Origin of the sequence: Paenibacillus sp. SAFN-117 (genome assembly GCF_051966115.1) — a bacterium.
GTDB lineage: Bacteria > Bacillota > Bacilli > Paenibacillales > NBRC-103111 > Paenibacillus_L > Paenibacillus_L residui.
Genome location: NZ_JBQCLK010000003.1, coordinates 56,719 through 172,061, shown reverse-complemented (window position 1 = coordinate 172,061; position 115,343 = coordinate 56,719). Strand labels below are relative to the sequence as shown.

Below are 115,343 nucleotides of genomic sequence, written 5' to 3'. Positions count from 1 at the left end.
GAGCAGCAGTATGACGGCGCCGAAAGAGTACGGGATATCTGTATGCTTATCGAATAATATCCCGGCCAGAGACGGGCCGATAATATTGCCAAGACTCATATAAGCATTGTTCATCCCGGCAACGAAGCCCTGCTCATTGCCGGCCATCTTCGACAGCAGCGTATTGATGGCGGGTCTAAGAATCGACGTAAACGTGAAGAACAGAATCGTAATGAGCAGAACGTACCAGAAGTTGCCTGATAACAGCATAAGCAGCAGGGCGACCGCCGAAATCAGGAAGCTCATATTGATCAGCTTTCTTTCCCCATAACGGGTAATCAGCCGGTCGATGAAAATCGCCTGGATAATGACCCCGACCAAAGCTCCGATCGTAATGAGGATGGAAATGTCTTTGGGAGTAAACCCGTACTTGATATCAACATATAGCCCGAAGATCGCCTCAAAGTTGGCCAAGCCGAAGGTCAGGGCGAAGACCAGGATCAGAAGCACCAGGTAGGGCGCTTTAAAAGACATGGCGAATTGCTTGAGGATGTTCTCTCTCTTGGTCTTGGTGCTGCGGGCTTCGAGCTGCTTATCGCGGGATAGCGTTTCGGGAAGCACTATGATGGAAATCAGCATCGCCACTCCGGCAACGGCCGCCGAGACGTAGAACGGTACCCGGACTCCATATTCGGCCAGGAATCCTCCGATGCCGGGACCGATGACAAAGCCGAGAGACATCGCGGCACCCAGCATGCCCAGTCCCTTGCCCCTCTTCTCCTCCGTTGTAATATCCGCTACATAAGCCATCATCGGAGGGATCATGGCAGCGGCGCTCAAGCCGCCCAGCAACCTCGACACGTAAAGCATCCACATCTCCGTGCCCATGGCAAAAATAAGCTGGGACAGGGTAAAGGCGGTCAGCCCGCCGACTATCATTATCTTACGGCCGTATTTATCGGACCATTCTCCGGCTATGGGAGAGAACAGAAATTGCGTCAATCCGAAGGCTGCGACCAGGAAGCCCAGCGCTTTACCGCTGGCGCCGAATTCAAGCATGAATTTCGGCAATATAGGAATAACAAGCCCGATCCCAAGCATGGCAATGAACATGTTGATCATCAGAATAATTAATGCGGTTGTATTCTTTTTTGAAGAACTCACGTAAGGTCTCTCCTCTATAATTATCTATCCGTATATTATCTTTCTGTGTATCTTCTATCTTCTATAAATTTAACTTTCAGCAACTTGGGCTCGACGTTCGGATGGCGAAGAACCTGTCTGGCATGGAAAAGGGCGACCCTGGACCAATGAATTGCGGCTAGGCTCTCCGGTTCATAGGAAGAAATTCGACGGGAATAAGGTTCCTGGATGAATTCTCCGTAATCCGATGGGAGGATGATCGGGTGACGATGGTTTCCACAGCTTTCGTTATTGGACATCGATGGACAATAATTCATTATACCAGCATACAGGCCCCCTTTCGATGGAAAAAATCATTATAAATAGATTTAACCAATGCTGATCTTGTCATGATCAGAGCTATATTATAATGGATAGGCGTGCCTTAAAACAACCGAAAAAATGAGGCGGAGCGGGCCGCCTCTTGTCTATCGCTTATACGGGGGTGTCTTTACGTTAGGTTGCTTTGGGGAATGCTTTCCAGTCATCATTCAATCCGAGTCCGCGCAAATCGGCAATCGTTCCGTTCTGCTCGGCTTCGTATAAGCGCCAGATTACGCGCAATCCCTGAAGACTGGAGGGGCCGTCGGTAAGGGGCTGACGGCTGTTACGGATACAGTCCAGAAAATGAATCATTTCGTACTGGGTCAATTTCCCCGTATCTTTCTGCTCGTATAATACTTGGGAGTGTGAGGAGGTATCCAGATTCGCCTTTTCCGGATGGATTTGTGAGTGCAGAATCAGCTTTCTTGTCGCCGAATCGTATTCGAGCATTCCTTCGGTGCAATGGATGTGAATGCTATAGCCAAGCCTGGTGCCTCGTGCCCCCCAGGTGCCAAAGTGATAGCCCAGTGTGCCGCTTTCAAATTCCAGGACGACATTGCTCGTCCCTTCTCCTTCGAGCCAGGGGGTGCCTTTGCGAGTTCCGATATGCGCCCCTCTGATCGGCTGGCCGAGAAACCACAGCAGAAGGTCGATGTAGTGGCACCCGTGGCTGAAAAATTGCCCGCCGCCCAGCCTGACTTTGGAGTGAGCCCAGTGTCCGGGGGAATATCGGGTATACTGTTCTGTCCATATGGACATTTGGAATACATCGCCGTAGGTTTTATTATCGACGTACTGCTTCATTAGGCCGATCACCGGCCAGAACCGGACCGGATAAGCCGTCATCAGCGTAAGCTTATTTCGCTCGGCGGTCTCGATCAGCGTCAGACATTCCCGCTCGGTATTGCACATTGGTTTCTCCATAAGCACATGCTTGCCCGCCTCCAGACAGGCCATTCCTACCTCATAATGCAGGTCGTGAGGCAGTGCAATCAATACTGCATCTACGAAGGGCAGTATTTCCCGATAATCGGTGACGGCCACCCCGGCTCCGGTAAGGTCTGCTGCGAGACGGACTTTCTCCGGATCGATATCGCAAACCGAGGTGATCGTCATCCGATCGCCGATCATAGCTAGTCCCTGTAAGTGGGAGCCTGTCATTCCCCCGCATCCGATGATGCCCATACGGATATGGCTCATTTTTTTACCTCCATGAGATCCTATTTTTTTCTCTTGCGTTCATTCATATAATAGGCTTAAGTAAGAGGGTTTGGCTTTAGCGGCAAGGACGACTATTTTATCATTTTGTACGGAGGGGCAGGGGAAATGGGATACCCGAAATATGATTTAAGAGAGGAACTGACCGTTCGTCAGCTAGTGACCTTTGTCTACAAGGAATTTCCCGTCCATTTCAGATCGCGTGGGGAGAGTCACGACTTCTGGGAGTTTGTCTATGTGGATAAAGGGAAGGTGGAGATCGAAGTCGGGACCGGCCGGGAAATTTTGCAGCAAGGGGATATGATTTTTTATACCCCCAATGAGTTCCATGTGGGTCATGCCCTTGACGGTACGGCTCCCAATTTGCTTATAGTGTCCTTTGTATGCGATTCCCCGGCCATGCGTTTTTTTGAAGGAAAGACATTCCGGTTGAAGGAAGGGGAGAGACGGCTGTTATCCTGTTTGCTGCAAGAAGGAAGGGAGGCGTTCGATCCTCCGGTCGATTCTCCGCTGATGTCGCTGCCTCGGAGGAACAGGTTCGCTTCTTTTGGCAGCGAGCAGGTTATCCGCAATTATCTGGAGATTTTGCTCATTCAATTGATTCGCACAGGGGAGAGAGGCGGATCAGATCGTAAACCTTTCAAGACTGTGTTATCGAACGAAAACAAGGCTTTGGCGGAGCAAATCATCGCCTACATGAGGGAACATCTCTCTGAGGAGCTGTCCATTGATAAGCTATGCAGCCAGTTCCAAATCGGCAGAACCCGCTTAATTACGTTATTCAAGGAAGAGACTGGGGGTGGGGCTATGGCTTGTTTCGGCAAGCAGAAGATCGAGCAAGCCAAGAGCTGGATTCGCGAGGAAAAGCTGAATATGACGGAGATCGGCGAACGGCTCGGTTATAGCAGCATACACTCCTTTTCCCGATCATTCAAACAGGCCGTAGGTATGACTCCGACGGAATATGCCCGTTCCGTCCATGCCCGTTCGGTCCGAGGAACGAAGACGGCCAGGCCGGCCGATCAAGCTGCCGTGGAGGAATAGCCTGGCTGCAGCATATAACACGGTTGCCTATTCAGACGGATCGGGAAGCCTCTTGTTGGGGGGAGCATGGCGAATAAGCAGGTGCTGCAGGAAGGATTGATAAATAGGTGGATGCTCCTTAAGGAATTGAACCAGACTGGCGATACGGCAGGAGGTCTGCTGGCCGATATAATGCTCAATCTGTTCGATTTCTAGGCAGGCAACCTCATCGTCTACGCGAAGGATGCGGAAAAACTCTTCCAGGATTTCGTGTTTCCTGACAGTGGACTGACCAATCTTTTTCCCTTTGGCCGTTAAAATAACGTCGCGGTATTTCTCGTAACGGACGAATCCGGATTCGTGAAGGCGCTGAATCATCTTGGTGACCGTAGGCGAAGTGACTTTAAGGCGCGCCGCAATATCGACCGGCCGGGCGTATCCTTTGGTTTCGATCAGCCGATAAATCTGTTCCAAATAATCTTCCATTGCGGGAGTGGGCAAGGATGGTTCACCTCCTTGGACATCATCAACCTATTTGGTAAGAAAAGGGAGCGGCCGCAAAGGCCGACTCCCTATGAATTGCTTATCGTCCAACGGTGACCAAGGATAGCCGCGGCTGATTTATACTGCGGGACTGCTCGCCGCATGGTCGCGGGTCATCCGTCTCTGCTTAAGCTTGCGGAACACTACGCCGTGGGTCGGAGAGAAGAGCAGTGCGATGACGAACAAAACTCCCGCGACGCTGATCATGCATCCGGCAATCGAGGCATCCAGCAGATGTGCGGTGTAATAGCCGGCAATGGAACAGAAGCAGCCGATCAACAGGCTGTATGTGATCATCCGGCCCAGTTTATCCGTCAGCAGATAAGCGGTAGCCGGCGGCACCACCAGCATACCTACGACAAGAATCGCGCCGACGCTTTCGAACGAGGCGACCGTCGTCACGGATACGAGTCCCATGAGTAAATAGTGAAAGAAGGCGACGGGGATACCGACAGCGGCGGCCATGGCCGGATCGAAGGAGCAGAGCTTGAACTGCTTGTAAAAAGCGGTAATCAATATGGCGCTGAGCAGAAGGGCGAGTCCCACACCCCAGACGGCCTTCGGCCCGATGTCGATTCCGGCAATCTCAATGGTATTCCAAGGAACGTAGGCAATTTCCCCATAAAGCACACAATCCAAATCCAAATCAATATTTCTTGTATATAGGCTGACCAGAACGATGCCCACTGCGAAGAGGGCCGTAAACACCACTCCTATGGATGCGTCTGATTGAACGCCGCTCTGATGAAACATTTGTATGAGAAACACGGTAACCAGCCCGAGTACCGCGGCTCCAAGCAGCATGGCCAGTGAGTCTCTGGTGCCGCTAATGAGGAAGGCGATCACGATGCCTGGAAGCACCGAATGACTGATCGCGTCTCCGATCATGGCCATCTTCCTCAGAACGAGGAAGCACCCGACGAGGCTGCAGGCCCCGGCGACCAGCGCACCGGTGAAAATGATCCAGAATGTACTCATACGGCTCTCTCCTTTCGCTCCAGCTTGAGGGAGGCTTCCTCCCGTCTAACCTTGCTGCGGACCGAATGGCGCAGCAGCCACTTGGAAAGGATGCCCCGGCGGGGGGCAAAGATGACCGAGATGACAAAGAGCAGAGTCGCGGACAGCACGCTGAGCGGGCCGGTCGGCAGGTTATTGCCGCTGGCGCTGATGAATGTGCCCACCAGACCGCTCAAGGCTCCGAACAATCCGGACAGCGTCACCATTACGCCAAGCTTCTCGGTCCAGTACCGGGCGGAAACCGCCGGAGTAATCAAGAGCGCAGCCATAAGTACGACTCCAACGGCCTGAATGCCGACGACAACGGCCACCACGATAAGGAACATGATGAGCTGCTCCAGGAAAGTAACGGGGTATCCCATCCCCCGCGCAAAACCGGGATCAAAGCTCAGCAGCTTGAATTCCTTAAACAGCAGGGCGCAGGCACCGACAAGCAGGACGGAAATGATGGCCATAATGACAACATCCGTATGAATCATCGAAGCGGCTTGCCCGAATAGAAATTTATCCAGACCGCTTTGATTGCCGTTGCCGCTATGCTGTATTTGCGTCAGCAGGACGATGCCGAAGCCGAAGAAGACGGTCAGTGTAATCGCCAAAGCCGAATCCTGCTTAATTCTTGTGTTGCGGGTGATATATCCAATGCCGAAGGTAGCAATGATCCCGGCAATTGCAGCTCCCAGAAGGAAGAGCAGGATCGATTTCGAGCCCGTCAGCATAAAGGCAATGCATACCCCGGGAAGTGCGGCGTGGGATAAGGCATCGCCCATCAGCGACTGTTTGCGCAAGTAAGCGAAGCTGCCGATGACTCCGCTGCTTAATCCAAGCAGCATGCAGCCGAATAAAATCCATTGTGTATTAGGATCGAGGAAAATTTCCAGCCATCCGAACATCCTTCATCACCTCGCGTTCAAGATCCATGCCGAGCGGTTTTCCTGATCGAGCATGGTCAGTCTGCCTCCGTACGTCTGCTGTAATTTATCGGCTGTAAATACTTGGTCCGCGGGGCCGAAGTCGATTAAATTGACGTTTAAAAGCAGAACCCAATCGAAATATTCCTGGACCGTGGCCAGATCGTGATGGACGACCAGGACGGTCTTGCCCTGCATCTTCAACTCGTTCAGCAGAGTAATAATCGCTTTCTCCGTAGCGGCGTCTACGCCGACAAAAGGCTCATCCATAAAGTACAGCTTGGCATCCTGGGCGAGGGCCCGCGCAAGAAAGATACGCTGCTGCTGTCCGCCGGAAAGCTGGCTGATCTGCCGGTCGGAATAATCCGTCATTCCGACCTTGGCCAGACAATCCATCGCTATTTTCTTCTCTGTCGAGCCGGGACGTTTAAACCAACCCAAATGCCCATACCGTCCCATCATGACGACATCGAGGGCGTTCGTCGGAAAATCCCAGTCGACCGATTCCCGCTGAGGAACATATCCGATCATGCTCCGCTGTTCGGCATAGGGGCGGCCGTAGATGGACACTTCGCCGGATAGGCGGGGTATAAGTCCAAGGGCCGCTTTAATCAGCGTCGATTTTCCGGCACCGTTCGGACCGATAATTCCGATCAGCTTGCCTTCCGGCACTTCGAAAGAGACGTTCCGGAGCACCGGCTTCTTCTGATAGGCGACTGATAAATTGTCTATTTTCAATGGCACCTTATTCATATGTTTTTCATCCCCTTAGATTATTGATAGCTTGCAAGCAGGGCGAATGCAGCCGGATGGCGGAAGCCGCATCCCGGGCATTCCCGCCGTTTGCGGAATCTGCCGCTATTTCAAAGCATTAACGATGGTATCCACGTTATGGCGCACCATTCCGATATAAGTTCCTTCCGGTGTTCCGTCTTTGCCCATCGCGTCGGAGAACAGCTCGCCGCCGATTTTTAGTTCGTGACCTTTTTCCTTGGCGCCTTGAATGACCGCTTTAATTGCTTTATCGGGGACACTGGTTTCGATAAAAACGGCTTTGATTTTATTCTCAATCAAATAATCACGCAGATCGGTCACGTCTTTCGTCCCGGCCTCCGATGCGGTGCTGAGCCCCTGCAGTCCCATCACTTTAATTCCGTAGGCGTCGCCGAAATAGCCGAAGGCGTCATGGGCGGTAACGAGAACCCTGCTGGATTCCGGGATCGTGTTGATTTTGTCGGTGACTTCCTTGTGCAGCTGTTCCAACTGCTTCAAATAGGCGTCTGCATTCTTCTGATAATCGGCCGCATGAGCGGAATCGAACTCAATTAGAGCGTCCCGGATCGTTTCGGTCGCTGTCATCCACAGCCTCACATCGAACCAAATATGCGGATCGAATTCTCCCATCTCTTCGTCTCCTGCACGCAGTTGAGAGGTATCGATCTTGCTCGCGACGGCGACGGTCGGCTTCTTCTTCTCCATCCGTTCGAAAATTTCGACCATCTTGCCTTCCAGATGCAAGCCGTTGTAGAACACGATATCCGCCTGATCCAGCTTGGCGATGTCACCCTGGGACGCTTTATACAGGTGAGGGTCGACCCCCGATCCCATCAGGCCTATAACCTCTACATGCTCGCCGCCGATTTCCTTGACCACATCGGTTATCATTCCGATTGTCGCCGTTATCTTAATTTTCCCTTCGCTGCCGCTGAAGGCGTCCTTCGTTCCGCAAGCCGTCAGCATAACGGCCAGAGTCAAGCAGGCCAAGACCGCCATCAGCTTTTTCAGCGAGCCTCTTTTTGTGACTTGCAAGTTTGCTTCTTTGGTTTTCCATCCACTCATGTTCATTCATTCCTCCGAAAAATAGTATTTTTAATAAAAAAGCGACCCTCTTTCCTTAAGCGAAAATAGTTAGTAAGGTAAAATAAAGTTGAACAAGGTAAACTTTTCTTCAATTCTATTCCAGTTAAATTTGTTTTGTCAATCCTTTTTTTGCTTAAGTTCAATTAAATTTATATTAATTAAAAGTGTTGTGCAGAGACAAGATGTTCTGCTGCATGGAACAAAGGAGCCCGGGGGATTTTTAGTCCATTATGTTATTGGCATAAAAAGCGACCTCTAAAACCGGGTTATTCATCTTCGAGCGGGCTCCGTTTAGAAGCTTTTTTTACCACATAAGAATCAACTTTACGGAAGTTGAAGCGGTGTAAATCCAGATTCTTATTGGCATAAAAAGCAACCTTTAAAACCGGGTTATTCATCTTCGAGCCGGCTCCGTTTAGAAGCTTTTTTTACCACATAAGAATCAACTTTACGGAAGTTGAAGCGGCGTAAATCCAGATTCTTATTGGCATAAAAAGCAACCTCTAAAACCGGGTTATTCATCTTCGAGCCGGCTCCGTATAAAAGCTTTTTTTACCAAATCATTACATGGTTTTAACAGCGCGTTGAAGATTGCCCGTTACAATGGATGAGACAACTCATTATAAGGCGAAGGAAGTGCTCTAGGATGTCTCAAAGAAATTGGTTGGCCGTTCTCGTGTTCATGCTAATGTCTGTCGTATCGATTCCGGCGTACGCCGAACAAAATCCGGTATTTTCAGACATTGAACACTCCCCCTTTAAGGAAGCGATTCTGGATTTGCACCGGGACGGTATCATAAACGGCTTCGAAAATCATTTTTACTATCCCAAGCAGCCTCTGACAAGGGCACAAGCGGCGTCGCTATTGGTCCGAGGCTTTCATCTGACGCCGATCGAACCGATCATTCCAAGCGATCCGACGATGAACAAATCGTTCCGATACTCCGATCCTCTCGGGGTCATCGATGAATCATTCTCGATTCCGTCTGCTTCGGATATCGTAAATCATTGGGGCTTGCAGGATATCGAGGGCTTGATCAAGGTTCGGGCCGCGGAAGTGGAGGGGGGAATTTTCTCACCGGAGCGGTTCGTCACCAAGAAGGAATGGCGGGAGATGCTGGCCAAGATCGTTTTAGGCGTGGATTCCGATGCTAACGGTCCGGAAGAGCTGGTCAAGCTTGGTCTTCTGAGGGAGGAAATCGACCTAGAAGAGCCGATTACACGAGAGGAAGCCGCCGGAAGTTTGCACCATATTTTGCGGCATCCCGATTTCAAGATCATTACCGTCTTTGCCACATCGGACATTCATTCCCATCTGGAGCCGTACAGGCCGGCAGGAGAGGAATATGTGATTGGCGGTCTCGCCAAAATGAGCCGGATCGTTAAGGATACCCGCAAGCGGCAGCCCAATACTTTGCTGGTGGATGCCGGAGACGCTCCGTATAACACCAATATCGGAAATCTGTTCGAGGGAGCTTCGACGATCGAGGTTATGAACGAGATGAAATACGATGCCATGGTGCTCGGAAATCATGATTTCGATTTTCCGATCCAGGTGATGCAGCGCAATGCGGAAAGCGCACAGTTTCCGTTTCTGTCGGCCAACACCTTCTATCGTGAAGCAAAGCCTTCCTTCCTGCATTCTTCTATTATTAAGGAAATAGACGGAGTGAAGATCGGTATTGTCGGTGTCACCGATGACGAGAGCCATTATTACACACATCCTCAAAATGTCGAAGGAATCAGCTTCACCGATCATTTCGAGGCGGCTCAGAAAGAGGTCGACGAATTACGTGGCCAAACCGACATTATTATTGCCTTGGCCCATCTGCATGGAGACAATCCGCTGCTTCCGGCTCGGGTAAGCGGCATTGACGTGGAAATCGGAGGCGGCCAGGATGTGGTGGACTTCCCCAAGCAAATTGAGGGAACCTGGCTCATCTCTCCGGGAAAGCACGCAGAAGTTCTTAATCAGATCAACATTCAGACGATGGGCGGAAAGATGATCGGTCTGAACTTCGCTCACCTGTTCATGACGGACAATCTTCCGTCAGATCCGAAAGTGAACGAAATCATCGATCGCTACAGCAGCCAATTGGATCAGAAGATGAAGCAGGTCATCGGCACGGCGGAAGTTCCATTGGACGGCGAGAGACAGACAGTAAGACTGAAGGAATCCAATTTCGGGAACGCATTGGCTGACAGTCTGAGAGACTTGACCGGAGCGGATATTGCTCTGCAAAATGGGGGCGGCATCCGGGCAAGCATTCCCGCCGGGGACATCACGCTGGAGCAAATTTACGCCGCGCTTCCTTTCGACAATACGGTTGTCATGGTAGAGGCAAGCGGGCAGACGGTTTGGGATGCGCTCGAGCACAGCCTGGCAAGCTATCCGGCCGCTGCCGGAGGCTTCCTGCAGGTATCCGGGATTCAGTACACGTTCGACGCCTCGAAGGAGCCTGGCGCAAGACTGGTGGAAGTGACGATGGACGGTCAACCATTGGACAAAAACAAAACCTACAAGGTGGTTGCCAATGACTTCCTGACGGGCGGCGGGGACAAATTTACGATGCTGAAGGAAAACACGGTCTTAAAGCAGAAGACCAAGCATTACTTAAGAGATGCATTTACCGAATACGTGCGGAAGAATGGGACGATCTCCCCTCAGTTGGAGGGTTGAATCCGCATTCTGAATTCAGGTGAATAGAGCGGAAAGGAAGGACTGTCCCTCCAAAGGGGAAATGAAGAAGAGGCCATTGACCTCGCTCCGCAAAAAAATGCAGCCGACCCTGTCCAAGGGCGGCTGCATTTTATTATTTCGAATATCTGACTGTCCACAGAAAGTTACAGGCGTACTTCCGTTTGAGTTTCGGCCGATTCGTAGATTGCGGATAAAATCTCAATCATGTCAACGCCGTACTCGGGAGTGATGATCGGCTCGGTTCGTCCGAATACGCAGTCAATGAAATGGCGAATGTTGAGATGATGCGCCTGATCACCGGTCTTGGGAAACCGGGGAGTGATGTCGCACAGCACCTGCTCGATCTCGGTAAACAGCTTCAAATCGTCATTCTGCATGCTGCAGCCGGCGAGCGTTCCTCGAAGCTCGAGAAATTTCGATTCGTGCTCAATGTTGGAGGCCCAGCTAAACTCGATTTGCAGCGTAGCCCCGTTCTGGAACCGGATGAACCCGGAGGCCAAATCCTCGACATCGAAAGTCCCTCCGACCGGCTGGCCGGTTACTTGCTTGAGATTCGGGTCCGATATCGTTGTGCCTGCGAATTTCGTATAGGTAGAGGCGGATACGGACATCGGCTTCGGATTCCCCATTAACCAAATGGCGAGATCGATCATATGAACCCCGAGATCAATTAGAGGGCCTCCGCCGGACAGAGCTTTTGTCGTAAACCAGCCTCCCCGACCGGGGATGCCGCGGCGGCGGATCCAACCTGTCCGTCCGGTATAGATATCACCCATCGCTCCGGAGTCGATATATCTTTTCAGAAATTGCGACGCCTGGGTAAACCGGTTGTTCCGCATCACCATCAGCACTTTGCCGGATTGCCGGGCCGCTTCGGCCATCTTGCGCGCTTCGGCGGGATTGATGGCGTCCGGTTTTTCGCAAAATACATGGATTCCCCGGTTCAATGCGAAGATCGATATTTCCGAATGGAACAGGTTAGGGGTGCTGATTCCAACCGCGTCCAGCTCCTCGTGCTCCAGCATCTCCCGATAATCGGTATAGATGCGCGGAATTCCGAAATCCTTGGCCGCAGCCTCCGCCAGCTCCCGATTCGAATCACACGCGGCTACAAGCTCCACCTCCGGAAGAGACAGCCAACCGGGAGCATGGATATGGCGGAAAATATTGCCGGTTCCGATAACACCAATCTTAAGCCTGCTCATTCGTTAAACGCTCCCCTTATCTTTAATCGGCTCCAGGGATGGAATGTAACGCCCGTACTTCGGCTTGCTGTCGCCCGTCGGTGCGGCCCAGCGTACGCTGTTGGCGATGATGCGGCGCACTCCTTCATTATAGTAGGTCGGATGCGTCTCATGACCCGGACGGAAATAGAAGATGCGTCCCAGCCCTCTCTTGAAGCAGCAGCCGCTGCGGAAGACTTCCCCGCCTTCGAACCAGCTTACCAGGACGAGCTCGTCCGGTTCCGGAATATCGAAATGCTCTCCATACATTTCTTCCTGCTCCAGCTCGATGTATTCGCCGATTCCCTGCACGATAGGGTGTCCGGGAGAGACGACCCAGAGCCGCTCCTTATCCCCGGCTTCGCGCCATTTGAGATCGCAGGAGGTACCCATTAATTTCTTGAATATTTTGGAGAAATGTCCCGAGTGGAGAACGATCAGTCCCATTCCGGCAAGCACCCGCTGATAGACCCGCTCGACGATCTCATCCTGAACTTCCTTATGGGCCATATGCCCCCACCAGACAAGGACGTCGGTCTCGTTCAGCACTTCTTCCGTCAATCCGTGCTCAGGCTCATCCAACGTTGCGGTGCGGACTGCAAATTCCGTGCCCAAGGCTTCCGCCAGGACGGCATGTATTCCTTGCGGATAAATGTTCCGGACCGCCTCATCTTTTAGTTCATGGCGGTATTCATTCCATATGGTGACTCTCACATTGCCGCTCATTTCATTGCCTCCTTATTTATGCATTGCACTAATGGTTTGTTCTTGTCCCCTCTATCATAAGTAAACAGAACGGCCGAGAAAAGGAGCGATCCTGACCATTTTGTATCCAATTGTGCTCACAAGCGATCAAGCATGGTATAATTAATCGATGGAATAGCGATTCTTAAGTTTATCAGCCGTTCGGCTGTTTGACAATGTGGGACAAGCAAACGATTAAACCGACCCGGCGGGGGGAAAACAATGAAGATCAGCCATGAGGAAGTCCATTATCAGAATCCTTTTTTGTGTCTCAAAATTTGGGAAATCGTTCACGACAGCGGCGGAGAAATGATGCCTCAACCGGCCGATACTCCGCCGGATCGCTGGCATTATCATAGAGAAGCGGAATTCCTGCTCATTCTGCAGGGAGAGATGGAGGTGGGGGTTCCCGAAGAGAAATGGACGATTGGAAGCGGGGATGTGCTGCTGATCGGCTCCTCTCAGCCGCATTGGACGCGTCCGCTCGGCAAGCCGCTGAAGTACATTGTGTTCCAGCTTGATCTTGCATCCCATTTTGATCAATCCGTAGTGGTTCACCTGAAATATTTTCAAGAGCAGATCCGGCCGTTAAGCGCGTTAAACTATATCTTTAAAGAAAATCCGGAGGCAAAGAAGAAGGTGGCCGAGGCCATTCTGGGCATTTACGAGGAAATCGGGGGCCAGGCCAAGGGCTATGAAATTGCGATTTCGATGCTGGTCAAGCAGATTATTCTGGTGCTTGTCCGGAGTGACCGCAGCGACAGACTGCAGTACGATCGCGGAGAGCAGCTGCAAATGCTGGCGCCTGTTCTACTTTATATCGATAAGAACCTGAAGGAGAAAGTGACGGTTGCAGAGGCAAGCCGGCGGATGAATTTAAGCTATCATCATTTCTTGCGGACGTTCAAACGGGCAATCGGCATGTCTTTCACAGAGTACGTTAATTTTAAACGGATCCGGAAGGCGGAGCAGCTGTTATTGACCGAGGACCTGACCGTCGAGCAGATTGCGAACGAAGTGGGGATACCGAACCGGGCGCATTTTCATGAGCTGTTCAAACGGCAGCACGGCTGTTCTCCGGCACAGTTCAAGAGAAGAATGCATAAGCAGTTTCCGACCGGCGAGTCCCGGAAGATCTCGGGGCCGGAAGAAGCTGCAGCGGGCACAGATGGCTAAAACCTGTGCACACGGCCTGGCATTACAATACGTATTTTTATATACTAAAATTGATTTATTTTGTAAATTTCTATATATCAGTTGCATGGTTTCAATACTAGTCTTATACTCGTGTTTAAGAGGAACTCTGTCTTGAATTTTCTAAGCGGGATGCGGCCATATAACGATGATTGGGCCTGTCGTCCTTGTATGCCAAGACGACATATTAACGGGATAGGGAGGTTGCCTGTGCTGCGAAAGAGGAAGACCGCCATGAGAAATAAAATTGGCTCTTTATTAATCCTTATAGGTGTCATTTTCATATTCGTTAGTGTATATCAGTATTTCAGCCATAAGATAGGAATGCAAAGAGCGTTGGAGGAGGCGGAAAGCAAGATTTCCTTGGAACAGGAATTCAAGCCCAAGCCGATAGTTCAGCCGGAGGTGGATTCTAAGGAAGCTCTGCAGGCTGCCCAGTTAGCAGCAAGACAGCAATTTGATCCCCAGGATAACGATGTCATCGGTGTTCTGAAGATTCCGAAGATTGAAGCCAAGCTGCCGATTATCGAAGGAACGGATGAGGAAATGCTCGCCAAAGGAGTAGGACACTACCGCACAACGGCATTTCCTATGGATAATGAACAAATCCTGCTGTCGGGACACCGTGATACCGTCTTCCGAAATTTCGGCGAATTGGAGATTGGAGACCGTCTGATCGTTGAAATGCCTTACGGAACATTCGAGTACAGCATTGAGGAAACCGAAATTGTCTCCAGCGATAATACAACGGTTATAGGCCCCAAGGGAGAGGAAGTCTTAACCTTGTCGACCTGTTACCCGTTCAGATATGTTGGGGATGCCCCCGACCGGTTTATAGTTTACGCTTATCCGGTAGAGGATGAATAGAAACCATGTTGTATCAGCAAGGAGTCAGATGGCTTGAGCCTTAATCATGAGGTTTGGGCCATTTTCTTTTATCACCTTCGTTTCTACTTCCAGATCGCGAATTCAACAAAAAATGGTCAGAAATTGTATAGGAGCCTGTGAGATTATAAATATAATATCGTCCAAGCTCGAGGTGGTCTCTTTGCATCACATACATGGCACTTATAACATTCCGCTTGTCATTCTTTCCGTCTTCATTTCCATTTTTGCATCTTATGCTTCATTAAATATTATAGACAGGGTAGTTTTGAAGCAAGGAAGATCCCGGTTCCTTTGGATTTTATTCGGGTCCTGTGTAGAGGGGTTGGGCATTTGGTCGATGCATTTTGTCGGGATGCTGGCGTTTCATCTGACTTTCGAAGTAACCTATGATCCTTGGCTGCTGGTGCTTTCGATGATCCTTCCCGTCTGTGCGGCTTTTATCGCCATGCAGTTTGTCAGCAGAGAGAATGTCACCCATTTCCAAACGGTATTGGGCGGCTTGTTCATGGGACTGGCTATTACTACGATGCATTATACCGGGATGTTCGCAATGATCGTTCCTGCGGAAATTCACTACGATCCCTACTTGGTTACCCTGTCTCTGCTCATTGCGGTTACGGTTTCCATAGCGGCGCTCTATTTGATGTATCAATATAAAAAGGGCTCGCGGAAATCACCATATCTCTTAAGAATTGCCGGAAGCTGCATGATTGGCGGCGCCATTACCAGCATGCATTACACGGGGATGGCTGCGGCCAGCTTTACCGTATCTGAAGAGATGCTGCAGCGCTCTATGGAGTATCCGGTTGTAAACAATATTGACCTTGCCGCTTGGATCGGTTTGACCGCGGTATTCATCCTGCTCCTGATCATCTCTCTGCAGTCGATCGAACACAAGATAGAAATGCGATTGGCTACATTGAATGAACGAAGATATCATTACATGTTTGAGCACAATCCGGATATCGTGTGCCTCTTTGATGTGCACGGAAAATTGCTGCAGGCCAACTCCTCAATGGAGAAGCTTACAGGCTACACTGTGGAAGAGGTAAGAGAGAGGACGATTCCCGGCATGCTGGATCTCCGGAATCGTTATAAAGTGATTTCCAAATTCAAGAAAGTATCGGAAGGACGTTCCCAATCGGTCGAAATTACCTTATGGCATAAGAACGGCTCGCTTCTTCATCTGAATACTACGATCGTTCCCATCTTTATGCACGGAGAAATAGTTAACATTTACGCGATTTCCAAGGATGTAACAGCCCATAGAAGAGCTGAGGCTGGATTAAGAAGGGAGAAGGATACCGCCCAGAAATATTTGGATGTCGTTGGCGTTATGCTGTTAGTTCTGCAGGCGGACGGGACGGTTTCCTTGATCAATAGAACGGGGTGCCAAATTCTCGGCTATCCGGCTGAACAAATCATCGGTGTCCATTGGTTTGAGCATTTCGCAGCGGATCCTTCCCGAGATCAATTCAGGCTGTTGCTCCAGAGGCTTATAGATGGAGCCCAAGAGATGGAAGAAAGCTTCGAAAGCACGATCAGGACCAGAACAGGAGAAAGAACGATCCTATGGCATCATACGATTCTTCTGGATGACGATGAGAACAAGCGAATCCTTGTTTCCGGAGCGGATATTACGGAACGTAAGCAAGCCGAGATCGCGCTGCAGAAGAGCGAAGCCAGTTTATCGGAATCCCAACAAATTGCCAAGCTGGGAAGCTGGGAGTGGGATTTGAAGAGAAATGAATGGAACTGGTCCATCGGCATGTACAAGATTATCGGATTGGACAAGGACAAGCTAACGTTGGCCCATATTGTTTCCCTGGTCCATCCGGAAGACCGCTTGCAATTCCAGCAGAAAGTGGAAGAAGCGTTAAAAAATAAAAGCGAATGTACTCTGGAATATAAAATGCTGATGCCGGATCAGACGATTCGCTATCACTACGGGGAAATCCACATGGAGGTGGATGATCGGGGGACTCCCGCCAGAATGTACGGCTTTGTTCAGGATATTACGGAGCGCAAACAGCTGGAAATGAAGCTGCGGGAAGTCACGCAGGCCAAGAGCAGCTTCCTCGCCAGCATGAGTCATGAAATACGGACGCCGCTGAATGCTATTCTGGGGCTGGGCCATCTCATTCAGATGACCGATTTGTCCGACAAGCAGAAGGACTATATTCATAAGATTCAATCGGCCTCGCAATCTCTTCTGGGCATTATTAATAACATTCTGGATTTCTCCAAAATCGAGGCGGGGAAAATAGAACTCGAGTCCATTCCTTTTCAGCTAAGCCGGGTGCTGAAGGAGGTGACCGATGTTATTTCCGTCAGTGCCGCTGAGAAAGGGCTGCATATTTTCTTTAGTTCAGAATGGGATGTACCCGATGAGCTGATCGGCGATCCTTTGCGGCTTGGACAAGTCATCATCAATCTGGCCAATAACGCCATTAAGTTTACGGATAGCGGAGAAATTGTAATTCGAACGAAATTAGTCTCACTAAAGCATGATAGTGTAAAGCTGCAGATTTCTGTCAAGGATACGGGAATCGGTCTCACACCCGAACAAAAATTGGTCATTTTTCAGTCGTTCGCTCAAGCGAATGAAGCGACAACGCGCAAATATGGAGGAACCGGCCTGGGTCTGTCGATTAGCCAACAATTGGTTGAGATGATGAACGGGAGCATCCATGTGGAGAGTCGCATCGGGAAGGGGAGTACGTTCTCATTCACGGCGGAATTCGGGCTTCAGGAACAGCGGGAAAGAGTATTAATTCCCGACAAGCCGTATAAATTATTAGTTATCGATCAAAGCAAAACCTCCCAGGATTGTATTAGGGAATCGCTATGCCCTTATACTTTTGAAGTGACCTGCTTGGATGACGCTTCTTCGTTGGATACGGGGCGGATCCCTTTACGGCAGGACGTGAGAACCGGATATGATCTAGTCTTGTTGGACTGGAATACAGACAAAAGTAATTGTTTCGCGGCAGCGAAAGTCCTAGGGAATAGTTCTGAAGTAAGTGGTATCCCTTCCATTACCATGGTAAACTGGTTTCAACGGACTGATATGGGTGGAAATAGCAATTTGCCCCGTCCGGATTATATTTTGGAAAAGCCCTTTAACAGGGAGGAATTACTTGCTGCCGTCTGGAAAGCCATAGTGCCAGCTAAACGGGGTGATGCCGGCGAAGTCCAAGCACTTTCTCTTACCGGACCTATGGAAGAAGGGCCTAATCAGACAAGGATTTTGATCGCGGAGGATAATCAAATCAATCGTTTGGTTTACCAGGAGATTTTAGCTCCGTATTTTAATAATGTAGTTTTAGTCGGCAGCGGGAAAGAAGCGGCGGATTTATTTACTCGTTCACCCCGCCTACAATTTGATATCATACTGATGGATCTGCAAATGCCGGAAATGGACGGCTTCGAAGCGGTCCGGCTTATTCGCAGTCAGGATGCGGAAGTTCCGATTATTGCCATCACGGCTCATGCTCTGTTATCGGTTAAGCAGCAATGTTTAGAACAAGGAATGAATGATTTTATTTCCAAGCCGATCGTTCCGTCGCAGCTTATTTCTACCATTATTAAATGGACTAACGGCAGATTGGAAGAAGGTTATATTAAATATGGAGAAACGGCTGTAAGCAGGTATAGTCCTCCGAATATTCCATCCTTGGATTCAGACCTGCTCGATTTGGGCACGCTATCAGGCCGTCTAAACGGGAATCAGGCTAAACTATATGATCTATTGATGACGTTCCTTAAAGAGCATTCCGAATTTATTCCGCAAATCCGTCGATATTTAGCCGAGGAGGACTATGTATCCGCAGGCCGCCTTGCTCATAATTTGAAAGGAGTGGCCGGCAATCTGTCCATGGATTCCCTGGCGCACTCCGTTCATCAGTTGGAGAAAGCTCTTAATCGGCGGGAAGGAAGTAAGATCAGGGTTCAGATAGAAGAGTTGAGACTTCTTATAGATGCGTTAACCAAGAAAATTGAAGCCTGGCTCCAGCAAGTCGATGATGCCATGGAGATGGAGCCCCTGGTCCAGAAACCGGGCAAAGTATATATAACTTCATTATTTAGAGAGCTTGATCTTCTGTTAAGCAAGAACAGCATGGCGGCGTTCGAAGTTTCGGAACGTATATATAAGGTTCTGCGCGGAGATCCCGGGATCGGGAAAGAGGCAAGAAGCCTTGTGCATTCAATAAAACAGTTGGATTATAGCCGGGCAAGACAAATATTGCTGGAAATCGAAGCCGGTTTGCTTTATCAAATACCCGAAGACAGGGTGGGATTTGAAATTGAACGATAAACATACGATACTAATTGTCGATGACTCACCTTCCAATATTTTGCTGCTGCAAGCGATTCTGGGAGAGGAATATGAAGTCTTGTATTCAACAAGAGGGGAAAAAGGATTGGAAATGGCGCAGGAGCTACAACCCGATTTGATCCTTCTGGATGTTATGATGCCGGATATGGATGGGTATGCCGTGTGCAAGCAATTAAAAGAGAACCCTCTGACCGTTGCCATTCCTGTTATTTTCATTACCGTACTGGATCATGAGGAAGATGAAGGAAACGGGCTTCAGGCAGGGGCCATTGATTACATAACCAAGCCATTCAATACGACAAACATCATGATGAAGATTAGGAATCATTTGACGTTTAAGGACTTGATTCGCCACAGAAGGATCAACTGATTGATGCCTACAGAACCAAACCATTCAACGGACGGCAGGTCTTCGAAGTACAGACATATGCCTTAGTTGAACAGAGGGTTAGTACATAAGTTTAAAGCGAAAAAGCCGCACATACAAAATTAATTGAAAGACTGCAGTTATTGCTTGAATTTCAACCCGGCTAATATAAAATCGGCCGTATGACGGATCTCAAGGCTCGAATCCTTCTCCAAAGCCTGGCTGGACTCGATAAGGAAGGAGTCATATGCCGGATATACCAGTATGGAAGCAATGAACATCAGGACCAAATCCAACGATTCATAATGAAACACACCATTTTCTCTACCATTAATAAGTATCTTCTTGAGATAAGAGAAATAGGGTGAGATGATTCTGCTAATCACTTGCTTCCGGGGACTATCGGTTGATAGTTCGTGTCTTAAAATCATGTTAAACTGCTTGTCCTGCTTCCGCAAGTTTATAAAAATGTCAACAAAGGAGCGCAGGGCCTCTTCAGGGTCCGCGATATCCTCATGCTTATCAAGTTTGTGTCCGTTATTCAGATATAAGGATTCAATGACCGTGTAATAGAGATTTTCTTTGGAGCCGAAATAATAGGAAACAAGAGCCAGATTGGCATCAGCCGCCTCACAGATTTGCCGGACGGAAGTCCCGTCGTAGCCATTGTTGGCAAAACAGACTTTGGCTGCTTCCAGAATTCTTTTTTTCGATTCGTCCTGTTTATGATTCATTCCTATCCTCCGCGAAAATTCATTTATCACGATTATAGTAAATTTAGACTAAAACTACAAACCGTAAGGATTAAGGATGTGCCAAAAGGTTTCTCGTTTTCGCATCCGACCCGATTACCGGACCGGCAAAAACGGGCCGACACCTTTCCGTTAAGGAAGGTGTCAGCCCGTTTTTCAGTGTACGGCAGGGGGTGAATTAATATCTGCCTATTCCTTTTGACTTGGAAGGATAGTTAGCGGCGCCGGCGACCTCGTCTCTTTCGGAATAAGTGTAATAATGGCAAGGTACGGGGACACAATGATGGCGGTTAACTACTTCTATCGGATGAATGACCGGGACAACCTGCGGATGATAATAGTCTCTTACTACCCGAGAGGTCGGAGCAATCACCGGTTTTGCTGGAGGACATGGATTATGATGACAATGCATTCTGATCAACTCCTTCTTGACCAAGTATACTAACACTATACGCCGGCAAGGCGAATGGAGACTGTTCATTAGTCTAGATAACTGCTCTTTTTAGGCAAAATGGGGGATAGCCTATAGCTCTTTGGGCCCTTGCGGACATTGGGATGCTGGGAGCCATATGACTGACTGATGCTAATTCCATGGAGCCTTACGGCGAACCATAATAGAGAACCTGAACGAATATGGTAAACTAAATGAAGAAGGCTTGGTTTGCTAATTCACTCCATGATACGGACGCGAAAGTGGCCGAGCTCCATTGGATGACAAGAGGAGGAAGTTCTTATGAAGCCTAAAGTGTTCATAACCAAACCGATACCGAAGGATGTGCTGGATTATATTTCCCGTCATGCCTCTGTCGATGTATGGGAGTCGGAAGGTCCCGTTCCGGAGCAGGTATTACGGGGAAAACTGTCTGAGGCGGAGGGGCTTCTAACCTCCGGATTGCGGGTCGACGGCCGACTGCTGGATCTGGCTCCCCGGTTAAGGGTGGTGAGCAGCATTTCGGTCGGGTACAATCATCTGGACGTAGCGGAGCTGGCCCGGCGGAGGATCATGGCCACGCATACTCCGGGTGTGCTGGATGAAACGGTGGCTGATCTGATCTTTGGGCTTATTCTGGCCGCGGCCCGCCGTATACCGGAATTGGACCATTACGTCCGTGCGGGACGGTGGAAGGCGGGAAGCCAGGAGCATCTGTTCGGAATAGACGTACACCATGCGGTGCTGGGCATCGTTGGAATGGGACGGATTGGCGAGGCTGTAGCAAGAAGGGCCAAATTCGGCTTCGGAATGGAGATTTTGTATGCGAACCGGACCAGGAAGCCGGAGGCCGAAGCGGAGCTGGGGGCACGGCATTGCGATTTGAACGAACTGTTGGAGCAGGCCGATTATGTGGTGCTGATGGTTCCGCTAACCGAACAGACCAGGCAAATGATCGGGGCCGAGCAGTTTGCGCGGATGAAGCCGACAGCCGTCTTCGTGAACGCTTCCCGCGGGCAAACGGTGGATGAACAGGCGCTGGTGGAAGCGCTGCGGAACGGCACGATTCGCTCGGCCGGATTGGATGTCTTCGCGGAGGAGCCGATTAGCGGCGACCATCCGCTCGTCTCTCTGCCGAATACGGTGCTGGTTCCCCATATCGGCTCGGCAACCGCGAAGACACGGTATGATATGGCCAAGCTTGCTGCCCAAGACTTGGTGGCCGCTCTGCAGGGCAGACGCCCCGCTCATCCGCTTCCCGAGCTTCGCTCCTTGCTGGAGGATAACTTGCCGGGGTGATTGCCGTAATCACCGACGATGTCAATGGATTGCCGCTCAGTCTGTCGGATGGTCAAAATTGATTCTCTTGCGATATGGCTCTTAATAAGTTTTATTATTTGTCAAATTTGCCTGGACGGGTGTCATTGACACCCCCATCTTCTTATACTACTATTTGTAGTGTGATGTACAGCCGTTGGCCTGCGGCTATATACAGATAAGAAGGTGATTGTGCTGAATGCTGCCGATTTAAGCCTCTGGATCGTTTTCGGAGCAGGCATCCTTTCGTTCGTCTCGCCCTGCTGTCTTCCTTTGTACCCGTCCTATCTGTCTTATATTACGGGAGTGTCGGTTAAAGATCTTCAGGAAGGCAAAGGATTATTGGAGAGACGGGCGATGCTCCACACCGTTTTCTTCATACTGGGATTTTCCATTATTTTCGTTGCCCTTGGATTCTCTTTAAGCTTTATCGGGTCCTTCTTCGCGGAATATCAAAACCTGATCCGCAAGCTGGGCGGTATCTTCATTGCCGTCATGGGGCTGATTATGTTGGGGATATTTACGCCCAAAGCATTGATGAAGGACCGCCGGTTTACTTTCCGGAGCAAGCCACTCGGGTACTTCGGGTCTGTCCTCGTAGGTGTGACCTATGCAGCCGGCTGGACACCCTGTGTCGGCCCTATCTTGGCCGCTGTTATCACTCTTGGAGTAAGCAATCCGGATCAGGCCTTCTTCTATACGCTAGCCTATACGATCGGATTTGCCATTCCATTCTTCATCATGGCTTTCTTCATTGGCAAGATGAAATGGATGATGCGGCGTTCCGGGTTGATTATGAAAATAGGCGGGGGCCTGATGGTCCTTACAGGGATTTTGCTATACACCGACCAAATGACGAAAATCACCATTTATTTTATCGAACTATATGGGGGCTTTACCGGATTCTAGTCTCGCTATAACTCTTCTCTATAATTACATTAATAGGAAAATGAAAGATGAATTGACAATGTCTTCCTTCTGTAGTATAGTTATGCTTATATAAGGCATTTCGCTCGTTGGAGCGGGATGCCTTCGTTTCTCTATAGGAATGTGGCAACTTGCCGGTTTAAAGGGTGGTGATGACGCCATGCATGTTCTTGTTCTTGGAACATAACACCTATCAGCCGTTCGCAGCTTGGATTTGAGGCTGCAGGAGCAAGTCCAACAGGATTATAATAGAACAGGTGAAGGATGGATATGAAAAATTTTCCTAACAAAAGCAAATCGGAGAAGGAACCTCCTGTCATTGAGGCGAAAGTATGGATATGTACGGGAGATCAGTGTCCGGGCTGGATGCGGGCGGAGTTTACTTTCGCGGAACAGCCGGAATGCCCGCTGTGTCACTCGGAGATGAGCCTTGGGGTTAAAGTGGTGCCTAAAATATCGTAAACAATATCTCCACGAAAGGGGAACTTCTATGATTCAAGTGAAGGAATTTTTAGATACTCATAATTCATCCGCCGAGAAGAAAACGAACGATTTTCTAGCGACTCTACGTGACGATCAACTGATTGATATTAAATATTCTACCGGGATGAAAACATTCGGCACGACAACGGAGCAAAGAAGCTATATTCTAGTTATTTATAAAGCCGACCCACCTTCCAAATAGTAGAACCGGATCTGTGGCAGGCTTTCCGGGGAACTCTGTCTATCCTGAGTGAAGTCCGAATAGTGGATCAGACAGTCCCTCGCTCGTTTCAGCGCGCCTGAACCGTCATTGACGGCAGGGCGCTGTTTAATTTTATGCAAAGTAAATTGCTGAATAAAGCAGATTTCATTATGCTTGTAGTATTAGATGCGGGAAATTAGGAGAGCTTGCCATGAAAAGACAGATCAGGAGCTTATTTTCGGGTAAAAATATGCTGATATATTTTTTTGTCGTGATTATACCTGTGCTCGCGTCTAGTTATCAATACTATAGCGTAATAACCGGCAAGATAGAGGGCAGGCTGTCCGATAAGGTCATGAAAGAAGCGGTTCAGAACAGTCTGTATATAGAAAATTTTATGGTAGAGACCGTGGGCAGGATCGAAACGCTGGCTCTGACCATATCGGCCAAGGATAATCCGGCATGGATTCAAGAGATGCTGTCCAAGATGCATCAACTGGATCCCCGTTTCTCAGGTTTTATCTGGGCATCTGACACCGGTCAGATTCGGCTCAGCTCCATTCCATTCGACGGAAAGCTAAATTTGAGCGACCGCTCTTATTTTACCGAAGCCATCCGTACCGGCCGTTCTCAAATATCGGAAGCTTATTTCGGACGAATAAACGGAAATTACATTGTATCGGTGGCTACGCCTGTTATCGATTCCGAGGAACAAATTATCGGGGTATTGATCGGAAGCGTCAATCTTCAGGTCATGAGCGAGTATGTTAATCAACTGTCCAACTCGGAAGTCCGGCTTTATGATCATTATGGGAATTTACTGTTTCTGTCCAACTCTTCCGGCAAAATTCGTCATCCGGTTTCTGCGCAATACGAACTGAATAATGTTCCCTGGAAGCTGGAGGTCGTCATTGACCGCTTTCATCCGGATTTCTCCGGCAGGCTTCTTCTGTTTGTCGTCTTTGCGTTTATTCTGGCGAATGGTTGCTTTATGATATTCCAGCTGTGGAGGATGAGGAGAAACCTGCAGAAGGAAAGGGAGCAGAATGAGGCGCAGAAGCTGAAATTGATCGGTACGATTGCAGCCAGTACGGCCCATGAAATTCGTAATCCTTTGACAGGAATTAAAGGCTTCATCAGTCTGCTCAGCGAGAAATACACGGATGAGAAGGATCAATACTTCTTCAGCCTCATTAAAAAGGAAATTGACCGGATCAATTCCATCGTCAGTGAATTGCTGATCATCGGCAAGCCCGCGGAGACGGAGGCGACCCAGGAAGTGAGTCCGCTTGAAGAGATCTTGACGGATATCCTGCCTCTGATAGAATCGGAAGCCCATCTGTATAATGTGAGCCTGCATGTTGATATTCCTGACAGACCTCTGCCCGTCCGCTGCTCCAAGGTCCATATCAAGCAGGTTCTTCTGAACCTCGTCAAGAATGCATTGGAGGCGATGGTTTCCGGAGGAGAGCTGACGATTAGAATACTGGCGGAGAAGCAGCAGCTGACGATTATCGTATCCGATACCGGAATCGGGATGTCCAGGCAGGTCGTTAAGGAAATCTTTACTCCTTTCTTTACATTAAAACCGAATGGCACCGGATTAGGGTTAGTCGTCTGCCAGAATATTATTGAAAGCTGCGGTGGGGTTATCCACATCGAAAGCGAGCCCGGCAAAGGAACGGATGTGTTCATCCGTCTGCCTTTGGTTCAGACGTAGGAATCTGTCCGGCGAAGCATAACAAGTTCCCAATTCCAATTCAAGCCATACTTTGCGTTCGAGCATCCCTACTTCATTATAGGGGGATGCTTTTTATTATTGGACTGCTTTCGTAAATTAGGATAAGAAATTGGGCTTTGCTTGCATTTTTTGCTAAAATAATAACCAGAGTTCTCGAAGTCGGGTGAAAACATGGAACTAAGCAGAAAATAATCCATAAATCACTTTACTTCCTGGCAAACGGAATTGGGAATCAAACCATCGAGTTCAAGATGCATAAGTTGAAGGAGTTTACGATTATGATCCAAAATGAGCGGAGCGATGAATCGATCCAGGTGGTTAAGGTGCTGGCCGTTCATCGGCACAAAATTGTGATCGTCAGACAATTCAGACGGTCTATGAACGAATATACGTATGAGCTTCCCGGAGGACGGCTGGAGAACGGGGAGCACCCCAAAGCGGCTGCGCTTAGAGAAATGCAGGAAGAAACCGGATTGAAATGCAATCGTCTGACCGAATTGGGGACTTTCATCGATTCGGAGCGAAGAGTGGCCGCCGGTTTATATTTCACTAATGACATCATAGCGGAAGGACCCCAGAATCTCGAGCCGGACGAACGAATTGAGGTTCGTCTGGTTGGAATTGAAGAGGCGCTCTCCAATGTCCTTCATCGCAGATGGAGAGACCCGAGACTCGGGGTCGCCCTTATTCTTGCCCGATCCAAAGGATATTTGGACAAGAGAGGATAAGTCTGCCTTCGGTAATAACGGGGCAATCGGATTCATTTCGTACCGGCACCGGCATATCCCCCTCCCTCTGCCGCAGAAACGGTTACAGTCCAAGTTTCCGATTCGGCTATGACCGTTTCCTTATCGTCAAGAATTTTGACCTGCAGTTCCCATTGGCCTGGCTTATAAATATCAGATTGCGGGTGAACAACGATCTGCTGCTCGCTAATCCATTCGGTCGGCTGAGGCTTCCCGTTTATATAAACAACGCTAAGCGGGGCGAAGGCCCGGCCCTTAATCGGGACAGATGCCTCCTTAGCTGTCAGGGGCAGACTCTGGCCGATCACCAGCGGTTCGGTGGGGAAGGGTCCCAGTATCATTGGATCATATCCTAATGTGAAGCCGGGCTGCACAATGCTGTCCTTCCATCCGGAGTAGCCATGCTGCTCCCCGAAGAGAATATCATATTGCAGCGCTTCATATTCCTTAAGATCTTCGTCGCGTACTCCCATTCTTACATAGTAATCTTTGGGCGGAATGACCGGGATACGGCGGCCCAAGTCAAGCAGGTAATCGGTATAATAGCTTCCTCCGACCTTAGCCAGTTCCAGAATATAGGGGCCCAGGAAAGAAGGGCTGAGGTTAATGGCCTCTTGCTTGTTCGGCAAATAGTTGTTCCATACGATAACGGGTACACGGTACATTTTGTCAAGAAAGTCGGGGTCATTCTCCTGCAAATACCCTACATCTTTGTAAACCTTGTAGTCATCCCCGAGGAAAGGGAGATGATCACCGAAGAAAGCGAGTATAGTCGGTTCCTCCGAGGCGCTGAAATATTCCACCAGCTGCCTCAGCATATCATCCGCCCCTTTGGTCCCTTGAGCATAAGTCTCCAGCATCCCTCTGGATTCCTCGGACATTCTGCCCTCCACCCGAATCGTATTTTGCTTGAATTTCCCCGGATAATAATGAAAGTGGTTTTGCATCGTATTGGCGAAAATAAATGCCGGGCCCTCCGTTCTTTCGGTTTCGGAAATAATGACGTTGGCGACCTCTTTGTCCGCGATATAAGGGCCTTCATATACCGGCTTGAGAAATTCCATACTAATATATTGGGAGAAGCCGAAGTATTCATAAACCTTATCGCTGTTGAAATACCAATGGTGGAAAGGACTGATGGCTTTCGCCGTGTAGCCCTGTCTGGTTAGTATGCTTGCGAGGGAATCGACCGGACGGTTGATATATTGATTATAGGCGATGGAGCCTTGCGGCAGGAAACGCATGGAAAGGCCCGTCAGCACTTCAAATTCGACATTGGCCGTACCCCCTCCGAATTGGGGGGATAACAGCGTGCCGCTCGGATAGTCGTTCTGCAGAGAGTGATAGAACTCCAGAGGGTCCCGGCTGAATTTAACGTCTTTAAGAACAGTCGGATCCCATAGAGATTCGCTCAGGACTACAATGACGTTCGGTGGCCGGGACTCTCCGGCCGGGGTCGGCGGCTGATACTGACCAACGATGGCTTCTACCGTATCCGTATCCATCCTGTCTTGGGAGTTTTGGAACAGAAGCTTCACATTCATCAGCGATGCGAGGGCGAATCCGTTCTCCTTGACATTGTCCGCCTGGTTATAATCAATCGTTTCGAAGCCTAACATCTTCTGCAGGGGAGGGAAATCCGTATATAGAAAGGTCAGAAGCAATAAGGAAGAAGAGGCGAGAACCCATCTTTCCTTGCCGTATATGCGGACGTGAGAATGGGGAAGTCTGTATTGTAACCCGTAGCTTCCCGCCAGGAAAACAATAAGCGCGGCCAGAATGGGAAAGGTAAATAAATTTGTGATATACGGTATCATATCCCTGGTTTCGCCGGCAAGCAGGAAATCCCAGGGAAGCAGCGGGACATGGAGGATCTTCAGCTTGATCCCGCTAACCCATGAGAAAATAAGAATAACGGACCCAATGCTCCAATAGGCGGCCCGGGGTCTTCCCGTAAGGGCGGAAATAAGCAGCAGGAAGCCAAGAACGGTCAGCACATTGAAGCCAAAGTGGGCGAAGCTCCGCCATGTCCACTCCAATGTCTGGAGTGCATTTCCACGGCTAAGCACCTCAGAAATCCATACTATCCAAACGGAAGACAGAATAATTACATATCTGGATTTCGCATATCCGGCCACTGGTTTTACCCATCGGTCCATGCCATCGCTCTCCCGGAACAGTTAAGATTTTGTAAATATATGATTACGCTTACACATTATATCAGGGAATTTCTTGTTGTTAAAGAAGGAATTTTATTACATAAATGATGAAAAATATTCGGTAGTATAGCGGTTCACTAAAAATTGGGACTGATTTTTGTTTTCGTATTAGGTCATTTTATTTTGAAAACTACAAAAATTATTTGTATTTTCTGTTGATTTTGTGGAAAATATTGAGCATTATTATTATGATAACGTTATCATCGAAAATAAGGAGGAGAATCATGAAGTTTCGAGTCATTATTTTTTTGTTGATTTTTTGCTTGGCGGTAGGGATAGGTGGGCAGGTTGGTTATTCTTCACCATCGGATATTCAAGAGTCAACTCAGGACAGAATTACCCAGGAGGAAATAGGCCCGGTACATCGGGTTCAATCTCCCAATTACCGGGATCTGGATTCGGTAAGCGAACAGGGGCCGGTCATTCCCGGCTTGATGCAGGGCCTGATCCCCCAAGGAATTGCTTATTACGAAGCGATGGATTGGCTGCTTGTGTCTTATTATCGGGATAATGGTCAACCGAGTGTGGTAAGTGTTATCGATGGAGCAACCGGACAGTTCGTCAAGGCACTGGACCTGTACAAAGACGAATCCACGCCGTATACGGGTCATGCAGGCGGGTTGACGGTAAGCGAGAAGCATATGTGGGTAACCTCGGAGAAGAGCGCCTACGCGGTTAAGCTGGAAGATCTGATTCAATCCGCAGACGGGGGGCGGCTTGTTTTCTCGAGTATTACCCGCACGGAGACGAATGCTTCTTTCGTCACTTATGATTCCGGTATTTTGTGGGTGGGCGAGTTTGCCAGATTTAATTTTAATACAGAGCCGTCGCATCATATGAGAAACCGGGAAAACATCGAGCATTCTGCCTGGGTTGCCGGATACCGGCTTACAGACGAGGATTTGATCGATACTTCTCGGACGGTTGAGAAGACCAATGCGGCCATTCCGGATCTTCTTCTTTCCATTACAGACGAAATTCAAGGGATGGCGTTCGTGGACGGGCATATCCAGCTCAGCCAGTCTTACGGCCGGACGGTAGAGAGCTCGCTGCTGACTTACCGGCTTTCCCTGGATGAATCACCGCATGCCTATACCGACCGTTTTGGCAATGATCCGGTTCCTATCTGGTTTTTGGACGGATTGAATAAGGTTCATACTGTTGTTATGCCCCCGATGTCGGAAGGGATTGTCGAGCATAACGGCCGTTTGTATATTTTGTTTGAATCCGGGGCGGAAACTTATCGGGACAGCTTCTATCCCGTTGACCGCGTTTACGTTGCCGATTCCGGCCGACTGCTAGCGATGACCCCTACGGTTCCCGGAGCATCGGGAGAAGCTTCGCTCTTGATCACCGAAATGGTTGTGGCTTCACCGGGTGAGGGAGAGCCGTACGAATATATAGAGCTCTATAATAACAGTAATCGGGCAATTGATCTGGCAGGTTACAAAATGTATTACTATTACGACCCGGCTCATCCGGAGCTCTGGAATACGAAAGTGACCAAATGGCTGATAATGACGGCGAAAGATGTGGATCCCGGCGTGAAAGAGGAGACGAATACGGTGATTAGACCGCATCAAACCAAGATTGTTCGGCTCAAGAAGCCCGGTCATTACGACAAGACCGTCGCGGATTTCAATGCCGCTTACGGGACGAAGCTGAAAGCTGGCGATTTCGTATATATCAAGCTTGCGCAAGGTCAAGGGCTCTCCAATACGACCCAGAGATTTCTGGCTGTGGTGGCGCCTAGAGGGAATCAAGTTTTTGATCGGATCAGTCATGTAACTTATAATGGCAGCTCGGAGAATCCTTCTTCGGAAAGCTGTGGAAGCGCCGATCGCCCCTGCGATTTTGCCGTCGGCGAAAGCATTATTTATTATTATCCGGAGGAGAGTCCGGCAGGAGTGTTGGGAATGGTGAGGAAGGTTCCGCAATCTCTTCATCAGACCCCGACTCCGGGCAAGCTTCTGCCCGAGCAGATCCGGTCTATCGCCAAGGGAAGATAAATTCAATAAGGTTGCTCCTATTCTTCATAGCTCCACAATGGTTAAGCTCCTCAAGTGCAAGTGAGAGTTAATCCGGACGGCTATTCTTCGAAAGATGTAAGTCCGAGAAAAAAACAAAAAAGAGCGGGCGTTGGAGGGAACTTGCCCCCGGCCTCGCTCTTTTTGTCTTAATTTTAAATTCGGATCCGGATAAACTTGATTGCGGCTGGGATCACTAAGAGAAGAAGATCGTGCGAATGTTGTTAACAGCCAATACTATCAAGACCAGAATCCCAAGAATGGCCACGATATTTTTGAACCATGTATTCTTCAGGTCGCCCATAACTTTCGAATCGTTGGCAACCCTGTACATGGCAACACCGATAATAGGCACGATAATGACGGTGATGGCTTGGGCGAAGATGATCATATTCAGAGGCACCGCCCCAAACAGCAGGGCTACGATTCCTCCTACGGCCATTACGGCAAGAATGCAGATTCTCACGCCGCGTTCGCTTAACTTGCTTCCAAGTCCGAGAGATTCGGCCAGCATAACCCCTCCGATGGTAGCGTTCCCGGTAAGAGAAGAGAAGGAAGCACCGAACAAGCCGATTATAAACACGACGTTCGCCCAACTGCCGAAGACAGGCTCCAGAGCTTTGCCGATATCGCCGGCGGTATTGACTTGAATGCCCTGGGGCAGAAGAATGGCGGCTGAGCTTATCATAATCATGGAGGAAATCAGTCCAAGAATGATGATCCCCGTAAAGCTCTCTTTCACGCCGTCTCTAAGCCGGTCCTTAGTCAGTCCCTTCTCCTGCACCAAGTAGGATTGGTAGAAGGCACCGACGATACTGAAGGTAGTGGCTACCAGCCCGATGATAAGCAGCAGGGAGCCTTCGGGCACCCTCGGGACTAATCCGCTCAAGATGCCGCCGATACTGGGCTTGACCATGATTAGGGTCAACAGGAAAGAAATAATCATTAGAGCGACCATAACCAGCATCATTTTTTCCAACACTTTGTAGAAATTTTTGGTAAAGAGCAGAGACATGCCAAGCAAAGTCGTAATGATCACCCATACCGGCGTTGAAGTCTGGGTCAGATCGGCAATGGCCAGCCCCGAACCGATGGAATTTCCCGCCTGAAAGGAAGAGGTGACCAGGCAAGCACCGATCCCGATGACGACTGTAACGGCTTTACCCCATTTCTCACGAATAACCGACAATAGGGAACGGTTCGCAGCCATCCCGATTCTGGCGCTCATTTCGGTAAAGGCTAACATAAAACAAACCGATATTACCATGACCCACAGCAGATCGTAGCCATAAATGCTGCCCAGCTTGGAGGTAAGCGTGATGCTCCCAGGCCCGAGGACCAGTGCCGCTGTAATCAGGGAAGGGCCTAATGTGCCCAGCCACCGGGCTAAGGACGAGGAAGATGTTCTGCGATCTGGCAGTTGAGACGGGTTGCTCATTCAGAATACCCCCTTGACTTAATGATGAAGCGCTTACGTAATTGTATTTTAGTGAGCGTATGTTTAAATGACAAGTCTTTAATTTGTCTTTAAATTGAGAGAGGAGGTAAGCTCCTTAAGAATTCGATTTGTGATTTTATCCGAAGCGCCGCCGTGGCCCGCAAATCGGTCATAGGTGAAATTTATGCGGTCCGAATCGGAAGCATTCCACAACGCTTCCATATGTTCGTTTATGCTTTCTCCGGTTAACATTTTCATCTTGGCTTCCATTCTTTCCCGTTCAGATCGGTCTAAGGAAGTCATCATTCCGATCTGCTTGACTAACTCGCGGGGACAGCGGGCAATCGCTGCTACGCCTTGACTCTGGAGGTACAGGGCGTTATCCGCTTCCTGCCCCGGCAGGGGGCGATAAACAATAATGGGAAGGCGGGAGGCGAGAGCTTCCGTTAATGTGATTCCTCCGGCTTTGGTCACTATGCATGCGGAAGAGGCCATCAATTCCGCCATTTGTTCAACGAAGCCGTAAATCTCCACATTCGGGTCATTCCCGAAATTTTTTGCGATGGAGTTAAACAGGGCCCGGTTTCTTCCGCATACGACAGCTATACGGGCATCCTTCAGTTCTCTGCGAATGAGGGAAATCACCTCGGATAAATTGCGAAGAATACCGTTGGCGCCGGCCATTACCAGGACCCGGAGGAAAGTGCGGGCAGCTGCCGGATCCCGGTCGGACATGGTTTGTTCCCTGAGATGTACGGATGGAAAGGAGGAACGGATCGGTATGCCGCTTACGGCAACGCGTCCGGGATCGATTCCCTGCTCGAGAATGGATTTCTTCAAGTCGGGGGTGGCTACGAACAACAGGTCATATTCCGAGTATATCCAACGGTTGTGCAGAGCGAAGTCCGTCAAGATCGTAAACGTAGGAATGTTAGCTCCGCTTCTTCCGCGAATGGCAGGCATCGGAAAAGTACAGATGAGAACATCCGGCTTCTCCCGGGAGATCAGCTGCATCAGCTTCTTGGCCCCCCATGCTTTCAACCCTTTGTTCAGCATCCGCTGAGGCTTCATACTTTGGGTACTTCTATATATCCAGCCATAGATGTACGGGAAATATTGGGAAGACATCTTGTAGAACTGTTGAACAGCCCGGTCCAAAAATGGATACGACTCCCCATATAAGTCCACGAGCTTCACTGCCTTGAACCCCCGCAGGGATAAAGTCTCCTGAAGAGCCCGTGCCGCCTGGAGATGGCCGTCCCCGTAGCTTGCATACAGAATAAGTGCTTTTAATCCATACATATAAGCATCCGTCCTGCCCTTGAAATGGAAGAGAAGTATTATTGCCGGTTCGCCACATAAGATGATCTTTTACGATTGAGGTATATGTATTTAATGTGTTCTCATATGCGGAAAATCATGTACCGTATCAGGGCAATTGGATGAATTACCAAACATTGTAGAATGAAAGGGCTAATCTAGCATGTTACAATCTAGTAGAAATTCGGCCGAAGCACAATCTAGTGCGCGGGGGAACCAATAGTGGGGGTGAAGCGGCTTTGCAAGCCGTAGGGCGATTACTCTTTGACCCGAACCCGTCAGCTAACTTCGCAGGCCAAACAAAGAGGAGGAAACTGAACACCATGAAGAAACACATTAAGAAAGTTGCTCTTTCCGGAGTTTTGCTCGTGGGGACTATGTTGTCTGCCAATGCAGCATTCGCTGCTCCGCAAACATTTCATTCTGGTGATGCAGTAAACCATATCACCAAGAAGTACGGGATTGACCTTGAATCCTTGTTCAAGAATCATCCCAAGTTCAGCAAATTTATCATTATAGGACAAGACGGATTTAAGTTTGATTTCTCTTGCAATCCTATACCTGACAAAGGAAACGGAAGCAAGCCTGCACCATCCAAGCCGGATAAAGGCGATCAGGGAAGCAAGCCTGCACCATCCAAGCCGGATAAAGGCGATCAGGGAAGCAAGCCCGCGCCATCCAAGCCGGATAAAGGCGATCAGGGAAGCAAGCCCGCGCCATCCAAGCCGGATCAAGGCAATCAAGGAAGCAAGCCTGCACCGACCCAGCCAAACCAAGGCGATCAGGGCAACAAACCTGCCCCGACTCAACCTGACCAAGGTCAATCCGATATTTCTCAATATGCTAAAGAAGTAGCAGAATTGGTGAATCAGGAACGGGCGAAGGCCGGACTGAAGCCTCTGCAGCTGGATTCCGCACTTTCCGCTATGGCGTTGGATAAAGCCAAAGATATGTATCATAACAATTACTTTGACCATAATTCGCCAACCTACGGCTCTCCGTTCGATATGATGGACACTTACGGCATCAAATATTCATATGCCGGAGAGAACATTGCCAAAGGCCAACGCACACCCGAGGAAGTTATGAATGCATGGATGAACAGCCCGGGCCATAAAAAGAACATCATGAGTCCTAATTTCACCAAAATAGGCGTAGCTTATTACCAAGGGGAATGGGTACAAGAATTTATCGGTTAATAAATATAACCAAAACGAAAGAGACCGACACTTATGCGTCCGGTCTCTTTTTTTTCATCATGAGTCCAGGTCTTTCCAGCCTCCATAAGAGAAGAAGCTGATTCCGGCAGCCCCCGCTTCTTGAGCGGCAAGCTTATATTTTTCCCAAAGAGGTTGATCGATCGGGAATTCGTCTGACCGCAGCAGCCCTGCATATAGAGGCACTTTATTTTCGGAACGGGCTACTTGCTCCCGGATGATCTGTCCGAAGCTTTCGGGGGTGAGCCAATAGTTCATGGGGCAAACAAAATCCATCAGCCCTTCCTTGATCCACTCCCACCATTTCTGGCCGAACTGCTCATATTCACTGCCGGGATGGAAAGGCTCATTTCTCAGTTCGTTGCCGTAAGGCGAATTGTACCAGATTGCCGCAGACAGCTGCGCTTCCTTGCGTTGAGCCGTGATCTCCCGCCGGATATTTCGAACAACTCCGGTAATCAATGAGGATCGGAACGCGTACCAATCCTCCGCATGATGCTTCAGAATCCAATCCGCCCGCTGCCGGGTCTCTTCCAGCTCGTCAGGGATCGAGAGATTAAACTCCCGGGCAAACCTTTCCAGGCAGCGCTTGCAGAAGCAATAATGGTAAGAACGTCTGAGATGCAAATGACGGCCAATTGGAGGATCATTATAATGATTGAGGGCTTGTTCCACAAAGAAGGTCGTTGTCGTCCCGTTCGCCGTCGTCAGCTTCAGAGGCTCCCCGGCACGGGGAATAACCGTCCAATGCCCCGCCTGATTCGTATCGATAGACAAGCGGCTCTCATAATGATAGAAACGGATGAAATCCAGATGAATCCCTGCCAATCCGGGATGCTTGACCAGCATATCTTTGCAGCGGCCGGCAATGAACGAGACAACATCCGGATTCGAGGGATCCAGAACATAGCGGCGGCCTGCCAAAGGCTCGTCCCAATTGGAAATTCCTTCATAATCGACGCAGTACGCCTCCCTGGATTGGAAAGGAAGACTTGCTCTATCTTCAGCCCGAAGCTGGAGGGTACCGATCATCCCGTGTATTTCAATGCCTGCCTTTGAGCACGCCTCCACGACCGAATCCATCTGTTCAGCGAATTCCGCCGCCGGATTCGTCCAATCGTGCAGATGAAGCAGAAGCTTGCCCACCCTATGCCGTGCGCACCACTCCACTAACTTCTCTGTATCCTCTAACGTCCAATTCTTATTTCCGATATACAGCCATGCCGTGTTTTGCCTAACTGTTGTCATTAAACTAACACCTCTCCGTTCTTTTTCCGGCCTCTCAACCTAATTTGAAGGCCGCCTTGCCTTGCAGGTAAGTCCATTATAGCCCATCCTTCGTCGAGCTCAAGACGGAAAGGGACAAGCTTGGGCAAATAGTAATGAAAGTACTAAAAAAAGTAATCACTGTCCGCTATTCATCGGCCCCCATTACGGGTAAACTTGGAAGCATAGAAAAAAGCATTCCTTTTTTAGGTTTTATGTAGGAGATTTTCTCCAATAGCTACACACTCAGAAAGAAATTTACGGATTTAGGGGGAATTCAATGAAACCGACAACAAGAACGCCGCCAGTCATTCCAGCCTCCCGCAGAGGATATTGGGGTCAATTAGGGGCAGATATCAGGAAGGATTGGGATTTATATGTCGCTTTGATCCCGGGAATTCTGTTTTTGCTTCTGTTTAAGTATACACCCATGTATGGAATCATTATTGCTTTTAAAGATTTTAATATTTTCACAGGATTTGCGGACAGCCCCTGGGTGGGGATGGACAATTTTAAAAGGCTGTTTACCTCGCCTGATTTCGTCAACGTATTCAAAAACACGCTGATAATCTCCTTATATAAAATTGTATTTCTGTTTCCTCTTCCGATCATCGTTGCCATATTAATGAACGAATTAAAGAACATGATCTTTAAGAGGACAATTCAGACTATTGTCTATTTGCCGCATTTTTTATCCTGGGTTATTGTAAGCGGTTTATTTATCGACCTTCTTTCCACCAACGGCGGCTTAATCAACCGGATGATTGTAGCGCTGGGCGGAGAACCGATAGCATTCTTCCTGGACCACACGATATTTCGCTCCGTGCTGATCACCTCAGCCGGATGGAAGGAACTTGGCTGGAGCACTATTGTTTACTTGGCGGCCTTGAGCGGAATTGACCCGCAATTATATGAAGCGGCCAGAATTGACGGGGCCAACAAGTTTAAGCAAATTTTATATATTACTTTGCCGGGTCTGACGCCGATTATTCTGCTGATGTTTATCCTCCGCCTGGGTAGTATTCTTGAAGCGGGGACTGAGCAAATTCTCGTTATGTACAATCCGAACGTTTACAATGTCGCTGATGTTATAGGTACCTATGTCTACCGGGTGGGGCTGGGTGAGCAAGACTACAGCTTCTCGACGGCCGTTGGCTTGTTCGATTCGGTTATCGGCTTCATTCTGATCATTACAGGCAACTACTTATCCCGTAAATATTTGCAGAGAGGCATATGGTAAGCGATTTTGCGTAACGAGAGGGGAGATCATGACATGGATATGCCAGAAACAGCTTCTGTAAAGAAGAAAAATAGAAACGCCATTAAAGAATCGATAGGAGAAAAAATATTTTATTTCTTCAATTACATTTTTTTCATCCTATTTGGAGTTGTTACTCTGTTTCCGTTCCTGAATCTCATAGCCAAATCATTAAGCAGTGAGGCGGCGGTTATTTCCGGAATGGTCACAATATTCCCGGTGGATCTTCAATTCGGAACCTACAAATATGTACTTCAGGATTCCATGTTTCTTAATTCCTTTAAAGTTTCGGTATTTATTACGGTCGTAGGTACGGCGCTAAGTCTGTTCATGACTGCATTGGCCGCATACCCGCTATCCAAGCCGAGACTCCGTGGACGGAAATATTTCATTCTGATGTACGTGTTTACGATGCTGTTCAGCGGCGGATTGATTCCGACCTACCTGCTGATGCATAATCTGGGGCTGATCAATCAGCTTCCGGTACTGTTCCTGCCCTCGATGATCAGTGTTTTCAACATGCTGATTATCAAGAACTATTTTGAAAGCCTGCCGGAAAGTTTGGAGGAATCGGCCAAGATTGATGGGGCCAGCAATCTGAAGATTTTATATAAAATCACATTGCCCTTATCCATGCCGGTTTTTGCCACAATCGCCTTGTTCTATGCCGTAAGCTTCTGGAATGATTTCTTTGCTTCCATGATTTATATCAACAGCCCGGAGAAAAAGCCGATGCAGCTTTATTTGAAAGAACTGCTCGTATCCGCTAGCGATGCTTTTATATCCGGAGGAAATGTCGTCAATATCGATGCGGCCATGAACATTACTCCACAAGCGATCCAGGCGGCATCCATACTGTTGGCCACGATCCCCATCTTGCTTGTGTACCCGTTCTTGCAGAAATATTTTGTGAAAGGCGTACTGATCGGTTCGGTCAAAGGATGATGGGATTCATTGTTTACCGTGCCAAGAAGAAAGCATGGAAAGGCGGTGATCATTTCTCCTAATCGGATAAGAACTGAAGGAATTTCATAATGAAATCTTTGAAAAGAGGAAAGGGAGGTTCATCCATGCAATTTCAATCCAACGTAACTAAAAAGATGCTGTCTTCCGTTTCCATCGCCGCATTAGCCGTGACAGTGGCGGCTTGTGGAGGAGGCGGGAACGATAATAAAGGAGCTGCCCCGACCAATTCTCCGGCCGCTTCCGAAGCCCCGAAGAATGAAGGGGGCGACAAGGCGGAGAAGCCTCAACTGCGCCAATTGCTGCCTTTCGAACGCTTCGATCCGAATAAGGATCCCGTGGCCGCCTACTTGAAGGAGAAGACGGGATATGATGTCAAATACGATCAGCTTCCCGCCGAGAATGCCGATGAGAAGCTGAACCTGCTGATGGCTAACCAAGAGGCGTACGACTTCATGAAGCTCGGTAAGTCCCAATTCGCCAGGCTGGCGGCTTCCGGCGCGCTTGAGCCGCTGGACGACCTGATTGATAAATATGGTACAAATATGAAACAAGTGATTCATGAAGAGACCTGGAACAGCGTCATTGTTGACGGCAAAAAGTACGGAATCCCGGAAGGAACGGCCGGAACACAGGTAGGTACCGAGCTGGTTGTCCGCCAGGACTGGCTGGATGAGCTCGGACTGGAAATTCCGACGACCACCGATGAATTGTACAATGTGTTGAAGACGATTAAAGAAAAGAAGAACGTCATTCCTTTAACCGGAGGCAAGGATCCGATGGTTGGAGATATCGCCTCGACCTTCGGAATAACGACGGATTGGGTGGAGCGTGACGGCAAGCTGGTGCATGCCGTAGAGCTTCCAGAGATGAAGGAGTATTTGGCCTTCATGAACAAGCTGTATGAGGAAGGCTTGATGGATCCGGAATGGGGAATTAATACTTCGGCTAAGGCCATCGAGAAATTCTCCAGCGGCAAAGCGGCCATGTACCGGTTAGCTTGGTGGGATGCGGGGAATATCAATAATGCCCTGGCCAAGAACTTCCCGGATGCCAAAATCTCCATCATACCTTTCCTTAAGGATAAAGACGGCAAAACACAGGTTGTCGGTTCGGCCGGAGTTACCTACGTCGTTGCCATCCCTAAATGGGCCAAGAACAAAGAAGATGCGATGAAGCTAATCGATATGAAGCTGGAGAAAGATATTCACAAAGGGCTGGCGATCGGTGAAGAGGGAGTTCACCACGAAGTGAAGGACGGCAAATATTACCCGATTCATCCCAAGTTCGCGGATGAGTGGAACAACGCAAGTTACTTCCTGACGGGAACGGATCAGGACAATTATCCGATCTACTGGCAGGCACGTGTGCGTAAGGATGAAAATGTGCAGAAGTATTTCGAAACCTATCAGGCGAACGCTAAAGAACATATGGTGATTGATCCGTTAACCTACGCTCCTCCGATTGACGCCATCTCCAAAAACACCCAAAAGCTTGCCAAGCTTAGAGAAGACAGCTTCATCAAATTTATTGGCGGAGTAGAGCCTGTCGACAATTACGATAAATTCCTGGCGCAATGGAAATCCCAAGGCGGAGAGGAAATGATTAAAGCCGCCAACGAGTGGTATCAGTCCAATAAATAAAGCAGGGAGCGAAAGAGGCGGTTTCTAAAGCAGTTTACAAACGACTGCGAAATGGCCTAGACCGAGAAAACAGTAAAATTATCAGAGAAGAGAGCGGGGCAAGTGGTCAATTTTTTCCACATACACTCGCTCTTTCTCTTGCATCGTTGACCAGGGAATCGTGCGCCTGCTCCACCTGCCTGTTGAGCCGAATGGGGCTGAAAATCGTAAACCGGCTGTCGGGACAGCTCTATTTTCCGGCTAAATTCGGCTGTTCAACGGCGAGAAAGCCGCCGAAAGAACCGGAAATCGCTGTTTAAGAGCATGGACCGGATTTCCTGTTTATGGTACTATCATGTTGAGAATTTAATAATACATGCCGCCGCGCATGGTATGGAAAAGAGGATGAAGGATGAAATATTCTGTATTCACGGTCATGCTCCCCGAGCTATCGCCCCAGGAAGCAATACGCGAGCTTAAGAAGGCAGGCTATGACGGAGTAGAATGGAGAGTAACGGCAATCGACCCGGCCAAGCAGGAGGAGCCGCCGTCTTTCTGGGGAAACAATCGGTGTACCGTCGATATTCAATCGTCCGAAGAAGATATTCTGGGCTTGAAGGCGGAGACAGAGCTTGCAGGCTTGGAAATTCCCGCTCTAGCATGCTATTTGCAATGCGGCGATGTGGAAGGAACGGCACGGGGGATGCAAATAGCTCAATGGTTTGGGGCCTCTGCAATTCGGGTTGGTGTGCCGATGTACAATCGAAGTAAGCGCTATCAGGAGTTGTTGGAGGAAGGCCGTTCTTATCTGGAGGAAGTACAGAAACTGAGCCGCCAATATGGCGTCCAGGGATGGATCGAGATCCATATGAACAATATTGCCTCCAGCGCCAGTCTGGCACACAGGCTGGTTGAAGGCTTCGATCCGGAACATATCGGGGTCATTTATGATCCCGGCAACATGGTCTATGAAGGGTACGAGCAGTACCGTATGGGCTTGGAGCTGCTGGGGCCTTATCTGGCTCATGTTCACGTGAAGAATGCTCATTGGGTGCGGACTAACGACCCGAACCGTCATATCTGGCAGGCGGATTCCTGTCCGGTCAGTGAAGGAGTGGCGAATTGGAAACAAATCGTGGACGACTTGAAGACGGTCGGGTACGATCGCTGGCTCAGCTTCGAAGATTTCAGCCGCTCAGGAACAGGTGAAGAGCTGCTGGCTCGTAACCTGCAGTATATGAAATCCTTGGTTTAGAGCCGGGCCAGGGGAAGGTCGTTCAAGGCTTGTCTTGACTTTCAAATGACCATCCGCTCGTATGGGGAATTAAGGATAGAATGGATATAATTAAAATTTCCCGGCACCATGCCGTGATAACCATGCTAGAATGAAGGTTGGCTTACTTGCTGTCAATGACTGCTCATGAACAACAGCTGCAAGGAACCCGTATTCGTAAGGGGGTTGAAGAAATGAGCGTTCTTGAGAAGGAAAAGATTAATGTAAGCGGAAACAGTCAGCCGACCGACGAATTGGTTTGGGAAGTCGAAGCGAATGTAGACGAGAACGGTACACCGGGGAGAAGCCGGCTTCTGATCACCAGGAGCCGGCTTGAGGTCGTTTCCGAAGAGGGGGAGCTTGTCAGGGAATATCCCTTGTCGTCTGTTAAAGAAGCCCGGATGCTGTCGGCGGTCGGGGGCGGAACGCTTGTTATAGACACAGAGGAGGGGGCTGTTGTTCTTGCCCGTTTTACAGCGGAACTGAACAGACAGATGAGCTTCGCAACGAAAACGATCCAAGCACTCATCCAAGGAGAGGAGCTCCCGGTTCTCACCTCCAAAGACATGCCCAGACTATGTCCTACCTGTCAGGAACGGCTGCCGGAAGGAAGCAATCTATGCCCGACCTGCTCGGATAAGGGGAAGGTTATTTCAAGGCTGCTCAGTTATGCCAAGCCGTATAAGATGCGGATGATAACAGCGGCGTTAATGATGATGGCCGCTACGCTGATGGAACTGATCCCTCCTTATTTGACGAAAGTCATTGTCGACGATGTTCTCCAGCCGAAGCATATCGGCCACGCTTTGCTGTGGCTGGTTATCGCTCTGGCCGCCACCCGGGTTGTTCTTTCGCTGATGCAGACATTGAGGGGGTATATAGGCGTATGGATCGGCGGCAAGCTGATGGGGGATATCCGCAAGGATACATACCAAGCGTTAATGAGGTTGTCGCTCAGCTTCTTTGATCGCAGACAGACATCGCAATTTATAGGCAGGGTGAACAGCGATTCGGAAGCGATGAGGCAGTTTCTGACCGACGGAATCATTTGGATAGCCGGACAATTGCTGATGCTTATCGCCATTATCGGCATGATGCTTAACCTCAATTGGAAGCTGGCTTTGCTTGCCTTGCTGCCCACGCCTCTGATTGTCATTACTTCGCTCTCCATTTGGCCCCGGATTCGGCATCTCTGGTATCTTCAATGGCGTTCGGTCAACAAAATCAATATGCTCGTAGGCGATGCACTGCAGGGAATCCGCGTCGTCAAAGCGTTCGGCCAGGAGACGACCGAGAGGGAGAGATACGGGAGCGCTAACGAGGAGCTGGTGCATCAGACTATCCGTTCGGAAGGCATTTGGTCCGGTGTGTTCCCGTTATTTTCCTTGATTACGACTTCCGGGGCGCTGCTTGTCTGGTACTTCGGCGGCTGGCAGGTCATCCGGGACGAGCTGACATTGGGTACTTTGATGGCTTTTACCGCTTACTTGACCATGTTCTTCGGCCCTCTCCAATGGTTCAGCCAATCGATAAGCTGGACCAGCCGTGCGTTAACCGCAGCGGACCGCGTCTTCGAAATTATGGATACGCCGACGGATGTTCCTACCGCCCGCAATGCGGTATCTATCCCCAGGGTAGAGGGCAGGGTCGAGCTGGAGAATGTTTCCTACGGATACGAGAAGCATCATCCCGTTCTCAAAGACATCAGATTGCAAATCGCTCCGGGAGAGATGATCGGCTTGGTCGGCCATTCCGGAGCGGGCAAATCGACCTTGATCAACTTGATTTGCCGATTTTACGATCCCGATTCAGGGATTATCAGGATTGACGGTATCGATTTGAAACAAATCGACCAGGAAGCCTTGCGCAAGCAGATCGGTGTCGTGCTTCAGGAAACTTTTCTGTTCGACGGCACGATTGCCGAGAATATTGCCTATGCGAATCCAGAGGTAAGCCCTCTGGAGATTATGCGGGCGGCTAAAATTGCGAATGCCCACGATTTTATCGTCCGCATGCCGGATGGGTACGACACCCGGGTGGGAGAGCGGGGCCACCGTCTATCCGGCGGGGAGAAACAGCGTATTGCCATCGCCCGTGCCATCATTCACGATCCTCGCATTCTTATCCTTGACGAAGCTACCGCTTCGGTCGATACAGAGACCGAGCGCCAGATCCAGGAGGCGATCGCCCGGCTGGTCAAGGGAAGAACGACCTTCGCTATCGCCCATCGCCTGTCGACTTTAAGGAACGCCGACCGGCTCATCGTTCTGGATAAGGGGAAGGTGGCGGAAATCGGAACGCATGAGGAGCTGTTGGCTCTTCGGGGAGTGTATTACAAGCTGGTGGAGGCACAGAAGGAAATGTCCAAGATCAGAGGGGTGGAAGGATGAGTAACGGATCGTATGAAATCGTGGTGCTCGACTCCGGATCGGTCTCATTCAGACGAACCGAAGGCGGAATGCTGTCGATGGAAAGCGGAGGTACTCTTTATCCGGAGGTTCTACTGTACAGGGCTTTCCCGCTGTCACGGCAAGACGAATATATTTCCGTGCGCGACAGGGAGGGCCTGGAAATCGGAATCCTTGCCGGATTGTCGGAGATGGATGACATGTCCCGGGCGGAAGTGGAGAAGGAGCTTAAGCTGAGGTATTTGCTCCCGCGGGTTCAGCAGATCGTGAGCATCAAGCAGCATTCCGGGATGTGGGTATGGCATCTGCAAACGTCGCTCGGTCCGATCAAGCTGACGATGCGCAATCTTCACGAGCATGTGCAGCCGATTGCCCGTAAGCGCCTGCTACTGTCCGATATGGACGGCAACCGGTGCGAGATTCACGATTATACCGCGTTGGATCCTCAGAGCCGCAAGCAGCTTATGCGGGTTTTATAGGTTTGTGGCATTTTTTATCAAAAATGGACCGGGATACGCCGGAAGGCGATCATCCTGGTCCATTATTTGTGTCGCAAATGCGGTGGCGGCAATCGGCCTTCCCACTCGGCACTCCCATTCACCGGGCGGCCAGCTTTACTTTACGGTAAACGGCAGCGAATTCGTTTCAACAATGGCGATGGATTGGGAATCGGTCAGCTTTATCCTGATGTCGAGACGGCCGGATTTGCCCAGCATATTGGCCGGTACGACGGCTGTCATCGTTTGACGGTCCACGTACTTCGTTTCAAGCGCACCGCCATTTGCATATACCAGCGCCCCGGGGACGAAATTCTTCCCTTTAAGCTCGATCGTTACCGACGCATCCTTGCTTGTATCGGCAGAGGTTTCCGCAGGAAGCACCTGTTCCAGCTCCATCGGCCCGCGCCCAAGGATAAAGTTCGGATCGACGATCTGGTCTTCGAAATCTTTATAGCCGTATCTGGCTCCGAACATAATGTCATACTGCAAATATTCGTAGATGCGCATTTCTTCCGCCCACTGTTCATCCCCCGCCTCGGGAAGCAGCGGTGTTTTTTCATATAGAGAGTACAGGAAGTCGGTATAATAGCTGCCTTCTTTCCCGGCTTTGTTCAGCACATAGGGACCGAGGAAGGACGAGCTGATATACAGATCCTCCTTCTCATCAGACAGATAGTTGTCCCAGATCACGAAGGGAACGCTGTAGATTTTCTTGAAAAAGTCTGGATCGTTATCCTGCAAATAATTGCTTTCCCTATAGACTTTATAATCGTCGCCGAGCACAGGCAGATGGTCTCCGTAGAAGACGATGATCGTAGGCTCCCCGGAAGCCTCGAAATGCTCAACGAGCATCTTCAGCATGGCATCCGCTCCCGTTAATCCTTGAGCGTATGTTTCAAGCTTTCCTATGGAATCCTCCGAAAGATTGGCTCCCTTCACCTTAATCGTGTTGCCGCCGAATTTCCATGGTTCGTACGGATAATGATTCTCCATCGTATTGGCAAAAACGAAGGCCGGGCCCGGACTGGATTCAATTTGCTCTATAACATTTTTGGCCACCTCGGTGTCGGCCAGGAACGGACCCTTGTATACCGGGTCAAAAAACTCGCTGCTGATATACTTCGAAAATCCGAAATTGCGGTACACCGTTTTGCTGTTGAAAAACCAATTGTGGAACGGATTGACCGAGGCGGTCGTATAGCCTTGTCTCTTAAGAATACTGGCCAGCGAGTCCACCGGATGATTAACATACTGAATGTAAGGAAGAGATCCTTGCTGCAGGAAACGCATAGTATTGCCCGTCAGCACCTCGAATTCCACATTGGCCGTTCCTCCGCCAAATTGCGGGGATCTCATCCAGCCCCCGGTATACTTCTCTTGGATAGAATGGAAGAAAGGAAGCGGATCTTCACTGAACTCTACATCCTTCATGACCGTCGGATCCCAGAACGATTCGCTCAGCACGACGATAATATTGGGATCGACATCGCTTTGATCGGGTTTCCGGGGAATTTCCGCCACCAGAGATTCGATCTTTTCCTTATTATATCCTTCGGGTTCTTCAATCAAGATGAGATCGACATTTAATACGGTTGTCAGTAAAAGTCCGTTGGTCATATAATTGGAAGTCTGATCCCAAGGGATGGTTGAAATGTTAAACGCCTGCTTGACCGGGATCGGCTTGTCCGAATAAACGGAAGTAAAAAATAAAACCGAAAGCACGGCGAGAACGATTTGGGTTTTCCATCGGAATCTCCCTTTAAAGTGCGGGATATGGTAGAGCATCGCATAGCTGCCTGCCAGGAAAATGACAATTCCCGAGATCATGCTGACACTAAAGAGGCTGTTGACATATTGGAGTACATCCTTCGTCTCGCTGCCGAGAAACACGTCCCATGGCAGGAGGGGGACACCCATAATCTTCAGTTTGATTCCGCTTACGATGGCAATGATGATAAATAAGACGGAGGCCAGCCAATAGGCCCATCTGGTTCTTCCCGTCAATGCTGCCAGGATCAGAAGGGAGAAGAAGACGAAGAGATAATTCAAGACAAGCTCCATAGGATTGGTCGTGAGCCAGGACCAAACCGCTTCGATGCTTCCGCGGCTGAAAAACTCGACGAACGCCAGAAGCCATAACGAGAGAATAACTATTGGATATAACGATTTTAACTGCTTGCCCATTCCTATCGATCTCCCAATCTATTTGTTTAGATAAAAAAATGTAAAGATTTTGTAAGCATACAAGTCATTATAACATGAGGTATGTATACCATTTCAATTCACTTATAAAGGAAAGTGTAAAAACAGGATAAAAGAGAGCGAGTAGAATTCTTCCAGTTAATTCTCGTAGGTTTTATGCTAAAATAGAATGGATTTTTGATATAAATCATAACGTATGCAGGAGAATGGCGATTTGTGTCGAATACAGTGTATTTGGTCCTATATAAACACATAGAAAAATTGGAGGAAAAGTCAGAATGAAAAAAGGGACAATTGTATTTATGCTGGTGGCTCTCGTATTAACCGTCGTTCTTGCGGGCTGCGGAAAGAAAGAGGAAGTTCAGCCGACGCCGTCCCCTGGCGGGCAGGAGAAGGAAGCGGCTCCGGTATCGGTTAGTATCGGATTATTGAAGCTGACCAGTTCCGCACCTTTATTTATTGCAGTGGAGAAGGGGTTCTTCAAAGAGGAAAATATCGATGCCTCGTTAAAATGGTTTGATGCGGCACAGCCGATCGCGGTCGCTACGGCTTCCGGAAGCGTAGACATCGGTGCAACGGGAATTACCGCAAGTTTGTATAATATGATTGCGGGCGGTCAGAAGCTGACGATCGTAGCCGATAAAGGTAGAGAAGAGAAAGGCTATTCTTCCTCCGCTCTGTTGGTATCCAGCGATTCTCCTATTGCCGGCATCGCTGATTTGAAAGGCAAGAAAGTAGGTATTACCCAAACCGGTTCTACTTATCATTATATGATCGGCAGAATGCTGGAAAATCATGGCCTTACACTTGAAGACATTGAACTGACTCCGCTTAACAGCATTAAAGGATTAATGGACAGCTTGAAGAGCAAGCAGGTAGATGCCGTGCTGCTGAATGAGCCGAATATTTCCGCCGTACTTAAAGACGGTTATGGGAAAGTAGTTGCCCAGGTCGGAGACGAGATTCCTTACCAAACCTCCGGAATCTTCTACTCTCCGAAGTTTGCCGAGGATAAAGATGCTGCTGTACGTTTTCTGAAGGCTTATGCCAAGGCTACCCGCTACTATTACGATGCGGTATTGGTGCAGCAGGATGGCAAAATCGTGCCGGGCGAAAATTATGATGAAGTAGTCAGCATTATTGCGAAGTATACGGACCAGCCGGAAGAGAACATTAAAGCAGGACTTCCGTATATGGATCCGGACGGCAGACTGCTTGCCGAAGATATTCAGACGCAAATCGATTGGTATGCCAAGGAAAAGCTGATCGAAAAGAAGGTAGATTCCAGTACGATCGTTAATACGGAGATGCTGGAGCAAGCGTTAAAAGAATTAGGGAAGTGACCGCAATGAGAGTCGTGATCGAGAATGTGGAGAAGAAATTTATAGACTCCAAGAAGAAAGAAGTAACCGCACTGCAAAATATTAATTTTGCGATCGAAAAGCAGGAATTTGTTGTCCTCGTCGGCCCCAGCGGCTGCGGGAAATCAACGCTCCTGAACATTGTCGGGGGTCTGCTGTCTCCAAGCTCGGGTTCCGTCTATTTCGAAGGGATAGAGAACAATAAAGAGCCGAGCCTTGGCATAGTATTTCAGGAAATAGCCCTTCTGCCTTGGCGGACGGTGTATGAGAATGTTATATACGGCCTTGAGGAGAGAGGGGTCAGCAAGAAGGAGCAGCAGGAGAAGGGCCGGCATTACATCGATATGGTCGGTTTGACCGGATTCGAGTCCGCCTATCCGAAGCAGCTCTCGGGAGGAATGAAGCAGCGGGCAGGAATCGCCCGGGCGCTTGCCATCGAGCCCGATCTGCTGCTGATGGACGAGCCCTTCTCCGCACTGGATGCCCAGACCCGTACGCTCATGCAGGAGGAGCTGCTGACGATCTGGAACCGGACGAAGCTAAGCACACTGTATGTCACGCATAACATTCAGGAAGCGGTCTATCTTGCAGATCGTGTTGTCGTTCTCTCGAGGCATCCGGGCAGAATTAAAGAAATCATTCATATTGACTTGCCGAAAATGGGCAGGGATCAGGAGCAACACCGGAACCGGTTCGAGCATTATGCCGATCAGATCTGGCAATTGATCCGCCATGATGCCCAGGAAGCGTTGAAGGAGGGGTAGGGAGCGATGAAGCAGGAATCCAGACAATATATTAAAAACCGTGTAGCCTTCCTCGATCAGAAAATCCCTGCATACGCTTCTGCAATCGGTGTAGTAGGCTTGCTTGTTCTGTGGGAGATCATCTGCCAGCTTGGGCTCGTCTCGCCGGTAGCTCTTCCGGCTCCGTCCGCCATCGTCATGGCAGGCTGGGAGCTGTTGACGAGCGGTGATCTTCACAAGAATCTGCTGGCCAGCATGTTTCGAATCGGGACCGGGTATGCGATCGGCTCGATTATCGGAATTACGGTCGGGCTGCTGCTCGGCTTCTCCAAATGGGCGGACGCCATTATTTCGCCGGTCGTTTACTCGATTTATCCGATTCCGAAGATTGCTCTTCTGCCGCTGATCATTCTGTGGTTCGGAATCGGCGAGCTGCCTAAGGTATCGATTATCGCACTGGGCGTATTCTTCCCGGTAGTGATCAATACTTTCTCCGGGGTCAAGAATGTCGACCCCATTCTGATCAAGGCAGCGGTAACCTTCGGCTCCAATCACTTTAACGTCATTCGAAAAGTGATTCTCCCGGGCTCTCTGCCGATGATCTTCGCCGGATTGAAGCTGTCCGCAGGTACCTCTCTGCTGCTGTTGGTGGCTGCGGAGATGATAGCAGCTCAGCAAGGGTTGGGATCGATGATTAACCATTACGGGAATCTGATGTTGACCACCAAACTAATGGTGGGTGTGGTTATTCTTTCTCTGCTAGGAGTTATTTTTAACCGCAGCCTGCAGTGGGTGGAGCGGAAGCTTCTTCCTTGGAAATAATCTCGATCGTATATATTGTGTATAGTATTTTAACCGGTTCGTTCACCGTTTAATCCGTGAACGGCCGGTTTTTTCTTATGTTTTGGAGCAAGCGGGCGCTTGATCTGGCAGCAGCCTACCCTGTTTTTCCCTGAGTTATGGGGGAGCAAGACATGTTACAATGGCATTGGTGATCTATTATGATTTATGAACCTATGATTCCGATACGACAAGATAAGCCGTTCGATGATCCGGCCTATTTATTCGAGCCGAAGGTGGAAGGCCACCGGGTGCTGCTGGTGCATCAGAACGGGATAACGCGGCTATTCACCCGTCACGGGCATGAAATCACACACCGCTATCCCGAGCTTGTGCGGGTTCCGGTGAACGAGGATGTTGTGCTCGACGGGGAAGCGGCCTTTATAGATCCTGCGACAGGGAAGCTGGAGCCGGCTCTGGCTAAGGAAAGAATCCGATTGAATAAGCGGAAGCAGATTTATGACGCCCAGAGACTTGTGCCGGCGCGTTTTTTTGTATTTGATATTTTGCAGCGGGGTGGCGAAGACTTGCGTCCTCTGCCTTTGGCCGAAAGAAAAAGGCATTTGGAGGAAGCCATCACGGATAACGATTATTTTTACAAGATGAAGTATGTGGAGGGCTGTGGAAGAGCCTTATTTCAAGCTGCGCTTGAACTTGGTGCGGCTGCAGGGGTAGTCGCCAAGCGTATAGACAGCCCTTATATAGCGGGGTTATCTCCCGAGTGGCGCCAAATACCCTGTTATCGGACAGAAAAAGTATATGTGACCGGATATTGCAAACGGGGCTCCGGCTGGTTGATAGGGGTTCAAGCAGACAACGGGGAAATCAAGTCTGCCGGGCTGGTCGGTTCCGACGTAATCATGCCCGACCGGATCTGGTTTGTTAAAGCGGCCGCCAAACTATACTCGGGCGAAGATCATCATTATGTCTACCTGAAGCCCGGCATAGAAGCGGAGCTAACCTTCCAGGGCTGGACGAAGGACGGAAAAGTGCGGAAGCCCGTCTGTTTGAATAGACCAGCAGCGCTGCGGCTGCACGCATAATTCTATATAGGGAAGGCCGGCCGCTAACTGCGGAAGCTCTTTCTCTTGCATAGCTTCTTCCTATCGGCAATAATAGAAGGGGTAGGAGTAAAGAACGAAAGAGTTGAACCCAGTGGAAATCAGTAAAATTGCCCATCGTAAAATATATGAGGAAATTGCCGAGCAAATCAAAAAACAAATTATCGACGGCGGGCTTCCTCCGGGCACCAAGCTTCCCTCGACGCGAGAATTGTCTGAAAGCTATCAGGTCGGAAGATCCACGGTGCGGGAAGCGCTGAGCGCATTGAAAGCTATGGGATTGGTTGATATCCGGCAGGGGGAAGGAAGCTATGTGCGCAGTCTGGAATCCGAAGATTTATCGATGCCGGATCTGGAGTCGCTCCTGTTGAGCAGGAAGACGGTGCTCGAGCTGCTGGAGGCCCGGCAATCCCTAGAAATCTCCAATGCGGGGTTGGCTGCGTCGAAACGAACGGAAGAGGATTTGCAAGCCTTCGAGTCCATTCTGTCGGCTATGGAGAAGAATATCGGAAATGAAGAGGAAGGCGAGAAGTACGACCTGCAATTTCATATGACGCTCGCCCGGGCAACGCATAATTCGATTATGGTGCGTCTCTTGGAGACCATATCCTCCCAGGTCGAGATGGCGATCCGGGGAACGCGAAGACTGGAGCTGTATTCGAAAACTCCCGCTTCCCGCCGCTTATGGATGGAGCATAAAGATATCTTCGAAGCGGTAAAGAAGAAGGACCCCGGTCTCGCCCAGGAAAAAATGAGAATTCATCTTTACCATGTCGAGCAAGTGCTGATCCGCCACCTGAAGCCTTGATTTTAGGGGACGGATCTTTTTTTCTTTAAAAAAAGACTTTAAAATTTCCGACTTATCTGATAACCTGATAACCAGATAGCTATTTTTCGGTCATATCATTTTAAACAGAAGGAGTCCTGCTGATGAGAGTATCGTTATTTATAACTTGTTTGGCTGATCAGCTCTATCCTCAGGTCGGTGAAAGCGTTGTCCGCTTGCTGAACCGGTACGGCTGTGAAGTGGATTTTCCCGAGGGACAGACCTGCTGCGGACAGCCGGCCTTTAACAGCGGTTATCAGGAGGAAACGAGGGAAGTGGCCCGATCGATGATCCGGGCTTTTGAGAAGAGCGATTATGTTGTTTCCCCGTCGGGCTCCTGCACGGGAATGATTCATCATTTTTACCCTTATCTGTTTCAGGAAGAGCCTGAATGGCTGGCTAAAGCGGAAGCGCTTGCAAAGAAAACATACGAGTTTTCACAATTTTTGGTCCATGTTCTGGGCGTTACGGATCTGGAGGCGGAATTTCCGGCCAAAGTAACTTATCATCCGTCCTGCCATGCGATGAGATTGCTTGGTGTAAGGAATGAGCCGATTGAACTGCTAAAGCATGTTCGAGGCTTGGAATATGCAGATCTCCCCTACAAGGAAGATTGCTGCGGATTCGGCGGTACCTTCGCGGTCAAGATGGCGGACATGTCGGAAGCGATGGTTTGCGAGAAGGCGGCCAATGTCTGCTCAACGCAAGCGGAGGTGCTGGTCGGAACCGATATGGGCTGTTTAATGAATATTGGAGGACGCTTGCAGAAAGAGGGCAAGCCCGTCCGGGTCATGCATTTGGCCGAATTGCTGGAGGAAGGAGTGAAGCGTAAATGAGCGGGCACGGAAATCAAGCGGAGATGATGCAGGAGGAGCCGATTGGCTCCGGTCTTAAGAGAAGAACGGAGGAGGCATTGAATAACCCGTTCTTGCGCAAAGCGGTTGCTTTCACCACCGACAAGCTGCGCAGCGGTCGTCTTCAGGCAATGGAGGATTTCGGCAGCTGGGAGGAGTGGCGGGAGCGGGGAAGGGCCATCCGGGAGCATACTATCCGTCATCTGGATTTTTATTTAAACCAGTTTGCGGAAAACGTCGTTAAGGCCGGCGGTCATGTTCACTTCTGCCGGGAAGCCGGAGAGGCGGTTAATACCTTCTTGGATATTGCCAAACGGCATAATACGAAGCTTGTAGCTAAAGGCAAGTCCATGGTGTCTGAGGAAATCCATCTGAACCGGCATCTCAATGAGGAAGGGATCGAGGCCATTGAAACAGACTTGGGCGAGTATATTCTCCAGTTGGCCAAAGAGACACCTTCTCACTTGATTATTCCGGCCATCCATAAAAACAAGGAACAAATCGCCGATTTATTCACGGAAGATTCCGGGGAACAGATGGCGCCGGAGACGTCCACTCTCGCCGCCTACGCGAGACAAAAGCTGCGGCAATATTTTCTCGAAGCCGGGATTGGTCTCACGGGCTGCAACTTCGGGGTTGCGGAGTCCGGCTCGATTACTCTCGTATCCAACGAGGGCAATGGGCGAATGGTCTCGACGATACCGAAGGTCCATGTCGTCATTATGGGTATGGAACGGCTCGTGCCAACGTTCGAGGATTTGGAGGTCGTGCTTAACCTGCTGGCACGGAGCGCCACCGGACAGAAGCTGACCGTTTACACATCCTTGTTGACGGGGCCGAGAGGCGCGGAGGATCTGGACGGTCCGGAGGAGCTTCACGTTATCGTCCTGGATAACGGGCGGTCGGCGCAGTTAGGAGACCCTATCTTCCAGGAGGTACTCCATTGTATCCGCTGTGCGGCCTGTCTCAATGTATGTCCGGTTTACCGGCATATCGGAGGACACACGTACGGATCGGTATACAGCGGTCCGATTGGCGCGGTGTTAACTCCTCTGCTGAAGCAGGATATGAAGGAGGCGGGGCAGTTAGCCTATGCTTCCAGCCTGTGCGGAGCATGCTATGAAGCCTGTCCGGTCAAAATCCCGCTGCATGACATGCTCGTTCATCTGCGCTATCGCAAGGTTAGGCTTAAGATGACTTCTTTGCCGGAAAGGCTGGCCTTCCGAACGTTTCAAACCGCGTTCGGAAATGTGAAAGTGTACCGGATGGCGACTAAAGCCGCTTATTATTTGCAAAAGCCTTTCGGACAGAACGGCATGATTCGCCGCGGCCCCGGACCGCTGGCCGGATGGACGAAATCCCGGTTCTTTCCAATGAAACCCAGGCTGTCTTTCAGGGATAGATGGCAGACGCTGCAGAACGAGCTGAAGAGCTCGGACAGGAAGAAAGGGCAGGCCGCGGAACAGGATCAAAGCCATAATGGCAAGGGCGAGAGGGGGACATACTAATGACCAGAGCAGGAACGATGACGGGAAGAGACGAGTTTATGCGTCATATTGCAGAACGGCTTGGCCGTTCGGTCCCGATGACAGAGGCTCCTCAGCATATTCATAAGGGGGCTCCCGAATTTTATCGGGAGCTGCAGCTGAGTCGCGAAGAAAGGCTGGAGCTCTTCATCCGTAACTGGACAGCCTTAACGGGGAAAGTATGGGTAGTGCCCCAAGCAGAAGCTCACAGCGGAATCCGGCAATGTTTGGCCGAGGTGCTGGAGGAGCATAGAGTAGCCAAAGTATCACGCTGGGAGCATCCCCGAATCCAGGAGCTGCAATTGGATGAGTGGCTGAACGAGAAAGGCATCGGGGTAGTGCCCTGGAAGGAGGGCCTTTCCACGGAGACAGCGGATGGCTGGGAGCCGGCCCCGCATGCAGCGGGCCCTAACTGGCTGCAGAGAAGCGAGCTGCTTCGCAGGACGGAGCAGTGCCAGTTGGGCATCGTATGGCCGGAATACGCGGTGGCCAATTCGGGCACACTAGTGCTGCTTTCCCACGGAGGCAGCGGTCGGTCGGTCAGTTTGCTGACGGGTATTCTATTTGCGATATTCCATGCAGATCAACTGGTATCACGGATGGGAGAAGCCTTCGCCGGAATTAAGGAAAAGCACCCCGGCATGCAAGGCCTGCCCTCTTCCATCAATCTGATTACCGGCCCGAGCCGGAGTGCGGATATTGAGAATGACTTGACAATAGGTATTCATGGACCGGGCAAGGTTTGCGCCGTCATCCTGAAGTAGAGCAGTGACAGGGAGTACAAAATTGCTTCGAAGTAACCGTCAATTATTATGCCTCGTACCTCGAAATGAAAAAAGCGAATTGAAGTCCCGCATTGCTGACTATTTTCAACTGAACAAGCGGAACTAAAACTGCTTTACATTGGCCTTGTAATAGAGGAAAATAGAGGCAATAAGCCAAGAAGGAGTGATTCGATGTCAAAAAAGATTCTGATCATCACCGGAGACGCCGCTGAGTCCTTGGAGGTCTATTATCCTTACTACCGACTGTTGGAAGAAGGGTATGAAGCTGTGATTGCTTCCCCTACCAAGAAGGTTCTCCACACCGTCGTTCACGATTTCGTAGGTTGGGACACTTATACCGAGAAGCAAGGATATTTGCTGGAATCGCATGTTTCCTTCGATCAGGTCAATCCGGAGGAATATGACGGGCTCATTATTCCCGGAGGACGGGCGCCGGAGTATATCCGTATGGACAAACATGTTCCGTCCATAGTCGGCCACTTCTTTGCCGCAAACAAGCCGGTAGGAGTGATCTGTCACGCGGCTTTGGTTCTCAGTGTGCTTGAAGACAAGCAAATTTTCAGCAATCGGACGATGACGGCATATTCCGCTTGCCGGTATGATGTTGAAAGCTTGGGCGCCACCTATACGACAGAAACCCTTCATGTGGATGATAATATCGTGTCCGGCCATGCTTGGCCTGATTTGCCGGGATTTATGCGGGAATTTCTGAAGCTGGTACAAAAATAATATTTAGTAAAAAGAGGCCGTTCTTATGGGGAGCGGCTTTTTGTGCGTTCGGCAGACTATTCTCTGACGCAGGTAAAGTCCTGATGCACTGAAGTTAAGGATACGATTAGTTGATTCAGCACTTCGTAATTGAGTGGACCCGACTTCTGGAAGAGACAGATAGTCAGTCGGATGTTGAAGGCGTTTTCTTGCGCAGCTCTTGAGGAACATCTTACTATCAAGGAGAGGGGAAATACTGATGCAACATTTGATGAGGCGGCTATTGACGTTAGCTATGGCCGCTGCCCTTATATTGGGGATGGCATCTCCGGATGACAGAGTGAATGCCGATGGGGTGAACGAAAATTTAATATGGAATGGAGGTTTCGAAGCCTATAAAGAAGGCTGGGAGGATTGGGGAGCGACAACCGTTGTTGAAGATGGAGCATCCCACATGAGAGCGCTGCAAATCGGTCTCGGGGATGCGGGCAGTGAAGGCGGAATGGCCTGGTATATTGAAGCCAAACCGAACGATACCTTTAAAATTGGCGGTTGGGGTAAAGCTTCGGCAGGGGAGGTAGGCATACTGGGTATAAAAAGCCTGGGAGATAACGGCCCCATTGCCGGCGGCGCCAAAGAACTTCATTATACGGCGAGCGATTACGAATATAGGGAAATTTCTTTCACGGCGGTTCCCGGAACTACAGCGATTATGGTATACCTGTACAAAAACCCCGGACCCGGATATGTGTTCTTCGATGATATTGCCGCATATCCGACAACACCCGGTGATCCGAACCAACCCCCTCAGGAGGAAGCGGTATATATTCACAATCATGCTTATCTTCCCGAAGATTGGTTTTATCTCCCGCAAACCGATAGTCAAATCAGGGAGTATGTGAATCAGCTCAAACAGTATTATATCGAATACCAATTTGCGAATATCGGATTTTTGCGAGAGGATGGAACCTTGGATCCGAATCAAAGCAAAGAGCTGGGGCACTGGATTAAAGTTTCACGGGAGACGGATCCCGATCAGAAGATTATCGCTTGGATCAATGCGGACACCGTCAGACACGTACATGTCGGAACGGAAGAGCGTCCTGCCGGCGAAGAAGATAAACAGGCGATGCACCAGCGGATTATTCAATCCGTAAAGAATGCTGTGGATATTGGATTTCTGTATGACGGAAGGTACTACAAAGTGGATGGGATTCAATTTGATATCGAACCGCTTCGTGCCAAATGGAGGGACGATCCTGAATTATTGACATTATTACAGGGCATTAGGCAGGCTGTGGGTCCGGATGTCCATTTATCCATTGCAGGTCCGGCGTGGGACATAGTGTGGTCCAATGACTATATTACACAGCTGGCGAATATTATGGATATGCTGAATCCGATGATCTATGATACGAATGGGCCGGACAGTTGGAAACCGACGGTGACTCAGACGGCGGAAGAATATGAAGAATTGTGGAAGAACACAGCGCTGCGCTACAGTAATGCGATTGCGGCAAGCAGCAACCCGGATTGTCAATTCTCACCGATTATGCCGGCGTACGAGACGAAAGGTTATCTCGAAACGGATCCCGATGCGCCGGAATACGGCGAGTTTGTCATCTATCACGATCCGTCCATCGAGAATATTTATCATGCAGCCAGAGGCCTCAAACAAGCGATCGCCGAAGGAGCCGACGTTTACGGCTCGGGAATTTTCTGGTGGGGCACATTTATTATGACAGAGCCCGATCCGCGGGATCATCAGGATTATTCTCATGCGCGCGAGTGGTGGCTGACGGAGTGGGTTAATAATTCTACATCTAGCAATCCGCCAACTCCGACTGAAATAAATTCTTGATTAACGGCGGCTTCAAGCAAGGAATCGTTCCATAAGCAGGTTAGTGTATGGCTGTACATTTTATACGGATCATTTGGCATTCCCGCTCATAGAATTAGAGTAGAACCTTCTATGGGAAAGGGGTGTAGGCAGGATGGTCCTATTCATCATGATCATGCTTGTGGCCTTCGTATTCCTCGGTCTGTTATGTGTAGCGCTGGTGAAAGGGTTGCAAAAGGATTCTTATGACAGTGACGTTCGGAATCTATGGGAAGCTAATGATATTCAAAAAGACAAGATAGACTACGAGAAGTAGAAAGTCGGCCATCCAATGACAGCTTCAGCCTGCCGACCGTATGTATGCATGAAGACCGGACTTCCATCCTGCAAGGAGGCCCGGTCTTTCGGTTAAAGAGTTAATGAAGGGTGCGTATCTTCGCTAAGCCGCACTGCCGCTATCTGCCATTATTATAGGGAGCCTCTCTCTTTAATGTAATTTCACCGATAATCGGCAAATGGTCGGATGCCAACGTAGAGAGGACTTCCGGATGGGTCAATTCAACATTTTCCGATACAAAGATATAATCTATTCTTGATCTGGGCTTGTCCGCCGGAAAGGTAAAGGCGTCCCCTTGATCTTCGAAACCGTCTTTAAATAAAGTCTTCATCAATCGAATCTCTTCGCTTACCGGGAGGGCATTAAAGTCTCCGGTAATAATAGTTGTCCGATCATATTGGCTTGTAATCGCCAAGATTTCGTCGATTTGCGCGAGACGCTGTTCCGTCGTCAATCCCAGATGGGTGCTGTAGAACTGAATATGATTGCCCTTAACGTTGATGGTTGCTTCCAGTAAACCACGCTGTTCCTGGCCGAAGCTGCTTAACAGATGATTCTCGGAATGGATGATAGGGTATCTGCTCAGAACCGCCGTTCCATATTGCCTGCGCTTTCCTCCCGGCTCCAGCGGGTCCCTGTCCAGATTCGCGCCATAGATATAATGCATTCCCAGAGACTCGGCAAGTTTCTTGGCTTGATCTTCAAAATTGCTTCTGGCCGAATAATGACGATCCACTTCTTGAAGCCCGATTATATCGGCTCCCGATGCTCTGATTTCATTCGCTATCCGGTCCAAATCAAGCACCTGATCCATCCCGACTCCATGACGGATGTTGTAGGACATTACTTTAATCGTAACTTCCTTTCCCCGGCCTTCACCAGAGAGTGGTGCTGCTGCAGAGGGAGTGCCGTTTTCGGAGGCTCCCGCGGTGGTGACGAGCGAAGCCAGGAACACTAAAATCAGCAGAATAGAGGCCAACTTCTTCATTTTCACATTCCATCATCCTTTCTGTTAAAGCGTTTACATAATTACCGTCTTCTGGTGGATCGTTATCCCATCCCTCCCTAATCCTGTTAATTTCAATCCACTTTAATTATATCATTTGTCTGTTTTTTTAGTAGAGTTAATTTGTTGTCGCAACAGAATTTATAAATCAAGTTTCGTAAAGGGAGTGCACGATTTTAGATCATTCTCAACTTTTGATGATATTCACTTGTCAACGCATAAAAAAATGCACCGAACCGGAAATTCGATGCAAAAATGTAAAGTTTTTTGACAGGCTCAGCTTTTTAGAATATCGTCGATTCGCGTCAATTCCTCCGAACTGAAGTCCAGATTCTGAATGGCGGCGGCATTCTCTTCTATTTGACTGACACGGCTGGCGCCGATTAGGGCCGAGGTCACTTTTCCTTCACGCAGCACCCAGGCCAAAGACATCTGGGCCAGGGATTGCCCGCGTTCAGCGGCCAATTCGGCCAAGAGACGGACTTTAGCGATTTTCTCCTCTGTCACGTCTTTTTCTTTAAGGAACGAGCCTTCCTTAGCCGCACGGGAATCGGCCGGAATTCCTTTCAAATATTTGTTGGTCAGCAGTCCCTGCGCCAACGGGCAGAAGGCGATGCAGCCGGCCCCTCCATCCTGCAGAATATCCTGCAATCCGTCCTCAATCCATCGGTTAAACATAGAGTAGGAGGCTTGATGTATAAGGAGCGGGGTGCCTAACTGCTTCAGAATGCGGATGGCTTCGCGAGCCCGCTCTTCCCGGTAATTCGAAATTCCTATGTACAGTGCCTTCCCTTGGCGGACGATTAAATCCAGGGCGGCCGTCGTTTCTTCGAGCGGTGTATCGGGGTCGGGCCTGTGATGATAGTATATATCCACGTAATCGAGCCCCATTCTCTTCAGGCTCTGGTCCAGACTCGCCACCATGTTTTTCTTGGAGCCCCACTCCCCATACGGTCCAGGCCACATATAAAAGCCTGCTTTGGTAGAGATAATCATCTCGTCCCGATAAGCCCGGAGATCGGATTTAAGCACTCTGCCGAAGGTTTCCTCCGCAGATCCCGGCGGCGGCCCGTAATTGTTAGCCAGATCGAAATGGGTAATTCCAAGATCGAAGGCTTTGCGAATCATGGCCCTCGAATTTTCGTAGACATCGGCGCCCCCGAAATTATGCCACAGTCCTAATGAAATAGCCGGGAGTTTTATCCCCGATTGGCCGCAGCGGTTATAAATCATGGTTGAGTAGCGTTGGTTATCAGGCAAATAACTCAACTGGATTACCTCCTTTGTCTGAAGATTTCCTATTGCACGTTGTGTTAGCAGTTAAAAGAAAGAAGCTTTTAAACATGATAGCGTATAACTCAATCATTGAACAGGTGGAAATTTCCGATAGGATAGGGATATATTCAGATTTATTGAAGAACTGATAAGCTATGATATATACAGCGGCAATTAAAAAGAACAGTTGAAAAAATTACCAATATGCGTTACTGTTATGACTATAAAGTCATTATTTGAATATCAAATTCAGAATCTGTTTGGAGGCGCTTATAAATATATGGTGCAAAGGAAAGGTTCGTTGAAAGAACGGCAGCGTCAGGAAAGGGAGCAATACATCTTGCAGGCGGCGGAAGAAATCATGCTGGAGAAGGGTTACCACCATACGAGCATGGATGAAATCGCAGACCGGGTTGGAATTGCCAAGGGGACACTCTATTTGCATTTTACACGTAAAGAGGAACTGGCTTATGCATTGGTAGAGCCGAAGCTCAACATGTTTCTGGAAAGCGTGCAGCAAGCCCGGGCTTATAACGGTACGGCACAGGAGAAGCTGATTTATTTGTTGGAGAAAGAAATGTCAGGCGCATTTTTTCAGTTTATGCTGCGGAGCGATCCGGATTTGGCCTCTGTATTTAAAGCACAACAGCAGCGGATCGATGGATTGATTGCAGAGATATTTGGCGGTATAGGGAAGATTTTGGATGAGGGAAAGGAAGCAGGCCTCTTTGATCGGGAGCTTCCTAACGAGATGATGGCCTTTCAGTTTATAAACATGTTCGATCCGCATCTGTATCTGAAAATGGTGGAACAACAGCAAATGAGCAAAGAAACCTTTATCCGCCATGTTGCCAAAGTCTATCTGCGCGGAATTGAACGTTGATAAAGGAGGTGCTGCCCCGAGCAAATTACCCCTTCGCTTCAGACTGTTGTTCTTTCCATGTTGTAATCGAGTCTTACAAAATAGGAGGAGATACAATGAAACAGGAAGCGCTTAACATTACCGGGTACGCGGATCAGTTCAGTGTAATGCCGGGGGAACAGGTCAAGGTTATGGTCAGTACGACAAGCAAAAGCTATAAGGTGAACGTCGTTCGTCTATGCGGCGGGCTGATGGATGCGGAGAGCGATGATTTGCCCGTGGAGACTGTGCAAGCCGAGTGCAATCGAGTCTATCCGGGGCGCGTACAGGAAATCGAGGCAGGTTCCTATGGCGAATTGCCGGTTCCCTCCGATTGGATGCAGGGCGGAGAATTCACGGTTCAACTATGGGCTTGGCCGACTTTGACGACAGGGGCGGTACATCCGCAGACGCTCTGGTCCGTGTCGGCGACGAACGGCACGGCCGGAGGACGGCTTGTCCTTGAGCAAGATGGTCAACTCGCGCTGTTGCTTACAGACTGTGCGGGGCAGTCGGCGGTTGTTCGTACGGAGCGGCCTCTTATGGCGAAATCGTGGTATTTTATCGCTGTACGTTATTCGGCCGAATCAGGAGAAGCGGCACTGTTGATTGATCATCAGGATCAATGGATGCCCGAACGGGATAGGCAGTTTATTAAACGAAAAGCAGCATTGGATTTCTCAAATTTGTTAACGGGTGCAGTCGTGCTGGCCGCTCAATATCAGGAGGGCAGGAGACAGCATTATTATAACGGCAAGCTGGAAAACCCGCGTTTTTTTCGTACTGCTCTGGATGATGAACAGCTCGAAAAGCTGTATTCAGCATCGGAACTTTCGGCAAGTATGAGAGCAGAATGTGCGGCATGCTATGATTTCAGTCAATTTATTTCGTCCAGCCGCCTAATCGACTGTTCGGGCGGACAAAATGACGGCCGGTTATATCAAGCGCCGGCACGAGCGGTGACAAGTCATAATTGGACAGGTGAATATGCGAGCTTTAAAGAGGCTCCCGACCAGTATGCCGCTGTTCATTTTCATGACGACGATTTATGCGATGCGGGCTGGGATGCCGATTTTGTCTGGAAAGTGCCGGACGAACTGCGGAGCGGAGTCTACGCTTTTCGTTTGGAGACGGAAGCCAGCGTCGATTATGTGCCATTGTTTGTACGTCCGGGCAGACAGACTGCCAAAGCAGAGGTCGTCTATTTGGCCCCAACTAATACGTATCTGGCTTATGCGAACGAACGACTGTATGAGCAGGCTCAAGCTTATATGGGAGACGATTATGTGCTTCCGGAGCAGGACCGGTTTCTGTCCGAGCATCCGGAGTTGGGCAAATCGATCTATGACTTGCATAATGACGGCAGTGGTGTACAGTACAGCTCCCGCTTGCGTCCGATTTTGAATATACGGCCTCATTACCGCAATTGGCGTGCAGTAAGGCATTTTTCAGCGGATTTATATATAACCGGTTGGCTGGAAAGGCGGAAGCAGCCTTATGATGTCATTACGGATGAAGATTTGCATCGGGAAGGGCAGGAGCTTCTGGCATCTTATAAAGTGATTATTACGGGCAGCCACCCCGAATATTGGACGCGTCCGATGCTTATTGCGCTAAAGCAATATTTGGCTGCCGGCGGTCGGCTGATGTATTTGGGCGGGAACGGGTTTTATTGGGTAACCAGTCTGGATGCAGACCGTTCTTACTTGCTTGAAGTACGGCGTGGCAATGCCGGTACAAGATCGTCTGATACACCGCCGGGGCAAATCTATCATAGTACAACCGGCGAGCCCGGGGGCTTATGGCGGCATTACGGTTTTGTGCCGCAGAGCATCGTCGGAGTTGGTTTTTCTGCGCTGGGCGGTATTAACGGCTGCGGATACAAGCGGCTTCCGGACAGTCATGATCCGGCGGCGGCGTTTATATTCGAAGGGATCGGGGAGGATGAAATCATCGGCGATTTCGGTCTCGTTATGGGCGGAGCGGTAGGGGATGAAATTGACCGCTTCGACCATGAATTAGGTACGCCCAAACATGCGCTGCGATTGGCGACCTCGACCGGTCTGGACGATTACTATCAAGTAGTCCATGAAGATTTGCTGTTCACAGCGCCGGGGCAAGGGGGGCTTGAAAGCCCGCTCGTGCGTGCCGATATGACCTATTTTGATATTGCCGGCGGCGGTGCGGTTTTCTCCGTTGGTTCCATTAACTGGGCGGGCAGTATAGCCTGGAATAATTACGATAATAATGTGGTCCGAATTAGTGATAACGTATTGCGCCGTTTCTTGTCATAATGGCCGTGGCACTCCTCCTGACAAGGCGTCTTGGTTCCGAAATGTTGGTGTGGGGCTGTTCTGAACAAAAAATTGCTTGTATTGCAGGAAATTTCAGAATATAATATTAGTTAATATTTGGTATGTGTAACTGGCGCACGTGGTGAACCACGAGGAAGCACATATGACGTTATAGCCGTTCGCCTGGGCAAAGTATTTGATCCCTAATCGGGGTCAAATACTTTTTTTTGTTAATGAAGGAGGAGCAGCAAGCTATGGGAATTTGGTTAACCGGGCAAGAGGCAGCGGATCGCATCCGAAAGGCAGTTGCTGAACAGGCAGGAAGAGTGAGGGAGCAGCGGGGGATAGAAGTAAAGCTGGCCGTTATTCTGGTGGAAGGGGACCCGGCTTCCCTGGCCTATGCGAAGGCTAAACAGCGGTGGGCTTCCCGGCTTGGTATAGCGTTCGAATGGATACGCCTCCCATCCGGAGTAACGGAACAAGAACTGATGGGAATCATTGATACGTTAAATAGGGACGATGGGGTTCACGGAATTCTGTTAGAGCTCCCTCTCCCACGGCACTTGTCCTCCAAAGCGATAATCGAGGCGATTTCGCCATGGAAGGACGTGGACGGATTGACCTCTTCCAACCGGCTGGCTAATCAAACCGGAGCCCCAGGACTATATCCGGCTACACCGTTATCCTGTGTCCGGCTTCTGGAAGATTACGGCTATGAGCTAAAGGGAAGACATGCTGTCGTGGTGGGGCGCGGGGAGACCGTAGGAATGCCGCTCCTTCATTTGCTGCTGCGGAAGAATGCCACCGTGACCGTGTGCCATTCGTATACTCCCGATCTGTCCGTCCCGCTTCGCCAGGCGGATTTTGTATTTGCCGCTGCGGGGCGTCAAGGATTAATAACGAAGTCTATGGTCCATCCCGATCTGGTCGCGATAGATGCGGGAATTAATGAAACAGACAGCGGGGAGTTGAAGGGGGACGTGGACTCCGGGGCGATTCTTCGCTTGCAGGCGTTATCGCCGGTTCCGGGAGGGGTAGGAACGCTGACAACGGCCATTCTATTTGAAAATGTTATAAAAGCCTTCGAACTGCAGCATGGTAAGAAGCAGCAGAATTTTATAAGAAAGGGGGGAGTATAGAAATGAGCTTGATGGATCAATCCGTTCGCTCCTTCGTCCAAGCGGCTTCATCCCGTACACCGACTCCGGGTGGAGGGAGCGTCGCGGCTCTGGTTGCTGCGCTGGGAGCGGCCATGGGCTCGATGGTTGCCCACTTTAGCCAGGGGCCTAAATTTGCCTCCCATTCGGAAGAAATGGAGCACATGATCATCCGGATGAAAGCGGATATCGATCAATTCGAAAGCCTTCTAGAGGAGGATGTTCACTCGTTCGAAACTTATATGTCCGCCGCCCGAATGTCAGGACAAACCGAGGAGCACAAGCAAGCCAAACAGGCTGCATTGGCCTCCGCCTCGGTACTGGCCACCGAGGTTCCTGTCAGGCTGATGCGAAGATGTCTGGCTTCCATGGAAACAATGGAAGGGATAGCCGGGAACGCGAACCGCAGGGTATTATCCGATCTTGGAATAGCCGTCTATCTTCTGGAGGCGGCTGCCCGCTCCGCATGGATTACAGTTGCCATCAACCTTCCCGGCCTGCAGGAGGAGAAGCTGAAGGAACAATACGGAAGGGAATGTGCACAAATCATCGGCCGGATCGAATCGATCCGGGCCGGCATGTTGTCCACCATCCATTCAAGGATAAACGAATGAGCTTTACATGGGAGAACGCAAATACCTCATATCGGAAGGATTAACGATAGAATCCCTCCTGTTTACCACTATTAGACTGCCTAGCCTAAAAAGCAGTCATCAAAAGTGCTTTGTTAGGCTAGGCGTTAACAACCGGCTGCTCGGAAAGCAGCTTCTCCAGATGTCGGCAGCAAGTATCCAAATCGGTCACTTGAGACCAATATAATTTCAGTTCCTCGCGAATTTGCTTCAGCAGCGGTCCGGATAACCCAAGCTCGGAATGCATCTTAAAGCTGGGAATGATTTCCCGATACAGCTGAAATCGGGAAGGCTCAGCCGCTTCATGCGGTTGTACCATGCGGGCTCCTTGTGCTGCAGGGCTTGGCGAACGTTTCCCCCGGCCGGCCACTGCATCCCGGATGTCGGTGCGGCCCGTGCGTTCAGCCGCCCTCTTCATCGCCGGGATGCTTAAAGTCCGATGGCGTATAACGGTTTGCGCTTCTTGGGAGGTCAGGTAATGTACCAGCGTCTTCGCTGCTTCCTTATTGGCCGATTTGGCAGAAACGGCCAGTCCGATCACCAGGTTGAGCGTCTTGGAAGTTTTCAACTGCGGAAGAGGCGCAATGTCAAAGCGAAACGATGCATTGCGGAATTCGTTCAGGACGAAATAGGTGGTCATCACCATGGATACTTTGCCCTGACGGAACAAATCGTCCGCCTCCAGATCACTCTGTGAGAGAAAGGAAGACAAGCCTTGGTGGCTGATGATATCCCTGCTCATCTGTATGGCCTCCCGCACATCCGGATGGCGGAAGGAAACAGGCCCGGTATCTTCCGGGCGAATCCATTGTCCGCTCTGAAGAAGGAAGATCGGCCAGCGGTTGTCCGATAACGCATGATAATAAAACCCTACCCGATTACTGCGGTTGGTGATCTGGTGAGCCACATCCATAAGCTCATTCCAGGTCCAGCTGCTGTCGGGTTCAGGGAGGTCAAATTCTTCGAAGTGATCTTTGTTATAGCAAAGAATGACCGGAGAGAAGACGAAAGGAACTGCACGCAGCCGTTTGCCGTCTTGAAAAGCGGGAAGAAGGAACGGATACGTATCTTCCGGCGGCTGCAACGGCTCCAGCAGCGCAAAGCTGCCATCTCTCTCATGGAATTCGGAGAAGGATTGATTGTTAAACATAGCAACATCAATCAATCCGGATTGAAGGTAATGCTTCATAAGCTGCAAATCGTCGAAATGGAAGGGGATTGGAATGAGCTCCACCTGGATCCCCGGATGCCGTTCATGAAAATAATCTATCAATGTACTCAATTCCGCCTGTTTATGCATCGATGGGTAATAGCCGAAACGGATAGTAGTATTCGAGGTATAATCCGGGTTAAGCACTTTATTACCGATGCGCGGTATTTTCTGCACATATCCTTCCGTCACGAGAATATCCAATCCTTTCCGGACGGAATGCTTGCTGAGGTTATACTGCTCTGCCAGCTCAAGCTCCGAGGGCAGAAACTGACCGTTCTTAAATGCTCCGCTCCGGATGCTGTCCCGGATGCTTGCCATCATCTCTTCCAACTTGGAACGAAGCACCGATTGTTTGGTTTTACGACTCATTTAGCAACCTCCCGAACCGACCTCAAACTGATACAAATCTGGTTGTTTATCTATATTATTCAAAATATCCTCTGCAATTTCTAGTATAGCCCCTTTCAAATCGCTTTTCAATCCAATTATAACGGGAGCGACTTCCAAGTCGTTTCAACTGCAAGGTTGGATTTATCCCGACTTCCAGCTTATTGTGGATAACAAATTTTTCAATATTCAATATTGACAGCGCTTTAATTGACTCGTTATAATTCAACCAGATACGTATCAGAATTATAGTGTTTGTTATTTTTCCTTTTGAGGCCAAATGTGATTGTTATTCATTTTTACGGGGAGGGGTTTATTGTGAGATTCAAAAAGCATGCTTTAATCTTTACGGCCGCAGTAACGCTGACGGTAGCCTGTTCGTCCGGGGGGACAAAGACAGAACCCGGGGATTCCGCCAAGGAACCGGAAGAATCAGACAAGGACCGTCAAATAAAAATTACGGCCATGAAGTTCGGTTACGGGGAATTGCCGCCTAATGACAGCCCGGGCCTGCAAATGATTAACGAGAGATTTAATGTCGATTACCAGGTTAATCAGGTGCCCGTCGGCAGCTACAGTGAGAAGCTGAGCGCAGTCCTGGCATCCGGAACCATCCCGGATGTAGTTGCTTTCGAGGCGCCGGATATATCGAACCGGTATCCTAAATTTGCCCGGCAGAATGCTTTTCTCGCATTGGATGATTATATTGACGACTATCCGTCGCTGGCTCTCGTTCCTGATTTTATATGGGATCAATTCAGAGTGGACGGAAAAATCTACGCGATTCCCAAGTATTATCCGCGATTCGGTTTTTTACCGATGATCCGCAAGGATTGGCTGGATAATCTGGGGCTGGAGGTTCCGACCAACTATGAAGAATTGAAGCAGGTCGCCATCGCATTCACGAAGGGGGATCCGGATGGCAACGGCAAGAACGATACATACGGCATAGCCCTCGGCCAGAACATTAACCCCAATTATAACCTGGGAGCCTATTGGGATCCCAACGCCTGGTATCATAAAAACGATAAGGGCCAATTCATTCCGGGATGGATCTCCGAAGCGCGCAAAGAAATGATCGAGTGGTTTGCCGATTTGTATGAAGAAAACGCCGTCACTCGCGACTTTGCCAGTCTGGATTGGAATGCAACCAATAAAGAGTTTTATTCCGGCAGAGCGGGCATCTTCATCGGCACTCCCCGCGGAATGATCAATGCGAACGCCGATAGCCTGGTACAGCTGGATCCCAATGCGGAATTCACATTTATGGCTCCGGCCGTCGCTCCGGACGGATCCCAAGGACTCACCTCCAGCAGCGGCTTCGTAGGATTCATGACGATTTCGGCGGAAGCCGGCAAGGACGAGGAGAAGGTTCGGCGCATATTGGAAATGACCGAGCTGGCCAGAACGGTGATTCCGGAAGACCGGATGAATCCGGATAACCCCGATTTCGATTTCTTGATGGGAGGGGAAGGCAAAGCCTATGACATGGTGGACGGGAAGCCTGTAGCGAAGGAAAACGCCTTGAAGGACGGATTGCGTCCTACCTCTTATTTGTTGGATGACGTTCCGTGGCCGGAGAAAGATTCGGATAAGGTTTATAAGTACAGCAATCCAATTCTCGATGCCGTCGTCCAGGATATGCTTAAGGTGCATGGTGAGAGCAAATTTTACGGTTCTCCGCATTATGCCGCACCGTCACCGACTTATCTGGAGAAGGGGAATGAATTGACCCAATTTCTGATCGATGAGCAATCGAAAATGATTGCCGGTCAACGTCCGGTCAGTGACTGGGATAAGATGGTCGACGAGTTTATGAAAAAGGGCGGGGACAAGTGGATTGAGGAAGTGAACGCCGGGATTACCATCCAAGATCCTAAGGAAGCATGGGATTGACCTGCCTGTTGATGGAGGAATGGAATGAGAACGAATGAGTATTCTCTTAATTCAGGGGTTTCTGCACCGCAGAAGCCCCGTATATGGCAACTAATATGGCGCAAGAGATATGGATACCTGCTTATTTTGCCCGGACTGCTTTATTTTCTTGTTTATCGTTACGTTCCTATGCTGGGCTCGGTCATAGCCTTCCAGGATTTTAGCCCGTTCCTCGGATTTACGGAGAGCCCCTGGGTCGGCTTCAAACACTTTGCCAAAATATTTGAGGATGCCGAAGTGGTCCGGGTTCTGTGGAATACGCTCGTGCTTTCGTTTTTGCAGATCGCTTTTGCCTTTCCGGCGCCGATTATCTTGGCACTTATGCTGAATGAAATTCGCAATGGGGCCTACAAAAGAATTGTGCAATCGATTATTTATTTGCCGCATTTTTTATCTTGGGTCATTGTTGTCGGGATTTTTATTATTTTCCTGCGCGGCAGCGGTCTGATCAATACGTTTTTGACTCTCAAGCTTGGCATAGGCCCGATTGATTTTCTGACCGATCCGATTTATTTCCGGCCACTCATTATTATTCAGGTTATCTGGAAAGAAGCGGGCTGGGGAACAATTATTTTTCTTGCCGCCTTATCGGGCATTAATCCGAATTTGTATGAAGCGGCCGTGATGGACGGGGCAAACCGCTGGCGGCAATTATGGCATATTACGCTGCCCGGAATCCGGAGCACGATCGTTATTCTGCTCATCCTGCGTCTCGGCAATGTGCTGGACAGCGGATTTGAACAAATCTTTCTGATGCTCAACTCCTTCAATATGGAGATTGGCAACGTACTGGACACTTACGTTTATTTTAAAGGAATTCATCAATCCGATTACAGCTTTGCAACCGCTGTAGGCTTGTTTAAAGGAGTTATTGGTCTGGTGTTGGTCGTGGCGGCCAACTGGCTGGCCAAACGGTTCGGCGAGGAAGGAATATACTGACCGACTCCCGGCCTTCCTGGTGCAACCTGCACAGCAGCGGTAAATTGTAAATAAAGGAGACGCTACTCATGCTGCATCGTTCCTGGTCAGACCGATTAATAGACGGGATTAACATTGTGCTGCTGGGGATTATCGGTCTGGTGATGCTCCTGCCCTTCTTGTATATTTTTTCCGTCTCGTTCTCGAGTATGAAAGAGTATATTTCAAGCGACTTGCTGCTCTGGCCGAAGGAATGGGTGCTGGATGCCTATCAGTATATTTTTGGCTCCAGCTCGTTTATCCGTTCTTTGGGAGTGACGGTCTTCGTCACGGTGACGGGTACCGCATTTAATCTGCTGTTTACTTCCGCCATGGCTTACGGCCTGACCCGGAGATTGGTCGGACAATCCTTTATCCTGTTTCTGGTTTTGTTTACGATTTTGTTTTCTGCGGGAATGATCCCGTCCTATTTGATTGTCAAGGAGACCGGATTGCTGGACAGCTTGTGGGCATTGATTATCCCGGCGGCGATTGCGCCGTTCAACCTTATTGTGATGCGTCAATTTTTTCTGAACATTCCTGAAGAATTGAACGAGGCGGCCTTCATAGATGGAGCTAACGAGCTGCAAACATTCGCCCGCCTGATTCTGCCATTATCCAAGCCGGCGCTGGCTACGTTTTGTCTGTTCTATGCCGTCGGGCATTGGAATAACTATTTTGCCGGAATTTTATATTTGAACGATCCCACCAAATGGCCGATACAGGTCGTACTCCGCCAAATCGTAGTTTTGAACGATCCCGTAAATTCACTGGGGGCGGTAGAAATGCTGATGGAGAATCCTCCTCCGCCGGAAACGATTCAAATGGCGGCGATATTGGTGGCGACCGTACCTATTTTGATCGTATATCCGTTTTTACAGAAGCATTTCGCCAAAGGAGTTATGATTGGTTCGATCAAGGGGTGAAGGTGAATAGATCATCTCTTATTATCGAAAAGGAGCAATGGAGAGAAGGAGAGAGACCATGACCATAAAATATGCGGCAACAGCTGTGGAAAGACAAATCAAAATAACGGAAGAGGCCGGCCGGATAGAAAATTTGGGGGCCCCGATCCACAATTCAACCTCTCATGCCGCCGTGTTTACGAAGTCTGAAGACGGCCGCGACATTATGTACCTGTCGCTGGATGGATCAGCAGGAGAAGATGCGCGTCTGGGGACGATTGATCTGAATGAGGAGCGGCTAGTACATATTCTCCCGATGCCCGGTGCGATGGGAGGCTTCTCGATGACCAAAGCGGGAGATGAGAGCATTTATGTGGCAACCCATAATCAGGGGAATGTTTATCGCTATACCCCATGGAATCGCAAGCTGGAGGTGCTAGGGAGGCCCACGCCGGAAACGACATTCGGATATGCCTTGACCTCTGTCGGCGAGGATGCAGTGTTCGGCGGCACTTATCCCGGCGCGGTATTCTATCAATACCGCCCGGGGGAAGGCTTCAAGCTGTTCGGCTCCCAGCCTTTCGAGCCGGGTGAGCACTATGTTCGCAGTCTTGCTCATTGGCCGGAAGCGGGGGTAACGTATGTCGGGATCGGCTCTCATCCCCGGTTGAAACGATTTAATCACCGCACGGGTGAAGTTAAGGAGCTGCTTCCGGAGGCGTACTACAACGACGAGTTTGTCTATGATCTTAATATCGAAGGAGGCAAATTATTTGTTCGTCTAAATCCTTCCAACCGGCTGCTTGTTTATGATTTGAGCATGGACGATAGCGGGAAATGCACAGAAAAATTCGAGCGGGAAGTGCCGGGGGTCAACAGTTTGGGAGTATCCCCATTATACGCAGGGGCGGTGTACTATACGTATATCGGAAAGCTGTACCGCTATGAGCTGGACAGCGGCCGGTCGGTTTCGCTGGATGTCGATACAACCATCTTGCCGTTTAAACTAGATTTTGTGGAGCTGGCGGATCAGCAGCAGTTTCCGGGCAAAACATTGGTTGGGGTCGGATCGCGGCTGGGGCGGACGAGATTGTTCAAATACAATCCGCAGAACGGGAATCTGAGAATCTCCGATTTGGAGATTGAAGGGGTTCCGACCAATGTTCAAAGTATAGCAACGGCTTCGGACGGCAGGCTGTATATCGGGGCGTTTCTGGTGGGGGGGACGTCGATCTTTGATCCGGAATCCGATACCTTTACGGAGTATAAAGGGGTGGGACAAACCGAAAATACGGCTGAGCTGGACGGCCGCTTGTATTTTAGCGCGTATCCTCACGCTAAACTGTTCGAGTACGATCCGGCGAAGGAGTGGACTTTGTCCCGTCACACAGATGAACCTAACCCGCGTCTGCTGTTTGATTTATCCGCGGAAGAGCAGGATCGCCCATATGGTTTGGCTGTCGGAAGGGGCAAGCTCTATATCGGGACCATATGCGGATATGGCAAGCGGGGCGGGGCCATTATCAGTTATGATCCTCGGACGGGAGAGCGCTGCGTATATCGGAATCCGCTGCCTGATCTCAGTATTGTCGCCCTGGTATACGCTAATGACAAGTTATATGCGGGAACGAATATTTGGTGCGGACTTGGTATAATGCCTTCTCGCAAGGAGGCGGAATTGCTCGTTTTTGATCCGGAGCGGGGAGAAGCGCGCGGAATTCCGCTGCCCGTCCCAGAGCTTAGAGCCATTACGGCTCTGATCGAAGGACAGGATGGGCAATTGTGGGGGATGGCCGAAGGCTGGCTGTTCGTCTTCAATCCAAGAACAGAAACATATACCCACATGGCCCATTTGTTTCCCGAAATAGATTATCGCGAGTCCATCTGGAGAGATGCGTCTCTGAAGTTCGGAAGAGACGGCAGGCTGTATGGCACGATTCAAGGACGATATTTTTTCGCGTATGATCCGGATCACAGGAAGCTCGATATTATTGCAGAGGACGGGGCGAGGTTTCTGGCGGACGATCGCCAAGGACGGCTGTATTTCTCGGATGGAAAAACAAGAATAAGACGGTATTCTCCACAATAATAACTTAAGGCTCCAGATTAAACTTGCGGCGATCGAATACACCTGTCCGGAATGTGAAGCTGGCTGGGCCAGTAAAAAATATTAATAAAGAAACGGAGGAGAAGCAGTGAAGAAACGAATCATATGGTCTGTCCTTTGTACGTTAATAGCAGCGATGGGATGGGGAGGAGTAGGAGCGACATCGGATACCGCTTATGCGGAATCCGCTCGCTCCGGACATTTCGAAAATTTGGGAACCGCTATCAAAAGGGTTGTCGGCATCGGAGGAACGCCCTTCTACGGAACGGACGGGACCCCCTACATAAGTGCCGCCGTCAATGGTGTTCCTGCGCAGTTGGCCGTGTTGAATGCTTTAACGCTTGATGTGGAGAAGGTGCTGGATATCCCCGACACGACGAGCACCTCTACGGTCCTCACTGCCCAGGATGGAAGCGTGTACATTGGAACAACGGGAACCGGGGAGGTGTACCGGTATGTTCCGGATTCGGAAGGATTGGAGTTCATCGGCAAGCCGATTCAGGGGGAAACCCATATTTATGCCTTGGCGAACGGCCCGGACGGCAAATTTTTCGGCGGGACTTATCCTGGCGGAAAGCTGTTCGAATATGATCCGGCTTCAGGGGAGTTCCGGGATCTGGGCAGCCCGGTTGCCGGCGAAAAATATGTTCGTAAGCTGGTCTACGATGAGGAACGCAGTCTGCTGATCGCCGGGACCGGGACCAACAATCGATTGGTTGAGATCGATCCGGCAACGGGAAGTGTCTCCGAGAACTGGATGCCGGAGGAATTGGCGGTCGAGGAATACCCGAACAGTATAGATTTAATTGGCGACAAGCTGTTTATCCAGTTGAACAAAAGCTCGACGATGCTGGTGATGGATAAATGGAGCAAGCAAATCGAGCAGCGGCTTCAAGGGGTATCCGCACATGTCATCCCGTCCCCAGACGGAAAACAGGCGTATATGTTTGCACCAGGGGATGCGTATCTGCACGTTTATGATTTCTCTACAGGACTAATCGAGCCCGTTGCAAGGTTAGGGCGCTTTAACAGTTGGAAATCGGCGACTATTATCAATACGGGCAGTGCTCAAAACCCCGATTATACGCTATCCGCCTGGATGGGCTATAATGCCGCCCTTACTTATCAATTTTCCTCGGGGACGATCAGGAGTACCACTGTGGATGTTCCCGGCCAGCCTATCGTTATCAATTCGATCGGCAGCGGACCGGACGGTCGCATCCATGTGTCGGGGGTGCAAGGAGGCAATGCCATCTATGATCCCGAATCCGGCATTATGGAGACCTATACGTCGGGGATGAGCCAGGCTGAAGCAATGACGTCCATTGGAGATATGATGTACTTCGGAATTTATCCCCAGGCGAGAATCTCGCAATTCGATACCACTCTTCCCTGGGGAGGGGGCAATCCGCAGGAAATCGCCAAGCTTCCCGCAGATTCGCTTCAGGATCGGCCTTTTGGCATGATCGGTGTGGAGGAGTATGGCAAGCTGTTTCTCGGTACCGTTCCCCAGTACGGTCAATTAGGCGGGGCTTTCGCGATCTATGATCCGAAGGATGGAAACCTGCTGACCTATCGTCATTTGGTCAAGGATCAGAGCATCGTAACTTTAGCTTATAAAGATGGGAAAATCTATGGCGGTACTTCCATCTGGGGGGCTTATGGGGCTCCGGATCCAACTGCACAGGAAGGGAAAATGTTCATCTGGGACATTGCAAGCGGGCAGAAGGAGTCGGAACTCTCTCCGGTGGCCGGCAAGCAGGCCGTTACCTCTTTGATCGTCGGACCGGATGGGAATATATGGGGATTCGATGAAGGAGTGCTCTTTATCTACGATACCCAGGAGAAGAAGGTTATCCATGAGCAGGAATTATTTCCGGTACGCTATGCCGGCACCGTATGGCGGGATGCCACTCTGCTCGTTGGTAAAGACGGTGATGTCTATGGTACGGCCAGAGGAAAGCTGTTCCGGATCGACGGTGCTACGAAACAAATGACGATGATTGACGAGGCGGGACATTTCGACGGTCTTGCCCAGGATGAATACGGGAACCTGTATATGCGATCCATGATCGAAGGCAAGAAGCATGAATTGTGGAAGTACACCAGCCCGTCATTGGCGCTGGCTGCCCTCCGGGATAAGGAACGGGAAGGGGAGGTGAAGCATCAGCTGAGCGCCCAGATCAGGAACAGCCTGCGGCAGGCTGCGCATCACGGCTCTATCGGTAATCAGGCTGAAATGCTCCAGCACGGGGATAAGGCTCTGCAATTGATGCAGAACGAAAGCGAATGGATCAGTGAACGGGCCCTTCAAGAGCTGGAGGCGGGCGTTCGGACAGTGACAGAGCTCTTCAGCCGTCTGGCCGAATGAGTCCTATGAAACAAGCTGCCGCTCTATATTCGCGGCAGCTTGTTTCTGGAATCCCCGGGCAGAGCCGTTTAAAGGAAAGCCTGTCGTTAAGCCTCTGCACGAGTCTATTAATTTTGGTATAGTACGTTATTACGATTGGTTCGCTCCTCCAGGGGGCCTTCAGAGAGACAGACCCGCTATTAGTGTTTCCGCGCGGCACTCGCCCCTCCGGAGAAGCTAGCGAAGCAGTTCTTCCACTACTTTCTTCCCCGTATCTTGCAAAGCCTTCTCATGTACCCTGACCTTGTGCGCTTCTTCCTGAATATAGTATTCATATGTCAGTTTACCTGGTACGTTGTCATTGGTTGCCATAGGCATCGTCATCTGTCCATCGTCAAAACGCGCCTTCAGCTTGACGAATTCTTCGCGAATTTTCAGCTGAATCTCCTTCAGCGGCTTCAAGTACAATTCTGAAAAATGAAGCTCGAGGAGAGTGTTCTCATCCTGCTCCAGCATACTTTGGACGAAGTCAAGAATAATATAGTCTTTGATTAGCTGTTGTTGTTCCGGTGTCGGATTCATGGCTAACCCTCCCTATGATTTCTGTGTTAAGGATCGGCCGGTGCCTCTCTTAGCGATAAGCGTTGCTGCTTGCGCTGTTATATTGCAACTCTTTTAAAGTATTCGCAATGCAAAGCCGATTTCCTTCCTTAGGCGGCATTTTTTCATAAATAGGAAACTTTTCTCCTAAAGCTTCACTTTTTAAATTTCCGGCTTTCCATACAATATAAGTAGATAAGCCTCACGGGCTTATATTGAACTTCAGGAAGGGGAAGGATCGATGTCCGTACTTGGAATGAGCGCGTTATCGTTCGCTGCGGTAGCGCTGCTTACCCCGCTGTTGATTGTTGCGCTGAAGAGCCTGCGGTTGACGCAGCCCATCCGCAAGGAATTGCCGGCGGGACAGCAGGCCAAGCGAGGAACCCCGTTAATGGCCGGGCTGATTCTGATTATCGGGGTGTGGGTGACGCTGGTTACCCAAGACGAACCATTAGCCCGTTTAGTGGCCACTGCCTTTATTCTCTTCGGCGGAATCGGCTTTCTGGACGACTTCAAGAAGGCTTACTTCCAGAACCCGGACGGCTTGTCCGGCAAGATGAAATTGCTGCTGCAATTTATAGCGACCGGCTGGCTGATCTGGGAATGGTCCCGCCTATCCCCTCTCGATCCCTCTATTATTATAACGGATCGTCTGGAACTCGCGCTGCCTTCGGCGGCTTACATAGTGATCATCCTGCTGTTCATCGTCGGGACGGCGAACGCGGTAAACTTCACGGATGGTTTGGACGGTTTGCTTATCGTAGTTTCCATTCCCACCTATCTGTTCTTCTTCGCAATATCGGACAGGCAAGAAGTGCAGGCTTTTGCCTTGATTATGGTCGGCTGTCTGCTCGGGCTTCTTCTGTACAATGTATACCCGGCGAAAGCATTCATGGGAGATACCGGTTCTTTAGCGATCGGGGGCTCTCTGTCTTTCCTCGCGGTGATCGAGAAAATGGAAATCATAATTCCAGTGCTTTTTCTCGTCTATTTCGCAGAGCAGCTATCCGTTATCCTTCAAGTTTGGTACTATAAGCGAACCCGGCTCAGATTATTTCGGATGGCACCTATCCATTATCATTTCAGTCTGAAATATGGCTGGAAGGAATCGAAAATCGTGCTGGTGTTCGGAGCGGTGTCGCTCTCCTCAGCCTTCATCTGCTGGCTGTATGTTCTGCTGTTTTTTCCATAAGCAAAGACAATAGATCCGTCCGGAAGATTCCCGCCCGTTATTTATGACAAAGTTATGAATTTTCCCGATGAAGAGCTTAGCATGAGAGGATGCATATTCCTTTTTCACCGACAATAAGGTAGACTGATAGTATACATTTAGGACTATTACAGTGAAATGAGGGAGAAACGATGAAGCTGGAACAGGATAAATCATATAGCCCGTTTAATGGATTAGGGTTGGTTGTCTTGCTGGTTGTTATATTGTTGGCTTCACCGATTATTTATTTTGTAATCCAAATGCTTATTGGCAACGAGCATGTTTTCCTTAAAGAAGGAGTTCACTATTAAGCTGGAGGCTTCTTGGCCGGAACCCGCTTAGGTTATCTATACCAGAAGTGCAGACTCAAGGATGCTCCGGAGAACCGGGGCCTTGAGTTCTTTTTTATTTCTTGGAGGCTCCGTTAATGAAAGGAAGGCTAGAATGATTGTCACGATGATTGCAGCGATGGATCGTAACCGGGTGATCGGTCTGAACAACGATATCCCTTGGAAGCTTCCCCGGGACCAGGCATTTTTTAAGCAGACGACGATGGGGCATCCGGTCATCATGGGCAGGAAAAATTATGAATCGCTGGGCAGACCTTTGTCTGGGCGCCGGAATATCGTTCTGACGCGGAAGGCGGAATATACGGCGGAGGGATGTGAAATGGCGCATTCGCCGGAGCAGGCCTTAAGGCTTGCAGAATCGGAGGCCGGGCAGGAGGTATTTATTATCGGGGGAGAGGAAATATACCGGATGTTTCTTCCTATTGCCGACCGTCTGATTCTGACGATGATTGATCATGAGTTTGAGGGAGACACTTATTTTCCCGAGGTGGACGGGGAGGCATGGAAATTGCAATCAGCCGTCCCCGGTGTAACGGATGAGCGGAATCCGTATCGGTACTGTTTCTATACATATGAGAAAATAGCGGGCCGTGCACGGGAGGCCTGAGGTCTGGCAAAAGAAATCTGCGATTGCGCCCGGGTAGGCGCCCGCAGACGGATCACGCTTGGGCAAGCCTCGCCCTTGCATAAGCGGCAGAGCCGATCAGTCCGGCATCGTCGCCTAATTGCGCGGTCGCTAACGTCAAATTTTCCCAGTATCTGGGAAGTGCAGATTTCCGCAGCGAATCACGGGCCGGTCCAAGCAGCCGTTCACCTGCCGCCGCGACTCCTCCGCCGATAATGATGACGTCGGGACTATACAAGGTCACCGCGTAGGCAAGCCCTTTGCCCAGCAGTTTCCCTGTATGGCGGTATATTTCCGCCGCTAATTCGTCACCTTCGTCATAAGCGGCCGATATGCAGTCTGCCGTCAGCCTGTCGGGCTCCTGAAGAGCAAGCTCGGATAGGCGGCTGGAGCGGCCGCTGCGTACGGCCTCTTTCACCTGCCTTACCAATCCTCTGGCGGAAGCTACCGTTTCAAGGCAGCCCTTCATTCCGCAGGAGCAGAGGGATTCCTCTCCATCCATCGGGATGTGCCCAAGCTCGCCGGCTCCGTTCCTGCTTCCGCACAGAATTTTCCCCTCGTCGATATAGGCTGCGGCCAGACCGGTTCCGAGCGTAACGCCGAGAACGTGGCGGAAGGAGCGTCCGGCCCCCTGCAGCGCTTCCCCGTAGACGTACATTCTTACGTCATGATGAATCCGCACCGGCAGCCCGGTCAGATTTTCTAACCGTTCCGCCAAAGGTACATCCTTCCACTTCAAATTCGACGCGGACATAACTACTCCTCGGTCGACGTCAATAAATCCGGGAACTCCCGCCCCGATACCGGATAACTGGTTAGGATCGGTTCCGGATTGCTCCATGAGGTCTTTCACGGCGCCGGCTATCCGTTCGATCACACCGGATACTCCGAGATGAGCCTCCGTCTTCCATCTTACCCGGCTGACAACACGTCCCTGCGAATCCACCAATCCGCATTGGATATTCGTACCACCCACATCCATACCGATCATGTACTTCTCCATGGCCGCCTCCTCATTACTGCAGGATATTTGTATTGCTCAGATTAAGTACTTTGAACTGGCCCTACTCAAACGTCGAGCCACTGCCCGAGCGACATGACCCGCTGTACCTCAAAGTGGTCGTTCATGACTACCAAGTCTGCGTCCTTCCCGGGCTCCAGAGAGCCTTTGCAGTGATCCAGACCGAGGATGTGAGCGGGGTTCAGACTTGCCAGCCGGGCGGCTTCATAAGGCTTCAGCCCAAGCAGTTCTATGACATTTCTGACGGCGGTATTCATTGTCAACGTGCTCCCTGCTAGACTTCCCGAAGCAAGACGGACGATTCCGTTCTGCACCGTCAGCGAATGTCCGGCTTCCGTTCGATATGTTCCGTCGGCCAATCCGGCAGGACGGACCGCATCCGTCACGAGCACTACCCGGTTCAAGCCTTTCATTTTCAACAAGGTCTGTGCGGCGGCAGGATGCGCATGATGAGTATCGAATATCAATTCGGTATAAATGTCCTCATTCAGCCAAGCGGCGGCCAGTATGCCGGGTTCCCTGTGATGAAATCCCCTCATGCCGTTATAGCAGTGAGTGATGTGCCGGACCCCCCATTCCGCAGCCAGGGCCATCTCATCATAGGTAGCGCCTGAGTGGCCGGCAGATACCACGACACGGCATCGGCGCAAATAACGGATGACCTCCTCCGAACCGTTCAGTTCAGGGGCGATTGTGACCAGACGAATATTTCCTCCGGATACGTTCAGCCACTCCTCCATCAACGACATAGAAGGAGGGAGCAGCTCCTCTTCCTTCTGTGCTCCGCGATAAGCTGATGCCAGAAAAGGCCCTTCCAGATGGATACCGGCAATAAGCTGCCGCAGCGGCTCCGCGGACGACTCCATATAATGGCGGGCCGCGGCCAGAGCCGCAGCAATAGCTTGTACGGATGCAGTTCTCGTAGTCGGCAGGAGGGTTGTTGTTCCGTGTGCGGCATGATAGCGGCACATTCCGGTAATGGCTTCGGGGGCGGCATCCATCAGGTCGAAGCCGTTGCCCCCATGAACGTGGAGATCTACAAATCCGGGATACACGTACATCCCCCGGGCATCGTATCTTTCCGCATCTGCTGCCAGATGGTCCGGGAGCCTCTCGTCGATTCGCATAATCTTTCCGTCCCTGACCGTCAGACTGCCGCCTGTTATCACTCTGTCCGCGGCCACAATATTCGCATTCTCGATTATGACAGTCATATAAGCCTCCTTGACGGACTTTTACGCTCATCTTAATGGAATCCTCCATGGAAAACAATATCCAAAATGACTTATTTAGAGGGCCAATGATGCTGGATTTGGTGCTTCTAGAGAGGGTCGTTTTAAAGTCACATAAGAGAGAGCAGGCAGCCTCTTCCTCAGAAGAGACTGCCTGACGACAGACATTCATTTATTCGCTTTGGCTTCCACGGATATAGTCCCCCTGCGTGACGTTCCCGTCTTCAATGAATTGGATGCGGACAGAGTTTCCTTGGTCAAGGTCCGGAGAGTCGGATACATGATAATGGATATGCGGCTCGCTGGAATTTCCCGAATTTCCGCATAGCCCCAGTAAGTCCCCGGCTTTAACTTCGTCTCCGACTTGGACTTGAACGGACTGCTTCTGGAAGTGAGCCAGCATGCTGTATTCTCCGTTGGCATGCTCGATGACGACATGGTTTCCTGCGGGATTGGCAGGGTCCATCTTGCCGACAGGGGCGTTATCGTCCAAATCGTTCACTACCCTTATGATTTTGCCGTCAGCCGGTGCGAGTACGGGCTGACCGAAAGCGTAATAACTTTCATTCTTGGTCGGATCGCCTTCATAGGATTGGCCGTCCTTAAGGATGACCCAATCAAAGGCGTATCGCTGGCCCGGGTATGCGTAATGATAATTGACCAGCACATTGGTTCCCCCCCAGTAAGTAAACCACTCGCCGGAGAAAGGATACAGGTATTTGCCCGAAGTATACTTTCCGTCCGTCTCCGGAAAGGTCTCGAGAGGAACAATCTGCAGACCGAGAATGGTGCCTGAAGGATTAATAACAGCGGTCATGCCTTTGCTGCCGTCCTCGCTTGCCCATGTATATCTTACATTATTGTCCATGGGCAATTCGGACAGAAGCTTATAGGCCGATACCCCCTGGTTAAAATCTGCAGCCAGCGCCTGGAACTCGCTATCCGATACCTGCTGCTTGAATTCCTCGCTGAACTGCTTATAAATTTGCCCGTATTTTCCTTGCAGAAACATCTCGGCAAAGCGGTCAGGGGTTACTTGGCTGCCCTTCTCCTCCGCCTTATTGCCGGGAGGGGCGGAAGGCTGTTCGGCCTCTGGGGAGGCAGAGGATTGAAGGGCACCGGGGGTTCCCGAAGCGCAGCCCGACAGCACGGCAACGGCCAGAAGACTCGCAGCAGCGGTTTTCCATAATTGATTAGTCATTGCTTGCGTCACTCCTTGCTATAGATCGGCCGGGCCATCAATGGCCGTCCGTTCTTGGTAGTCTGCAAATATTGTAGCATCCGAATCTTTCCTTGCCGGCAACGGAAGCTTAACGCAAGCTTAATTTTTCCAGAAAGAACATAAGGAAGAGGCATCAGGAATAAAGCGTACTTACCGTTAAACAGGCTGGATTTCCTATCTCTATGGAATATGGGTGCTCATACTTTGCAACGGCCTTTTTTCCAAAAATCTTGAATAACAGAAGGAATGATTGCATTTTCCCAGGGCGGTGAGGGGGCTTAACCCGTTAAGGATCTGTTAAGGTTCAGGTATACCTGGAGAAATATGCACATGGTATGATGGAGATAAGAAATCGTTGCGGGAGATGCTGCCGGATGCATGAGATGAAAGATGCCAAACTTCTTATAGTTGATGATGAACCGTCCATCTTGAAAATGCTGAAAACCGTTTTGGCGAAAGAAGGATTCGTGAAGGTAGATACGGCGGGGAGCGGGGAAGAAGCCGTTGAACTGTGCCAAAGAACACGCTACGACTTCATTATTTTGGACGTGATGCTGCCCGGACGCAGCGGCTTTGAGGTATTTCCGTTTTTGCGCCAGACGACGGACGCCCCGGTGCTGTTTCTGACGGCCCGGACGACCGATTTCGACAAGCTGACCGGATTTGCCGTAGGCGGGGATGATTATATGACCAAACCGTTCAATCCTCTAGAAGTAATAGCCCGGGTGAAGGCTCAGCTCAGGCGGTATTTGAACATAACCCCTTCTGCAATAGATATGGAGGAACGCTATCGGTTCGGCCGGTTCGAAGTGGATGTAAGGGCAGGGGAGCTTATAGTGGAGGGCCGTCCGGTAAGCTGTCCGGCTCAGGTTTTCCAGCTCCTTGTTTTTCTTTGCCGGAATCCGAATAGAGTCTTCAGCAAAAGTGAGCTGTATGAGCGGGTATGGGGGGACAGCAGCATGAGCGACGACAACACCGTTATGGTTCACATCCACCGGATCCGTGAGAGGATAGAGAAGAACCCCGGTGCGCCGGAATATTTGCTGACGGTTAGAGGGCTCGGATACAAGCTCGTAAACCGGGAGATTTCCGATGGACGTTAGGAAACGGCTGATTCTGCAATTTATATTTCAGCTTGTTTTTGTCGGGGCGGTGCTGATCGGTTTAATGGTCGCGATGATCTATTATCTTGCCGATCAGATGACAGAGATGGAGATGAGAAGGGAGTTTGCCAAAGCCGGTCTCCCCAAATTGGTGGAGTCTATGGAATGGAAGGACGGAAATATTCAATTTGATGAGAAGCTGCTTGACGAAGTCAAGCAAAGCGGAGGCTGGCTTCAGACGTTGGATGAGGAGGGCGGGGTCATTACTTCATATTTCACCCCCGGCGATGTTCCGGACCGGTATAATCCGGGTGAATTGGTCGATTATTGGAGGGGAAAGAAGCCATTTCCTTACAGTCTCTACATCTGGATACAGGTCAAAGGGGGGACAACCTACACTTTACTCTACGGGGTGAAGCCGGAAGGCGGACAGCTTGTCCAAAGCCTGTCGGAACAAGCAGTATTATCCGACGGGAAGATCCTGATTCCCGATGATCTGGAGCAGAAGCTGAAAGCTAAGCAGGGCTGGGTTCAAGTGCTTGATGAGCAAGGGGATGAGCTGGCTTCATTATACAAGCCTTCCGAGGCTTTAACTCATTATACGCTTAAAGATCTGATTTTCGGATCGTTCAGCACTTTGTCGGATTCGTACCAATTGTGGACGAAACATGAGGAAAGGACCGGCCTGACCTGGCTTGTCGGATTGCCGGTCTTTGCGGAAGAGGGGACAGCCCGCCCGCCGTTTCTGTTCGGATCGGAAGGGCAGCTGCTGCTTGCCGGCTTCATTGTGCTTCTCATCGTCGTTCTCTTGCTGTTTGGAGTTCTGTCCATCTGGTACGGCCATCGGTTCGGAACCCCTATTCTGCATATGATCCGCTGGCTGCAGCGGTTGGGCAAAGGTGCCTATGAGGAGCCGCAAGACCGGAAGGGGCTTCCCAGAAGCCGAAAGCCGTCAGGAAAGCTTAAACGGCGGTACAGATTATACACTGATGTGCTGCAGGTGCTGGCCGGTTTGACCGAAACCTTGAAACGAAATGACGAAATCCGCACCAAGCTGGAGAAGTCGCGGGAGGAATGGATTGCCGGGGTATCCCATGATTTGAAAACCCCGCTCTCTTCGATTAAAGGCTATGCCCATATGCTGGAGTCCGACCAGTACGACTGGTCTGTCGCTGAAGTTCGCGAATTTGCCGGCGTGATCAAAGATAAAGCAGACTATATGGATGGACTGATTGCGGACTTAAGTATGACTTACCGGCTTAAGAACGGAGCGATGCCCTTAAAGATGGAACGGACCGAGATGAACGAATTCATCCGCGGAACGGTGGCTTCCTTCCATAACGATCCGGGCTTTATGCAAGCGAACATTTATTTTCGCGGTGCCGGGAAGCCGATCTATTACAGTGTGGACGTCCATTGGTTCCGGCGCATTCTAGACAATCTGCTGGCTAATGCCCTCATTCATAATCCGGCGGGAACCGAAATAGAGGTCTCGCTGGATGCCGGCGCTAAGAATGGATTTATGTTAACGGTTCGAGACAATGGGGAAGGTTTGGACGAAGAGGGGCTCCTTAACCTGTTCGAAAGATATTATCGGGGGACCAATACAGAAGGGGCAGGCAGCGGAACCGGGTTGGGTCTCGCTATTGCCAAACATCTCGTTCATGAGCACGGGGGCACGATCGAAGCGGAGAGCAAGCCGGGGCACGGTGTCACTATCCGTATGCGGTTCGGATAAACGGCAAGCCGCGGTTAAGCGTGGATTCGGCAGTAAATATGGACAACGGCCTGCATTTGGCAGGCCGCTGTCCTTTTACCATTCGCTCATTAGCACCAAAAAGCACGAGAAACGATGACCAGAAGGATGAACAGCACCAGAATTGTACCGGTAGAAGTGAAAAACCCTCTGCCGAAACCGCCAACTGCGCTCATTGAAATTCCTCCTCTCAGTTAAGCCTAAATTATACTATGATTTTGCATCCTCTTCGCTTGGGTGAACATCACGGGTTAAGGAAGATTGTGCAGGAGCACATTTTTGATAAATATAAGCATAAGTTTTCACCTTTTGCCTGCTCTTATATTTCATCGCTAAACGCACCTGTCCGAAGGACGGCGATAGCCGTTTATCTTGGGTATAGTGCCAAATACAGCTGTCTTCCTCCGAAATTGTTTTTTTGACATTCGTTCGGTGTCCAGGGACCGGCAAAATCAGGTTATTTTCGAATGAGCCATCATATATTGGAGGATAGACACTGTGAAGGGGCGATTCGGTTAATGCGGACAGCAGAACATGCGGCACGTCTGTTTATAGGGAAGTGCTATCCTTCCTGTCGGGTTGCGATTCTGGCCGGCAGCGCGTCTGAGGGGAAAGATACGGAGTATTCGGATCTGGATTTGGTTATTTTCGAACATACTGAACCAAGACCATACAGACGAACTTATAATGAATTCGGCTGGACGATTGAAGCCTTCGTCATGGACCATTCCTCTTATCGGAAGCTGTTCATGGCGGGTATTGAAGCGGCTCTGCCCTCCTTGCAGAGGATGTGCGCGGAAGGGATCGTGCTTAAAGATGACGGAACGGCGGAAGGGATCCGGGAGGAGGCCAGGAGTGATCTGGCATCGGGACCTTTCCCCTGGGCGGATGAGGAGCTGGATATGGCCAGATACAGGATTAGTGAGGATATCTCGGATTTATCAGGATCGTCCGACCGGGAAGAGAGCCTGTTTATCGTTCAGGAGCTTGCGGCCAAACTGGTTGAGTTTGTTCTGAGGGCAAATGGCCGGTGGCTTGGAGAAGGAAAATGGGCCCTTCGGATGCTTAAACAGTATGACGCCGCATTCAGCCAAGCGTTAACGGATTCCTTGGAAGAATTCTATGCAAGGAACGACAGAAAGCCGCTGCTTCGATTGGCCGATGAGGTGCTTCAGCCGTTCGGGGGGAGACTGGCCGAAGGTCATATAGTCTATGCGGAAGTGGATGCAGAATAAAAACGGATTTCCCGCTGCAGCTTTTCGTCTGGAGAGAGCTTAGCAAATACAATGGATCAGACCTTCTGTCTTTAGCGGACGGAAGTTTTTTTTTGACATATAACTTGTAAACACGGGTGCGGGGCAGATGCTTATATCTGCCCTGATCGGCAAGAAATCTGGGATTTACCTGCCCGGGTAAAGGTTTGACTATATAATCCAAGATCATGAATACATAGAACATTTATGGAGACGAGCCCGCAGGATATAATGAGGATTATTCACCGCCCTGCGGTTCATCCCTGTTTCATTTTGCTTCGGTAGGTCATAGCGGAGACCCCGGTATATTTTTTGAACAGGCGGGAGAAGTAGGCGGGGTCGGGGTAACCGAGCATCTGTGATATTTCTTTAATTTGCAGCCCGGTCAGGCGCAGAAGCTTTCTGGCTTCGGATATTTTAAGCCGGTTGACGTATTCATTCAGCGGGTAGCCGGTATTCTGGAGGACGAGTCGGCGCAGGGTGGAGCGGGAGATATGATTTCTTACCCAAAGCTGTCGTTCGTCCCATGGCTCGTACAGGCTGCCGGCGATATCCTCCAGAACTTGAATAATAAATTCGGGCTGTTTGCCGGAGAAGTGGGCAGACCTGCGGTTGGCATCCGTGACGGAGAATTCGTAGATGAGCGATTCCAGCATGAGGGCCGCGCGATCCGCGTTGTCCGGAATTCCGCTGTCAACGAGATCGCCGATCGTTTCGATTTTACGGATAAAGCTTCGGTCGGAGCCTACACGCATTACCATGCCGGGAACGATTATTTGGGCGTCCAGCCATTCCCGGATTCTGCCCCCTTCGAAAGTGATGTAGTACTCGTCCCAGCCGTCCTTGCCGTCCGGGCCGAAGGTAAACTCCGCCCCGGGCCATTCCCAGAACAGGCAGCCGGCATCTATCCGCTGCTCAGCCTCCCCGTGCACCCGAAAGCTGCCCTTGCCTTTCACAATATAGGTGAAGGCCCAATGGCCGCAAGGGGCCTCCCTGTGCTTCAGCGTTCTGCCCGGCAGATGCCCGTATTGAAGCACGGTAAGATTTTGGATTCGCAGCTTGGAGCGTTCCAGCTTAAGATCAACGATGCGAATCGGCTTAGGACTGATTAAATAGTCCAGATAGGTAGCCAATGTAGAGCCTCCCCCGGGTAGTGGATTTCCGAAGCCGGCGAACAGGGGCGAAATGCCCGTCTTTTGATACCTAATTTAATCATACAAGCTTCAGGTTTTCAATAAGTCTCTTCCGGCGGAAAATATAACGAACATACCCGGGCAGGAGAAGCATTGGAGAAATTATCTTGTAATAGGGGGATGAATAAGATGAAGCTGAACTTTGTCGGAGACTTGGCTGGCCTGGAGGAAGGCTTGGCCGCCTTGAGCGCTGATTTGCATTTCGAGAGAAGCCCGGACGGTATACCGGTGTCGGTGGAGAGAAGGGCGGAGCCCCGGCTTGAAGTATCGATGGACGGGGAACGCGCTGTTCTTCGCTATTCGCGTCCCATTCATTTTTACCGCGCACTGGGGCTGCTTGTCGAATCGCTTCGTGAAGGAAAGCCCTTTGCTCTTGCGGAGGAACCGCAATTTGACACGATAGGGCCTATGTTTGACGTATCGCAAGGAAATGCTGTTCTTAACCTGCCTACTGTCAAGCGGCTGATCCGGCTAATGGCGATTATGGGACTGGATATGTTCATGCTGTATGCCGAGGACAGCTATGACGTGGAACAACAGCCTTATTTCGGCTATATGCGGGGGAGATACTCACAGCAGGAGCTGAAGGAACTGGATGACTATGCGGCGCTGTTTGGCATCGAAATGATTCCCTGTATTCAGACGCTAAGCCATTTGAAGGATGTGCTTAAATGGGACTGCTTCGCCGATATCCGCGACGATGAAGAGACGATGCTGGTCGGGCAGGAGCGCACCTATGAGTTTATTGAGCAAATGATTGTATCCGCCATGAAGCCGGTACGAACCAAGCGGATTCATATAGGGATGGACGAAGCCTGGAAGCTTGGACAAGGTGAATATTTGCTTCGTAACGGATACCGGTCGAAATTCGACATCATGAATGAGCATCTGGCACGTGTTCTGAAGATCACGGAAAAATACGGTCTCAAACCGATGATGTGGAGCGATATGTATTTTCGCGCAGGGTCCCGAACGGGAGACTACTACGATACGAACTGCGTCATCCCCGACAAGGTCGTGCAGGCCATGCCCCAAGGAGTGCAGCAAGTATATTGGGATTACTATCACTATAACGAGGAATTTTATGTCGATTGGATACGCCGGCACAAGCGGCTCGGGTCGATGCCGGTATTCGCCGGCGGAATCTGGAATTGGAAAGGATTCGTTCTTAATTACGGAGCGACCTTCGTCGCCACGAATGCAGCCCTTAATGCCTGCAAGGAGGAAGGGGTCCGTGAAGTCATCGCCACCCTCTGGGGAGACGATGGTACGGAATGCGATATTTATTCCGCATTATTGGGTCTGCAGCTGTTCGCCGAGCATGCCTATGCCCGCCGCTTGGACGAGAATAAGCTCGCCCGCCGGTTCCGTTTCTGCACAGGGGCGGAGATGAAATCGTTCATGGACATCAGATATGTGGATGAAGTACCGGGGATTTCGGAGAACAATCTGGAAACGTACAATCCGTCCCGATACATGCTTTGGCAGAATGTCCTGATGGGATTGTTCGATCGCAACATCGAAGGACATGCAGTAGAGGAGCATTACCGTGAGTGGAGCATAAGGATGAAGCAGTACGCATCGTCCAACGGAGAATTCGGCTTCGTGTTCGAGCTTCTGCACCGGTTGTGCCTGGTTCTGTCGCTTAAAGCGGAGATGGGGCTGAGAATCACGAACGCCTATCGAAACGGGGATAAGGCTGCGCTGCAAGAGATAGCGGCGGTTCAGCTGCCGGAGCTGACGAATCGGATTCATACCTTAAGAAGCTTCCATAGGGACAGATGGTTCGCAGCCTATAAAGCCTTCGGCTGGGAAGTGATAGACGGCCGTTACGGTATGCTCCTTGCCGGACTGGATACGGCAGTCGCCAGGATTTCAGACTATTTGGCAGGGCGGATCAGCGTCATCGAAGAACTGGAGGAGGAGAGGCTGCTGTTCAACGGCAAGGAAGGATGGGTCGACGGTTATTTCTACAAACAAATGCCCACGGCCAGCCGGATCGCACAGCCCTGAATAGGGAGCTATAAATCTATCAAACACTTGCAGGGCAAGGTTCATTTTGCCTGATGCAAGTGTTTTTTTCTTGAAAAAAACCGGTCGTTGAGATATGTTAGAGGAAATCTAGAATACCAAGTCTATCGAAGAAGCCGATACACGGCTTGTAGCCGGTTTGCCGATTGTGGTCCGGAGAGGGAATGATTCTTGTCCCAATATCGGCTATAATGTAAGAACACCGATGAGGAAGTGGGGGAAAAGAGATGAGTAACCAGACTGATCCTACAGATCCGTACGATCCGGTAACACGGGTTAAGAATATTTATTTGGCTTCAGGCATCGGGATTGGCGTCCTGGCGGGAATCGTGATCGGCGTGTTCACCAGCCATGTCGGAACCGGCTTGATCTACAGCGTTCCGGCCGGCATGCTTGCCGGGCTTATTCTCGGCAACCTTCGCAGCAAGTCCAAGAAGTCATAGGTAAGAATTGAATAAACCATCCTGCGGAAGCACCGCCCTTATACTCGAACGCGAGCGTAAGGGCGTTTTGTTGTTAAACATATGGTAACAGAACCAGCCACATGTTTCGGATTTTCGTGCTGAAGCTAGAGCAGGAGCCTATGGCTGAGAAGAAGGCGCGGGTTCCTTCACTTCGAATTCGACGGCCAGCGTATGCTCTGCGGAATAGCCCATCGTTGAGAAGGCTTTAACCACTCTGTAGCGTCCCGGGTCCAATCCATTTATACGGATGGTTCTTTCATAGGTTTGACCGGGGTTGAGACTGATTCCAACGGCTGGAAACTCCTTATCTATAGGGTGCTCCGTCCAGGTTCCGCCGATGTTCTTCTCTATATGATAATCTTCACCCAGATATAAGATGGAAGGTCCGGCATTGTATAGCTTCAACACTCGCCCGGCAGAATGGGCGTCATTGGCGTCTGCCAACAGAAGCTTGGCATTGACTTCCCGCTTCGGGACATACATAAGGGAGAGAAAAGTATCCTCGATCTCTTCCTGCTCTCCTAGTATTTCAATACTCAACAAATAGAGAGCCCCTTCTTCGTACGGCAATTGGAAATCGAATTGTGCCGCCGGGAAGGTCGTACCCGAAAGCCGTTCCAGCGTTTCCGAGATCATCCCGGTATTTTGCAGCAATTCATCGCGCCCGGTCAATTGAATACGGATAGTGCGATTGGCCGGATTTTCACCGAAGACGACGGAAATCTTCTCTCCCGGTTGACGAATCCCCCCGGGATAGGAGAACAGCAGCGGGTCCCGGACGCTGCTCTCGAACCATTCTCCGGTCGGAGCCGCATATTCTGTCCTATCGGATAATGTATTTCCATCGCTGAGCAGCAGATCGTTCCAGCCGCTTTCGTCAGGCGTTCGGTCCGGATTTCCAATAGTATTCGCCAATTCCTGTTTCAATGCTATCCGGGAGCGGGTATTATCCGATAGGTCCGGCGTTTTGTGCTGCGAGCAGCCAGTCAGCAATAGAAAGATCATCAGTGCGAAGGCAACGGCTCTAACCATTAATGTGTTCCCCTTTTCTACAGGCTTTCTTTGTTCTACTGGAAAATAAATAGGAGAATTAATGTGATTCAATACCTATACAATAGACGATTTTCCGTTCAAAAGGTTTCAAAAATTGAAGAACCTATATTATATTGGACATTCTTAAATGGTAATGTATAATTTTGGTAAATGATCCGAGGTTGAGCTGTTCCGTCCTATCTGATATCTAGTTGGCTCTCACAGGCTTATATAGTAGCGGCATTAAGTCTTATAGGTCGAATTTTTTGTATACAAATAGAAAGGTGGCGGAATGTTGTGAACGGTCCCAATTTTTCATTCCTTAAGTCTTCTTATCCTGAATTATGCCGGCTGGGAAACCGGGCGGAGGCGTATGTCTGCGATTATCCTAAATTAGCGGTCATCCAATTAGAGCCATTTATCGAGATTGTTCTGAATCATATCTGCCGGTTTGAAAATCTGGTCATTGGCGCTTCCATTCATGAGCAGATCGACAGGTTAATTTCCCGCCGGGCGATCAATACACAGGAGGCGGATTTCTGCCGGTTAATTCATCAAGCGACATCCGAAGATAACGTGTCATTAACGACAGAGGAAGTTCTGGATTGGATAGGACGCGCTCATTCGTTGGCCTGCCGTTTCTACAAAGAATACAATGATTCCTCCTTCGAGCCCCTCCCGTACCTGATTTCCGGAAATGTCCGGCAGAATGGGTTGGATTTCGATTCGGGGCTTTTATTCCCAACCACAGAGAAAGAAGCTTCCCTGGCCGACATCGACGGCAAGCCGGTGGTCGGGGAGTGGAACCGGGCGTTTATCCATTTGGAAAACTACGCGGAGGTCTCCGGAAACGATGGAGATAAATATGAAGGCCAGTGGAAAGCCGGAAGGAAGCATGGGGCCGGCAAATACACCTGGCATGACGGCACCGTCTATGAAGGAGAATGGAAAGACGACCTGGAGCATGGTCGGGGAACGAAACGGTACGCGAACGGAGATGTTTATACCGGGCAATGGGAAGAAGGAATGTTTAACGGAGAAGGGGTTTATCAATGGCATGACGGCACCGTCTATGAGGGAAGCTGGCATGATCATATGGAGCATGGAAGGGGGACGAAGACTTTCCCGGATGGAACGATATTGACGGGCTTATGGTCTTACGGAGAATTTCTCTATTCCTCCGAACGGCTTGCGGAGGCCTCATTAGCGGTCAAAACGGAGAGGAAAAGCTGGCCGTTCAGCTTCGATATTTAAACGTAATCGGCTAATCAACCCGAGGCATGGAGCCGGACAGGCAATTGGATGGGCCGCTTCGACGGCGCTTCTATTCCCTTATCCATTTTATTGATCCTTCGGCTTGTTTCGGAGGCTGAAGTTGATTATATTGGTAATGACGAAAGGGGAAGAGGCCGCATGATCTTTTTGAGAAGAGAGAGCTTGAAGCAGTACATTCGCTGGTATCCGGTCACCTCCATATGGATAGTGATTAATCTGGTTGTCTTCGGACTGATGGAGCTGTACGGTTCCTCCACGAATTCCGAAACCTTGATCCGGTTCGGCGCCATGTACCATACACCGTTTTGGAATCCCGAGTTATGGAGATACATTACTTCGGTTTTTGTTCATATCGGGGGGATGCATCTGATTATGAACAGCTTCTTTCTGTATGTGTTTGCTCCTCCTCTCGAGAGGATGCTCGGGTCTTTCAAGTATGCGATTTTCTACTTGTTGAGCGGCGTTGCCGGCAATCTGGTCAGCCAGTGGATGGCCAGCAGCTATTCCGTATCCGCCGGGGCCTCGGGAGCCATCTACGGCATATTCGGAGCTTATCTCTACTTGAGCCTGTATCACAAATATATGCTGGACCGCCAGTCGCAGCAGACGGTCTATACGATGCTGGCCATCGGTGTGGTCTTCTCGCTGATCATGCCTCAGATCAATCTGTCCGCCCACCTGGGAGGCTTGGCAGGAGGCTTTCTGTTGATGGCTGCGACAGCCCCTCTCTGGAGGAATAAACGCGGCCGATAACCGATGGATTATAGGAAAGAGCGAACGGAAGCCCTGTCAGGAGGAACGGGCTTCCTTCTTTATGTTCTTTATGGTTGCAACGTCCTGACTCGTCACCCTGGGCCGCGGACCGTCAGAGTCTCCCGGCCTCCTTGCGGAATTCTCCCGGAGGGAGTCCCGTCGCCTTCTTGAACATGCGGATAAAGGAATTGACATTAGGGTAGCCGACCTGGACAGCGATGTCCTGGATCTTCAGATCCGTCTCCCGCAGCAGCTCCTTCGCCTTGTTCATCCGGAAGGTATTGACATAGTCGCTAAAATTGATTCCCCGCTTTTCTTTAAAATAGGTGGACAAATAAGCGCCGGTAATGTTCAGCTTGTCGGCCAGCAAATCCAATGAAATGTCTTCCCGGTAATGCTTCTCTACATATTCGGTAACAAATCCGGTAATCGGATCGTTCTCCATTCTTTTCCTCTTGATATAACTGGCGGCCTCGGGCAGAAGATCGTCGAACAACTGCTCGAATTGCTCCAAGGTGAGGCACTGCTTCAAACGGCTTGCCAAGTAAACCGACTCCATCCGATCGGCGGCCTCGATATGGTTCGAGCGCAGTACATGGAGCACCCGGTTAATCATTTCGCTGGAGAAATCGCGAAACTGCTCAAGGGTGGCCTCTTTCCTGGCCATGACGGCCAGCATCCGGCGAAGGATAGGGCCGAGGGCGGCTTCGTTGCCCGTCAGCAGATTGCTCGTAAATTCCTGTTCCTCCACTGCATTAAGCCGATATGTCGCCGGATGGGTGTCCTGACAGCCTATGATTTGCGTCTCCTCTCCCAATTTCCGCTGTGCAACCATTCCAAGCAAATCTTCGTAAGCGGAAGTGAAGTCGGAGGAATCCCGATAAGGCTCACTGAAGGCTATAGTGACGGTGCAGTACTGGAGGTCCAGATCGAACACCTGCTTCAGGCTGCGAAGTGACTCCTCCCATCCCGTTTCATTCTCTTCCTCCAGAAAAAGCAGCGACAATATCCGGTCCTTCTCCAATTGAAAGGTTAACGGCTCCTTGTAAACCTTGCTGAACTCCGATTGGATAAATTCCCGTATGAAATAAGCCGCTCGATTCTGCTCGAAATCCAGGTCCTGGGTAAACCGTTCCCGGAAGCTCAGTTGAAACAGGACAAGCCGGAAGGGCTGGTTTTTGTCCAGCGGCAGCTTGATGTCTTTCACCCGGGTTTCTATGCTCTTTAATTTATCGATATAGGCGTAATAGGTCAGCAGCGAATTCTTATTCGACAGATCGGCGTTAATCGTCTTATTCTTCTCCATCAGATCGCTAAGCTTGTCGCTGATCCAGTCGTATTCCCGGATTTGGCTGCGGTGGGCTGCAGGAAATTGCAGCTGTTCCATGGAACGGATAATCCGGGTCAGCGGATGATTGATTTTTCGGGTGAAGAAGATCGACGCCGAGATGCCGATGATCAACGCCAAGGCCAGCAGCGCAATGAGAATGACATTCAACCGGACAATCTGGGAGGAAATCTTCTCATAAGGAATGACCGACCAATATCCGTACCCGGATTCGGCCCCCCGCTGGTAGAAGTAATAGTAGGGGCCTTCCTTGAAATAGGTTTGGCTGACGGAAGGCGGCTGTCTTTGGCCAATGTCAAAGGGCTCGTCTGTATTGCTGTACAAGGTTTGTCCGCTATCATCCAGCATATAGAAGCGCTCATCCTCCCCCGCCTGGTGAAAGGATTCATACAGCTTGTCGGCTTCCAGGAGAGCGATGATGACGAAGTTGGTGTTGTACAAGTTTTTGATCAGCAGAGGAAGCAGACGCCCTTTGGCCACCCTGGATTCCAGATTGTACTCGACGAATGGGGCGGCCGGGTACATTTTGAAGCTGACCGGGTTCTCCACCTCCCGCTGCCAGAAATCGACCGTATATTGATCGCTGACATAGAACTTGGTAAACATTTTATCTTCCGTTGTCGTACCGTCTTTTTCGATAATCAATCCGGTATTGACGAAGTAATAAATAATATTGGTCAAATAAAGATTAGACGTATTCAAAGAATGCTGAAGATCCTTGCGGACTTGATATACGATATCGTAATTGATTTTGTCGGCCGAATGATTAAGGATCTGGGCCTTGTCGTTGAAGAACAGGCCGAAGGCCATATTTTTGACCAGCTTGATATGCTTCTCCATATTTTCGGCGGTTGTGCTCATATTCAGGCTGTTATTCTTAATAATTTCCTCCTGGATATTGGTCAGGAAAAATTGATAAGATACGATGTTAAAGGAAACGAGCAGCAAAATAATAGTCATGAAGCTCGTTAACAGCTTGAAGAATAGAGAATTTCCCTTGGCTTTTAATTGTAGAATTGATTTCAGCATGAGCGGAAGCTCTCCTTAATCCCGTCGTTGTTATCGTTTTCATTTGATCAAAGTATACCATTAGGAGGAAAAGATGGGAAGAAAGTCGCCAATGACGCGATATCTTCATTCTTTTAACAAGTTAGCAATATTATAGATTCCGTTAAAATCGGCGACAAGTTAAAGGATTGGCCATTCCTTATGGGGAGCATTCCCGGGTAATATAACGGTATCACACGAACAAGGAGTAGAGGAAGATGACCCCAGTGGAATGGACAGAAGCAACGGAGCAGGCGGGGATTCGCCAGAGAAGCCCGACGACCGCCAGGCCTCCCCGATATTCACGATGGATGCGCAAATGGATCAAAGGAAGATATTTGATCCTCATGTTCGTTCCTTGCTTGCTTTATTACGTATTGTTCAAGTACTTACCGATGTTCGGGATCGTCATTTCATTCAAAAATTACAATCTTTATAAAGGGATCTGGGACAGCGACTGGGTCGGACTGAAGTACTACGTGATGTTTTTCCAAAATCCCGACTTTCCGATTCTGCTGCGCAACACTTTTTTGCTCGGCTTCTACAAGCTGTTGTTTGGATTTCCCGCTCCCATTATTCTTGCATTATTATTGAATGAAGTGAAAAATATGGTGTTCAAGCGCTTCGTTCAAACGGTCAGCTATCTTCCCCACTTCATATCCAATGTCGTGGTCGCCAGCATGGTTATCATGTTTCTGTCGCCATCGGGAGGAATGGTCAACAAGCTGATCGAATCCTTAGGTTTCGAAGCGATCAATTTCATGGTTGAGCCCAAGCTGTTCCGGTCGATCTATGTCGCTTCGGAAATTTGGCAGCATATCGGCTGGGAAACGATCATTTATTTGGCAGCGCTAACATCGATTGACCCGATGCTGTATGAGGCGGCGGAAATCGATGGGGCTTCCCGCTGGAAGAAGCTGTGGAACGTCACGCTGCCGGGCATCGCGCCGGCTATCGTCATCTTGTTTATTCTCAACGTCGGCAAAGTGCTCGAAATCGGCTTCGAGAAAGTGTTCCTGCTGTACAACCCGGCCACCTATGAGACCGCGGATATATTAAGCACTTATGTTTACCGCACCGGATTGATGCAGGGGAACTTCAGCTATGCGGCGGCTATTGACTTGTTTACCGGAGTGGTCAGTCTGATCTTCATTTATTCCACCAATTATCTAAGCCGGAAGCTCGGCGAAACGAGTCTGTGGTAGGGGGGCCGCTATGAAACGCAAATTGTCGCTGTTCTCTATCGTCAACGCCATTATTCTATGCGGGATAGTTCTTGTTACGCTGTACCCGTTCGTGCACATGATTGCCGTATCGCTCAGTTCAAATATTCATGTCATGAAGGGGGAGGTCAGCTGGTATCCCAAAGGCTTGAATTTCGACATGTATCAAATTGTGCTTAACGATCCTCGAATTCTCAAGTCCTATCTGAATACCTTGATTTATACCAGCCTTGGTACGGCTGTTTCCCTGATTGTCACTTCCTTGGGGGCCTATGCGCTCGCCAAGAAAGACATGCCGTTTCACAAAGGCTTTACACTGCTGATCGTGTTCACGATGTTCTTCAGCGGCGGGATGATTCCGACCTTCCTGGTAGTCAAGTCTATGGGAATTATGGATACGGTATGGGCGATGGTGCTTCCGGGAGCGGTCAGTACCTGGAATCTTCTGATTATGCGAACCTTCTTCGTTGGCATCCCGGTAGAGCTGGAGGAGTCGGGCAAGATTGACGGGCTTAACGATTTCGGAATATTTACCCGGATCGTGGTCCCTCTGTCGAAGGCAGTTTTTGCAACGATCGGTCTGTTCTATGCCGTTGGATTATGGAATAACTTTATGCTTCCGCTGCTGTATCTGCGCGACCCGGAGCTCTTTCCTCTCCAGGTGGTGCTGCGCAACATAGTGTTGGCCGGCCAGATGAATTCCGGCGATGTGACGAGCATAGGGGGAGACAATATGGTCGTTGAGGAATCCTTGAAATTCGCAACCATCATGGTTTCGACGCTTCCTATTCTGCTGCTCTATCCGCTGCTGCAGAAGTACTTCGTCAAGGGGGTTATGATTGGAGCCGTTAAAGGATAAGGAAGAAGGCGAAAATCGGCAACAATGGCTGCCATTCCGAAGGCTTGTCCGATAGAAGGAGGACAGACCGGATTTTACAGCTAGGAGACACTCATTTGGGACGGAATGAACGCTTGCAAAATATAAAAAGGGAGAGGTTGTTTCTATGAAGAAAAAAAGCATATCGATTGCCATGACATCGGTTCTGGCGCTATCCATGCTGGCGGCATGCGGCGGGGGAAAGAGCGGGGGCGAAAGTCCGGCTCCCGGCGGAACCGAGGGAGGAAGCGGGCCGAATGCAAGTGAGGCCCCTGCCAAGACGGAACAGACCTTCACGATGCTGACCGAGTCCCATCCTAACTGGCCTTACGACAAGGATGCGCTGGTCTGGAAAATTCTCAAGGAGAAGACCGGCGTTACCTTAAATATGCAGATTCCGTCAGGCAAGCTGGAGGATACGATCAACCTGAATGTCGCTTCCGGCAATATGCCGGATATCACCTTCATGCTTTCGCTCAATCAGGCCAATAAATACGGGCAGCAGGGGGCTCTGGCCAATATTCTCGATTATGTCGATCAAATGCCGAATTTCCAGAAGTGGATGGAAAAATACCCGGATGTCGTAAAATCGACCCTCGCAGCAGACGGCAAGCTGTATGTGTTCCCTAACGAAGGAATCGGGGAGACGAACCGGATGATCTGGATGTACCGGGAAGATATTTTCAAACAGCATAATCTGCAGCCTCCTACGACCTATGACGAGCTGTACGAGGTGCTGAAGAAATTGAAGGAGCTGTATCCGAACAGTTACCCCTTTACGTTCCGTACGGGAAATAATTTGGAGATCATGCGTAATTTGACCCCCGCTTTTTCCACGAATGAAGGCTATTACGTGGATCAGAGCAGCAAGGAAGTCAAATACGGGCCCGTTGAAGACAATTACAAGAACGTGATCGGGTATTTAAACAAGTTTTATCAGGAGGGCTTGATGCCGAAGGACTGGCTGACGGTCGATACGAAGCAGTGGCAGGATATGGTTTCGACGAGCCAGTCGTTCGTTACGATTGACTATATCAGCCGGATCGACTTCTTCAATATTGCGATGCGTAAGGAAAATCCGGAGTTCAATATGCAGTTCATGGCACCGCCGGCCGGACCGGGAGGGAAAGCATTGAATGCCTATACCCATACGAGCTATGCGGGAATGACGGTAAGCGCGGATTCGAAGAAAATTCCCGAGATCATGAAATATCTCGACTGGTTCTATTCCGAGGAAGGCAGGGATATGCTTAGCTGGGGGATTGAAGGCGAAACCTTCGTGGTAGAAAACGGCAAGAAGAAGATCAAATCGGACTTTATTGATTTGACCGACCTTCGCAAGCGTACGAATCTGTCCACTAACGGGGCTTACACCTGGATAGATTATGACGCGCATCTGGCCATGTCCTCGGAAGATTTGCAGAAGGCTTATGAAGAGGCCAGAAAATACGACGACATCCTGCGCCCGCTGCCTTCCTTCAACGAGGCGGAGCAGGAACTGATCTCAACGAAGGGCGAAGCGATCAACAAGCATCGGAACGAAACGATCAGCAAGTTTATTCTCGGGGAGAGAAGCCTGGACGAATGGGATAAATATGTGGAAGCGGCCCAGAAGCTGGGGCTCGAGGAAGTCATCGCGACTTATAAGACAGCCTTCGACCGCGCGGCCAATGTTCAACTGAAATAAACCCGAAATCAGGCGGAGCAGGACTCCGTCTGATTTCTGATTTAATGCACTGCCGGATTTGAATCATCAATCCTAGTGATTGATCATATGAAGAAGGAAGGCGAGACGATGAATTATCGGGTAGTTGTTATCGGTGGAGGGGCCATTGCATCCAGACACTTGGAAGCCATGGGCCAGGTTCGGCAATTGGAACCGGTGGCATTGGCTGACATTGACGGGGAGAAGGCGGGGCAGCTTGCGCAGTCGTTCGGCATCCGGGCATATACGGATTACCGGGATATGGTGAAGAAGGAGCGGCCGCACATCGCTATAGTGACGCTGCCCCACTTCCTGCATAAAGAAGCGGCGGTTTATTGTGCGGGTGAAGGCTGTCATGTGCTCCTGGAGAAGCCGATGGCCATATCCGTCGGCGAATGCGATGAAATTATCGAGGCGGTGCGGGGGAGCGGAGTTAAGCTTCTGGTTGGACATACCCAGCACTATTTTCCCGAAAACGTAAAGGCGAAGGAACTGATCGATAGCGGAGAGCTGGGACGTCTCGTGATGATCAACGACATCCGGCACGTTCATTATTACCAGCCTTCGCGCCCCGCCTGGTTTTTCGACAAGGCGAAGGCCGGAGGGGGGATTCTAACCAATCTCGGTTCTCACTCCATCGATAAAATCCGCTGGCTGGGAGGAAGTCCGATTGCCCGGGTCCGGTCTTCGGTCAGCTATTGCGGCAACAGGGGGGATGTCGAGGGAGGAGGCCTCATTTTTCTGGAAAATGCGGAGGGGATTCCGGCCGTCATTTCACAGAGCGGATATGCCGGGGTCCCCAGGAATGAGACGGAGCTGGTGTTTACCGGAGGAATGGCAAAGCTTGTAACCGGGCAGGGGCTGTGGATCAGCCAGGATGGGGAGTTCGTCCCGGTTGCACAGGGGCGGGAAGAACCGCCTTTCGTCCTCCAATTCCGGGATTTGATCACCAGCATCGAGACAGGGAAGGAGCCCGGCTGTTCCATGACCTATTCGCGGGAAATCGTTGAAGTGGTGGAAGCCGTCTACCGCTCTCACGAACGGCGCAGTGAAATCGTTCTTTCGCTGACTAGAGAGCCGGGCTGAATTAGGAGGCACCGTCAAGAAGCCGTTCGACGATGTCTTCCAACCCGGCTCCTCTGGAGCCTTTGACGAGGATGGCCGTGCCGTTCCCGGCTTCCGACAGCAGTTGGTCCGCCAATGAAGCTTTATCCGTAAAAGAATGGACCCTGTGCGGACCGAACGTAAGCTTCGCCTCCTCTGCAATATAGCCGGCCAGTTTCCCGTAAGTATAAACGGAATCAATCACTTCCGGGGAGAGGAGGCGCCCAATTTCTCTGTGCAGCAGCTCTTCCTCCGTTCCCAGTTCCAGCATGTCTCCCAAAACAAGCTTTTTTCGGGTAAAGCCACTCATTTCGCATAGCACTTCAATGGCTGCCTTGACCGAGGAAGGGCTTGCGTTAAATGCGTCGTTAAAAACAGTAAATCCGGCGGGGGACCATTTGATTTCCATACGCATTCCTGTAGGGCGAACAGAGGCAAGCCCTTGGCGGATATCGGCAGACGAAATCCCCGACCATTCCGCTGCCGCAATGGCGGCCAGAGCGTTGCAAGCGTAATGCTTGCCGGGGAGAGGGACCTTATAGTGAAGCTCCTTCCGGCCGTTAACGGAAAATTCCGTAGCCTGATGCCCGATCTGAATACTGGAGAGGGAGTAATCGTTGTCCGAAGAGAACCCGAAACGGAGGACCCGTACGGTTTCCGGCAAATTCAGCTTGGCCAGACCTTCTGCAAGCAATGGTTCATCACCGTTAATAATGAGCACGCCGTTGGAAGAAAGGGCTTCTGTGATTTCCAATTTAGCGGCCGCAATGGCCTCCCTAGTGCCAAGCGTTCCCAGATGAGATTCGCCGATCATCGTTATGACGGCTATATCCGGTTGAGCGATGTTGGAGAGAAGCGCAATTTCCCCGGTATCGCTCATCCCCATTTCGACTACGGCAATTTGAGTATCTTCCTCCATTTGCAGCAGGGTTAGAGGCAGACCGTAATGATTGTTTAAATTTCCTTCCGTTTTACATACCCGGCAGCAGCGCGCAAAGATGGAAGCGATCATATCTTTGGTCGTTGTCTTTCCGTTGCTTCCGGTGACCCCGATCACTCTCACCTTAAGCTCTGCCCGATACCGTGACGCCAGGCGATGCAAAGCCGATAGAGGGTTGTCGACAAAGATTAGAGGAACTTGCTGCGGCGGATGGGGCTCATCCTTACACCAGAGGCTTGCTGAAGCTCCTTTGCGGAACGCTTCCTCCACATAGAGATGCCCATTCTGCTTTCGTTTGATGGGGATAAATAAATTCCCTCGTTGTATGGTCCTTGTATCCGTACTGACGCCGGTAACGGGTAACGAATCCCATTTCGATTCGTCGAGCACTCCATCGGTCATTTGTACAATTTGGCGTATGGTTCTCCTGATCACTGCCGTTCCCTCCCGTACATTTGCAAAACTGTTATTAATGGTACAAAATAATATGCAAAAAACGTTGAGATACGCATCAGCCCGTTATGGTAGAGGCGAGCCAAATGCGGAAATTTAGGCCCTACGGCAGCAGGATTTCGCCTGTGGCCCGATCGTCCACCAAACACCGCGCTGGGAGTCGCGCTTATTCATAGATAAATATGCGCATGGGAATCGTTACAATCCTGCGGATTCCACTTATGAAAGATAAGGATAGTATACCTTTTAACGGAAATGAAAAAAAGCTTCGAAATCGAAGCCTTTGCGCAAGGAGAGTCCAGATATACTGACTAGATTATGGAACTGTCGGGCGATGCAGCAACGGAAGAGCAGCAGTTAGGGGAGTAGGTTCTCTCCAGCATGGCCGCCTGTTCGGCAAATTGCTCGAAACTGCGGAATCCGATTCCTTGTTCATAGAAGCGGCAGAGCTCCGCGAACGCTTCTCCCTTGATCATCCGGTAGAACGACAGCCGCGGGGTGTCACCCTTTAAGGCTTCGATCCAGCGCTTATGCTCCGCCATTCGTTGAGCCGTTTTCATTCCCAACCCTCCTGTACCAAGCTTAATGCTATCAGGATGGGTCAAAAGCATGTTTTTTAACCACATTAGAAAGTTAAAGTTCATTAAAGCATTAAAATGGAACCACTTTCTAATTGGCATAAAAAGCTACCTTTAAAACCGGGTTATTCATCTTCGAAGAGGCTCCGTTAGGAGCTTTTTTTATCATTTTTGTGGGGAATGTGCAGGTCTTCGTCAGGAATCCCGGTCGTCCGCCGGATTGCGTAAGAGACAATCAAAACGGCAGGTCTTTATGGGCGAGAGCCGCGCGATGTCATATTCTAAAGCGATTATGCAGGTCTTTTTGGGGAAAGGGCGCGTGGTGCCATATTCTAAAGCGATTATGCAGGTCTTTATGGGGAAAAGGCGCGCGATGCCATATTCTAAAGCGATTATGCAGGTCTTTTTGCGGAAAAGGCGCGTGGTGCCATATTCTAAAGCGATTATGCAGGTCTTTTTGCGGAAAAGGCGCCACATACCTTATTCTAAAGCGATTATACATGTCTTTGGAGCGATTTTTGCGAAATCGGCCCTTTTTGTGAAAAAGACCTGCACATTTGAGCGTCTTTCGCCTTCTTTTTGGAAAAAGGCAGGATTTTAATGCACTTTTGCTCGTCTTTGCGACGACCTTACCGACCCGGATGCGACATGTAGCTTTATGGGCAATAGGCTCGGCGGCTCGGCTGGTAAATGGCAATCCTTCCGTACCTAAGAAGCCCGCATCACCCGAAGTTGATTCCCATAAATGGAATCAGGCCGTCACATGGATCTTCGCTTCAGCGGAAGCGAACCGACCTTTGCCGACCGGTATGCAAAGCGGCGTTCCGAAAATCGGGTCCGTCATGATCTGACACTGGAGTCCGAATACGCTCTCCATCATTGCGGAATGAACGACTTCTTCCGGAAGGCCCTGAGCGAAGACTTTGCGGTCTTTAATGGCAACGATATGATGGGCATAACGGCAGGCCAGATTAATGTCATGCAGAACCATGACGATCGTTCTCTGCTCCTTCTGGTTCAGATCGTACAGCAAATCCAGCACCTCGATCTGGTGGGCAAGATCGAGATAAGTGGTCGGTTCATCCAGCAGGATTGTTGCGGTCCCTTGAGCCAGCGTCATGGCAATCCAAGCCCGCTGCCGCTGTCCGCCGGATAACGAATCGACCGTTCTATCGGCCAGTTCGGCCATCCCCGTCGCTTCCAATGCCTGCCATACCATTTGCTCATCCTCTCTGGACCATTGCCGGAGCCAGTTCTGGTGCGGATAGCGGCCTTGTTTGACAAGCTGCAGGACAGTCAAGCCCTCCGGCGCAACCGGACCCTGCGGGAGAATGGCCAGCTTCTTGGCGATTTCCCGGGTGGACAGCTTCGTCATTACCTTGCCTTCGAGCAGAATTCCGCCCGACTTCGGCTTTAGCAATCGGGCCAGAGAACGCAGCAGTGTAGATTTCCCGCAGCCGTTACTCCCGACAAACACCGTGATTCGCCCTTGCGGTATGGATAAATTCAGTTGATCTATAATGACCGCATCGCCGTAGCTCAACGTCAAATTATGAGTTTCAACAGCTTTCATAAAGACTGCCTCCTTAGCATAAAGTCAACCTCCGCGAGTTGGTTTTCGGCCATTCAATTCTCTGCGGTCCGCACTCGAAATATTTTGTTATCGATACGGCCTGCGAGTACATAGGCAAGCGTCCTTTACCTCTCCAAGCTTCCAGCCCTTCTCTTGCATCTCCAGCTTGTTTCATTTATTTATTACGCGACTTTAACAGCAAATAAATAAAGAACGGAGCGCCGATTAAGGACGTGAACAAACCAACCGGCAGATCAAGCGGCGAGAAAGCGGTTCTGGCGAACAGGTCCGCCGCCATCACAATCAGGCCTCCGGTTAAGGCGCTTACCGGGAGCAGGCCGCCGAAGGACGGGCCGACCAGTTTCCTGGCGATATGCGGCGCAATCAATCCGACGAAGCCGATGGCGCCCCCGAAGGCGACGGCTGAGCCGGCTAGCGCGACACAGATTAGCAGGAGAATAAACCGGTGCTTCTGAACCGGGTTGCCTGCACCCGTGGCCAGGTCATCACCTAGCTGCTGGATATTGACCGCGCGGGCGAATACGAATGCCAGTGGAATAAACAAGAGAATCCAGGGCAGCAGAGCGAGGACATGCTTCCAGTTAGAGCCGTAGACGCTTCCGGTGATCCATACTAGCGCTTTGGTAGTCACAAATTGGTTCCCGGTTGTTATAACGAGAGTCGTCAACGCTTGCATGGATGCTCCAAGCCCTACCCCAATCAGAACAAGACGAGTGGACGATACTCCTTGCTTCCAGGCCAGCAGGTAAATCACCAGAGTGAGCAGGGCCGCTCCGGCCAGAGCGGCGGCAGGAATCCAATGGATACTGACCGCGGGGTACAGAGTGAGCATCGCTACGGCCGACACGGTAGCACCCCCCGTGATTCCGATGATGTCGGGGGAGGCAAGAGGATTCCGGATGATTCCCTGCAGAATGGCCCCTGCGACGGCTAAGGAAGCTCCGACCAGCATGCCCACCAATACTCTAGGCAGCCTTAATTGGTGGATAACCACAGCATCCGCTTGCGAGCCCAGACCGAACAGAGACTTGAGTACGCCTGCGGGGCTGATGGATTTGGTTCCAAGGCCTGTGCTTAACAGGAAAATAAGGAAGGTTAATACAAGCAGGATGCCGGTAATGGCAGCCGATCTTTTATCAATAAGAAAGGAGATGTTCCATTTCTCCAGGCGGAAGGGGAATGATTTCTTCATTTCTTGAAGGTCCCCTTTCTTGCTGCATAAATAAAGAACGGTGTTCCGATCAGAGCCGTCATGACGCCGATCGGAATTTCCCGGGGCATCGCAATGAAACGGGAGGCAATATCGGCTGCAATCAGCAGCACTGCTCCGATTAAACCGCTGTAGACGACGACCCATCGGGTCTCCGGCCCGACCAAGGATCTGGCCAGATGCGGAGTCACCAGACTGACGAACAGGATAGGCCCGGCCACCGCCACGGAGCTGCCCGCCAATACGACGATCAGAAGTCCGGTGGCAAGCTTGACGAGAACGGTTCTCTGCCCCAAACCGGTCGCTACATCATCTCCAAGCAGCAGAGTATGTACCGGTCCGGCTATAAGATAAGCGCCGACCCAGGCCACCGCCATATAAGGGAAGACTTGAGCAAGCAGCTCCAGCTTGCGGCCCTCCACGGAGCCGGCCAGCCAGAACAGTACCTCCTGCATCGTTTTTTCATTCGCAATCAGGATAGTATGGGTGAAGGAAGAAGCCAGCGCCCCGATGGCCGCCCCGGCCAAAGTGATCTTCACGGGTGTCAGTCCATCCCGTCCGATGGAGCCGAGGGCATAGACGGCCACTCCGCTGAGAGCGGCGCCCAGGAAGGCGAACCAAACATATTCGCTCAATGAAGTGATGGACAGGAAGGTAACGGCAGCTACAACCAGCAGAGACGCTCCGCTGTTTAACCCCATAATGCCAACATCGGCAAGCGGATTGCGGGTTAATGCCTGAATTAGCGCACCGCAGATTCCGAGACTGAGCCCGACCGCGCCAGCGATCAAAGCGCGCGGAACGCGGACCTGCTGAATGATAAGATGCTCATTCGTCCCGTTAAATTGGGAATAAGCTTCAATGATGCTTCTCCAGTCCGTGTCGGCCACTCCGAAATTGATACTGGCTAACAGAGCGATAACAAGCAGGAGCAGGGCTGCCGGAATTCCGGCGATTTTGAGAATACGATTATGCAGAACGGGTGACATGCGGGTACCTTCCTTAATATAGGCAGTGTATAAATCTTCCATTAGATGAAAGTTTATTTAATAGGAAGTCCGGTGGACGGACGGATCTTTCGCGCAAGGTTCGGCAACCTATATGCGTTGCTTCTTCGCAGCTTGATCCAGCAATTGTATGTTCCTAGAAAAAAGAGTGATAGAGAGCTTTTTACCCCTTTATGCACAGTTTATAGGGAAGGGTATGTCCTGTCAATGAATTTGATATTCATTCTCAATTGGATGCGATTAATTCCGGAAGTCCTATAATGAACCGACTTTTCAACATCAATTGTTTTTCCACTTAATTTCCGTCTTTCGCCATAGATGTGAGAACAAGCAGGTATGAAATCACATATTTGTTGACACTACGGGTGCTTTTGGTGTAGCATATTGACGAAAATGATAATCATTATCAGTGATAATGGGGATCGGTCAGCAAGAAGCTTATTTTAAAGGGGAGAATGAAATGGCAGGCCAGTTCAATAGGAAAAAAAGGCGATTCGCTTCTGCGGCGATAGGTGTCCTGATGCTGATAACGGCAGCATGTGGCGGCGCAACGGATCAAGAAAAGTCCAACTCCGGCGAACAGGGGACGAACCCGGAGGGAGGAGCTTATGTAGTTCAGCATGCAATGGGAGAGACGCCCATTCCGGCAACACCCAAGAGGGTGGTCGTTCTGACGAATGAAGGAACGGAGGCCGTGCTGGCGATGGGTGTCAAGCCGGTCGGCGCCAACAACTCGCACGGGGGAGACCCATTCTTTCCCCATCTGATGGATAAGCTGGAAGGGGTCACTCCCGTAGGCAAAGAGGACCAGCCGAACCTAGAGGCGATTGCAGCGCTCCAGCCCGACCTGATTATCGGGAACAAGATGCGGCACGAGAAGGTGTACGAGCAATTATCCGCGCTTACCCCTACGGTTTTTGCGGAGACGCTGAGAGGGGAATGGAGAAATAATTTCGAGCTGTATGCGAAGGCCTTGAACAAACAAGACATCGGCGAGAAGGTGTTGGCCGATTTCGACAAGCGAATTGAAGATTTCCGATCCAAGGCGGGCGACAAGCTGAACACCGAGGTATCCATGGTCCGGTTTATGCCCGGCAAGGTCCGGATTTATTACAATGATACTTTCTCCGGCGTTATGTTCAAGAAGCTGGGCTTGAAGCGGCCCGCGGCTCAAGACAAGGAAGAATTCGCTGCGGAGGTATCCAAGGAACGGATTCCGGAGATGGACGGGGACATTCTGTTCTATTTTACTTACGAAACGGGTGACGGCACGGCCAGTGCTTTGGAGAAAGAATGGCTGAACGATCCCTTATGGAATAATCTCGAGGTAGTTAAGAACAACAAGGCATTCAAGGTGGATGACGTGACCTGGAATACCGCCGGGGGAATTTTGTCCGCGAACATCATGCTGGACGATTTGTACGGTTATTTCGATATAGCAAAATAATAGCCTTTCTTGGACCTCGTTTGTTCCGGCGGGGTCCTTTTGTTTGACGGGCATTCTATTTTGATGCATTATTGGAATATTAGGAAGGTGATCGGGGGGAAATCCATGAATGCAGAGGAAATTGTCCAGATGATGTCCAGACAGGGAATGCGAATTACGGATCAGCGTAAAACCCTTGCGGCGCTGTTTGCCAGGGCGAAGGGCTATATGACGCCTAAGGACGTCTATGAGCAGATGCTGCATACCTATTCCGGACTGAGCTTCGATACAGTCTACCGGAATTTGCGGATCATGCACGAGATGGGGGTATTGGAGCAGTTTGTATTCGAGGACGGCATCAAGTTCCGGCTCCATTGTCAGGAGAATGACCATCATCATCATGTGATCTGCTTGTCCTGCGAGCAAACCTATCCGGTTGTATTTTGTCCAATGGAGCAGATCCCGGGGCTGCCGGAAGGCTTCCGTCCCGTCAAGCATAAATTTGAAGTATTCGGATACTGTAAAAAATGCAGAGAAGAGGAAGCGGCGCAATGAGCGGCAACGATCGGAACATTTCAAGAGATGAAGGGACGGCTGCCACCGGCGGCGGAATCGGGCAAAGAGGGAAGAGCCCGGTGCTTCAGGCGGTTTTCAAGGCGCCCATCCTTTTCTACAGGAAGTTTATCTCCCCGTTGAAACCGCCGACCTGCAGATTTTACCCGACCTGTTCTCAGTATGCTTTGGAGAGCATTGAAGTGCATGGAGTTTGGAAAGGTTCTGTATTGGCCGTCAAGCGAATATGCAGGTGCCATCCGTTTCATCCCGGAGGGTTCGATCCGGTCCCGCCCGCCAAGGGTGGGGAGGCGCAGCAACGAGTGGCGGATGAAGGAGACGCGGTAATGTCCGCCAAGGGTGGCCGGCCGCAACAGTAGTCTATAGAGGGGCGACGCCTAACAACGCTCGCTGGGAGTCGTGCGTGGTGCGGAACCGGCTTGACATTGCCGATGTGGATTAGGTATATTTTGTTATAAATTATAATGCAGATTTTCAATGAAGGGATGAGTACGCGGCATAGCCCTTTCCCAGAGAGCCGGGGCAGCTGGAAACCGGTATTGGAGCGGCGGCGGAAGATGGTCCCGGAGAAATCGTCTTTGAGTAGGGGGCAAGCTATCAGCTTGTTGGTGCGATGCCCGGTCTATGAGGGGATGACGTATATCCGGCGTTAACGGACCGGCCTATACTACGGCTTCCGAGCCCTGACCTTCGCAAGAATCAGGGGAACCTGGGTGGTACCGCGTGAGTTAATAGCTCTCGTCCCATGATGGACGGGAGCTTTTTTAAATATAAGAAAGTATAAGTTTTCATCTATACCTGTTCTCATATTTCATCGGTAAACGCGCCCGTCCTAAGGACGGCGATAGCCGTTTATCCTTGGGTTGTAAGTCCGGGGATTCCCCGAGAAATCCCGGAATAAGCTTCGAAGGCATATCGGTTGTTTTCGATTGTATGAAAATAAAAGAAGGAGGCTGCATCATGGCAGAGCCGAACAAAACCTTTTACATTACAACACCGATTTATTACCCTAGCGACAAGCTCCATATTGGTCACGCCTATACGACCGTGGCCGGAGACGCCATGGCCCGTTACAAGAGGCAGCGCGGGTATGATGTCATGTATTTGACAGGCACCGACGAGCATGGGCAGAAAATTGAAACGAAAGCGAAGGAGAAGGGGGTCGCCCCGCAGCAGTTCGTCGACGACATTGTCGCGGGCATTAAGGAGCTTTGGGCCAAGCTGGATATTTCCTATGATGATTTCATTCGCACGACGGAAGAAAGACACAAGGAACCGGTAGCCCGCATTTTTCAGCAGCTGCTCGATCAGGGAGATATTTATTTGGGCACGTATGAAGGCTGGTATTGTACCCCGTGCGAATCTTTCATTCTGGAACGGGAGCTGGTGGACGGTCACTGTCCGGATTGCGGCCGCCCGGTAGAGAAAGTGAAGGAGCAAAACTATTTCTTCCGGATGAGCAAGTATGCGGACCGTCTTCTGAAGTATTATGAAGAGAATCCGGATTTCATCCAGCCGGAATCCCGACGCAATGAGATGATCAACAATTTCATCAAGCCGGGTCTCGAAGATTTGGCGGTTTCGCGCAGCACATTCGACTGGGGCATCCGGATCCCGAACGATCCGAAGCACGTCATCTATGTTTGGATCGACGCCTTGTCGAATTACATCACTGCTCTTGGCTACAAGTCCGAAGACGAATCCAAATACGAACGGTACTGGCCGGCGGATGTGCATCTGGTCGGCAAGGAAATCGTCCGCTTCCATACGATCTACTGGCCGATTATGCTGATGGCTCTAGGTCTTCCGCTGCCCAAGAAGGTATTCGCTCACGGCTGGCTGCTGATGAAGGACGGCAAAATGTCCAAGTCCAAAGGCAATGTCGTCGACCCGGTAACCCTGATCGACCGCTATGGCTTGGATGCCTTGCGCTATTATTTGCTGCGTGAGGTGCCTTTCGGCTCCGACGGCACCTTCACTCCGGAAAATTTCGTAGAAAGAATCAATTTCGATCTGGCTAACGATTTGGGTAATCTGCTGAATCGGACTGTGGCCATGATCGACAAATATTTCGACGGAGAAATTCCCGCCCTCGTTCCCGATGCGACCCCGTATGATGCGGATCTGCAGAGGACGGCCCGCACGGCTGTAGAGAAAACGGAGGAAGCGATGGAGAAGATGGAGTTTTCCGTCGCGCTGACCGCGATTTGGCAGTTGATCAGCCGCACGAACAAATATATTGACGAAACCCAGCCTTGGGTGCTGCATAAGGATGAGAGCCGTCACGTTGAGCTTGGATCCGTCATGTATCATCTGGCCGAATCTCTGCGAATCGTATCGGTATTGCTGCAGCCTTTCATGACGCAGACCCCGGCCAAGATATGGAGGCAGCTGGGAATCGAAGCCGGAGACCTGACGGCCTGGTCCAGTCTGGAACGATTCGGTGAGCTGCCGGCCGGCATTCGCGTCCGCAAGGAAGAGGCCATCTTCCCACGCCTAGAAGTGGACAAGGAAGTGGAATTTATCGTTGCCGCCATGACCGGAGGCAAGGGGGCCGAATCCGCCGCCCAGACTGCGCAGAAGGAAGCTTCATCCGCAGATGAGGAGATCGTGCGCGCTGAGGAAATTTCGATCGACGACTTTGCCAAAGTGGAGCTGCGGGTCGCAGAGGTTCTGGCGGCCGAGCCGGTCAAGAAGGCGGATAAGCTGCTCAAGCTGCAGCTTGATCTCGGCTTCGAGCAGCGCCAGGTTGTGTCGGGAATCGCCCAGTATTACAAGCCGGAGGAGCTGGTTGGGCGGAAAGTCATCTGCGTAACCAATCTCAAGCCGGTGAAGCTGCGCGGAGAACTGTCCCAGGGCATGATTCTGGCCGCCTCCAAGGGGGACCAGTTAACCCTGGCTACCGTACCCGATCATATGCCGAATGGCGCCATCGTTAAGTGACAATAAAGCCCGCTTCCAAGTTGGAGGCGGGCTTTGCGCCTTATTGTCCGGTTGACAAATCGATAAAACTGCCCGTATAATCGTACTGTAAATAAGGATGATTACGATTTACAGTCATTTATCGAGGGAGACTACAGCTAATGAGAAATCGGATTTATTGCGGCGCTTTTGCGCTTCTTATTGTTTTTGCCGCTCTGTTAGGGGGCTGCGGCGGCGGCTCTGATCTGGCCGAAGACAAGACGAATGTCGTCACCAGCTTCTACCCGCTCTATGATTTTGCTTCCAAAATCGGTGGAGACCGCGCACATGTCATCAATCTGGTTCCGGCCGGAGTGGAGCCGCACGATTGGTCACCCAAGAGCAAGGATATCCGTCTGATTAACCAGGCCGATGTGTTTGTCTATCAAGGTGCCAATTTCGAAGGCTGGGTGGAGGATTTCCTCGGCAGTATGAAGCCGGATACCGGCGTTAAGATTGTGGAGGCGAGCCAAGGGCTCGAATTGCTTCCCGGAGATCACGATCATGAGGAAGATTCCCACCATGACGAGCATGCTGCGGACGAGGGGAAGAATAATGGAGAAGAGGATCACGAAGGCGGTCATCACGAGCACGGCGAGATGGATCCCCATGTATGGCTGAGCCCGAACAATGCCAAAGCGATGGCCGAGAAGATCAAGAACGCCCTGGTGGAGGCGGACGCCGGCAATAAGGACTATTATGAAGCCAATTATAGCAAGCTGGCTGAAGATTTGGATCGTCTTCATCAGAAGTACAAGGAAACATTGAGCGCACTGCCGAAGAAGGAAATCGTCGTTTCGCACCAGGCTTTCGGTTATTTGGCTCATGACTACGGACTGACACAGAAGGCGATTATGGGACTGGCGCCGGATGCGGAGCCGACAGCCCAGGATATGAAAGAGATCAGCCAATTTGTACGGGAAAATAACGTCAAATATATTTTCTTCGAAGAGCTGGTTTCCGACGCTTTAGCTAATACGCTGGCTAAAGATTTACAGATAGAGACGCTCGTGCTGAATCCTCTGGAAGGCTTGACGGACGAACAGCTTGCTGCAGGGGAGGACTATTTTTCCGTTATGGAGAATAATTTAGATCATTTGGTGAAAGCTTTGCAATAATGCGTTAACGGAAGAGGCGGTACAGACCTGAAGCTGCTGTAGACGTCTTTTTCGTTTTCTTCCGAAGGAGAGTTAAGGATATGGATACCCCTAGAGATGTCAGCGGGTTTGACGGAAAGTGCCACGATCCGGTAGTCAAGCTGGACCGTATTTTCTTCTCCTATGACCGCAAAGACGTGATCAGCGACTTGTCCCTGCAAATTCTGCAGAGGGATTTCGTAGGAGTTGTCGGTTCCAATGGAGCCGGGAAGACAACGCTGTTAAAAATGATCGTAGGCCTGATTAAGCCCGTCCGCGGGGAAGTAAGGCTCTTCAACGAGCCGGTCGCCAGCTTTAAGGACTGGGAAAGAATAGGCTATGTTCCGCAAAAAAATAATTTCAATCCGCTGTTTCCCGCCACCGTGAAGGAAGTTGTGATGTCCGGATTGTATGGGCGGAAGAAGCTGTTCCGAAGAATAACCAGGGACGATATCCGCAAAGTGGATGAAGCGCTTGAGGCAATGGGAATCAGCAATTTGCAGGAGCGCAAGATCGGGCAGCTGTCAGGGGGACAGCAGCAGAGAGTGTTCCTGGCCCGCGCGCTTGTCAACAATCCCGACCTGCTGATTCTGGACGAGCCGACCGTCGGCATTGATGCGGAAACGCAGGAAAGCTTCTTTCATATGATCCGTCATATGCATCAGCATCATCATATAACGTTCATCATGGTGACGCATGACTTGGATATGCTGGAATCCTATCTCGGCCATGAGCCGGTTCACAGCTCCGGTAAAATCCAGTTTTATATCAAACATACGCATAGTCCGGAAAATTGCGATGAGACCGGTCTGGCCCATACATTGACCGACTTGCGCGAACCGGTGCAACTCCGATAAGGGAAAGAGGAAAAAACGAGTGGATATTTTTTTGGAGCCTTTTTTTCAAAGAGCATTGATAGGCGGAATTCTGATCGGAATTACAGCCCCGTTAATGGGGGTGTTTCTTGTTCTGAGAAGATTGTCGATGATTGGGGATACGCTGGCGCACGTCACGATCGCCGGGGTTGCTCTCGGATTTTTGATTAATCTTTATCCGGTTGCAGTGGGACTTGTCTTTGCGCTGCTTGCTTCCTTTGCCATCGAATGGCTGCGCAAAGCCTACAAAACCTATGCCGAACTATCGATTGCCATTATTATGTCCGGCGGTATCGCTCTGGCGACCTTCTTATTCACAATGGGCAAAGGCTTTAATGTAAAGGTGACGAGCTATCTGTTCGGAAGCATTTATACTTTGGACCAAATGGACTTATGGCTCGTTTGCATTGTAACCGTTCTTGTCGTTGCCGTTGTGCTCGTTAATTTCAAGGAATGGTTCCTTATGTTCTTCGATGAGGAAGCGGCCGCGGTCAGCGGCTTGCCGATCCGTTACTATAATATTCTGATTACCATGCTTACGGCTCTCGTTATCAGCGTGGCCATTAAAATCGTCGGGGCTCTCCTTGTTTCCTCCCTGCTGACCATCCCGGTAGCGGCCAGTCTGGCGGTGGCGAGGAGCTTTAAACATTCTGTTTTTATGGCTGTATTATTTTCCGAAACGGCCGTCATTGCCGGCTTGGTTGCGGCAGGCATCTGGAACTTGGCGCCGGGCTCCTCGGTTGTGCTATTATTGATCATGATACTGCTTGTAACCCTGCTCTTCCGGGCGGGTTCCAGAGCGAAATAGGAGCAATCAGAGGGAAGGAAAACTTCTATGGAAATCAACGTTGGAATTGCCTTGTTGGCCGGGATAGCGTCTTTTATTTCTCCTTGCTGCTTGCCGTTATATCCGTCATATTTGTCCTACATTACCGGGATTTCGGTGAGCGAGCTTAAGAGCAGCGGCAATAAAAGCCGCGTAAGGCTGCAGACATTCGTGCATTCCTTGTTTTTTGTCGTTGGCTTTTCGGTTGTATTTTATGTGTTGGGATGGGGAGCCGGAACGCTGTCCGGCTTGTTCAGCCAATATCAGGATTTGATCCGCAAGCTGGCGGCCGTTCTTATTCTGGCTATGGGATTATTTATGATCGGTATATTTCAGCCGCAATGGCTGATGAAAGAACGCAAGCTGCAGTTCAAATGGAAGCCGGCCGGTTATTTGGGCTCTTTTCTTATTGGAATAGGCTTCGCTGCAGGCTGGTCTCCCTGTGTCGGCCCGATTCTTTCGGCCATTCTTGCTTTGGCGGCTTCTGAGCCGAGCACATGGTTTGCTTTGATTACCGCTTACTCATTGGGATTCGCGCTCCCGTTTCTCATTCTCGCCTTCTTTATCGGGTCTACCCGCTGGATTCTCCGTTATTCGGCGCCCTTGATGAAGGTGGGGGGAGCTTTAATGATCGTGATGGCGGTGCTGTTATACACCGATCAACTGACTCGAATAACGATCTGGTTTAACGAATGGACGCCGGACTGGCTGCTGAAGCTGATGTAACGTAGCCTGACGGTGGTGGGTGTGCTGCAGAACTATCAAGTGAAATAATCGATAGTCGCTTCCGGGAATTTGTCGAAGATTTGTTCGGTAATATGCTCCCTGAGTGCTTGGGCCTGTTCGTCGGGATATACGTACTTGCCCTGTCCCCAGCGCCCCCACTTATACTTTCGTTTCGCTTCGTCCATTTCCAGCTTTGTCTTCGGATAGCGCTTGAGAATGACGTTTTTCGCCGTTTTGGTGAACCGGTGCTGAATCAGCTCGAAGGTCAGGTCCTTGACGGCTTCGCGGGGTAAAGCTTCCTTAAGCTTCTCCAACAGATGCGCATACCCTTCTTCCCAGCCCTCATGCCAAATAATCGGGGCAATGATGAAGCCGAGCGGGTATCCTGCTTTGGCAATCTTACCGGCGGCTTCGATTCGTTCCGCGAAGGTGGAGGTTCCGGGCTCGAATTGTTTGATAACATAGTCCGCATTGACACTGAAACGGATGCGGGTATGGCCGTTATGCCTAAGATTAAGCAGCGGCTCGACATGGTGGAATTTACTGACGAAACGCAGCCGGCCGTAAGGTTCGTCCGCCATGAATTCAATCAACTCGGACAGGGAGCCGCTGATATGCTCCAGCCCTAGCGGATCGGATGTGCAGGCGGCTTCGAAGCGGGTGATTTCCGGGGCGCGTTCATCGATATATTTTTTAGCAGCCTGCAGGATTTCATCCGTATTGACATAAACGCGGATATAAGGCTTCGCCCCGAGCGTCGTCTGCAAGTAACAGTAATGGCAATGAGCCATACAGCCGGTCGCAATCGGAATCGCATATTCCGCGGAAGGCTTGGATTGGTCGAAGGTAAGTGTTTTGCGTACTCCAACGACCAGTGTATTTTTGGCCATACGATACTTGGCGAATTCGTTATCCCCCGGCAGATTGGTGATTCGGTTATGCGAAGTCGTCATCCGGATAGGAAGCCCTTCCTTCTTGGCCCATTCCATAATCCGGACTCCTTTGGGATAATTCAAAGCGTTCGGTTCGAAATAGACCAATTCCGGAATGAAAACTTTAGTGCTTCGCGGCGGGCGTGCCGTTTGAACAGACATAGGCGGGTTCGAGGCTCCTTTCTAAATGGTATGGATGGTTCTATCCGTTAGAATTCGTAAGAGATCCCTGTTTCACACATGGGAATAAACAACTGATGGTTGTTTTTATGGTAAACTTGCTTTACTTAGTCCAAATGGTATATCATACATACAGTACTATTGAGCGGTTTAGTTGTGGTTAAACTGGCAAGGAGGGGTTCGGATGGCCACACCGAGTATGGAAGATTATTTGGAACGCATTTATAAATTAATCGATGAGAAGGGCTATGCCCGTGTATCCGATATTGCAGAAGGTCTGGCTGTTCATCCTTCCTCTGTAACTAAAATGATCCAAAAACTCGATAAAGACAGCTACCTAGTCTACGAGAAATATCGTGGACTTATTTTAACACCCAAGGGCAAGAAGATGGGTAAAAGATTGGTAGAACGGCATCACCTGCTGGAGCAATTTCTTGAGGTCATTGGTGTACAGGAAGAAAATATCTACGCGGATGTAGAAGGAATCGAGCATCATTTAAGCTGGGATTCTATTACATGCATTGAAGTGCTGGTAGAGTATTTCAACCGGCATCCCGAAGCATCGGAGCAGCTTAAACAGCTTCGGGCCGAGATGGAAGCCGAATAGAATAACAAGAAGAAGAGGACCTGCGGGTCCTTTTTTTGTTTACTTGGAGCGAAAGACAAAGCGGTTCTCGGAATTTGTCTGTCCGTACCCCGGCGCCAACCGCTTTCCGTCATGAACGAGTCCCTGGCAGCGGTTCTAGGGACATCTCCCGTCGTCATACATATACAACGACTCGTATTCATACGGATTCGGCAGACGGGGGAGGCGGAGCGATGAAGGTCAATGCCGTTTTTGAAGGCGGTGGAGTGAAGGCTATAGGATTGGCAGGGGCGGTCAGCGAGGCGGAGAGAAGAGGGGTTACCTTCCACCAGTTGGCGGGAACGTCGTCAGGGTCCATAGTGGCTGCCTTATTGGCAGCGGGCTATAAAGGGGAAGAAATGAAGCAAATCATTCTGAGCACTCCCTTTATATCCTTTCTGAAAAAAAGCTGGCTCCACCAAATAAGGTGGATTGGTCCGGCCATCCGGCTGTTCGTTAAAAAAGGGCTATATTCCGGCGAGGAGCTGGAATACTGGATTTACAAGCTGCTGCAGGCCAAAGGAATCCGGACGTTCGCGGATCTGCCTTATAACCGGCTGAAAATCATTGCCTCCGACATTTCCCTCGGGAGATTGCTCGTCCTTCCCGACGATATTTCCCGTTACGGAATCGATCCTCACAAATTTACTGTGGCCAAAGCGATTCGCATGAGCACCAGCATTCCTTATTTTTTCGATCCGGTCATTATCCGCAAGAGATATCCCCGCAAGAAGAAGGAAAAATTTACAGATCAATTTGTTTACATAGTGGACGGAGGATTGTTGAGTAATTTCCCCCTATGGTTATTCGATGCCCATGAAGCGGAACCGGGGGAGAAGATTTTGCCGACATTGGGATTTCAGCTCGTAGGCCGGGGAAGCAACGAGCCTAACCGGATTGTCGGCCCTCTTAGCATGCTGCAAGCTCTGTTCTCGACCATGATGGATGCACATGATGAAAGATTCATCGAAGAACACAAGTCTTTTCGCACCATTAAAATTCCGACCTTGGGCATTCATACGACCGAATTTGATCTGTCCAAAGAGAAGAGCA

Annotated in this window: 97 protein-coding genes and 2 riboswitches (2 of these 99 only partly in view); of the genes, 65 read left to right on the top strand and 32 right to left on the bottom strand. The window is 50.2% G+C overall.

All coding sequences use genetic code 11. The annotated features are described in order from the left end of the window. On the bottom strand, nt 1-1,143 hold the 5' portion of the coding sequence (locus tag ACTHRH_RS03720; RefSeq protein ID WP_440414188.1) for an MFS transporter. Its footprint begins 69 nt before the window's first position; the window shows 1,143 of its 1,212 coding nt (coding positions 1-1,143); its start codon is at nt 1,141-1,143; the stop codon falls past the left edge of the window. A 474-nt stretch (nt 1,144-1,617) separates the two neighbouring features. Further along, nucleotides 1,618-2,685 carry a Gfo/Idh/MocA family protein gene (locus ACTHRH_RS03715; RefSeq protein WP_440414186.1) on the bottom strand — a complete coding sequence of 356 codons (1,068 nt, stop codon included), beginning with the start codon at nt 2,683-2,685 and terminating at the stop codon, nt 1,618-1,620. A gap of 126 nt (nt 2,686-2,811) precedes the next feature. Here ACTHRH_RS03715 and ACTHRH_RS03710 point away from each other — a divergent pair, with 126 nt between their 5' ends. After that, the gene (locus tag ACTHRH_RS03710) at nt 2,812-3,747 is read left to right on the top strand and encodes an AraC family transcriptional regulator (protein ID WP_440414184.1); all 936 of its coding nucleotides are present in this window, start codon (nt 2,812-2,814) and stop codon (nt 3,745-3,747) included. 27 nt (nt 3,748-3,774) lie between these two features. Here ACTHRH_RS03710 and mntR (ACTHRH_RS03705) read toward each other — a convergent pair whose 3' ends face one another. The 5 genes from mntR (ACTHRH_RS03705) to ACTHRH_RS03685 all read right to left on the bottom strand — a co-directional run bounded on the left by mntR (ACTHRH_RS03705) (nt 3,775) and on the right by ACTHRH_RS03685 (nt 8,036). Continuing rightward, nucleotides 3,775-4,227 carry a transcriptional regulator MntR gene (mntR, locus tag ACTHRH_RS03705; RefSeq protein WP_150959744.1) on the bottom strand — a complete coding sequence of 151 codons (453 nt, stop codon included), beginning with the start codon at nt 4,225-4,227 and terminating at the stop codon, nt 3,775-3,777. 120 nt (nt 4,228-4,347) lie between these two features. Next, nucleotides 4,348-5,247: a metal ABC transporter permease gene (locus ACTHRH_RS03700; RefSeq protein WP_144932904.1), complete on the bottom strand. Its 900-nt coding sequence runs from the start codon at nt 5,245-5,247 to the stop codon at nt 4,348-4,350. After that, complete coding sequence (locus tag ACTHRH_RS03695; RefSeq protein WP_144932906.1) at nt 5,244-6,179, bottom strand: metal ABC transporter permease; 936 nt, start codon at nt 6,177-6,179, stop codon at nt 5,244-5,246. Before ACTHRH_RS03695 ends, ACTHRH_RS03700 begins: the two co-directional genes overlap by 4 nt. Nucleotides 6,180-6,185: 6 nt before the next feature. Beyond that, nucleotides 6,186-6,950: a metal ABC transporter ATP-binding protein gene (locus ACTHRH_RS03690; protein ID WP_144932909.1), complete on the bottom strand. Its 765-nt coding sequence runs from the start codon at nt 6,948-6,950 to the stop codon at nt 6,186-6,188. A gap of 105 nt (nt 6,951-7,055) precedes the next feature. Beyond that, on the bottom strand, nt 7,056-8,036 hold the full coding sequence (locus tag ACTHRH_RS03685; protein WP_150959743.1) for a metal ABC transporter solute-binding protein, Zn/Mn family: 981 nt from the start codon (nt 8,034-8,036) through the stop codon (nt 7,056-7,058). Nucleotides 8,037-8,703: 667 nt separating this feature from the next. Between ACTHRH_RS03685 and ACTHRH_RS03680 the strand changes: the two genes are divergently transcribed. Continuing rightward, complete coding sequence (locus tag ACTHRH_RS03680) at nt 8,704-10,737, top strand: 5'-nucleotidase C-terminal domain-containing protein (RefSeq protein ID WP_440414179.1); 2,034 nt, start codon at nt 8,704-8,706, stop codon at nt 10,735-10,737. Nucleotides 10,738-10,901: 164 nt separating this feature from the next. Here ACTHRH_RS03680 and ACTHRH_RS03675 read toward each other — a convergent pair whose 3' ends face one another. Further along, the gene (locus ACTHRH_RS03675) at nt 10,902-11,963 is read right to left on the bottom strand and encodes a Gfo/Idh/MocA family protein (protein ID WP_440414177.1); all 1,062 of its coding nucleotides are present in this window, start codon (nt 11,961-11,963) and stop codon (nt 10,902-10,904) included. Between the two features lie 3 nt (nt 11,964-11,966). Beyond that, nucleotides 11,967-12,707 carry a ThuA domain-containing protein gene (locus ACTHRH_RS03670; protein WP_379286616.1) on the bottom strand — a complete coding sequence of 247 codons (741 nt, stop codon included), beginning with the start codon at nt 12,705-12,707 and terminating at the stop codon, nt 11,967-11,969. Nucleotides 12,708-12,947: 240 nt separating this feature from the next. Here ACTHRH_RS03670 and ACTHRH_RS03665 point away from each other — a divergent pair, with 240 nt between their 5' ends. From ACTHRH_RS03665 to ACTHRH_RS03650, 4 genes are all read left to right on the top strand, one after another. Next, complete coding sequence (locus tag ACTHRH_RS03665) at nt 12,948-13,901, top strand: helix-turn-helix domain-containing protein (protein WP_144932918.1); 954 nt, start codon at nt 12,948-12,950, stop codon at nt 13,899-13,901. 252 nt (nt 13,902-14,153) lie between these two features. After that, the gene (locus tag ACTHRH_RS03660; protein WP_144932919.1) at nt 14,154-14,786 is read left to right on the top strand and encodes a class D sortase; all 633 of its coding nucleotides are present in this window, start codon (nt 14,154-14,156) and stop codon (nt 14,784-14,786) included. Nucleotides 14,787-14,967: 181 nt separating this feature from the next. Further along, nucleotides 14,968-19,125 carry a PAS domain S-box protein gene (locus tag ACTHRH_RS03655; RefSeq protein ID WP_440414174.1) on the top strand — a complete coding sequence of 1,386 codons (4,158 nt, stop codon included), beginning with the start codon at nt 14,968-14,970 and terminating at the stop codon, nt 19,123-19,125. Continuing rightward, complete coding sequence (locus ACTHRH_RS03650) at nt 19,115-19,516, top strand: response regulator (RefSeq protein ID WP_186328175.1); 402 nt, start codon at nt 19,115-19,117, stop codon at nt 19,514-19,516. Before ACTHRH_RS03655 ends, ACTHRH_RS03650 begins: the two co-directional genes overlap by 11 nt. Nucleotides 19,517-19,653: 137 nt before the next feature. On the opposite strand, the gene ACTHRH_RS03645 is transcribed toward ACTHRH_RS03650, so the two are convergent. Next, complete coding sequence (locus tag ACTHRH_RS03645; protein ID WP_144932927.1) at nt 19,654-20,247, bottom strand: TetR family transcriptional regulator; 594 nt, start codon at nt 20,245-20,247, stop codon at nt 19,654-19,656. Nucleotides 20,248-20,998: 751 nt separating this feature from the next. Here ACTHRH_RS03645 and ACTHRH_RS03640 point away from each other — a divergent pair. The 6 genes from ACTHRH_RS03640 (at nt 20,999) to ACTHRH_RS03615 (ending at nt 26,093) form a co-directional block, all read left to right on the top strand. After that, a complete protein-coding gene (locus ACTHRH_RS03640; protein ID WP_440414171.1) occupies nt 20,999-21,994 on the top strand; it encodes a 2-hydroxyacid dehydrogenase in 996 nt (331 codons plus the stop codon). A 213-nt stretch (nt 21,995-22,207) separates the two neighbouring features. Further along, nucleotides 22,208-22,921 (top strand): cytochrome c biogenesis CcdA family protein, encoded by a 714-nt coding sequence (locus ACTHRH_RS03635; RefSeq protein WP_144933026.1) that lies wholly within the window; start codon nt 22,208-22,210, stop codon nt 22,919-22,921. Between the two features lie 288 nt (nt 22,922-23,209). Next, the gene (locus ACTHRH_RS03630; protein WP_440414169.1) at nt 23,210-23,401 is read left to right on the top strand and encodes a cold-inducible protein YdjO-related protein; all 192 of its coding nucleotides are present in this window, start codon (nt 23,210-23,212) and stop codon (nt 23,399-23,401) included. A 28-nt stretch (nt 23,402-23,429) separates the two neighbouring features. Next, a complete protein-coding gene (locus tag ACTHRH_RS03625) occupies nt 23,430-23,624 on the top strand; it encodes a sporulation protein Cse60 (protein WP_144932935.1) in 195 nt (64 codons plus the stop codon). Nucleotides 23,625-23,835: 211 nt separating this feature from the next. Continuing rightward, a complete protein-coding gene (locus ACTHRH_RS03620) occupies nt 23,836-25,344 on the top strand; it encodes an ATP-binding protein (protein WP_440414167.1) in 1,509 nt (502 codons plus the stop codon). A gap of 299 nt (nt 25,345-25,643) precedes the next feature. Further along, the gene (locus tag ACTHRH_RS03615; protein ID WP_186328176.1) at nt 25,644-26,093 is read left to right on the top strand and encodes an NUDIX hydrolase; all 450 of its coding nucleotides are present in this window, start codon (nt 25,644-25,646) and stop codon (nt 26,091-26,093) included. A 32-nt stretch (nt 26,094-26,125) separates the two neighbouring features. Here ACTHRH_RS03615 and ACTHRH_RS03610 read toward each other — a convergent pair whose 3' ends face one another. Next, nucleotides 26,126-28,270 (bottom strand): sulfatase-like hydrolase/transferase, encoded by a 2,145-nt coding sequence (locus ACTHRH_RS03610; protein ID WP_440414164.1) that lies wholly within the window; start codon nt 28,268-28,270, stop codon nt 26,126-26,128. A 284-nt stretch (nt 28,271-28,554) separates the two neighbouring features. Between ACTHRH_RS03610 and ACTHRH_RS03605 the strand changes: the two genes are divergently transcribed. After that, on the top strand, nt 28,555-30,339 hold the full coding sequence (locus ACTHRH_RS03605; RefSeq protein WP_440414162.1) for a lamin tail domain-containing protein: 1,785 nt from the start codon (nt 28,555-28,557) through the stop codon (nt 30,337-30,339). 214 nt (nt 30,340-30,553) lie between these two features. On the opposite strand, the gene ACTHRH_RS03600 is transcribed toward ACTHRH_RS03605, so the two are convergent. Next, entirely contained in the window at nt 30,554-31,795 is a 1,242-nt protein-coding gene (locus tag ACTHRH_RS03600; protein ID WP_440414160.1) for an Nramp family divalent metal transporter, read from the bottom strand. A gap of 78 nt (nt 31,796-31,873) precedes the next feature. Next, nucleotides 31,874-33,097: an MGDG synthase family glycosyltransferase gene (locus tag ACTHRH_RS03595; protein ID WP_440414158.1), complete on the bottom strand. Its 1,224-nt coding sequence runs from the start codon at nt 33,095-33,097 to the stop codon at nt 31,874-31,876. 194 nt (nt 33,098-33,291) lie between these two features. Further along, nucleotides 33,292-33,427, top strand: a riboswitch (cyclic di-AMP (ydaO/yuaA leader). A gap of 11 nt (nt 33,428-33,438) precedes the next feature. Here ACTHRH_RS03595 and ACTHRH_RS03590 point away from each other — a divergent pair. Beyond that, nucleotides 33,439-34,314 (top strand): CAP domain-containing protein, encoded by an 876-nt coding sequence (locus ACTHRH_RS03590; protein WP_440414156.1) that lies wholly within the window; start codon nt 33,439-33,441, stop codon nt 34,312-34,314. Nucleotides 34,315-34,371: 57 nt separating this feature from the next. On the opposite strand, the gene ACTHRH_RS03585 is transcribed toward ACTHRH_RS03590, so the two are convergent. Then, nucleotides 34,372-35,580, bottom strand: a complete 1,209-nt coding sequence (locus ACTHRH_RS03585) for a hypothetical protein (RefSeq protein WP_440414154.1) — start codon at nt 35,578-35,580, stop codon at nt 34,372-34,374. Between the two features lie 298 nt (nt 35,581-35,878). Here ACTHRH_RS03585 and ACTHRH_RS03580 point away from each other — a divergent pair, with 298 nt between their 5' ends. The 6 genes from ACTHRH_RS03580 (at nt 35,879) to ACTHRH_RS03555 (ending at nt 43,601) form a co-directional block, all read left to right on the top strand. Next, complete coding sequence (locus ACTHRH_RS03580; protein WP_379286593.1) at nt 35,879-36,838, top strand: ABC transporter permease; 960 nt, start codon at nt 35,879-35,881, stop codon at nt 36,836-36,838. A 39-nt stretch (nt 36,839-36,877) separates the two neighbouring features. Beyond that, nucleotides 36,878-37,801: a carbohydrate ABC transporter permease gene (locus ACTHRH_RS03575; RefSeq protein ID WP_144933028.1), complete on the top strand. Its 924-nt coding sequence runs from the start codon at nt 36,878-36,880 to the stop codon at nt 37,799-37,801. 125 nt (nt 37,802-37,926) lie between these two features. Next, entirely contained in the window at nt 37,927-39,462 is a 1,536-nt protein-coding gene (locus tag ACTHRH_RS03570) for an extracellular solute-binding protein (RefSeq protein WP_440414151.1), read from the top strand. A gap of 391 nt (nt 39,463-39,853) precedes the next feature. Beyond that, nucleotides 39,854-40,696 (top strand): sugar phosphate isomerase/epimerase family protein, encoded by an 843-nt coding sequence (locus ACTHRH_RS03565; protein WP_440414149.1) that lies wholly within the window; start codon nt 39,854-39,856, stop codon nt 40,694-40,696. Between the two features lie 212 nt (nt 40,697-40,908). After that, on the top strand, nt 40,909-43,104 hold the full coding sequence (locus ACTHRH_RS03560; RefSeq protein ID WP_440414147.1) for an ABC transporter ATP-binding protein: 2,196 nt from the start codon (nt 40,909-40,911) through the stop codon (nt 43,102-43,104). After that, the gene (locus ACTHRH_RS03555; RefSeq protein WP_440414145.1) at nt 43,101-43,601 is read left to right on the top strand and encodes a DUF1854 domain-containing protein; all 501 of its coding nucleotides are present in this window, start codon (nt 43,101-43,103) and stop codon (nt 43,599-43,601) included. The genes ACTHRH_RS03560 and ACTHRH_RS03555 overlap by 4 nt, the downstream gene beginning before the upstream one ends. Before the next feature lie 135 nt (nt 43,602-43,736). Here ACTHRH_RS03555 and ACTHRH_RS03550 read toward each other — a convergent pair whose 3' ends face one another. Continuing rightward, nucleotides 43,737-45,806 carry an LTA synthase family protein gene (locus tag ACTHRH_RS03550; RefSeq protein ID WP_440414143.1) on the bottom strand — a complete coding sequence of 690 codons (2,070 nt, stop codon included), beginning with the start codon at nt 45,804-45,806 and terminating at the stop codon, nt 43,737-43,739. A 296-nt stretch (nt 45,807-46,102) separates the two neighbouring features. Here ACTHRH_RS03550 and ACTHRH_RS03545 point away from each other — a divergent pair, with 296 nt between their 5' ends. The 11 genes from ACTHRH_RS03545 (at nt 46,103) to ACTHRH_RS03495 (ending at nt 56,684) form a co-directional block, all read left to right on the top strand. After that, nucleotides 46,103-47,167, top strand: a complete 1,065-nt coding sequence (locus ACTHRH_RS03545) for an ABC transporter substrate-binding protein (protein ID WP_440414141.1) — start codon at nt 46,103-46,105, stop codon at nt 47,165-47,167. 5 nt (nt 47,168-47,172) lie between these two features. Next, on the top strand, nt 47,173-47,949 hold the full coding sequence (locus ACTHRH_RS03540; RefSeq protein ID WP_440414139.1) for an ABC transporter ATP-binding protein: 777 nt from the start codon (nt 47,173-47,175) through the stop codon (nt 47,947-47,949). Nucleotides 47,950-47,955: 6 nt separating this feature from the next. After that, nucleotides 47,956-48,750 carry an ABC transporter permease gene (locus ACTHRH_RS03535; protein ID WP_144932969.1) on the top strand — a complete coding sequence of 265 codons (795 nt, stop codon included), beginning with the start codon at nt 47,956-47,958 and terminating at the stop codon, nt 48,748-48,750. 179 nt (nt 48,751-48,929) lie between these two features. Beyond that, entirely contained in the window at nt 48,930-49,811 is an 882-nt protein-coding gene (locus ACTHRH_RS03530) for an ATP-dependent DNA ligase (RefSeq protein ID WP_440414136.1), read from the top strand. Between the two features lie 112 nt (nt 49,812-49,923). After that, nucleotides 49,924-50,637 carry a FadR/GntR family transcriptional regulator gene (locus ACTHRH_RS03525; protein ID WP_144932973.1) on the top strand — a complete coding sequence of 238 codons (714 nt, stop codon included), beginning with the start codon at nt 49,924-49,926 and terminating at the stop codon, nt 50,635-50,637. Between the two features lie 122 nt (nt 50,638-50,759). Continuing rightward, nucleotides 50,760-51,491, top strand: a complete 732-nt coding sequence (locus tag ACTHRH_RS03520) for a (Fe-S)-binding protein (RefSeq protein ID WP_144932975.1) — start codon at nt 50,760-50,762, stop codon at nt 51,489-51,491. Continuing rightward, nucleotides 51,488-53,017: a LutB/LldF family L-lactate oxidation iron-sulfur protein gene (locus ACTHRH_RS03515; protein ID WP_144932977.1), complete on the top strand. Its 1,530-nt coding sequence runs from the start codon at nt 51,488-51,490 to the stop codon at nt 53,015-53,017. The genes ACTHRH_RS03520 and ACTHRH_RS03515 overlap by 4 nt, the downstream gene beginning before the upstream one ends. Further along, entirely contained in the window at nt 53,017-53,799 is a 783-nt protein-coding gene (locus ACTHRH_RS03510) for a LutC/YkgG family protein (protein ID WP_440414133.1), read from the top strand. The genes ACTHRH_RS03515 and ACTHRH_RS03510 overlap by 1 nt, the downstream gene beginning before the upstream one ends. 192 nt (nt 53,800-53,991) lie before the next feature. Then, nucleotides 53,992-54,549: a DJ-1/PfpI family protein gene (locus tag ACTHRH_RS03505; RefSeq protein WP_440414131.1), complete on the top strand. Its 558-nt coding sequence runs from the start codon at nt 53,992-53,994 to the stop codon at nt 54,547-54,549. 238 nt (nt 54,550-54,787) lie between these two features. After that, nucleotides 54,788-56,389 carry a glycoside hydrolase family 18 protein gene (locus tag ACTHRH_RS03500; protein WP_440414129.1) on the top strand — a complete coding sequence of 534 codons (1,602 nt, stop codon included), beginning with the start codon at nt 54,788-54,790 and terminating at the stop codon, nt 56,387-56,389. A gap of 133 nt (nt 56,390-56,522) precedes the next feature. After that, the gene (locus ACTHRH_RS03495; protein WP_186328178.1) at nt 56,523-56,684 is read left to right on the top strand and encodes a hypothetical protein; all 162 of its coding nucleotides are present in this window, start codon (nt 56,523-56,525) and stop codon (nt 56,682-56,684) included. A gap of 139 nt (nt 56,685-56,823) precedes the next feature. On the opposite strand, the gene ACTHRH_RS03490 is transcribed toward ACTHRH_RS03495, so the two are convergent. After that, nucleotides 56,824-57,693, bottom strand: a complete 870-nt coding sequence (locus ACTHRH_RS03490; protein WP_440414210.1) for an endonuclease/exonuclease/phosphatase family protein — start codon at nt 57,691-57,693, stop codon at nt 56,824-56,826. 294 nt (nt 57,694-57,987) lie between these two features. After that, nucleotides 57,988-58,980 (bottom strand): L-glyceraldehyde 3-phosphate reductase, encoded by a 993-nt coding sequence (mgrA, locus tag ACTHRH_RS03485; RefSeq protein WP_440414127.1) that lies wholly within the window; start codon nt 58,978-58,980, stop codon nt 57,988-57,990. A gap of 286 nt (nt 58,981-59,266) precedes the next feature. On the opposite strand from mgrA, the gene ACTHRH_RS03480 reads away from it, so the two are divergent. The 4 genes from ACTHRH_RS03480 (at nt 59,267) to ACTHRH_RS03465 (ending at nt 63,952) form a co-directional block, all read left to right on the top strand. Then, complete coding sequence (locus ACTHRH_RS03480) at nt 59,267-59,869, top strand: TetR/AcrR family transcriptional regulator (RefSeq protein WP_144932989.1); 603 nt, start codon at nt 59,267-59,269, stop codon at nt 59,867-59,869. Nucleotides 59,870-59,964: 95 nt separating this feature from the next. Next, on the top strand, nt 59,965-62,181 hold the full coding sequence (locus ACTHRH_RS03475; protein ID WP_440414125.1) for a N,N-dimethylformamidase beta subunit family domain-containing protein: 2,217 nt from the start codon (nt 59,965-59,967) through the stop codon (nt 62,179-62,181). A gap of 116 nt (nt 62,182-62,297) precedes the next feature. Then, nucleotides 62,298-62,377, top strand: a riboswitch (ZMP/ZTP riboswitch). A gap of 58 nt (nt 62,378-62,435) precedes the next feature. Then, nucleotides 62,436-63,320, top strand: coding sequence for a bifunctional 5,10-methylenetetrahydrofolate dehydrogenase/5,10-methenyltetrahydrofolate cyclohydrolase (locus ACTHRH_RS03470; RefSeq protein WP_144932993.1), 885 nt, complete (start codon nt 62,436-62,438; stop codon nt 63,318-63,320). Between the two features lie 2 nt (nt 63,321-63,322). Beyond that, on the top strand, nt 63,323-63,952 hold the full coding sequence (locus ACTHRH_RS03465) for a cyclodeaminase/cyclohydrolase family protein (protein WP_144932995.1): 630 nt from the start codon (nt 63,323-63,325) through the stop codon (nt 63,950-63,952). Nucleotides 63,953-64,070: 118 nt separating this feature from the next. Here ACTHRH_RS03465 and ACTHRH_RS03460 read toward each other — a convergent pair whose 3' ends face one another. Then, on the bottom strand, nt 64,071-65,552 hold the full coding sequence (locus ACTHRH_RS03460; protein WP_379286569.1) for an extracellular solute-binding protein: 1,482 nt from the start codon (nt 65,550-65,552) through the stop codon (nt 64,071-64,073). Between the two features lie 336 nt (nt 65,553-65,888). Between ACTHRH_RS03460 and ACTHRH_RS03455 the strand changes: the two genes are divergently transcribed. From ACTHRH_RS03455 to ACTHRH_RS03435, 5 genes are all read left to right on the top strand, one after another. Beyond that, on the top strand, nt 65,889-67,466 hold the full coding sequence (locus tag ACTHRH_RS03455; protein ID WP_440414122.1) for an extracellular solute-binding protein: 1,578 nt from the start codon (nt 65,889-65,891) through the stop codon (nt 67,464-67,466). Between the two features lie 24 nt (nt 67,467-67,490). After that, nucleotides 67,491-68,444 carry an ABC transporter permease gene (locus ACTHRH_RS03450; RefSeq protein WP_144932999.1) on the top strand — a complete coding sequence of 318 codons (954 nt, stop codon included), beginning with the start codon at nt 67,491-67,493 and terminating at the stop codon, nt 68,442-68,444. Nucleotides 68,445-68,512: 68 nt separating this feature from the next. Next, nucleotides 68,513-69,388, top strand: a complete 876-nt coding sequence (locus ACTHRH_RS03445) for a carbohydrate ABC transporter permease (protein ID WP_379286565.1) — start codon at nt 68,513-68,515, stop codon at nt 69,386-69,388. Between the two features lie 58 nt (nt 69,389-69,446). Continuing rightward, nucleotides 69,447-71,456, top strand: a complete 2,010-nt coding sequence (locus tag ACTHRH_RS03440) for a hypothetical protein (RefSeq protein WP_440414119.1) — start codon at nt 69,447-69,449, stop codon at nt 71,454-71,456. A 106-nt stretch (nt 71,457-71,562) separates the two neighbouring features. Then, nucleotides 71,563-73,845: an FIMAH domain-containing protein gene (locus tag ACTHRH_RS03435; RefSeq protein ID WP_440414117.1), complete on the top strand. Its 2,283-nt coding sequence runs from the start codon at nt 71,563-71,565 to the stop codon at nt 73,843-73,845. Nucleotides 73,846-74,061: 216 nt separating this feature from the next. On the opposite strand, the gene ACTHRH_RS03430 is transcribed toward ACTHRH_RS03435, so the two are convergent. Beyond that, nucleotides 74,062-74,406, bottom strand: coding sequence for a hypothetical protein (locus ACTHRH_RS03430; RefSeq protein ID WP_144933007.1), 345 nt, complete (start codon nt 74,404-74,406; stop codon nt 74,062-74,064). A gap of 259 nt (nt 74,407-74,665) precedes the next feature. Here ACTHRH_RS03430 and mraY point away from each other — a divergent pair, with 259 nt between their 5' ends. The 3 genes from mraY (at nt 74,666) to ACTHRH_RS03415 (ending at nt 76,591) form a co-directional block, all read left to right on the top strand. Continuing rightward, complete coding sequence (gene mraY / locus ACTHRH_RS03425; protein WP_440414114.1) at nt 74,666-75,616, top strand: phospho-N-acetylmuramoyl-pentapeptide-transferase; 951 nt, start codon at nt 74,666-74,668, stop codon at nt 75,614-75,616. A 170-nt stretch (nt 75,617-75,786) separates the two neighbouring features. Beyond that, nucleotides 75,787-75,945 (top strand): hypothetical protein, encoded by a 159-nt coding sequence (locus ACTHRH_RS03420; RefSeq protein ID WP_440414112.1) that lies wholly within the window; start codon nt 75,787-75,789, stop codon nt 75,943-75,945. A 133-nt stretch (nt 75,946-76,078) separates the two neighbouring features. Next, complete coding sequence (locus tag ACTHRH_RS03415) at nt 76,079-76,591, top strand: dihydrofolate reductase (RefSeq protein WP_440414110.1); 513 nt, start codon at nt 76,079-76,081, stop codon at nt 76,589-76,591. A gap of 52 nt (nt 76,592-76,643) precedes the next feature. On the opposite strand, the gene ACTHRH_RS03410 is transcribed toward ACTHRH_RS03415, so the two are convergent. The 3 genes from ACTHRH_RS03410 to ACTHRH_RS03400 form a co-directional block, all read right to left on the bottom strand. Beyond that, nucleotides 76,644-77,612 (bottom strand): ROK family protein, encoded by a 969-nt coding sequence (locus tag ACTHRH_RS03410; RefSeq protein WP_440414108.1) that lies wholly within the window; start codon nt 77,610-77,612, stop codon nt 76,644-76,646. A 65-nt stretch (nt 77,613-77,677) separates the two neighbouring features. Continuing rightward, entirely contained in the window at nt 77,678-78,844 is a 1,167-nt protein-coding gene (gene nagA, locus ACTHRH_RS03405) for an N-acetylglucosamine-6-phosphate deacetylase (protein ID WP_440414106.1), read from the bottom strand. A 190-nt stretch (nt 78,845-79,034) separates the two neighbouring features. Then, nucleotides 79,035-80,063, bottom strand: a complete 1,029-nt coding sequence (locus ACTHRH_RS03400; RefSeq protein ID WP_440414104.1) for a M23 family metallopeptidase — start codon at nt 80,061-80,063, stop codon at nt 79,035-79,037. 404 nt (nt 80,064-80,467) lie between these two features. Between ACTHRH_RS03400 and ACTHRH_RS03395 the strand changes: the two genes are divergently transcribed. Both ACTHRH_RS03395 and ACTHRH_RS03390 read left to right on the top strand, forming a co-directional pair. Beyond that, nucleotides 80,468-81,187: a response regulator transcription factor gene (locus tag ACTHRH_RS03395; protein ID WP_440414208.1), complete on the top strand. Its 720-nt coding sequence runs from the start codon at nt 80,468-80,470 to the stop codon at nt 81,185-81,187. Then, nucleotides 81,177-82,925, top strand: coding sequence for a sensor histidine kinase (locus ACTHRH_RS03390; protein ID WP_440414102.1), 1,749 nt, complete (start codon nt 81,177-81,179; stop codon nt 82,923-82,925). Before ACTHRH_RS03395 ends, ACTHRH_RS03390 begins: the two co-directional genes overlap by 11 nt. Nucleotides 82,926-83,014: 89 nt before the next feature. On the opposite strand, the gene ACTHRH_RS03385 is transcribed toward ACTHRH_RS03390, so the two are convergent. Then, nucleotides 83,015-83,119 carry a sporulation protein YjcZ gene (locus tag ACTHRH_RS03385; protein ID WP_222126749.1) on the bottom strand — a complete coding sequence of 35 codons (105 nt, stop codon included), beginning with the start codon at nt 83,117-83,119 and terminating at the stop codon, nt 83,015-83,017. A 342-nt stretch (nt 83,120-83,461) separates the two neighbouring features. Between ACTHRH_RS03385 and ACTHRH_RS03380 the strand changes: the two genes are divergently transcribed. Next, on the top strand, nt 83,462-84,178 hold the full coding sequence (locus ACTHRH_RS03380; RefSeq protein ID WP_440414100.1) for a nucleotidyltransferase domain-containing protein: 717 nt from the start codon (nt 83,462-83,464) through the stop codon (nt 84,176-84,178). A 275-nt stretch (nt 84,179-84,453) separates the two neighbouring features. Here ACTHRH_RS03380 and ACTHRH_RS03375 read toward each other — a convergent pair whose 3' ends face one another. Next, nucleotides 84,454-85,329, bottom strand: a complete 876-nt coding sequence (locus ACTHRH_RS03375) for an AraC family transcriptional regulator (RefSeq protein ID WP_440414098.1) — start codon at nt 85,327-85,329, stop codon at nt 84,454-84,456. A 189-nt stretch (nt 85,330-85,518) separates the two neighbouring features. On the opposite strand from ACTHRH_RS03375, the gene ACTHRH_RS03370 reads away from it, so the two are divergent. Both ACTHRH_RS03370 and ACTHRH_RS03365 read left to right on the top strand, forming a co-directional pair. After that, nucleotides 85,519-87,402 carry a beta-N-acetylhexosaminidase gene (locus ACTHRH_RS03370; protein WP_440414096.1) on the top strand — a complete coding sequence of 628 codons (1,884 nt, stop codon included), beginning with the start codon at nt 85,519-85,521 and terminating at the stop codon, nt 87,400-87,402. A gap of 245 nt (nt 87,403-87,647) precedes the next feature. After that, on the top strand, nt 87,648-87,863 hold the full coding sequence (locus ACTHRH_RS03365) for a hypothetical protein (RefSeq protein ID WP_144941034.1): 216 nt from the start codon (nt 87,648-87,650) through the stop codon (nt 87,861-87,863). 138 nt (nt 87,864-88,001) lie between these two features. On the opposite strand, the gene ACTHRH_RS03360 is transcribed toward ACTHRH_RS03365, so the two are convergent. Beyond that, the gene (locus tag ACTHRH_RS03360) at nt 88,002-88,916 is read right to left on the bottom strand and encodes an immunoglobulin-like domain-containing protein (protein ID WP_440414094.1); all 915 of its coding nucleotides are present in this window, start codon (nt 88,914-88,916) and stop codon (nt 88,002-88,004) included. A gap of 297 nt (nt 88,917-89,213) precedes the next feature. Between ACTHRH_RS03360 and ACTHRH_RS03355 the strand changes: the two genes are divergently transcribed. Both ACTHRH_RS03355 and ACTHRH_RS03350 read left to right on the top strand, forming a co-directional pair. Next, entirely contained in the window at nt 89,214-90,170 is a 957-nt protein-coding gene (locus ACTHRH_RS03355) for a hypothetical protein (protein WP_440414092.1), read from the top strand. 159 nt (nt 90,171-90,329) lie between these two features. Continuing rightward, nucleotides 90,330-90,944 (top strand): rhomboid family intramembrane serine protease, encoded by a 615-nt coding sequence (locus tag ACTHRH_RS03350; protein ID WP_144941028.1) that lies wholly within the window; start codon nt 90,330-90,332, stop codon nt 90,942-90,944. A 112-nt stretch (nt 90,945-91,056) separates the two neighbouring features. On the opposite strand, the gene ACTHRH_RS03345 is transcribed toward ACTHRH_RS03350, so the two are convergent. After that, nucleotides 91,057-93,321 (bottom strand): helix-turn-helix domain-containing protein, encoded by a 2,265-nt coding sequence (locus ACTHRH_RS03345; protein WP_440414090.1) that lies wholly within the window; start codon nt 93,319-93,321, stop codon nt 91,057-91,059. Between the two features lie 329 nt (nt 93,322-93,650). Here ACTHRH_RS03345 and ACTHRH_RS03340 point away from each other — a divergent pair, with 329 nt between their 5' ends. From ACTHRH_RS03340 to ACTHRH_RS03325, 4 genes are all read left to right on the top strand, one after another. After that, nucleotides 93,651-94,544: an ABC transporter permease gene (locus ACTHRH_RS03340; RefSeq protein ID WP_260982218.1), complete on the top strand. Its 894-nt coding sequence runs from the start codon at nt 93,651-93,653 to the stop codon at nt 94,542-94,544. Nucleotides 94,545-94,554: 10 nt separating this feature from the next. Continuing rightward, a complete protein-coding gene (locus ACTHRH_RS03335; protein ID WP_144941021.1) occupies nt 94,555-95,421 on the top strand; it encodes a carbohydrate ABC transporter permease in 867 nt (288 codons plus the stop codon). Nucleotides 95,422-95,566: 145 nt separating this feature from the next. Then, nucleotides 95,567-97,126, top strand: coding sequence for an extracellular solute-binding protein (locus ACTHRH_RS03330; RefSeq protein ID WP_144941018.1), 1,560 nt, complete (start codon nt 95,567-95,569; stop codon nt 97,124-97,126). A 108-nt stretch (nt 97,127-97,234) separates the two neighbouring features. Continuing rightward, a complete protein-coding gene (locus ACTHRH_RS03325; RefSeq protein ID WP_440414087.1) occupies nt 97,235-98,230 on the top strand; it encodes a Gfo/Idh/MocA family protein in 996 nt (331 codons plus the stop codon). Between the two features lies 1 nt (nt 98,231). Here the strand turns inward: ACTHRH_RS03325 and ACTHRH_RS03320 are convergent, their stop codons facing one another. Next, nucleotides 98,232-99,623, bottom strand: coding sequence for a UDP-N-acetylmuramoyl-tripeptide--D-alanyl-D-alanine ligase (locus tag ACTHRH_RS03320; RefSeq protein ID WP_440414085.1), 1,392 nt, complete (start codon nt 99,621-99,623; stop codon nt 98,232-98,234). 329 nt (nt 99,624-99,952) lie between these two features. After that, nucleotides 99,953-100,201, bottom strand: a complete 249-nt coding sequence (locus ACTHRH_RS03315; protein ID WP_379287006.1) for a hypothetical protein — start codon at nt 100,199-100,201, stop codon at nt 99,953-99,955. 271 nt (nt 100,202-100,472) lie between these two features. Between ACTHRH_RS03315 and ACTHRH_RS03310 the strand changes: the two genes are divergently transcribed. Beyond that, complete coding sequence (locus ACTHRH_RS03310; RefSeq protein ID WP_440414083.1) at nt 100,473-100,820, top strand: hypothetical protein; 348 nt, start codon at nt 100,473-100,475, stop codon at nt 100,818-100,820. Between the two features lie 150 nt (nt 100,821-100,970). On the opposite strand, the gene ACTHRH_RS03305 is transcribed toward ACTHRH_RS03310, so the two are convergent. From ACTHRH_RS03305 to ACTHRH_RS03295, 3 genes are all read right to left on the bottom strand, one after another. After that, nucleotides 100,971-101,792 carry an ABC transporter ATP-binding protein gene (locus tag ACTHRH_RS03305; protein WP_440414081.1) on the bottom strand — a complete coding sequence of 274 codons (822 nt, stop codon included), beginning with the start codon at nt 101,790-101,792 and terminating at the stop codon, nt 100,971-100,973. Nucleotides 101,793-101,967: 175 nt separating this feature from the next. Next, on the bottom strand, nt 101,968-103,005 hold the full coding sequence (locus tag ACTHRH_RS03300) for a FecCD family ABC transporter permease (protein WP_440414079.1): 1,038 nt from the start codon (nt 103,003-103,005) through the stop codon (nt 101,968-101,970). Continuing rightward, the gene (locus ACTHRH_RS03295) at nt 103,002-104,012 is read right to left on the bottom strand and encodes a FecCD family ABC transporter permease (RefSeq protein WP_379286999.1); all 1,011 of its coding nucleotides are present in this window, start codon (nt 104,010-104,012) and stop codon (nt 103,002-103,004) included. The genes ACTHRH_RS03300 and ACTHRH_RS03295 overlap by 4 nt, the downstream gene beginning before the upstream one ends. A gap of 478 nt (nt 104,013-104,490) precedes the next feature. Between ACTHRH_RS03295 and ACTHRH_RS03290 the strand changes: the two genes are divergently transcribed. The 8 genes from ACTHRH_RS03290 to ACTHRH_RS03255 all read left to right on the top strand — a co-directional run bounded on the left by ACTHRH_RS03290 (nt 104,491) and on the right by ACTHRH_RS03255 (nt 112,553). Continuing rightward, on the top strand, nt 104,491-105,477 hold the full coding sequence (locus ACTHRH_RS03290; protein WP_440414076.1) for an ABC transporter substrate-binding protein: 987 nt from the start codon (nt 104,491-104,493) through the stop codon (nt 105,475-105,477). A gap of 105 nt (nt 105,478-105,582) precedes the next feature. Then, entirely contained in the window at nt 105,583-106,011 is a 429-nt protein-coding gene (locus tag ACTHRH_RS03285; protein ID WP_440414074.1) for a Fur family transcriptional regulator, read from the top strand. Between the two features lie 80 nt (nt 106,012-106,091). Beyond that, the gene (yidD, locus tag ACTHRH_RS03280; protein ID WP_440414205.1) at nt 106,092-106,388 is read left to right on the top strand and encodes a membrane protein insertion efficiency factor YidD; all 297 of its coding nucleotides are present in this window, start codon (nt 106,092-106,094) and stop codon (nt 106,386-106,388) included. 601 nt (nt 106,389-106,989) lie between these two features. Further along, complete coding sequence (gene metG / locus ACTHRH_RS03275) at nt 106,990-108,972, top strand: methionine--tRNA ligase (RefSeq protein WP_144935747.1); 1,983 nt, start codon at nt 106,990-106,992, stop codon at nt 108,970-108,972. 140 nt (nt 108,973-109,112) lie between these two features. Continuing rightward, entirely contained in the window at nt 109,113-110,108 is a 996-nt protein-coding gene (locus tag ACTHRH_RS03270; RefSeq protein WP_440414072.1) for a metal ABC transporter substrate-binding protein, read from the top strand. 80 nt (nt 110,109-110,188) lie between these two features. After that, the gene (locus ACTHRH_RS03265) at nt 110,189-110,983 is read left to right on the top strand and encodes a metal ABC transporter ATP-binding protein (RefSeq protein WP_144935741.1); all 795 of its coding nucleotides are present in this window, start codon (nt 110,189-110,191) and stop codon (nt 110,981-110,983) included. Between the two features lie 19 nt (nt 110,984-111,002). After that, the gene (locus ACTHRH_RS03260) at nt 111,003-111,809 is read left to right on the top strand and encodes a metal ABC transporter permease (protein WP_144935738.1); all 807 of its coding nucleotides are present in this window, start codon (nt 111,003-111,005) and stop codon (nt 111,807-111,809) included. 27 nt (nt 111,810-111,836) lie between these two features. Continuing rightward, nucleotides 111,837-112,553 (top strand): cytochrome c biogenesis CcdA family protein, encoded by a 717-nt coding sequence (locus tag ACTHRH_RS03255; RefSeq protein WP_144935735.1) that lies wholly within the window; start codon nt 111,837-111,839, stop codon nt 112,551-112,553. Nucleotides 112,554-112,588: 35 nt separating this feature from the next. On the opposite strand, the gene splB is transcribed toward ACTHRH_RS03255, so the two are convergent. After that, nucleotides 112,589-113,647 carry a spore photoproduct lyase gene (splB, locus tag ACTHRH_RS03250; protein WP_144935732.1) on the bottom strand — a complete coding sequence of 353 codons (1,059 nt, stop codon included), beginning with the start codon at nt 113,645-113,647 and terminating at the stop codon, nt 112,589-112,591. Between the two features lie 202 nt (nt 113,648-113,849). On the opposite strand from splB, the gene mntR (ACTHRH_RS03245) reads away from it, so the two are divergent. Both mntR (ACTHRH_RS03245) and ACTHRH_RS03240 read left to right on the top strand, forming a co-directional pair. Further along, entirely contained in the window at nt 113,850-114,272 is a 423-nt protein-coding gene (gene mntR / locus ACTHRH_RS03245; RefSeq protein ID WP_144935729.1) for a transcriptional regulator MntR, read from the top strand. Between the two features lie 212 nt (nt 114,273-114,484). Continuing rightward, nucleotides 114,485-115,343, top strand: partial view of a patatin-like phospholipase family protein gene (locus ACTHRH_RS03240; RefSeq protein WP_440414068.1) — the 5' portion only. It continues 122 nt past the right edge of the window; only the first 859 of its 981 coding nucleotides appear in the window; the start codon lies at nt 114,485-114,487; its stop codon lies beyond the right edge, outside the window.

Bases quoted from the DNA above. Each gene is read 5' to 3' on its own strand.
- ACTHRH_RS03715 (WP_440414186.1), bottom strand. From the start codon at position 2,685: ATGAGCCATATCCGTATGGGCATCATCGGATGCGGGGGAATGACAGGC.
- ACTHRH_RS03710 (WP_440414184.1), top strand. From the start codon at position 2,812: ATGGGATACCCGAAATATGATTTAAGAGAGGAACTGACCGTTCGTCAG.
- ACTHRH_RS03700 (WP_144932904.1), bottom strand. From the start codon at position 5,247: ATGAGTACATTCTGGATCATTTTCACCGGTGCGCTGGTCGCCGGGGCC.
- ACTHRH_RS03695 (WP_144932906.1), bottom strand. From the start codon at position 6,179: ATGTTCGGATGGCTGGAAATTTTCCTCGATCCTAATACACAATGGATT.
- ACTHRH_RS03690 (WP_144932909.1), bottom strand. From the start codon at position 6,950: ATGAATAAGGTGCCATTGAAAATAGACAATTTATCAGTCGCCTATCAG.
- ACTHRH_RS03685 (WP_150959743.1), bottom strand. From the start codon at position 8,036: ATGAGTGGATGGAAAACCAAAGAAGCAAACTTGCAAGTCACAAAAAGA.
- ACTHRH_RS03680 (WP_440414179.1), top strand. From the start codon at position 8,704: ATGTCTCAAAGAAATTGGTTGGCCGTTCTCGTGTTCATGCTAATGTCT.
- ACTHRH_RS03675 (WP_440414177.1), bottom strand. From the start codon at position 11,963: ATGAGCAGGCTTAAGATTGGTGTTATCGGAACCGGCAATATTTTCCGC.
- ACTHRH_RS03670 (WP_379286616.1), bottom strand. From the start codon at position 12,707: ATGAGCGGCAATGTGAGAGTCACCATATGGAATGAATACCGCCATGAA.
- ACTHRH_RS03665 (WP_144932918.1), top strand. From the start codon at position 12,948: ATGAAGATCAGCCATGAGGAAGTCCATTATCAGAATCCTTTTTTGTGT.
- ACTHRH_RS03660 (WP_144932919.1), top strand. From the start codon at position 14,154: ATGAGAAATAAAATTGGCTCTTTATTAATCCTTATAGGTGTCATTTTC.
- ACTHRH_RS03645 (WP_144932927.1), bottom strand. From the start codon at position 20,247: ATGAATCATAAACAGGACGAATCGAAAAAAAGAATTCTGGAAGCAGCC.
- ACTHRH_RS03640 (WP_440414171.1), top strand. From the start codon at position 20,999: ATGAAGCCTAAAGTGTTCATAACCAAACCGATACCGAAGGATGTGCTG.
- ACTHRH_RS03630 (WP_440414169.1), top strand. From the start codon at position 23,210: ATGAAAAATTTTCCTAACAAAAGCAAATCGGAGAAGGAACCTCCTGTC.
- ACTHRH_RS03625 (WP_144932935.1), top strand. From the start codon at position 23,430: ATGATTCAAGTGAAGGAATTTTTAGATACTCATAATTCATCCGCCGAG.
- ACTHRH_RS03620 (WP_440414167.1), top strand. From the start codon at position 23,836: ATGAAAAGACAGATCAGGAGCTTATTTTCGGGTAAAAATATGCTGATA.
- ACTHRH_RS03615 (WP_186328176.1), top strand. From the start codon at position 25,644: ATGATCCAAAATGAGCGGAGCGATGAATCGATCCAGGTGGTTAAGGTG.
- ACTHRH_RS03610 (WP_440414164.1), bottom strand. From the start codon at position 28,270: ATGGACCGATGGGTAAAACCAGTGGCCGGATATGCGAAATCCAGATAT.
- ACTHRH_RS03605 (WP_440414162.1), top strand. From the start codon at position 28,555: ATGAAGTTTCGAGTCATTATTTTTTTGTTGATTTTTTGCTTGGCGGTA.
- ACTHRH_RS03600 (WP_440414160.1), bottom strand. From the start codon at position 31,795: ATGAGCAACCCGTCTCAACTGCCAGATCGCAGAACATCTTCCTCGTCC.
- ACTHRH_RS03595 (WP_440414158.1), bottom strand. From the start codon at position 33,097: ATGTATGGATTAAAAGCACTTATTCTGTATGCAAGCTACGGGGACGGC.
- ACTHRH_RS03590 (WP_440414156.1), top strand. From the start codon at position 33,439: ATGAAGAAACACATTAAGAAAGTTGCTCTTTCCGGAGTTTTGCTCGTG.
- ACTHRH_RS03585 (WP_440414154.1), bottom strand. From the start codon at position 35,580: ATGACAACAGTTAGGCAAAACACGGCATGGCTGTATATCGGAAATAAG.
- ACTHRH_RS03580 (WP_379286593.1), top strand. From the start codon at position 35,879: ATGAAACCGACAACAAGAACGCCGCCAGTCATTCCAGCCTCCCGCAGA.
- ACTHRH_RS03575 (WP_144933028.1), top strand. From the start codon at position 36,878: ATGCCAGAAACAGCTTCTGTAAAGAAGAAAAATAGAAACGCCATTAAA.
- ACTHRH_RS03570 (WP_440414151.1), top strand. From the start codon at position 37,927: ATGCAATTTCAATCCAACGTAACTAAAAAGATGCTGTCTTCCGTTTCC.
- ACTHRH_RS03565 (WP_440414149.1), top strand. From the start codon at position 39,854: ATGAAATATTCTGTATTCACGGTCATGCTCCCCGAGCTATCGCCCCAG.
- ACTHRH_RS03560 (WP_440414147.1), top strand. From the start codon at position 40,909: ATGAGCGTTCTTGAGAAGGAAAAGATTAATGTAAGCGGAAACAGTCAG.
- ACTHRH_RS03555 (WP_440414145.1), top strand. From the start codon at position 43,101: ATGAGTAACGGATCGTATGAAATCGTGGTGCTCGACTCCGGATCGGTC.
- ACTHRH_RS03550 (WP_440414143.1), bottom strand. From the start codon at position 45,806: ATGGGCAAGCAGTTAAAATCGTTATATCCAATAGTTATTCTCTCGTTA.
- ACTHRH_RS03545 (WP_440414141.1), top strand. From the start codon at position 46,103: ATGAAAAAAGGGACAATTGTATTTATGCTGGTGGCTCTCGTATTAACC.
- ACTHRH_RS03540 (WP_440414139.1), top strand. From the start codon at position 47,173: ATGAGAGTCGTGATCGAGAATGTGGAGAAGAAATTTATAGACTCCAAG.
- ACTHRH_RS03535 (WP_144932969.1), top strand. From the start codon at position 47,956: ATGAAGCAGGAATCCAGACAATATATTAAAAACCGTGTAGCCTTCCTC.
- ACTHRH_RS03530 (WP_440414136.1), top strand. From the start codon at position 48,930: ATGATTTATGAACCTATGATTCCGATACGACAAGATAAGCCGTTCGAT.
- ACTHRH_RS03520 (WP_144932975.1), top strand. From the start codon at position 50,760: ATGAGAGTATCGTTATTTATAACTTGTTTGGCTGATCAGCTCTATCCT.
- ACTHRH_RS03515 (WP_144932977.1), top strand. From the start codon at position 51,488: ATGAGCGGGCACGGAAATCAAGCGGAGATGATGCAGGAGGAGCCGATT.
- ACTHRH_RS03510 (WP_440414133.1), top strand. From the start codon at position 53,017: ATGACCAGAGCAGGAACGATGACGGGAAGAGACGAGTTTATGCGTCAT.
- ACTHRH_RS03505 (WP_440414131.1), top strand. From the start codon at position 53,992: ATGTCAAAAAAGATTCTGATCATCACCGGAGACGCCGCTGAGTCCTTG.
- ACTHRH_RS03500 (WP_440414129.1), top strand. From the start codon at position 54,788: ATGCAACATTTGATGAGGCGGCTATTGACGTTAGCTATGGCCGCTGCC.
- ACTHRH_RS03495 (WP_186328178.1), top strand. From the start codon at position 56,523: ATGGTCCTATTCATCATGATCATGCTTGTGGCCTTCGTATTCCTCGGT.
- ACTHRH_RS03490 (WP_440414210.1), bottom strand. From the start codon at position 57,693: ATGAAGAAGTTGGCCTCTATTCTGCTGATTTTAGTGTTCCTGGCTTCG.
- ACTHRH_RS03480 (WP_144932989.1), top strand. From the start codon at position 59,267: ATGGTGCAAAGGAAAGGTTCGTTGAAAGAACGGCAGCGTCAGGAAAGG.
- ACTHRH_RS03475 (WP_440414125.1), top strand. From the start codon at position 59,965: ATGAAACAGGAAGCGCTTAACATTACCGGGTACGCGGATCAGTTCAGT.
- ACTHRH_RS03470 (WP_144932993.1), top strand. From the start codon at position 62,436: ATGGGAATTTGGTTAACCGGGCAAGAGGCAGCGGATCGCATCCGAAAG.
- ACTHRH_RS03465 (WP_144932995.1), top strand. From the start codon at position 63,323: ATGAGCTTGATGGATCAATCCGTTCGCTCCTTCGTCCAAGCGGCTTCA.
- ACTHRH_RS03460 (WP_379286569.1), bottom strand. From the start codon at position 65,552: ATGAGTCGTAAAACCAAACAATCGGTGCTTCGTTCCAAGTTGGAAGAG.
- ACTHRH_RS03450 (WP_144932999.1), top strand. From the start codon at position 67,491: ATGAGAACGAATGAGTATTCTCTTAATTCAGGGGTTTCTGCACCGCAG.
- ACTHRH_RS03445 (WP_379286565.1), top strand. From the start codon at position 68,513: ATGCTGCATCGTTCCTGGTCAGACCGATTAATAGACGGGATTAACATT.
- ACTHRH_RS03440 (WP_440414119.1), top strand. From the start codon at position 69,447: ATGACCATAAAATATGCGGCAACAGCTGTGGAAAGACAAATCAAAATA.
- ACTHRH_RS03430 (WP_144933007.1), bottom strand. From the start codon at position 74,406: ATGAATCCGACACCGGAACAACAACAGCTAATCAAAGACTATATTATT.
- mraY (WP_440414114.1), top strand. From the start codon at position 74,666: ATGTCCGTACTTGGAATGAGCGCGTTATCGTTCGCTGCGGTAGCGCTG.
- ACTHRH_RS03420 (WP_440414112.1), top strand. From the start codon at position 75,787: ATGAAGCTGGAACAGGATAAATCATATAGCCCGTTTAATGGATTAGGG.
- ACTHRH_RS03415 (WP_440414110.1), top strand. From the start codon at position 76,079: ATGATTGTCACGATGATTGCAGCGATGGATCGTAACCGGGTGATCGGT.
- ACTHRH_RS03410 (WP_440414108.1), bottom strand. From the start codon at position 77,612: ATGGAGAAGTACATGATCGGTATGGATGTGGGTGGTACGAATATCCAA.
- nagA (WP_440414106.1), bottom strand. From the start codon at position 78,844: ATGACTGTCATAATCGAGAATGCGAATATTGTGGCCGCGGACAGAGTG.
- ACTHRH_RS03400 (WP_440414104.1), bottom strand. From the start codon at position 80,063: ATGACTAATCAATTATGGAAAACCGCTGCTGCGAGTCTTCTGGCCGTT.
- ACTHRH_RS03395 (WP_440414208.1), top strand. From the start codon at position 80,468: ATGAAAGATGCCAAACTTCTTATAGTTGATGATGAACCGTCCATCTTG.
- ACTHRH_RS03390 (WP_440414102.1), top strand. From the start codon at position 81,177: ATGGACGTTAGGAAACGGCTGATTCTGCAATTTATATTTCAGCTTGTT.
- ACTHRH_RS03385 (WP_222126749.1), bottom strand. From the start codon at position 83,119: ATGAGCGCAGTTGGCGGTTTCGGCAGAGGGTTTTTCACTTCTACCGGT.
- ACTHRH_RS03380 (WP_440414100.1), top strand. From the start codon at position 83,462: ATGCGGACAGCAGAACATGCGGCACGTCTGTTTATAGGGAAGTGCTAT.
- ACTHRH_RS03370 (WP_440414096.1), top strand. From the start codon at position 85,519: ATGAAGCTGAACTTTGTCGGAGACTTGGCTGGCCTGGAGGAAGGCTTG.
- ACTHRH_RS03365 (WP_144941034.1), top strand. From the start codon at position 87,648: ATGAGTAACCAGACTGATCCTACAGATCCGTACGATCCGGTAACACGG.
- ACTHRH_RS03360 (WP_440414094.1), bottom strand. From the start codon at position 88,916: ATGGTTAGAGCCGTTGCCTTCGCACTGATGATCTTTCTATTGCTGACT.
- ACTHRH_RS03350 (WP_144941028.1), top strand. From the start codon at position 90,330: ATGATCTTTTTGAGAAGAGAGAGCTTGAAGCAGTACATTCGCTGGTAT.
- ACTHRH_RS03345 (WP_440414090.1), bottom strand. From the start codon at position 93,321: ATGCTGAAATCAATTCTACAATTAAAAGCCAAGGGAAATTCTCTATTC.
- ACTHRH_RS03340 (WP_260982218.1), top strand. From the start codon at position 93,651: ATGCGCAAATGGATCAAAGGAAGATATTTGATCCTCATGTTCGTTCCT.
- ACTHRH_RS03335 (WP_144941021.1), top strand. From the start codon at position 94,555: ATGAAACGCAAATTGTCGCTGTTCTCTATCGTCAACGCCATTATTCTA.
- ACTHRH_RS03330 (WP_144941018.1), top strand. From the start codon at position 95,567: ATGAAGAAAAAAAGCATATCGATTGCCATGACATCGGTTCTGGCGCTA.
- ACTHRH_RS03325 (WP_440414087.1), top strand. From the start codon at position 97,235: ATGAATTATCGGGTAGTTGTTATCGGTGGAGGGGCCATTGCATCCAGA.
- ACTHRH_RS03315 (WP_379287006.1), bottom strand. From the start codon at position 100,201: ATGAAAACGGCTCAACGAATGGCGGAGCATAAGCGCTGGATCGAAGCC.
- ACTHRH_RS03310 (WP_440414083.1), top strand. From the start codon at position 100,473: ATGGGCGAGAGCCGCGCGATGTCATATTCTAAAGCGATTATGCAGGTC.
- ACTHRH_RS03305 (WP_440414081.1), bottom strand. From the start codon at position 101,792: ATGAAAGCTGTTGAAACTCATAATTTGACGTTGAGCTACGGCGATGCG.
- ACTHRH_RS03300 (WP_440414079.1), bottom strand. From the start codon at position 103,005: ATGAAGAAATCATTCCCCTTCCGCCTGGAGAAATGGAACATCTCCTTT.
- ACTHRH_RS03295 (WP_379286999.1), bottom strand. From the start codon at position 104,012: ATGTCACCCGTTCTGCATAATCGTATTCTCAAAATCGCCGGAATTCCG.
- ACTHRH_RS03290 (WP_440414076.1), top strand. From the start codon at position 104,491: ATGGCAGGCCAGTTCAATAGGAAAAAAAGGCGATTCGCTTCTGCGGCG.
- ACTHRH_RS03285 (WP_440414074.1), top strand. From the start codon at position 105,583: ATGAATGCAGAGGAAATTGTCCAGATGATGTCCAGACAGGGAATGCGA.
- metG (WP_144935747.1), top strand. From the start codon at position 106,990: ATGGCAGAGCCGAACAAAACCTTTTACATTACAACACCGATTTATTAC.
- ACTHRH_RS03270 (WP_440414072.1), top strand. From the start codon at position 109,113: ATGAGAAATCGGATTTATTGCGGCGCTTTTGCGCTTCTTATTGTTTTT.
- ACTHRH_RS03265 (WP_144935741.1), top strand. From the start codon at position 110,189: ATGGATACCCCTAGAGATGTCAGCGGGTTTGACGGAAAGTGCCACGAT.
- ACTHRH_RS03255 (WP_144935735.1), top strand. From the start codon at position 111,837: ATGGAAATCAACGTTGGAATTGCCTTGTTGGCCGGGATAGCGTCTTTT.
- splB (WP_144935732.1), bottom strand. From the start codon at position 113,647: ATGTCTGTTCAAACGGCACGCCCGCCGCGAAGCACTAAAGTTTTCATT.
- mntR (WP_144935729.1), top strand. From the start codon at position 113,850: ATGGCCACACCGAGTATGGAAGATTATTTGGAACGCATTTATAAATTA.